Genomic DNA, 115,343 nt, shown 5'->3' with positions numbered 1-115,343 from the left:
ATTTTTTTTCAGATTCAAGTTCTATTTTGTAACTGGCATGACAAGCGACACAATTACGAGTGAGTTCATCCATTTCTTTAAGTAAAGTATGGATATCTTGTTTTTTGCGAATTTTTGCCGCTATTTCATCAAATTTTTCATGAGTTCCAAATCCTAATTTTTTAAATTCAACAGGAAGTTTCAAAAGGATTGTTTTTTCTTGGTTTTCTAAACTGGCAACAAGACCCATACCAACAGCATCGGCAGCTTTTGCAGCTCGTTCATAATCTTTCTCAGCAAGTCCACTTAACATTCCATTGACGGATGTTAATAATGCTCGCATTTCAGTTAAGACAAGTTGTCTTTCAGCTGGTGTTAAGTGAATGGCAGTTCTATCATCGAGAGAACGACTTGTACTTCCAAAATAAAAAAAGTAACCGAGTGTTAATACTGTTACGATCCAAAGCCCGATAGCAAATTTTCCAATCAATTTAGAATTCATACCTTATTACCTATTAAATATTTTGTTCCATTCCCAAATAAATACTAAATACACTCATTTGTTTATTATAAGAAAATTGGAATGGATGAACCTCTGTCCTAGAATAGACAGCATGGGATAACGTCCAGTCTGAAGTTTTCCCTCCGTATGTTTTTTTAGGAAACCCATATTCACAAGCAATATGGAATGTGGAATCGTTCCAAGAAACACTCCCACCAAGTGCGACATGGTGTTCGATACTAGCTCCTAACATGGGACTCACTCCACTCGCAGGGATTACGTTATTTCCATAACTATAACCCATACGTGTCATATAACGATCATTCCATTTGTATTCGGCTCCGATTGCAAATATAGTTTGGTTTTTCCAGTTTAGATTGAATTGAAAAGAGTTGGTTTCTATACCAACAGGTGTTCTTACCCAAACATCTTCTGTTCGAAATTTAGTAGAATTGAAACTTTCTGACCAAGGGATGTATTTGATATCAAAATCGATGATAAATTTGTCAGTTCGGTAAGAAATTCCAACAATATGTTTATCAGGCCAAATCATATACCGTGACACTCTGGTTCCGAATGATCGTTCTGGAGCATAACCATCCACCTTCATGGTTCCATCCATCGGTAATACATTTCTCGTAGTATAAGAATATGCAATTCGGATGTTTTCTGTTAGGTCGTAGGAAGTTCCGATTTTTCCTCCCAAGGTATAAGCAGAATCACTTTGGTATCGAATTCCTCCAGGAATGGTGAGACTCCGAGTTTCATCTTGGTAAGTCCTTTTGAGTTCCATAAATCCATAAACAAGATCAATTCCGGCCCCAATCGCAAAATTTCCTTTTTGGTATCCAGCACCAAATGTTGATTTTACTGTCATAAATCGAAAATTCAAATCTTCTACTGCTTTTGTACTTTCTCCAATGATAGGGATGTTTGTTCCAAATGTTTCATTTAATGTTTTCCCATCGGGAGTATTTCGTTTGATATTTTTAAATTGTCCACCACCACCACCTTGCGCGTACAATGCGAACCCAATACTGATATTATCCGTAACAGGTTGGATGATTCCAATATAAGGCAAAACTGCTTTCGGGTGTTCCACTGTTGCATTGCGGTAGGAACGATTTGGATTGGGATCTATGTATTCATCATTGTATGCGATAGAAGGTAGGTGGATTCCGGAACCTAACTCCCATTTGGTTCTTTTCACTCGGGCCAAATGAGATGGGTTTGATTCTAGATCCATCACTGATCCGCCCACAGCTTGGAAGGCTCCTCCCATCCCGGCTTGTCTGGCCCCGAAGGCGGGTTGAATGATCCCGTGGAAGGCGAAGAGTTTTCTTTCCGAAAACCATGGGGTGAGGGTTAGAATTAGAATGAATAAAACTCTGAAAATGCGACTCGAAATCATTTGTTTCAGGGAAAGAGGCAGATCTAGGGTGTCAAGTGAAATCGACTAGGGAAAAATAGAGAAACCTCTGGAGACGAGGATTCCCAGGATCGCAATCGTAACCGAAATTAGAAGATTGAACCTTCCAAAAAACGAGGAAGTTTTTCTATACCGTTCAAAACGTACGGGATCTGTTTTTAAATAAGAAAAGGTCTTTGGGCCAGTCACAAAATCATGATACAAGGAAGATAAAAATAAAATAGTAAATAATCCTATTTTTGTCATAAACATTAAACTAATGTTAGATGTCCAAAAATCCCAATGGAAACCAAACTGAAAGTATCCTTTTTCGAACAAAAGTCCAAATCCTGAAAGGATAAACACAAAGAATATATAATAAGAAATATTTCTAAACTGAGTTGCAGTGAGTTGTAACAATCTTAATTTTTGATCTTTTAATTCTGGATTTCTAATGACAGGAATGACAACGATCACATAAAAAATCATTCCTCCTACCCAAACCATCGCTGAGAATATATGAAAAATTAAAAGTGTAAGATAAAATGACATGATGAGTTATTTTAAGATACATACACTTGTTTGTCGTTTCCTTTTTTAGTTTTAGAAACAATCTAAAAATTTAGTTTATATATTTTCCTTTTTAGAAAAAAGGAATCTTTTGGGATGGGTAAAGAGTATGTCCCAAATTAGAAAAATTCCAGAATTGTTACTACCTGCGGGTAACTTAGATAAATTAGAAATTGCTTATATGTTTGGTGCGGACGCAGCTTATTGCGGTGTTCCCAGGTTTTCGTTACGTGCTAGGGAAAATGATTTTACGATGGAGGCTTTGGAAAAAGGAGTTACACTTGCAAGAGAGCTCGGTAAAAAAATTTATTTTACTGTAAATAACATTCCAAGGAATTCTAAACTTCCTTCTTACCCTAAATATTTAGACCAAATGGCCGCATTAAAACCAGACGCTTTCATTATGGCAGATCCTGGACTGATTTTAATGACCAAAGAAGCACACCCGGAAATAGACATCCATATCTCTGTCCAAGCGAACACAATGAACTATTCTGCTGTCAGATTTTGGAAACAATTTGGAGCCACTCGTGTTATTTTGTCTCGTGAAGTATCCATCTCTGAAATTGCAGAAATTAAAAATCAAGTTCCCGATATGGAAATTGAAGTTTTTGTTCATGGATCCATTTGTATTGCTCACAGCGGTCGTTGTTTTATGAGTAATTATTTTAAAAAACGAGATGCCAACCAAGGATCTTGTAACAATGCCTGTCGAGATTTGTATAAGATATTTGTCACGAACCCCAAACAAAATGAGGAACCAATGGAACTCATCACAGATGATGAGGGAACGTTTTTAATGAATTCTAAAGACCTTCGTGCCATTGAGTTTTTGCAAGAGTTATGTGATGCAGGAGTTGATTCGGTAAAAGTAGAGGGTCGCACTAAAAATGATTATTATGTAGGAATGGTGGCCCGTAGTTATCGGCATACATTGGATCGTATCTCTCGAGGGGAAAGTTTTGACCGCAAGTGGTTAGAAGAACTAGACAAGGTATCTTCTAGAAAATACTTCTCTGGTTTTTTAACTCGAGGAATGGAAGATCGTGTTCCAGAGGAAGAAAGAGAATTTCAAAACAATGAATTTGGAACTAGTCTTTTTATGAGCCAAAAGTATGCGGGACTTGTAAAAGAATATAAATCTGATACAAAACGGATTGTCATTGAAGTCAAAAACAAAATCCAAAAAGGGGATGTCATGGAAGTCATCACTGCCGCAGATCCCAATCCCTTAACCTTCACAGTGGAACAAATTTTTTACAAACAAAACCTTGTGGAGGTCATTAGTGGGGGGATGGGAACCGTTGAGTTGGAGGTTCCTTTTGCCATTCCTACTCGTTCATTTTTAAGCAAAAAACTTTAAGAGAGAATCTGTCTAAGGAGAACTGTTAATAGAAATGTAAGGTAAGGATGTTGTGAAAAACCATTTAAAAATAATTTTCCTAGTTCTGTTTGTATTTTTCCTAAATTGTGGGAAAGAGTCTAACGAGGAGTCGGTGGCACCTTTAGAATCGGCAAAGATGTCTTCCGACATGGCGATGGAAAAAAAAGTAGCCCCAAGTGCTCCGAGGGCAGAAGGAATTTCTGAGCCAGAACCCACTCCGAACCAATTGGGACAAGTATTTGTTCCGATTCAAAATACCACGGAACGACTTCTCGAATACCAAGTTCAATTAAATTACCAAACTCCTGATTTAATCAAAACACGTAAGGATCTACTTAGTTTTATCACCAAATATGGTTTTATCGAAAGTAGTTCTGCAGTCAATATGGACTCTCCTTATATGAACCTTCGTGTGCATATAAGATCTGAAAAATTATACGACGCTTTGATTGAATTGGATACTTATGGAGTATTACTTAGTGAAGACATATCCACTGTGGATCATACGGAAGGAATGGCTTGGCAAAAGATCAAATCAAATCGTGAAAAACTTCGTTTGGTAAGACGGACAAATGCGAACAACCAAACTTCAGCCAATTCGAAAAACTGGGAAGCAATCGAAGAAGCCATTACCGATAGTGAAAACAATTTAGATAATTCGGAACATGAAATTTGGAAAATCAAAGATAAAGTAAAATGGGCTACTCTTAGTATCAATTTTACAACTCCTATCCCAGCGGATCGCATCCAAGTTCCTGTTTATAAAAATGCTTTCATTGGAATTCTGAATTTATTTTTAGAACTCACATATTATTTTATATGGATTTTACCATTAGTAATCGTTTTGGGGATTCTATACCTACCTCTAAAAAAGATTTACAAACGTTTTAAAAAATAACAGCTCTGGAAATTTAGGTTAGCGTTTAAAACGTTTGGTTCACGTATGATTTTGGTAGTTACTGGTTGCAACTTCCAGAAGAGAGATTAAATTCTTTTTTCTCTTCTGGGTCTGTAATGGTTTTACCATAGTCACTTTGTAATTTGAAACATGCCATACTGTTTTGTTTTTCTGCTTTTTGAAAACATTCGCAGACGGTGGAAGTTTTTTCTTTCGTGGTTAAGTTTGGATTTACTTCCGGTGTACCAGCTAACTTTTGTTCGCATTTTTGAATGGAGAGAAGGTAGGATTCGTAAGATTTAGATCCTTTTTTGAGAGTTTTTACATGTTTTTCTCTTAGAGATAAACATTTCTTTTTGTCGGAAGTTTTTTCACTTTTTTTTCCGTTTTTCAAACATTCACAAAGTTCGTTAGCTTTGGTTTCCGGATTGGCAAAGATAGAAGTTGTAAATATCAATAATATATAAATTAAAATTTGGTTTTTCATTCCGGAGATTGTATTTTTAGAATAGGAATGTCAATTCGGATTCGAAAAAAAAATCAAAGAACAAGATTCATTTCTAAAAACTAGGAAGGCTTACAATACAATCCATTGTAAGCCAAAATCTTAATTTGCAGAAATGGAATAACTTTCAATCCAGGCGGCAGACTTTTCAGGATCGTCCCAAAAATGTTCTGAGTCTTTTCCAAATTTTTTTTCGTATTCATTAATTTTATAACTATCGTGGTGGCAGTGGACGGCGGCCAGACACTCCATTCCATTTTCGGATGTTAGTTTTAAATCTTTTGCTTCGTCGAACAAATCCAAATAACCAATGCGCCAATTGTATTTACTAAGAAGTAAAGGGATGATTTCCCTGTACATTTTGTGCGCTGACATGGAAGCGGGACTAAAACCATGGAGGTTCACAAAGATTTTGAATTTGGTTCCTTGGGGAAGTTCGGTGAAGGTTTTTTCTAATTCCTCTTTCCATTGTTTTACCTCTGTTTCGGTAATGAGTCCAGAAAGGCGGGTCGTAATGAGATTTTTTTTATCATCCCATCGTGTATAAAGTTCTTTATCCATACCCATTTGACTTACGTATAAATCCCAAAGTCTGAAAAAGATTTTTGTAAGAATGATTCTAGGTAGATTGCCAAAAAACTGCGATTCCAAATTCTTACCATTGGATCCAAGTGGTGGGTTTTAAAAATATAAGTAACTCTGAACCACTTTGGTTTTAGCTTGGGGAAAATTTATGCAACGTAATTCCATTAAATTCATATTGTTAGTGAGTGGGGCGTCCATTCTGTTCATCATCAGCTGCCTTGTGGGAGCCGTTGCCTATTATTTCGGACAGAAAAAAATCCAAGAAGCTTATATCGGACAAATGCAAGGAATTGTAGCGGTTGTTGGACAAGAGATCGACGATTTTTTTGTAAACCATGTAAACGTAATCAAAACGGTAGCCAACGATCGCAGAACCATTGATTCCATTAAAACAGGGAAACCAATTGCCCAATCCTATTTTAAGGAAATGAACGATCGTTATGGTGTTTATGAAAATGTCTACACACATACGTATGACAATGATCCGCGAGTTGTAGCTGATGCCACTGGATTGGCTATAGGTTGGAAAATGAAACCGGAAGATATGGACCCGGCAGAACTCAAAGCAGGTAAAGAAAAAAGACATTTTATAGGAAAACCAATCTTAAACCCTCTCACAAACAATCCTGTTGTAACAATCACCTATCCAGTGTATGATGGTGAAAAGTTAATTGGAAACGCAGGCATTGCACTTTCGTTAATGGACTTAACAGATAAGGTCATTAACAAAATTAAAATTGGTCGTGATGGTTATGTAGTCATTTCTACAAAAGCTGGTTTATTAATTGCCTTAAAAGAAAAGAAACAAATTTTAAAATACGATTTGTCCAAAGATGAATCAGGCTCTCGTATGTTGAATTTAAAAACGGGTGAAATTTTAGAATTCGTTTATTTGGATAAAGATCATCTTGCAGTGAGCCACCAGTTAGACAATTGGGGACTTGTGATCCTTGCCATCCAACCAAAAGAAGAAATTAAAGAAGCTCTTTTTGATTTAATGGTCACCATTATCATATCTTCCATTGTCATTGCATTGGGATCCATTTGTTTTTTGTATGTTTTACTTAGCAAACGACTGAACCCATTAGAAGATGTAAGTGGAATTTTTAAATCTATGTCCGAAGGAGATTTAACTTCTACCATCAAAGTTGTTTACGATGATGAGATCGGTCGAATGGGAAAAGGGTTAAATACTTTTATTGCGAGTTTACGAAAGTCCTTCGAGGAAATTCAAAGAATTACCATTGAGCTCGCTGCTGCGTCAGAAGAATTAACATCTTCTTCTAATAACTTTGCAACGGGTGCACAGTCAACTGCCGCATCTTCAGAAGAAATGTCAGCAACCATTGAAGAGATGTCCGCAGGAATGGATTATATTGCTGCGTCGACAGAAAGACAATTTGGAAACTTTGCTAACTTTCATTCTAAAATTCGTGAACTTTCGGAAAGTATCCGTAAAATCGGCTCTGAAATCGAAAGTACCTTGAAGTTAGCAGAGTCCATATCTGACCAAGCCAAAAAGGGTGAAGAGTCCATCCAAGGTATGAGTCAAATGATTGAAAACATCCTTCATTCTTCTGGAGAGATGACTGCGATCATTCAGATCATTAACGAAATTTCAGACCAAACACAATTGTTAGCATTGAATGCAGCCATTGAAGCGGCAAGAGCCGGTGAAGCAGGAAGAGGATTTGCTGTGGTTGCTGATGAGATTTCTAAACTCTCAGAAAAAACTGCTTCATCAATCAAATCCATTGGGAACATGATTACAAAAAACAACCGCGAATTGGATTCAGGTGCAAATGCCATTCGTTCTTCTGCAGAAATGTTACACAATATCATTCAGAATGTGGAAACAGTAAGTATTGCCATGAACAAACTGTATCAAGTGACTTCGGCTCAAGAATCCATCAAACGAGAAGTAGACGAAGGTGCAGAACAAATGGGTCAGGATGCAGAGACAATCAAACTCTCTACAAATGAACAGAAAAAAGCTGTGAGAGAAATTTCGGAAGTCATCATCCAAATCAATGAACATACTCTTGGCACTGCTTCCGGTTCGGAGGAAATGTCTTCTTCGGCACAAAACTTAGCCTCAACTGCGGAGATTTTAAAAGGAATTACAGAACGATTTAAGTTATAAAAATCTTAAAATGGTTCGACATAGAATCAAAATTTGTAATTGTTTTTTACAAATTGATTTATCGAGGATCTATGATTCCATTATTTAAAATTTTCCTCTATCCATTTTGTTTTCTTTTTTTATTTCAATGTTTAGGAAGTCGTAGGCCTATCGTTCCTTCCTATGTTGATCCACAAGGAAGTTTACGGGATCTGAGTCTCGGAAAAAAATATATGGTTTCGACGGGAAATCCCCTCGCCACAAAAGCTGCCATCAAGGTTTTAGAAGACGGGGGAAACGCCATTGATGCTGCCGTGGCAGCATTACTTGTGTTAAATGTGACTAATGGAGAGGCTGCCAGTTTTCCTTCTGTGGCCCCAACCTTAGTTTACGATCAAAAATCAGGACAAGTCAAAAGTTATATCGGAGCGGGAACGGCACCTAAAAAAGCAAACATCGAATGGTTTAAAAAACAAGGTTATGATGTGATGCCGAAAAACTCCATCCTAACACAACTTTTACCTGCCTCACCAGACGTCATCGTACGACTGTTACAAGAACATGGAACAAAATCTTTTTCCGAATTGGTATCACCTGCCATCACTGTAGCAGAAGAAGGATTTCCTGCCAATCGTATCCTTGTTAAAAATTTAGACTTACCATTGTACAAACGATTGGGTTTTACCGTCATCATGCCTTACAATTCTGAAGTGTATCTGGAAAAAAAATGGTGGTATGGGATTCGGGAAGGGGAACTAACAAAACGACAAGACCTCGCAAAAACATGGCGGTCTATGGCCCTCGAGGAATCAGAAAACTTAAAAAAAGGAAAATCAAGAAACCAAGCCTTAGAGTCAGTAAGAGATTATTTTTATAAAGGGCCAATCGCCGATGCCATTGTAAAACTTCATTCTGATAAAGGTGGTCTTTTTACCAAAGAAGATTTGGCAGGTTATGTGGGAGGTTGGGAAAAACCTGTGAGTGGTGAGTTCGGTGAATATAAAATTTTATCCAACCAAACTTGGACACAAGGCCCTGTGGTTCCAATGGTATTACAGCTATTAGATGGAGTGGATTTGAAGTCTATGGGCCATAACTCTCCTGAATACATTCATACTGTATCACAAGCCATAGAACTTGTTGTTGCTGATCGGGAAAGATACTTCGGAGATCCAAAGTTTATCGATGTCCCTGTCGATGGATTGTTATCTAAAAAATATGCAACACTTCGCCGAAAACTTTTACAAAAAGATGCTTTTGGCCAAACTCCACCAGCAGGGAACCCTTGGGTTTTTTCTTCTAAAAAACCTTCTATTTTTCCTTTTCCACCTAACGATCTAAAGGATCAGGAAATTGACGAAATCAAATATGGAAAGGACACAACCTATTTGAGTATTATCGATTCCCAAGGAAATGCTGTTTCTCTCACTCCCAGCGATTTTCCACAATCCCCGATGGTTCCGGGAACGGGACTTACTCTCGGAATTCGAATGACTCAGTTTCGATTGGATCCAAATCATCCTTCCGCACTCGCTCCAGGCAAACGACCACGGATCACTCCCAATCCAGGAATGGTTTTGAAAAATGGAAAGTTATGGATGAGTTTTGGAACTCCTGGTGGTGATGTCCAAAGCCAAGCCATGGTTCAATTTTTTCTAAATGTCATTGTGTTTGGAATGGATCCACAAAAAGCAGTGGAAGCACCTAGATTTCGTTCGGTGAACTGGCCTGATAGTTTTTCTCCACATACCTATCGCCCAGGTGGAATTGAATTAGAAGAATCTTTGTACCAAACAGTATCTGATTCATTAACAAACAAAGGATATAAGGTATATAAAAAAGGTCATTTGGATAATGATCTTGGTTCTGTTTGTGCTGTTTTGAATGATACAAAAAACAAACGTTTGATAGGTGTGGCTGATCCCAGAGAAGAATCTTGGGCCGAAGGAAAATAACCAGCGTTTATGGTAAAAATACTTCTGATAGAAGATGAACCAGGAATTCAGGAAACCATTCAAATTTCATTGGAATCAGAAGGATTTTCAGTTCTGGTCACTTCCACTGGTAAGGAAGGGATTCAAAAAGTATCAAATGATATTTCACTCATTATACTTGATATTGGTTTACCTGACCAAAACGGATTTGAAGTTTTAAAAGAAATTAGAAAAAAATACCAAACACCTGTTATCTTTTTAACCGCAAGAAATACGGAGATAGATAAAATTCTCGGACTTGAAATCGGGGCCGATGATTATATTGTAAAACCATTTAGTCCGAGGGAACTTTTGGCAAGGATCCGTGCGATTCTGCGAAGGACAAATCCATCACAAAATCTAGAAGATCATAAATTAAGAATTTCGTTGGATAAAAAGTTGGTTTATTTGAATGGGCAAACACTGAATTTATCTCCTTACGAATACAAAACGATGGAATTATTTTTTAAATGGCCTGGTCGAATTTTTACTCGTGAAGAAATTATGGACAGTGTTTGGACAGAACCGGAAGATAGTTTCGACCGCGCAGTGGATACTGTGATTAAAAACATCCGTGCCAGGTTCAAAGAAATGGAACCAGACTTTGACCCAATTGAAACAAGAAGGGGACAAGGGTATGGATTAAAGGAAAAAATATGAACCTTTGGATTCGCATCATCATTAGTTTTTTTTTATCTTAAGCATTGGTTTTTATTATTTAATCGATAAAACAGAAGAATCCATTCGGCCACGTTATATGGAAACGGTCGAAGAATCACTGAATGATACTGCTCATATTTTATCTGCCGTTGTAGAAGAAAGATTGGAAAAGTATCCAAATGAATATTTACAACTTAGTTCGTCCCTCCATTCTTTATTTTCTCCTGTTTTCAAAAACATAAACAACCGTTCTTTCGAAGCAAAAATTTATTCACTTCTAAAAACAAATACAGACATCCAAGTCTATATCACCAATACAAAAGGAATTGTAATTTTTGATTCCGAAGGTTACCGAGAAAAACTCGACTATTCAAAGTTTAATGATGTTTATTTAACCCTCCAGGGTAAATACGGAGCAAGATCCAGTAAACTAGTCGATACAGAGGGAGAAGGGGCACTTTTTGTTGCTTCTCCCATACATTATAAAAATCAAATCATTGGTGTTCTCACTGTCATCAAACCCAAAACAGGTGTTCTACCCTTTATTGAAGAAGCAAAACGAAAGTTTTGGCGGATTTCCTTACTCGTTGCCTCTGCCATAGCCATTCTATTTAGTTTGTTAGCCTATTTGATTTTTCGTCCTATTTTAAGGCTTTCAAAGTATGTGAGTGCGTTACGAAAAAAAGTAAAAGTCCCATTTCCAAAAATTGGAATTAGAGAACTCAATGAACTTGGTAAGGAAGTGGATTTACTTGTCGAAGAAATTGAAGGAAAAAAATACATAGAGTCCTATGTACAAACCTTAACCCATGAAATCAAAAGTCCACTTTCTTCCATTTTAGCCTCTGTGGAACTTTTACAATCCCATCCAACCGAGTCGGAACGTCTTACTAAAAATATCCACGAGGAATCCAAACGAATCCAAAAACTCATTGAACAAATGTTAGAACTTACTTCTTTAGAAGGAAAAAAATCCATCTCAATGGAAGACCAAGTTCTGTTGTATGATTTAGTAAATGAAGTCATCACTAGTTTTCAATCAGAACTCCAATGGAAATCTCTTCAAGTAGTTGTGGTTTGCGGAAATAAACTTTGGGAAGTAAAGGGAAATCGAAATTATTTGTTTTTAGCCATTGAAAATCTAGTTAGAAACTCCATCGACTTTGCCAATGAAAAAGATACAATCACGATTGAAGTTAAGGAAAATTCGGATCTTCGTTTAAAACTTTCCGTGTTGGACGAAGGTCATTCGATTCCAGATTATGCACTGAACCGTGTAACAGAAAAGTTCTATTCCTTACCAAGACCAAATAACAACCGTAAGAGTTCTGGTCTCGGACTTAGTATTGTGAGTCAAATTCTAGAACTACACGGAGGAAAATTGGAGATTCAAAATCGAACACCAAAGGGTGTGGAAGTTTCTCTTTTTTTTCAAAAAACATAGATCCTCACAAAACCCTCACAATTCGACCATAAAAGACTCACGGAAATCATCTATCTTAAAGGTAGGAGATTTTTATGAGTAAATTACAAACATCGGTAAATCTTAGGTTGGCCATCCTCGGCGGAATGGTTTTATTATTTATCATCCCTCTTATTATGGTTGGTTCTTTGATTGAGGAAAGAAGTGCCTCGAGAAACCAAGCGGTTTTGGAAGTGGGCGAAAAATGGGGATCCAACCAAACGATTGTCGGTCCAGTTCTAATGATTCCATATAACCTTAGGATTCCAAAATCTGGTTCTTCCAAAGAAAAGGACAAATGGGATTATGTAACGGATTATGCTTATTTTTTACCAGAGGAAATGGACTCCGTTGTGGATATGAAAACAGAACTTCGTAAAAGAAGTATCTATGAAATTCCATTATACACGAGTAAGGTGAAAATTACCGGTAAATTTTCTCCTATTTTTTCATCAGACTTTCCTATTGATACCACCTATATTTATTGGGATGATGTTCGACTCGTTGTTTCAGTTTCTGATCTGAAGGGACTTGGCGGTGAAATGAAATTAACTTTAGCAGGTAAGGATAAAAAGTTTTTACCTGGAACCAGATCCTCATATTTGCATTCAGGACTGAACTCCACTGTTTCGATCGGAGAAGCTGGTAACTCCATTCCGTTCGAAATTCAATTAGAAGTCAAAGGTTCCGAATCATTTTCCGTGATCCCTATCGGTAAAAAATCTAAACTAATGATGAGTTCCGATTGGAAAGATCCTTCTTTTAACGGAAATCTTTTGCCTAAGGATCGTTCCGTCAATGAGGAAGGATTTTCAGCGGTTTGGGAATCTTCTTATTTTGCAAGATCTTATCCACAAATCATCCATTCCATGAATGATTCCATTTTAGAGACAATATTAAATTCCGGATATGGAGTGAGTCTTGTAATCCCGGTGGATCATTATTTAAAAATGGAAAGGTCAGTAAAATATGGACTTCTTTTCATTGTGACTAGTTTCGCTTTGTTCTTTCTTATGGAAGTGTTTGGCGGAGTTTTATTACATCCCATCCAGTACGTCCTCATTGGAAGTGCCATGGTTTTGTTTTATATTCTCAACTTATCGTTTTCAGAACATTTGGGATTTTTACCTGCATACATTCTTTCGAGTTTGGCAGTGACAGGTCTCATTGGTTATTACGCTATCAATGTATTAAAAAATCAAAAGAAGGGACTCATCACCGCATCTTATTATCTTGTTTTGTATTCTTTTTTGTATGTGATTTTGGCTTCAGAAGAACAAGCCTTACTTCTTGGGTCTTTGGCATTGTTTATGGTTCTTGCCGCAGTCATGCACTTCACTCGTAAAGTGGACTGGTATCAGTTTGGAGGAAAAAATGTTGGTTAATGGAAAGTTAAGTCTTCTAAGAAAAGTAAAAAGTCTATGAGATAATATACGAAAGTCCTAACAGGGATCACCCTGTTAGGACTTTTTTTTTACTCACCAAAACTTTTTGAAAATTCTACGGTTATGTTGAGGGAAGAATATTCCATTTTTTGTTTTTGTGAACCCTCTAAAGCTGAATATACAACTGACGAGTCAATATCACCTAAGAAAATAAAATAGTTATTGTATTTGACTCTATATTTTTCAACGGAATAACCCCATCGGGTGGCAAACCATGATGAAAAACGAAAAATAAAGTCTAAGGTAGTTTTTTCTCCAGTGTAATTTACGTTTCCATTCGCAAGTTCATAAAACATCACATTGGTGGTTACGTTCCTAAATGTAAATGGCACTGAATCAACTCTGACTTTAGTATCATCACCAACAATATTGTAAAACTGATTTCCCAAATGAATTTCAAACCAACGCATCGGTTTAATTTCCAAGTGAATGCCTGGAACATAACCTTTTGCCTGCATACCAAAATCTCGCCCCATAATCCCTACACCAGAATTAGTTGGCAAAAAATTAAATGTAACAGTACCTATAGTAGTGGTTTGATCAAGACTGACTCTTCTTAAGCTGACTCCAAGATTAAAGTTAGGAGAAAGTGGATGAAAGTAACCAGCCCCAAATCCTTTATAAGATTCTTTGAATCTAAAACCTTCTGAATCGTTATCTGATGTTGGGACATTTACCAACCTTCTATTTTCATAGATCAGGCGGAATTTATCTAAATATCTATACTCAAGTTCGTATTGTCTCGAACCACCAGTTTGATCTTTTTGTTTAGAAAAAGCGTTAAGAGCAGCGTATTCATCAAACCCATTGACCAACATATAATTAATAGGTTCGTATTTTAGATAATCCATCACAGGGAAACGTAATCCCCCTGACCCATCTACACCACGAATAAAAACTCGATGTTTGTCTGGTGTGATTACCTTGGGTAATTCATGGGTTGAGTCGAACTCTTTCGCAAATAAACTGTTAGTAGATAAAATTGTTATCCATAAAACAGTAATTAGTATTTTATGTGACACTGTTTATTCTCCCCAAACAATCACACATTCGCGATAAAAAATTCCAATAGGCAAAATGGTTAAGGATTCTCTGTCGATGACAGCAATTTTTTTGATATTTGCATGTTGGGTTGCTTCCTCAATTGAGTTTCCCGAACCATAAAAGAAAGGATACGTGATGAACCCAGAGAAACTACAAGACTTTCCAAACTTTTCAACTTTAGCCGATGTGACCATAGTTCCTGTGGCATCACCATTTAAATGTTGGGTGGTATAAGAGTAAAAATAACTTGGAAACGGTGTGGTTACGCAGTTTGAAAAAAGTAATAAACTTAAAAAAGAAAAAATAAGATATTTCATAATTATTCTCCTGATACAATCGTACAGTATGTTCGATAAAAACCTGTTAACAAAGAAGTGGTAGAATGATCGATGGTTGCTATTTTGCTGATTCCATTCTTTTTTGCAATTGATCCAGCACCTGCATCCCCATAACTAAAAAGGTATAAAACAGTAAATTGGCAGTCGGTTGCTTCTTTAGTTGATGTTACGTTATTTTCTGGATTAAACGTACCTGCAAATTTTGTAGAAGTAAATATGTAACCGTGAGTTGGCCCAATCGCACAATTTGTAAGAAGAAGTGCACTTAAGAAAATAAAAAGTATTGTTTTTGTTTTCATGATAATACCTATTTATGATCCTTTTATAATTGTACAAACTCGATGGTAGAGAACACCCATGGCAATACCAAGCTGTTCGTAATCTAAATATGCAATTTTTTTAATGTTCCCGTTTCTTTTTGCAGCTTCGATAGAAGAATCACCAGAGGAAACTAAATATAAAAATGTATGACTACAACTTTTGCCTTCATAATGGGCTTCTGCATTGATTCCAAGTGGCCCAGGAACGTATGTTTTGTGAAAGAAGAAACCACCTTTTGAAAAAACGGAAGGGGTTGAGTATTCCCTTGTTGGGTTTGTATTTGCACTTGGGACTAAACTTGAATGTACCGATCCTCCACTGCAATTTTGAATGAATAGAATAATTGTAAATACGATTACAATAAAAATGTTTTTTTTCACATGTTTCTCCATGAAGATTTTCATACAGTGAAAATATTTTGGTCTTTTGTGTCAATCGAGTCGAAAGTTTTCTATGAAAAACTAACAGAGAATCTGTGGTTACTTATGAAATACCTAAAATATTCAAAAAATTGAAGATTCTAATGGAATTAGAGTTGTAACCTAATGTATGTATTATGAATATAAGATGATTCTTGTTAGGTAGCGCTTTTCTTTTGAGGATTCCCTTCTCCCCCATAGTATCAAATTTCCATCGGTTTGGTTTACTTTTGATAATTCATAAAGATAAATTCTCTTTTTCCGTAGTTTTTTGATAATTCTAGGGCATTCGATTCGTCCCATTTCTATTGGGGTGAACGGAATTCAGTTTTCGCTCTTGGGAGGTTTGGAACGTTTCTTGCCAAGGCTCTCTTTCCCTAAAGTATGGCTTTAAAATCAATCTAGGTTCTAGGACGGTTTCGTTTGTTCTCTAAATTTTTTGCTCCCAAAAACGCGATGACCATTTCGGATGATCTCTTCACGGAAGTGATGTTACGAAACAACAAACGTATGTTTTTGTCGTTTCTTTCCATTTTGGCACTGGCCAACATTGCAACACTTTCCATCAAAATTTCAGGGAAAGGTTCCGATTACTTAACTTACGAAAGTATCCTCATTGAATTTGTCCTAGCCACCTCAATTTTGATTTTTGGATTTTTACTTTCTAGTAAGTTAAAAACACATTGGGCTTCCAGTTACATTTCGATCACAGGTGTTACCTTATGTTTACTTGTATTCCAGTATGTGATTTATGGAGCTACAGAACTTGCGGCAACTTTTTATATTTCCTTTGTTCTCAGTGTATTGTATTTCAATCGAAATGCCTCCATTTATAATTTTATTTTAATTATCTTTTCTGAAATTCTTTTGTTTGTATTACGACCTGAACTCATCCCTGGAGGTCCAAGAAGTAATATCATTGTCAGATTTCTAATTTTTGTATGGGTTGGGATTGGTGCTACTGTGGGGGCAACGGCCACTAGAAATCTACTCAATCTCGCCGTCGAAAAACAAAAGGAAGCAAAAAAGGCTTTAGACAATCTATTGAATATGGCTAAAACCATTCTTAATACGATTGATCTAATGAAACAACAAATCAGAAATCAAGATACAATCTCAGAAGAACTAAAACAAATTTCGGAACACCAAGCAACTTCTCTTTCTGAAATATCAAATTCTTTAAAAGAATTATCATCCAAAGCAGATTCCAATAATAAAATCGCCAAATTGTTGTATAACGAATCGGAAGTATCCATTCAATCTGTTAATGATTTAAAAACCATCAATGAAACTGTACAAGTTGGAACAGGAAGGATTTATCAAAATTTAGATGTAGTTATGGGTTATTCGAATGATACTTCAGAACATATCCATCTTTCAAAAAGTAAGTTCAATATCCTAAAAGAAAAAAGTACAGAGATATTCGACTTTGTTTCAGTGATCAATGACATTGCCGATAAAGTAAACTTGTTATCATTAAATGCATCCATTGAAGCAGCAAGGGCAGGAGAACATGGACGAGGGTTTGCCGTTGTGGCCGAAGAAATATCGAAGTTAGCTGCTGCCACCACTCGGAACTCCAAAGAAATTTCAAAGATCATTCAAGAAAATCTTTCGCTCATTGGTGAAAGTAGTGAACTCATCAATCGGTCTTCTAGTCTGATGGGAAAATTGGATTCAGCCATCGGAACCATCAAAGATGAAATCACAGGTGTTGGTTCCAAAATTGTGGAGATCGACAAAGCCATCGAAACTATCGACAATCTGAACACGAGGATTTACGAAACTAGTAAAACCATAGAAAACTCCACCAACTTCCAAAAGATCGCGACTGAAGAGTCTACGAAAATCACCGCTGATATTTCGGAATACGCGGCGAACATAGTCGAAATTTCCAAACAAATCTCTGAAAGTAGTAAATCTACCGGAGGAATCATCGTTCAGCTGGATTCTATGGCCCAGGAGATGACCAATTAAGAACCAATTTGCCTGTTTTGATTGTTTCTGTCTTTTCGACTTGAGAGGGTTTTTGTTCTATAGAAAAAGTGAGTGAAAACTCACTTTTTAATTGACCGATTCGCTAACGTACGCATTGTCCATGGTTTGTGTAGGCACACACAACTATGAACCGATACTCAGAGATTGTTCTTTTTTCCCTTCTATTTTGTTCTTTTTTGGTTACTCCCGTTTCTCTCTCCGCGCAGGAGTACATGCCCAGTGCCGGTTGTGAAAAGGACCCTCCTCCCAAAAACCTTCCCTTTCCCATGGACCCAACCAAACAACTTTGTAAAAAGGATATAGAAGACAAAAAAGACAGTTGGTACCTAACAGGTTTGCCACTCATCAACTCGGATCCAAACGAAGGGATAGGGTATGGTGCCCGTGCTTATATTTATGATAATGGAAAAAAAACAGATCCATTGTTTCACTATACGCCATACCGAATGCGGGTTTTTGCTCAGTATTTTAATACAAACAAAAATGCCCAATACCACCAAGTCAGTTTGGATATGCCCTTCATTGCTGACACACAATGGAGGTTACGAGCAGATCTATTTTTAACCATCACACCGACGACTTTGTATTTTGGGATTGGTGAAGATAGTATGAAACCTCTCTCTTATTTGGATCGCAACCAACAAGATGGAAGGCATATTGTTAATGCTAGTTATATGGATCAAGAAAACAACTTGGCTTACTACAGACCAGGAACTAGTTCTGATCCCATTAGTTTCGGTGGAAAAACATATTCAGGGTTTCCGCAAGCTCCAGGGTATGTTGTCACTGATAAAATGTACAACCGTTATACAATCGAAACCCCAATGGCAACAGCCAGTACGGAACGTTCGTTTGTTGGTGGAACAGTAAGGCTTGTTGCTGGTTTTAAATTTTCAAACAATATTGTTAGAACTTATGACGGCAGATTGGCACGTGGTGTGGATCCACTTCTCGGTGGTGAACATACAGCAGATGTTCCCAATGGAAAAACTCGACTCACCGAAGATCATGAAGCCAAAAAAATATTAGGATATAATGGAGGTTATGTGAATTCCCTCCGCATTGGTTTAGTATATGATACTAGAGATTTTGAACCAGACCCAAACTCCGGTATTTTTGCAGAGGCCACTTATGAAAAACATACAAAAGCAATTGGATCCGAATACGATTACCAAAAGTATTTTGCCCAAACCAAACTCTTTTGGAGTCCTTTTCCTAAGGTATTTGATAAACTTGTCATCGCCAACCGGTTTGGATTTGGTGTGACGGAAGGGGAATCTCCTTTTTATGAATATAGAAATATGTGGGGAACGGAAGGTCTTGTGGGAGGACTTGGTGGTCTTAGAACATTACGAGGGTTTAAACAAGACCGGTTTGTGGGACGAGCCATGGGTTGGGGGAACACAGAAGTTCGTTGGAAATTTGCGGAAGCTCGTTTCGGTGATGAATTTTTTGCCTTTAACTTAGTTCCCTTTTTTGATTACGGTCGAGTATGGGATGATGAACATAAGTTAGGTTGGAAAGGGTATGCCTATTCTCGAGGGATTGGATTACGAATTGCTTGGAACCAAGCTACCATCATTATGATTGATTATGCAAAGTCTAGAGAAGATGAACAATTGTTTGTAAACTTTAGCCACGTATTCTAAAATTTTAAAAGAAAACAAAACCAATTCAATGAATTAGAGGTATACCAATGTTAGTTTGAAACATTGGTATACCAAATACATTCCATTAACTTGCCGCGACCTCTTGTTTGTTGAATACAGGAACTCCCGAAAGACTATCCTTCACTGGACATACTTTATAAATATGTTCGAGAAGTGCATCGATGTTTGACTTTGGTGAATCACTTTCAATATTCACTCGGTAACGAATTTCCGAAAAACCAGGCCTAACATCCGATAAACCTTGAAATCCATCCAAATCCAAATCACCTTCTGCAAACACTTGGTAATCTTTTAATTCCACTTTATGTGCGGGTGCAAAAACAGAAACCAAAACTCCAACACAGGCCGCGAGACCACCTAATAGATGCTCGACGGGATTGGCCCCTAAATCGGTTCCACCTAAAAATTCAGGTTCATCAATCACCCATTTGTGTTGCCTTGATTCTAAGTTGAGTTTTAGTCCACCGGCCCACGATGCCTTTGCTTCAAATAAAGTATTCGCCATTTGTTTCCTCCAAATTGGTAAGTACCGAACATGCCCGACCAAAATAAATTGACAAACCCTTAATTCGCTATAACAGACAATTTGTTCAATATTGCATAGTATATGCTTCGAACTTCTGGTTCATTGCACATTCCTTGGGAACCTTTGGATGTGGTGGGCGGCTCACGGGCCACCAAGTCCCCAATGGGCTCGTAGGACTTGACCGGGCTACTCCAGGGTGCGCGTTCCGCTCCCGTCACCTGTCATCTAACGATGATAGGTGACCAAGCCTTTCGTATCCCTGCCGCAAGAACTTTTGTATTCTTTTGTATAAAGTTCTTTAAGATACATTCGATAAAGATTATTGTTACGAACCTAGGAAATCATATGAAATTAATTTTTACTCTATTTATAGCGTTGTTTTTTGTAAGTTCCATCTCCGCACAATGGAAAGATCCATCGGAAAGATTGGAATGGAACAAGGAAGTTGAAAAAAAATGGAGTCAAAAAAATACTCCGGATGCAAACGGAAAACTATCTGTTAACCATCTCATCACTCTGGATACATATATTGATCCATATTCTCAAAATATGGCGGAAGGAAGATACGGTACTAAGTTCTATTTTAAATATTATAGTTTTAAACTTCCAACAGAATTCAAAAGAGGGGATACTCTTTTATTGAGAATTACGGAAGTCATCAATCCACTTGATTTTTATTTAAGTCGATTGGATCTTACATATAACGAAAGTTCAATTTTTGAATCTGGTGGAATGTTCCGGATGGACGCATTTTATAAGGGACAACCTGTTCCAATTGATGGTCCTGGTATTGAGGTGCAATTTCCTGTACAGAATCCATCCAATGTTTACAATCTGTATTCTTATCAAAACAACCTGTGGGAAAAAAAACAAGATAGTAAGGATATTCAAACATCAGCTAGTACTACCGAATCAACCTCTGATAATTTTGAATTTAATCTAAGTTCGATTGATAAAATTGTCAGTGGTATAAAAGGTTTTGTTTGGTGGAATTTTGACCTTCCTCGTAAAAACATAACTTGTCTAACTGGGAGGATTAAATCATCTAATACAAACCATTCAGTTACGGTTGTTGGAATTAGTAAACTAGGGGTTACTACAAAACAATTTTACACTGATGAGTTTAAGATCAACTATTTGCAAGATGTTATGGTTAAAGTCATTGTTGATGGTGGTGAAGGTACTTTGGGGGCATCCAATTTTATTCAAACAAACAAAGTTGATAGTTATTTTTATAGTGAAGACTATAAAAAAGGGAAATGCCAGAATATTGGTGAAATCCATACCAAAAAAGTTAGTCCTGAATTGAAAAACAATCGCGGAGAATTATTAAAATACCTAGGCCTAAATGATGTTATATAAATGATCATTATTCAAGATTGGTTTTATACTAACATAACTAACTGAACGATACAATCCCCAGTAAACTTCAATAAGGTTACTCGTTCTTTTCTGCTTTCTCAAATAAAACTTTTAAGTCGCCTTCAATGGGTAACACTTTCATAATTCCAATATTGGAACCACCTGTATTTCCGATCGGAACTCTTCCGATCAGAGATCCAATCCCCGCAACAGCCAACCGAATGACTTGCCCAAAGATTTCTTTTCTGTCTTTTTTACGAATTCCCACTTTCAACATCCACCAATGGTTCACTGTATGGGGAACAACAAACCTTTGCCCTAAGATATGAGCCCGTTCTAAGTGGAAAAAAGATTCTGTATACTTTGAATCTTTATAGAGTTTTTTAGCAATTTCCATTTCCTCTTGGAATTTTTGTTTTAGAATGGGATGCATGGTATTTTCCTTTAGTTAAAGTATATTCCTTATCATCATTAATCTACGATCTCAGATTCATCAAAACGATAATCCTTATTTTGATCCAAATACCTTTTTTGTTTGGATCCTTTTGCATCAAAAATGATGTACTCATCAAATTCACCATCTTGGTCATTGTCTGCAAACTCTACAGTTTTGACGCCGTTTGTATCATACGACCTTTGGATTGTGAAAAAATCAGTAAGATATGGATTAAAAAATTCAGAGGTTAATTTTCCACTGAAATCATAAGTTTTTTGATTTAAAATTTTATCTGTTTCTTTGTCATAACAGGAAAGTTCAATGAGTTTTCTTGTTTTTTTATAATAAGTAGATGTACAATAGTTGTCTTCATCGAAATTATATTCATACAATTCACTTTCCATCGATTTTTTATATTTATTAAACTTATCTTGTTCCAAAACATAAAGTAAAAGAAAATATAAATTCGAAATGAATAAAATTCCAGATATTAAGGTCAGTAAAAACTTTGTATCTTTTTTTCCCTTTAACTTAGTGAGTTCTCTGTATCGATTGTATCTTTGTATGGGAAATACATCTTCCTCAGGAGGTTCTTCCGAATAGGATCCATTTTCTATAATTTCTAAGGCTTTCGAGTAGTCCAAATCAGAAACATAAATTTCCATTAAATTCGAATGTCTAGGAATCATGGCATTTAAAACATCCAGGTCTTCCCCTTTTGTCATAAACTTAACTTGGTTTGCGGCTAAAGCCGATTCAATGACTTTGATTTTGGTATAATCTGTGGATGTATAAATTAGTTTCATTGGTTGTTTAAATTGTTTGTTTTTACGATATTGTTTTCAAGTAATCTTCTGGGCTGAGACCAATTGTTTTTTTAAAATCTTTTATAAAATGAGATTGGTCATAATATCCTAATTCCAGAGCCATTTCTGCATATTGGATTGTTTTTTGGTTTTCGATCCGTTCCGCCACTCCTTGGATCCGAAAACGTTGGATGACCCATTTAGGGCTGACTCCCACATATTCTTGAAATAGTCTTTGGAGACTACGAAGATTGATAGAAAATAGTTTTGTCAATTGTTCTACCGACTTAATGTTTACATCGTCTTTGATTCGGTCGACAATCCTATTAATAAATGATACTTTAAAATCAGGTTTTGGGGCATGTGTTTCCAACCAAAATTCGATGAGTTGGATTTTTTTTTCCGCGTCTTCAATTTGAAAGATTTTATTTTCTAAATCAGAGACATCATCGTTTGTGATCTCCTGAATTGGAATAGTTTTGTTCGTCAGGTTTGCCACTGGTTTTTTTAAAAATGGATAAAATCCTCCAGGTCGAAATTTGATTCCAAAAACAGAACCTTTTCCTTGTAATAGAGTAGAGAACCTTCCTTTTGTGACTCCAAAAATTTTCGAATTTCCTTTTTCAAATACAATGTGAATGCTAGGGTAAGGAAGTGTTTCAGCTAAATATGGTTTTTTATCTGTTAAGTCCCAACTAACAGTCCAGTAATGTTCTATAAAAAAATCTAATTTTTCATTGGCAAAGTATCGATTGTGTTTGGCGAAAAGACTAACGTTGTTTTGTCGTAAAACACCTCTGGTTGGTTTTCCTTTTTCCCTCTCCATACAACTTATTTAGAGTTTTGTCGTGTTTTTACAATCCAAATCTTTTCATTTTTGATAGAGTATTTTAGAGGAAATTTGTGAAAACGTCAAACCAATTGAATCATAGCCTACAACTGAATTTAGAAAAAAAGATTCACTCTTCTTTGGAAATTGTTTGGGAAATTCTAACATCACCAAAATATATCAAAGAATATTTATATGGAACAGAAGTTATATCTGATTGGAAAGAGGGAAGTTCCCTTGTTTTTAAAGGAGTTTGGGAAGGAAATACTTACGAAGAAAACGGTATGATTCTTAGTTTTAAACCTCCCTATACATTCAAATACACTTATTTTACAGCTTTTTTTGGGTTACCAGATATCCCGGAAAACTATTCAATCATCGAAAACCATCTGTTCGAAGAAAATGGAATTGTTACCATACACTTAAAACAAATTGGTTTCACCGCAGAAGATAAATTGAAACATTCTGAGGAAAATTGGAATCAATGTTTAGATATGATAAAACAAATTGCTGAAAAAAAGTGAGAAAATACTTTTCAAAAAAGGTATTGTTTCGATACAATTTCCGTTTATGGACTCGAATCAAATCACCGTACAATCTACAATCAGTGCCGACAGTAAAAAGGTTTGGGACTACTATAACTTACCTGCACACATCATCCATTGGAATTTTGCCTCTGACGATTGGCAGTGTCCCTGGGCCAAAATCGATCTAAAGGTTGGTGGTAAGTATAGCGCGAGAATGGAAGCTAAAGACGGAAGTTTTGGTTTCGAATTTGAAGCAACTTATGACAAAGTCATCGATCAAAAATTAATTAGTTATACTATGGAAGATGGGCGAAAAGCAAGTGTGTCCTTTGAAGTTTTGGGAAACAAAACACAGGTAACCATTACCTTTGATGCGGAAAATGAAAATCCTGTGGAAATGCAACAAGGCGGTTGGCAGGCAATTTTAGATAACTTTAAAAAATACACAGAGTCTCACTAAACAAAGGTTATTTTTTCTTGGGCCCTTGTTTACCTCTTTGTTTATTTTGAACTTGCAGAAATCAACAAAGAGGCATCTTGGTTCATAAAAATATTTTTCCCATGATGAAATGTTTTGATGGTTATAACTTTAAACCCAACTTCTGTCAGTAATGATTTTAAGTGTAATTGATTGAAACCATTATGTAGATTGGGATGACTGATGTTTTCGTTTTTATCAAAATCTACAATGATCAATTTACCATCTGTATTTAAGATGGAGTAAAATTGTTTCAGTAAAGTGAGTGTATCTGGAACATGAAGCAAAACCAAAGAAGCCAAGATGATGTCGGCATTGATCTTGGATTTCATTTTTGTTAAATCAGAATCAATTACTTTTGTTTTGTTTGGGTCTATTTTCCTTTGGATTATTTTTTCTTTTAAGATTTCTAACATTGCTTCTGAAGAATCAATGAATACAATCTGGTCCACTAAATCGAATAATTCTAAACCAATAAGACCTGTCCCACATCCATAATCTAATAATGTTTTGTCCTTTTGGATTTGTATTTCTTCTCTAACTGCGGAGAGAATGATTTTTGCAAGGCCTATTCGTTCTTCGGTATCATATTTGCTGGCAATTTGATTGAATCGATTTGGTTCCATAACGGGGATTTCTTTTGTTTAGACCCGTTCCTCCTCCCACAAACGAAAAATAATCTCTATTCGCCTTTTCGTTCTTATGAATTTCTCTCTTTTTCTTTGGATTTTCATCGTCTTTTATATCAAATGCCCTCCTGGAATCTATTGGTCAAAAAATTCTTTAAAGAATCGATTCTCTTGATTTCAGTATTCATTCTTTACCTAGTTGTCGGAAAACTGAGTCTACATCTATCTTCGATTGATGGTTATAGTACTCCGGTTTGGCCACCAGCTGGTTTGGCACTAGGATTTGTAATCATATTTGGGAAACGTGTTTGGCCTGCTTTGTTTTTGGGAGCTTACTTTACCAACACAACGTACTTCCCCACTTCAGAAACTTGGATTGAGTTTCTGATTTCTAACCCACAGAATATAACCATATCTCTTGGGAATTCCAGTTCTGCTGTTTTAGGGGCTTATTTTTTAAAAAAATATTCGGATCCCAATTTGAATATTTTCCAAGTTAATGAACTTTTGGTATTTTTTATTTTTGCAGGTCCCGTAACTGCATTCATTGCTTCTACCATTGGAAGTTTTTCTTTATATTATTTTAAGATCATTTACTTTGAGTTTCTTTTTCAAACCTGGCTTACTTGGTGGATGGGTGATTCAATCGGGATTATTATTTTTACTCCACTCCTCATTCTCATTTGGAAATGGTATTTGGGTGAAGAAAAATTGATTCGATTGATTATCTTTGCTTCGGCAACGATGGGCACATTCATTTTTACCTTATCAATTTTTTTCATTACAAGAAACTGGGAAAAAGAATTTATCAAATACCGAATCAAATCAGATGGACAAATTATATCTACAGAAATTGAAAAAGGATTATTAGAGAACATTAGAGTGGTGAAAGCACTTGGTTCTTTTATTTCCATTACTGAGAATTTGAATCGGAATTATTTTGATCAATTTGCGGAAGGTATTATGGAAGGTTCTGATGGTGTTGCAGCATTATCCTGGAATCGAATGATCCGTAACTCTGCACGTTCCGTAGTAGAAACCAAACTGAAAAAAGATTATCCCGGCTCTAATGGAATCACAATAAAAAAAGATCAAAAAATGATCAAATCACCACATAGCGAAGAATATGTGCTCATTCAATACATATATCCTTATTCAGAAAATAAATTCGCAGTTGGATACAACTTACTTTCTGATCCTACACGAAAAGAAGCATTAAATAGTTCAATGCAAAGAAAGGATCTCGATATAACGAGTAAAGTAAATCTAATTCAAAATTTAGAAAATAATATAGGTTTTTTGGTTTTTTATCCTGTGACTCGATGGAATGGAGAATTTGGATTTGCAACCGCAGTGATCCGAATTGGATCCATTATTAATAAATCTTCTATTGGAAACGATCCAAATTATTTATGTATCAAAATTGAAGAATTCAAAGATCCTTATCATTCTGATATATTTTCAAAAGATTGTTCAAAAAATGAAGAAAAGATTTTTGCAGATTATTTTTATGAATACCCAATTAAAATTGGCTCGCATACTTTGAATGTAAGAGCCATTGCAACTAAAGATTATTTTCAAAAAAATCTTACCAATGCCTCGCGATTTATCCTCATCATTTCTTCCTTATTAACTGGATTACTTGGAATACTACTACTCATCATTATGGGTAAAGAAAAAAGCATACAGAATATCGTTGAAAAAAGAACTTTCGAATTGGAAAAAGCCAATCGTGTGAAATCAGAGTTTTTGGCAAATATGAGTCATGAGATTCGTACACCTATGAATGGGGTTCTAGGGATGTTAACTCTATTAGAACAAACTAATGTTGATTTAGAACAAAAAGACTATCTGGATAATGCAAAAAGGGCTGTTTTATCGCTTTTGACAATCATCAACGACATCCTAGATGTTTCAAAATTAGAAAACAAAAGATTAGAGATGGATCTAAAACCTACAAATATACATAAACTATGTAAGGATTTGATTCGGCTTTTTTTACCCGATGCGCGTAACAAAAATTTAGAGTTTTATGTCAATGTATCTAGTTTAGATTCCAATCTTTTTGCACTGGTAGACGAAAATCGGCTTCGTCAAATTTTGATTAATTTAATAGGAAACGCATTAAAATTTACTTTTGCTGGATCATTAAGTTTGGATGTAAACTTAAGCGAAGATAGAAAGTTCATAGTGTTCACAGTGAAAGATACGGGAATCGGAATTTCGCCCGAAAACATTTCTAAGTTATTCAATCGGTTTGTCCAATTGGAAGATTCAAGAACCAAAAAATTTGAAGGTTCTGGGCTCGGTCTTTATATTTCAAAACAACTGGTGAATTTGATGGGTGGGGAAATTGAAGTTCAAAGTGTTTTGGATGTAGGTTCAACTTTTCAGTTTACGATTCCATTTGAAGAAACAGATCAAAAAGATATACAGATAGAAAAATTACCTTCGAGGTTAGTCGGAGAAAATGATCATTTCCATGTGTTGATCGCAGAAGATAATTCTTTAAATCAAAAATTTATTGTGAAATTGTTTCAAAAAGAAAATATCAAAACAAGCGTTGCTTCTAATGGGCTTGAAGTGATCCAGTTATTGGATGAATCGCTGACCCATATTGATGATAGATTTGATATGATCCTTATGGACATACAAATGCCGTTAATGGATGGAATGGAAGCTACAAAAATCATTCGAAAACGTGATGATTCTTATCGAGATATACCTATCATCGCCATCACTGCAAATAGTATGGATTCCCAACTAAAAGAATATTTGGAAAACGGAATGAATGGATTTGTAAAAAAACCAATCATCCTCTCCGAACTGATGACAGCCATTTATAAAAATTTGGAAAATTAATCTAAAGATAAACCTTAGTTTTTTTGAAAATTCCCTCGTTTTATTCCATTGACAAAATATGTCTCATTCGGTTTATTTAGATTCTATTCCGGGAGGAATGAGGTGAAACTCCTCAACTGACGGCGCAACCGTAAATCCTTATCCTATACAGATAAGGAAAGTCGGATCTTCCCACATATGAATCGCCCGTAAACGATCATCTGTACCGAAATTTTTTTCAGGGCCCCGGACTATTGCTACCGGGATACCCACACTTTCTTCTAAACAAGTTGTTGTGTTCCGGGTCGACGAGATTTGGCCATGGATAAAACCCATTCCATACCAATTTCAACCAATAAACAAGTGTTTGTTGGCAAGATATGAATTTTCTTTGGCGAAGGAGATTCATAAAATATAGAATTCTTGAACCCGGAGTTGTTGAATGGATTATCAATCAGAAGTTTTATTAAAAGAGAATCAGGATCGATTTGTGATCCTTCCCATCAAGTTTCCTAAAATTTGGGAAATGTATAAAAAACAACAGGCTTCCTTTTGGACGGCAGAAGAAATCGATTTAAGTAGTGATTTGGATGATTGGAATTCTTTATCCAATAACGAAAGATTTTTTCTAAGTAACGTTTTGGCATTTTTTGCTGCAAGTGACGGGATCGTAAATGAAAACTTAGCCGTCAACTTTATGAGAGAAGTTCAATTACCGGAAGTTAGGTGTTTCTATGGATTCCAAATTATGATGGAAAATATCCATTCAGAAACCTATTCTCTGTTAATTGATACCTACATCAAAGATCCAAAAGAAAAACATAAACTCTTTCATTCCATAGAAACCATACCGGCTGTAGAAAAAAAAGCCAAATGGGCTTTACGTTGGATTGGTGAAGGTAATTTTGCTGAACGACTTCTTGCCTTTGCTGCAGTGGAAGGAATTTTTTTTAGCGGAAGTTTTTGCGCTATTTTTTGGATGAAAAAACGAGGTCTCCTTCCTGGCCTTAGTTTTTCCAATGAACTGATCAGTCGTGATGAAGCCTTACATTGTGAGTTTGCATGTATCCTTTTTAAAATGTTAAAAGAAAAACCAAACGCGGAACGTGTTTACGAAATATTTACCGACGCAGTTAATATCGAAAAAGAATTTATCACCGAATCATTGTCAGTGGATCTTATTGGTATGAACGCTAAATTAATGCAACAATACATTGAATTTGTTGCTGACCGTTGGCTCATTGAACTTGGATTTGATAAACTATATTATTCCTCCAATCCATTCGATTTTATGGAGATGATCTCCTTACAAGGAAAAACAAATTTTTTTGAAAAACGAGTGGGAGACTACCAAAAAGCAGGGGTTCTGGGTTCGGAACAGGGTTTTACTTTTTCTCTGAATGAAGACTTTTAAAATTTAAGGAAAGGAAATTATATGTTCGTACTCAAAAGAAATGGAAAACAAGAATCGGTAAAGTTTGATAAAGTTACGGCTCGGATTGAAAAGTTATCCTATGGCCTGAGTCGGTTGGTTAGCCCCATCGATGTTGCTAAAAAAGTCATAGAAGGAATTTATGATGGTGTCAGTACTTCGGAACTCGACAATTTGGCAGCTGAAATTGCTGCTTCTCTTACCACAAAACACCCTGACTACGCTCTTCTTGCGAGCCGTATTGCGGTAAGTAACTTACACAAAAACACAACTAAATCTTTTTCTGAAACAATGGAACGGTTGTATTCTTATATCGATCCAAAAACAAAAAAAGTTATGTCTCTGATTGCAGAAGATGTATGGGAGATTGTAAAACAACATTCTGAACTTTTAGATAGTTCCATTATTTATGACAGAGACTTTGGATTTGATTATTTCGGATTCCGCACTTTAGAAAAATCTTATTTGTTAAAATTAGACGGAAAAATCGTAGAACGCCCCCAACATATGTACATGCGAGTGGCTCTTGGAATCCATAAAGATCGCATTGAGGATGTTATAAAAACTTATAACTTGATGAGTGAACGATGGTTTACGCATGCCACTCCCACTCTTTTTAATGCAGGGACTCCCAAACCACAAATGAGTAGCTGTTTTCTTTTGACCATGAAAGACGATAGTATTGATGGGATTTATGATACCCTCAAACAAACAGCAAAAATTTCACAGAGTGCTGGTGGGATCGGACTTTCCATTCATAACATTCGGGCCACGGGTTCTTATATTGGTGGCACCAATGGAACGAGTAATGGAATCATTCCCATGTTACGTGTGTTTAACGATACAGCGCGGTATGTAGACCAAGGTGGTGGAAAACGAAAAGGTGCCTTTGCCATTTATTTAGAACCATGGCATGCAGATATTTTTCCATTTCTGGAATTAAAGAAAAATCATGGCAAAGAAGAGATGAGGGCTCGTGATTTGTTTTTTGCTCTCTGGATTTCTGATCTTTTTATGAAACGAGTGGAAGAGGGTGGTGATTGGAGTTTGTTTTGTCCGAACGAAGCTCCTGGGCTTTCTGAAGTTTACGGGGAAGAGTTTGTTACTTTATACGAACAGTATGAAAGGGAAGGGAGGGCACGAACCAAAGTCAAAGCCCAAGACCTCTGGTTTGCCATCGTCGAATCCCAAATAGAAACTGGAACTCCTTATCTATTGTATAAAGATGCAGCCAATTCAAAAAGTAATCAGAAAAATTTAGGAACCATCAAAAGTAGTAATCTTTGTACCGAAATTTTAGAATTCACAAGCCCAGACGAAGTTGCCGTTTGTAATTTGGCATCGGTCGCCTTGCCAAAGTTTGTTGCCGACGGTAAGTTTCTATTTGATAAATTATATGAAATTGTTTATCAAATGACTGTAAATCTAAACCGTATCATTGATGGAAATTATTACCCAGTTCCAGAAGCAAAAAATTCAAACTTAAAACACCGTCCGATTGGAATTGGTGTCCAAGGTCTTGCCGATGTTTTTATCCTCCTTCGAATGGCTTATGAAAGTGAGGACGCAAAAAAACTCAATATTGAGATTTTTGAAACGATCTATTTTGCAGCCATGACAGCAAGTAAAGACATAGCCAAAGAAGAAGGAACGTATCCTAGTTTTCCAGGTTCTCCCCTCTCTCAAGGAATTTTCCAATTTGATTTTTGGAATGTCAAACCAACTGGTCGATGGGACTTTGAATCATTAAGAAAAGAAGTGGTTCAATACGGAACACGGAATTCTCTCCTTGTTGCGCCAATGCCAACAGCTTCCACTTCACAAATTTTAGGAAACAATGAATGTTTTGAACCTTATACTTCCAATATTTACACAAGACGGGTTCTTAGTGGTGAATTTATTATTGTCAATAAACACTTGTTACATGATTTGATTGAACTCGGACTTTGGAATTCTGAAATGAAAAACCAAATCATTGCGGCTGGAGGGAGCATCCAATCCATTCCATCCATCCCTGATTCCATCAAAGAGATATACAAAACAGTTTGGGAAATGAAACAAAGATCTCTCATTGATATGGCAAGGGACCGCGGTGCGTTTATCTGCCAGTCACAGTCTTTGAATTTATTTGTAGAAAGTCCTAGCGTTTCCAAACTTACCTCCATGCATTTTTACGCATGGAAACAAGGATTAAAAACGGGGATGTATTATTTGCGAACCAAAGCTGCAACACAAGCCATTCAGTTCACTGTAGAAAAAACAAAGGAAGAAATCCTTCAGGAAAAAGAATCCCAGAATCAATTTACACCAGCTACCAGAAAAGATGTGGATTCTGAGTTCGTTGGAGAATCCTGTTCCATGGAAGAGGGTTGTCTTGTTTGTGGAAGTTAAGGAATTAGATTTAGAAGTATAGATGATTCAATGTTTAGAAGTTAGATTTTAGACCTAACTTCTAAACTTAAATTTCAGATTCTACGGCATCAGTGAAATTGCCAAAAAGGAAGCCATAATCACTAAGTGGATGAGTCCATGAAGGGATGTGGTTCTTCCGGATCCAAAAGTAAAACTTCCGGCAAGAAAGGTTACCATCAAAAACACAATGCCTTTGGTATCCAAACCAAGTGTTAGTGGTTTATCAAACATAAGAGAATACAAACTCACTGCGGGAATGGTTAGCGCAATACTCGCAGCTCCCGATCCTAATGCTAAGTTCAAACTTGTTTGTAGTTCATTGATTTTTGCTGCGTTCATAGCTGCTAATGTTTCTGGGGCCAAAACTAAAATCGCAATGACAATCCCTACAACTGCTTTTGGTGCACCTAATGCTGCGATGGTGCTCTCGATGGTCGGACTCAAGATTTTAGACAAACCAACTACCGCTACGAGAGAAAATAAGAGGGAGATAAAACTAGTAATGGCTCTTTTTTTGCTCGGTCGATTACTTGTGATTTCTTGTTGTGTTCCCTCACTTTCCGAAGCGGCAAAAAAGTTTTTATGAGATTTTGTTTGTGACCAAACAAGAGATCCATACAAAACAAGGGAAGCTAAGGATACAAAGATCAGTTGTCCTGCACTATAAGTTCCTTTGTTTGTGGAAGTCGTGAATAGAGGTAAAACTAAAGTGAGTGTTGAAAGTACGGCCAAAACTCCTAGCAAAGCCGTTGTTCCTACCAATTGAAATCCGAGTTCTTTGTGTTTTAAACCACCTAACAAAATGCAAATGCCAATGATTCCGTTTGTCACAATCATTAAAGCTGCAAATACCGTATCCCTTGCAATTTGTGGTGAGTCGGCGGTGTCATTACTCATAAGACTAACAATGAGTGCTACTTCAATCACAGTCACAGAAATTGCTAAAATCAAAGTTCCGAGTGCGGGTCCCACTCGTTCCGCGATGACTTCTGCGCTATGAACTGCACTTGAGATACCCGCGGCTAAAAATACAACAGCAAATGCGATGAGAAGTCCTTCACCAATGGGTGCGATCATAGCAAATACTAATACCAAAAAGGATGTGAACGACAGCCAGTCATTGGATGAGATTGTTTTTGAATTTGCCATAGTGTTTCTAATTTAATATTGAATTTAAATGTTCTTCAATTTTCAGACTATAAAAAATACAATAAAGTTCAAGTAATTCCATCGATTTGCCCTTTCTATTTGAACTTTGGGCGCCTCGAATGGGAGCTGAAAACCTCATTTGTAATAGGCACGACCGGGCTATTCGCTCCAATCTTCCCTTCAGGAAGGATTTCCGCTTCTATCCCTGGCGCAGAAATTCCGTTTAAAATTGATCCAATTGATTCTAACTTTTTAATTTTCGAATGACTTTTCTTGTATCCGCTTTACTTATGTTTGTTGGCTCCTATGAAGATAATACTGGCAATCCAATCGAAAGAGGCTAAGATCTTAAGATTCCCGAAAATACTATTTTTGTTTGTTTGTCTTTTTTCCTTCCATGCTTGTCTCTACAATCCCATTGTACAAAGTATACTTTGTCCCGATAAAGATCCTTCATCCTCCAAATCTTTATTGGCTCTCTGGGCCTTACTTGCAAGTTCTAACTCCGTTGTGGAGTTAAACCATACCTGGGCCGGGATTTATAAAGGGGACAGTTTACAATTGGAAGCACAGTACTATTTGTACGGTAACAAAACAGACACGACCTTCCAATGGACCAGTAGCAATGAATCCGTTGCCACTGTATCGCCTACAGGCCTTGTACAAAGTGTTGGAAATGGAAAGATACTCATCACTGCCACATCAGGCGATGGAAGAGCCAGGGCTACAAGTGCAATTACAGTTTATTCGGGATACGTTTATGCTAGTCTGGATAAGAGTGATCGAGTCGGTCATTTGACTATGAATAATAACACTGGTTTATTGACATACTCCACATTCTATACGGCTGGGGATGGGCCAACGGGAATCGGATTTGATCCTTCAGGTAAGTTTTTATTTACAGGAGATTTTGATGGTGGAACTATCTCCCAATTTTTAATCAACCAAACGACTGGCGCATTGACATCCAATACCCCTGTTTTTGTGACAGCCGGGACAAACCCAAGAAATTTAGTCATTACACCTGATGGAAAGTATTTGTATTTAATCGCAGAAGGAACACAAAACATAGAAGCCTATTCGATTAACTTGAACGGTAATCTGAGTTTTATAAATTCTTATACTTCGATTATCGGCCAAGCCCAAATCCAAATTTCGCGATCAGGAAAATTTATCTTATTGATGAACGGTAGTTATAATGCCATTGTCGCCTACCAAGTGAATCCGATTGATGGAAGTCTTTCCTTGGTCGCAACAAGCCCAAGTTTTACCAATGGCGGAACCGGTTATATTGCTACTCATCCGAATGGATCTTTTTTATATGTAGGTTCTTTCCCCGCTGTAACAGTTTTAAGTTTCGATGATAATACTGGTAACATGACTATCGTAGACTCTGTTCCACAAACGATGTTGTCCAATGGAGCTGCCATTCATCCTAATGGTCGCTTTTATTATGTAATGAATTTAAATAATGAAACTATTTCTTGTTACGGGATTGATCCTATAACTGGAAAAATTTCCTTTTTAACTAGTATCTCGGGATTCACCGGAAGTAGTTTGCGATATATGATTATTGATCCTACAGGGCGATTTGCCTATGTTGCCGACAATAATACTAATTTTATGCTCCAATTTAGTATCAACCAAACTACCGGTGAGCTCACTTCCATGGGAACAGTGGATGTAGGAGGACACCAGTGGAATCTAACTTTTTTATAATCGCCAAAATCAAGTTTTCACTTGAGATTGGAATTCTCACTTAAGGAAACGATATGATTCTAATACCAGTCCCTAGTTCTGATTTTGATCCGAGTGAAGCCTCTATTCCTTGGAAAATATTATCAGAATCAAATTTCAGATTCCAGTTTGCCACACCCGATGGGAAAAAAGCAAAAGCTGACGAACGGATGTTAAATGGAAAGGGACTGGGAATTTTGAAATCTGGATTTATCGCACGCAAAGATGCCAGAGACGCTTACTTAGAAATGGAAAATTCGAATGAATTTAAAAACCCCATTCCTTACTCTGAAATTAAAGAAAAGGATTTCCAAGCCATTCTTTTGCCAGGCGGACATGCACAAGGTATGAAAGAATACCTAGAATCCGAAGTTTTACAAAATGTTATCGTGGATTTTTTTCATTCAGAAAAACCTGTTGCGGCAATCTGTCACGGAGTTTTACTTGCAGCAAGAAGTATCAATCCAAAAACAAACAAATCTGTGTTATATGAAAAAAACACAACTGCCCTTTTGCAAAAACAGGAACTCCTCGCTTATTATACAACAAGACTTTGGTTAGGAAATTATTACAAAACCTATCCGCTCACAGTCCAGGCAGAAGTCACAAGTTTTTTAAAATCAAAAGAGCAGTTTAAAACGGGAGGGAGTTTATCAGTCAGAGATAGTCTCGAAAATCCAAATGTTGGTTTTACTGTTTTAGACGGGAATTATCTATCTGCTAGATGGCCTGGGGATGTGTATCAATTTGCCAGTAAATTCAAAACCTTACTTGGATCCATTTCGTAAAATTTTTTCCATCGTTTTTCCCTTAGCCAATTCATCCACAAGTTTGTCTAGATATCGCACTTTTCTTGTTAGGGGATTCTCGATATCTTCGATGCGGTAACCACAAATCATTCCTTTGATTTGTTCTGCATTTTTATTTAATTTTGCTTTGGCGAAGAAACTTTCAAAGGTTACATTTTCTTTGATGAGTTCGCCTATCTTTTTTGAATCAAAAGAAGTTAACCATTCAATCACTTGGTCTAATTCCTTTTTGGTTCTGCCTTTTTTTTCAATCTTTGTCACGTAAAGCGGATATACCGAAGCAAAGGTCATTTGGGCCATTCTTTCGTTGTGTTTTGCGCTTGGTTCCATGGTTATAATTAAAATTAAATTAGAGGTGATTTAAAACAATTTTAATTGAGAGTAAATATTAATTAAATATGTTTTTACTATTCTTAGTAGAAACATATTATTTAAACTAGTCGAATCAATAAATAATTTCTGAATTATAAAAAAAAGTAGCGTTTGTTTGATTAATGCTTAAAACTCGCAACAATGAAATTAATATTCGGAATTTTCCTAGTTTTTATTGCATGTAAACCTCCGACAATGGAAAATACATGCGATTCCAGTTCTAATATGTTTCTGGAAACTTTAATAGTGAAACGATTGAGAGGAGATAATTCTCCTCATTGTGGAATTAAGATTTCTCCAAATATTTGTGATCTAGATATAACATCCTTAATTCAATCTGAATATTCGCAAGAGTTTATAAAAGAAATCAACATCCAATCTCAAAAAGGTTCATCAGATAATCCAACTTATGACATTACTTCCATAGCTGTTCCCACTGCTTCCTTTAGATGGTCAGGATCGGTTCTTGCACCAAATGGAAAAATATATTCCATTCCTTACCAAGCCACGACAGTTCTAATCATAGATCCAGTAACTAATACAGCGGACAACAGTTCTATTGTTGGTCTCACTGGATCCAATAAATGGAATGGCGGAGTTCTGGCCCCCAATGGTAAAATCTATGGAATGCCATTTGCAAGTACAAATGTCTTAATTATTGATCCTAAGACAAATACTGCCAACACAACAACGATTACAGGACTTGGCACTGGTAGTAAATGGAATGGTGGAGTCTTAGCCCCCAATGGTAAAATTTATGGAATTCCTTTAGAAAGTAATAGTGTTCTGATCATCGATCCAGAAACAAATACTGCAAACACAACAACGATTACTGGGTTAGGTGTCGGTGGTGCTAAATGGTCATCTGGAGTTTTAGCCCCCAATGGCAAAATCTACGGAATTCCTTATAATGCTATGGATAGTGTTCTCATCATTGACCCAGAGAAAAATACCGCCAATACGACTTCCATCACTGGTCTTACGGGTGCCTATCGATGGTCATCTGGAGTATTAGCTCCTAACGGCAAAATCTATGGAATTCCAAATGATTCGAATACTGTTCTCATTATTGATCCAGAGACAAATACTGCAAATGCAACTTCTATTTCTGTTCCTGCCGGAACTGCAAAATGGATTGGAGGGGTATTGGCTCCGAATGGTAAAATTTATGGGATACCGGCATCCAGTGACGTAGTCTTAATCATCGACCCAGCCACGAATACAGCAGATATCACTTCAATGACAGGGTTAGTCGGGGTAAATAAATGGAACGGAGGAACCGTTGCTCCAAATGGAAAAATTTATGGCATTCCTTTCTCTACCACAACTAACTCAGTATTGGTAATGGATCCGAAATCAATTGGATCCTTTTGCCCATCTCTTTTAGAATCTTCCTATTTGAACAAATTATAATTCAAAAGCTGATTCAAATGGAATTTGGTTCAAACTTTAGTTTACCTTTGTCTTTTATAATGAAGGGCGATAGAACCAGAAGAAAAATTTTTTGAACCTAAAAAGTCTAACCGAAAGGTCTCTTTTAATCTGACTGTATCGAATAATCTAGGCCCATTTCCTGCGATCACTGGATGAACCACAAATCGATACTCATCAATCAAATTGGCTTCAGAAAGTTGGGAAGCTAAACTCAAACTTCCAATACAAATGTCTTTTCCTGGTTTTTGTTTTAATTCGTTCACTTCGTCCGATAAAGTCTTTTTTGCTAACCTAGTGTTGGGATCATCTACTTGTGTGACTGTTCTGGAGAAAAGGATCTTTTCAAGAGAAGTAAATACTTCTGCAAACTCGTTGCTGACCTTTGACATAGACTTATTTTTTGCCACATCCGGCCAAAAAGGAACCATCAGTTGGTAGGTGGTTCGCCCATACAGAATTTGATCTGCATTCTTTAAAATGTCGGTAAAGTATTGGTGTAAGTCTTCATCGGCTACCATACCCTCATGGCCATAAAATCCATCTGTTGATGTATTGATTGCAAAAATAACCTTTCTCATAAGTGTTTTTATACTCAGTAAGCTTAGATAGGAAAGTATATTTTGATCGGATCATTGGTCGCCTTAAGAAATTTTTTGGAGAAATATAGTATAACAGAATGTAGTTCTGATTTGGATAAAATGGTATTTTTCGTTACCTTTTAAAAATGATGAATGTGTTAATCACAAATTTTTTTTCGCTAAAACAAATGTTATATTTTGAGCCGAAAATACATAATTAACAATTAACTTCGATTAAGAGAAGAAAAGGTTAGGGAATTAGATAAGTGAAGTACGGGATCCGTTTGCAGTTTTGTTGCATTAACGAACAATAGTTGGTCATTGTAAATTGTGAGATTTTGAAAAAATGACTGTTATGCGGAAAAAAATTTGACTAAAAGGTATGTTCTTCCCACATTTGGCCACATTATCGGATCTTAGTTCTAAGCTTAAGAATACGATTTTGAATTTGAAAAAATGAAAAGGTGAATACATGCGCAAAGTATTAATTGTAATCTTTGTTATTTGTTGTTGCAGTTTAATCACATGCAGCGGCCAAAACAAGATTTCCAATTTAAATAAAATGTTTATGTTTGGATCTTTTTTTGCGTCTAGTTCAGTTTCAGTGACACCTGAAACAGGCGCAGTGATCCAAGCACCAACAATGAGTTTGACGATACCGTTAGGTGCGTTAAGTGAAGAGACTGTGATTACATATTCGGAAACTGATTTGCCGGCAGCAACAGATTCAATTGTACCACTTCAAGTTGCTTATAAATTTGGCCCGGAGAATTTACAATTCAACAAACCAGTACAAATGAAAATTTGTTATGATGCCAGGCCGGAGTTTTTGCAAGGAAAGAATGAAAAGACGTTACAGATTCAACATTATGATCCTGTAACAAAAAGATACGTAAGTTATGGAGGAGATGTAGATTTAGTCAATCATTGTGTGACTACTTCGATCTACCATTTCTCAAACTATATTTTAACTGCCCAAAATTTGGTTTTAGGAAATAACCCTCCAACGATCGGCGGAGCTACCTTTTTTCCTGGGCGTTTGATAGAAGGACTTCCTGCTACCGTAAGAACAAGTATCATAGATTGGGATGCTTCAGCGATAGTTACGGCAAGGTTTCATTACAGAACTCAAGGTAGTGGATCTTTATTCAAAAGTATCGCAATGTTACCGGATGAAAATGATGGTACTGGTCAATTTTACCAAGCAAAAATTCCTGCTTCCGATATTTTTGCTGCTGGATTAGAGTATTATATAGAAGTATATGATTCACTCAACGCCAGAGTAACAAGACCAGCTTCCGCACCAAGTACAGTCGATATAGTCAATGGTGATATTCGGGATGGTGTTACACCATTACGATTTCAAACTACAATTACCAGAATGAGTGCTGGATTTTCACGCGATTTAACAATCCAAGTGAAAGGAAATTCATCTGCTACATTCTATCCAGTTCCGGCAGAAACACTCACATTTGCTGGTGGGAAAGGTGTTACTTCCAGACCAAATTGGTTAAGCGCACGTTATACGGCTCAAATCATTGGAGGATCGTATTTACAGGCTAGTTATGGAAATCTCAATCTGTCTATGCCTATCAATGTGTATCCAGGTGTTATGGTACGGATGATTGTTTTGTATAATTCAGCTGAATTGCCAAATCCATTTGAGGTAACCGCAGGTTCCACCACTGCGTTAGATGCAGCAGGATATGATTCCTATAATAACTTCATATTTGTTCATCCAACGTTTACTTCGGATGGTGTTATCGGTACATTCGGAGATCCATTTTCTGATTTCGGGAAATTTACTGCATTGTATTATCCGACCGATAGAACTGGGACAATATCTGTGAACATAGGTGGATTTACTTCAACATACAATATCTTAGTAAAAGGATTTGGTGTTCTTTGTCAGTATGATGTTGGGACATTCGATTCCACATGTATTTTTAATTGAAATCAATAATAGTAAAATTAGAGGAAACAACAAATGAAAAGTAATATTAAAGAATATTTAAAAAGTGGTTTTTATAAAGGCGTAGGACTATCGTTAGGTTTTTGTGCAACAAGTTTATTCGCTGCTGCTGCCGCAATGAACCTCTTCGCACCAGGTGAAGTGATCAGCTCTGCTAGAATCAATCAGAATTTTCTAATCGCTGCACCAGAAGGGGCTGTAGTTGCATTTTATTTGAACAATTGCCCTGAAGGTTGGGCTCCAGCAGATGGAACCAATGGAACACCAAATTTACGTGGAGCGTTTGTGAGAGGTAGAGATGATGTTGGAACAGGAGCCGCTGGTAGAGATGAAGCAGGTTCAAGGGCTATTGGTAATTACCAAGAAGATAGTTTCCAAGGACATTACCACCAAGTGACTGGTGTATCTTCCAGTGTTATGCAACAAAACCCGTGGGATGGAGCTGGAACTGCTTTGGTTGGATCAGCTAGTGTAACTGTTGGAAATCCAATACAAGGATTGCATGGGGTTCCTCGATTTGGAAATGAAACCCGTCCGAAAAACATAGCATTAACTTATTGTATGAGAAAAAATTAAGTTAAGTTTTACGTAACTCTTTTTGTTAGAAGTTATCGGTCTATTAGGATGGATAACTTCTAACTCTATATCCATTTGGTTCTTTCAAAATTTATTATTTCAAAACTAACAATTTTGTTAATTTTATAAAAACTTTATCCGGTTTTTACACAATCAGTATCACTAAAAATCCCAAACCAATGAAAAGACAAAGTGGATTGTAGATTCGTTTTGTATAATAAACAAATATCGGCTTCCAGTATTTGGTGACAAACGGAGCATAACCGAAAATCCCTCGTAAGAAAAAAATCAAAGAAACAATTTCTAAAATAAGTTTGAATCCAAAGACCAGATTGCTGTTGAATCCAAGATCAATTCTGAATGTCCATACAATTGGTAAGAAGGAAAACAGAGCCAAAAAAATGGCAACAAACAAACACATAAATGGAGTGGGAAACTGGTTTCCTTTTCCGAAAACTAAATCAATTAATTCTTGTTTGGTTTTCCCTGGCCACAGTCCTCCAAAACCCCAGTAGACATGGATGGCAGCGAGAAATAAGAGGAGGATGTTTAAGGTGATGGCAATTAGGATCATGGATAACAATTAGATAGGAAAACATCAGTTTTTCTAGCGTTTTACAATTTTAATTGTTCCTACAATTTGTTTGATTTCTTTTAGCTTTCGGTTCCGCTAAGTAATCAAATTTTTCCCCGCGCCCCGGATAGAAGCGGAAATCCTTTGCGTAAGCAAAGATTGGAGCGGATAGCCGGAAATGTGCGCCCAAAGAAAATAGAATGATTTTGTTAAAGATTTGATTCTTCCTATGCTGGAATGGGATTTTTCCTGGAATATACAAACTAGTGTCAACGGAAACTAAGATTCAAAATGTCTTTGGGCGCCAAATATGGGACAGTCGAGGCCGTCCTACTGTGGAAGTCGAAGTCCATCTAACAGATGGTAACTTTGGATCAGGGATTGCACCTGCTGGAGCATCAAAAGGAAAATCAGAAGCTCTTGATTTACGGGACAATGGATCCTTGTTTGCAGGTTTTGGTGTCAAACATGCCATTCAAAATATAAACGGTGAAATTGCAGAAAACCTAATTGGGAAATCTGTATTGGATCAGGATACCAATGACAGGATATTAGTTCAACTAGACGGCACCAAACAAAAAACTCGATTGGGAGCCAATGCGCTCATCGCAACATCGATGGCAATGGCACATGCGGCGGCCAATTCCCTTCGTATTCCTTTATGGAAATATTTACAAGGGAATGAAACAAAAGATAAGATCTATTTGCCACTTCCGGAAATACAAATTTTTGGAGGAGGGGCCAATGAACCTTCTGGACTCGACATCCAAGATTTTATGATTTTACCCTTTGGAGCAAAATCATTTTCTGAAGCGATGGAATGGACTGCAGAAATTCATTTGGCTGCTATGAGTGAGGTTAAAGTTTCAAAGGGTATTCAAAATAACGAACAGACCATTGAAATTTTAATTAAGGTGATTGAAAAAGCGGGATTTTCCACAAAACCTTCTTCCAAAAATCGAATCGGAATCAGTTTGGATTTTGCCGCCTCGCATTTGTTTGTTGGAGATAGTTATCATTTAAAATCTTCCCATCAAAAATTCACAAAAGAAAAATGGTTTGAGCACATTCTAAAATGGATCAAACAATTTCCTATAGATGGGATGGAAGACCCTTTTATTGAAGAGGATTTAGAAAGTTATTCTTTGTTAATGAAAGAGATTGGGAAATTGGATCGGAAAATTCAGTTGGTCGGGGATGATTTACTGACGACACAAATTAAAAATATAGAAAAAGCAAACCAACACAATGCATGTAATACTCTGCTTTGTAAACCAAATCAAGTGGGAACATTAACTGAAGCAAAAGATGCATTTCTATTAGCAAATAAAATTGGATGGGATACCATTGTCTCAGCAAGATCAGGAGAATCGGAAGATACAACCATTTGTCATTTAGCTTTGGGTTGGGGGATCAAACAAATTAAAGTGGGTTCGTTTGCACATGCAGAACGAATGGCAAAGTGGAATGAATTGATTCGTCTCGAAGAAAGATTGGGAAAACAAGCTGTGTTTGTTGGTTCCTTATTTCACTCGTAAACATTATTGATGTTTGGATACTTTTTGTAATTTTGACTTACAAAAATGAACCATCACTTGTTTATCTGTATTGAACGAGGACTTGATTGATTCCCGCTGAATAAGCACCTTGGGCACTCACTCGATTTCCGAAAGTAAACACTTCATTTCCGTAGATGGTTCCTCCCGCATACAAGTTGCCAAATCCATCCGTGGAAGCGGCAAAATACCGAGTTAGTTGATTTCCGGAAACAACAGATCTCGCCCATTTTGGAACTCCGTCAGAGTTAAACCTCATAAGAAGATAGTTTGAATCACTTGCATTTCCATTCAAACTAATGCCATTTCCAAATGAATACTTTCCCGTCCCCACAATATTACCTGCTGCATAAACATTGGATCGTAAGTCGGACGTTAATCCCAGAACTATGGAATTTTCTGGTCCTTCTATTGTCGAACGCGCCCACTTTGTTATGCCATAAGAATCATATTTCACTAATAAAAAATTGTTTAGACTGAATGTTCCATTCACCGAAACCCCATCGCCAAGAGACACGAGTCCTGAACCAATAGTCAAACCACCTGAATATGTATTTCCTAGTCTATCCGCTGTTAGTGCAGTGAAAACCGTTCGATTGGTAGCGGATTCCACAGTTTTTGCCCAAACCGTTTGTCCACTGGTTGTGTATTTTGCGATCAATAGATTTTGAAATGTAGATTTTCCTGTAATGGTTATGCCGGATCCAAAATCAAAATTGGAGAGCCCAGTGATACGTCCCGCAACTACTAGATTCCCAGTAGAATCCAAAACGACAGAATTAAATGCGGAGTCTGTACTGGAACCCAACACGGCTTTGACCCAAATGGTATTTCCGGAAGAGTCATATTTGATTAAAAAGCCTGTGTCTCCACTATGAGTTATGGTTTCTGAAACACCATTGCCAAAGGAATAGGTTCCTGCTCCCGTGAGGAACCCTGCAGCATAAACATTCCCTAATGAATCAACCGCAACAGTAGAAAAGTTAGTCGAGTTGGTGGTCGACACAATGGATTTAGCCCAGATAGCATCTCCATTGGCATTGTATTTCACTAATAAAAAATTTTCTGCCCCACCACCATTGGCAGTGATTCCATTTCCAAAATTATAACTCCCCGTTTGCGAAATGGTGCCAGCCGCATAGACATTCCCGCTCGGATCGACAGCAACTGAGTTAAACAGTGAATTGTTTGTCCCACTTGCAACTGTTTTTGACCAAATAGCATTTCCAAAGGAATCGTATTTGATGATATATAAATTTGTGCCTGTGCTGAAGCTACCAGTTGCATTGACTTGGTTGCCAAATGAAAATTCCGAATTCCCTTCTATGATTCCGACCCCATAAATATTTCCCACCATGTCATTGGCTAGAAAGGAAATGCGAGAGGGTTTCTCTGCTCGAGTGACAGTTCTTGCCCAAGAGGCAATTCCCAAATTGTCCGAATCAACACTCAGACCACAAAAATCAAAAACTCCCCCCTGTGATAATTTGAGTAAAAAGGATTCAGAATACGAATTGGAACGAGGGTCACAAGGATTGTTTCCTTTGAAATTTTGACATCCCGCGAGAAAAAGGAAAGATAGAAAACAGAATATGACCTGCGTTTTGCGAGAATATAGTTTCATTGTATGGCGTTTCTAAATGAGTAAAATTTATTTATGATTTTGAATCAAATATTAATTGGGAAAAATATTTTCAATATGTTGATTTTTTATTTCCGTCAGATTATTTCTACTCGTTTACTTTTAGTTTCTGTTTTGCTACAATCAACTGAAAAACATTTTCGGATAGGGACTTACCGTTAATTGTGGCTGTCCAGGCACTATGTGCGGCACCAACAAGTGGGTTAAATTCACCACGCCCGCCAATCGTATGAAAAAAATCGCAATTGGAAATTTATTGCTAGGATTTCACACAAATCTTTGTGGTGTTTTTTTCAGATTAAATTACCTCTTTTCAATCCTTATATAAATTACTAAAGATTATGTTTAGAAATTCTTTTTTATTAAATTCCGTTCATTGAGTTGATCTCAATGAAATCTAATGCGCAATAGGCATTCAGATAAGTCTAAATTCTATGTCGTCTTTTTCCTTTCCGTCCTATCCAACTATAGAATCAACCTATACATCCTTACCAGACTCATTTTTTCAATATACAAAACCCACACCTGTCTCCTCTCCAAAGGTATTATTTTGGAATGATGAGTTAGCGTATGATTTTCATTTTTCGGAATGGGCAAAGGATAAAGATGCCTTAGCTCAATTTTTTTCTGGTTCCACTTTACGAGAGGGCCTTAATCCTTTTGCACAAGCGTATGCTGGGCACCAATTTGGTCACTTCACTATGTTAGGTGATGGAAGAGCCATTCTGATAGGAGAGATTCTAAATCGAAGTGGGGAACGTTTTGATTTCCAATGGAAAGGTTCGGGAAGGACTCGCTATTCTCGAAATGGAGACGGTCGTGCCACAGTGAGTGCCATGGCTCGCGAATACATCATGAGTGAGGCTACGTTTGGATTACAAATTCCAACAACTCGAAGTTTGGCTGTGGTAACTACGGGTGAACCTGTCTTAAGAGAAGAAATTCAAACTGGTGCGGTTCTTACTCGTGTGGCGAAAAGTCATATTCGTGTTGGGACTTTTGAATATGCTTACCAAGCGTTACCTCTCAATGAATTGGAGGTTTTGTTTCGTTACACAGCGGAAAGACATGCTCCCGATGTATTGAAACAAAACAACCCAGCCTTAAACTTTTTAGAATTTGTGATGAAGAGACAAGTGGATCTCGTTACAAACTGGATGCGTGTCGGATTTATCCATGGTGTGATGAATACAGATAATATGAGTATCTCTGGCGAAACGATCGATTACGGCCCCTGTGCCTTTATGAATGGATTTTCCGCAAAACGAGTGTTTAGTTCGATTGATGTGAATGGACGTTATGCATACACCAACCAAGTAGGAATCGCACAGTGGAATCTTGGATGTCTTGCCAATTCACTCCTCCCGCTCATTGACCCAAACAAAGAGAAAGCAATTGAATTGGCAAAAGCAAAAATGTCTGAATTGGAAACTTGGTTTCAAGAAAGTTATATCAGAATGCTTGGAGAAAAAATCGGAATCCCTCACCTAACGGAAAAGGATTTGCCACTACTCCAAAATCTTTACCAGTGGATGCAAGATTCTGAAGCCGATTTCACTAATACATTTCTTGTACTAGAAGGTGTTCATTCGCCTAAGGATTCTATATACAATGACGTTCGCTGGAAAGATTGGATGAAAACATGGCAGGAAGAAAAAACGAAAAAGGGAATCCGAGACGAAGATGCCATTGCCTTAATGCAAAAAACCAATCCCAGTCTAATTCCTAGAAACCACTTAGTCGAAAGCGCATTGACAAACGCGTCTCAAGGGCTAACGAGTATTGCGGAACAACTCATCACTAGAAGTAAGTCTCCCTACCAAAGAGATATCGGTTATGATTATACAACGGAAGTTCCTATGGGAGGGGACCACAACTACCAAACGTTTTGTGGAACTTAAATTTTTTCCTTTTTTTGTATTGGTTTTTTTTGCAAAAAATTGACATGAAATAGATTGCCAACCTTTCTCTTTTTTCCTAAACTTGGGATGCGATTCCGATTCATTTCGTGGAATCACTCTTGGAGATTTTTTATGATTCAAAATCTAACAAAAATTCTAATCATTGCGACGATCACTTTGGTATCGATTCCTGTTTTTGCTGGGGCAGAGGCGAAAATGAGAAGTGAAGTTTACATTCCCATTGACCCAAACAAAAAGAAAGTGGGAGAAGAGTGTAAATCTTCCGACGAGTGCCAAAAGCACCATGAGTGCACAAACAATGGTGAAAAAAATGTCTGCACGGCCCCACCTCCACCAAAGTTACCACCAGGAGCTGTTACTTAACGCTACTAGAAAGTGGGAACCAAAGGATCGATGCATTTAGTTTTGCCTAAAGTTTCCCGCTTCGATTTTGGCTTTATCGTCGGGACCACCCTACTCGCTTGTACGATGGCAGGGGTCACTGTGGTCTGGCCTTTGCTCTTTATACCTATACTAACAGTTCATAGTTGGCTATTTGGATACGAACACCTTTGGGCAACTTATACAAAACTTTTGGTTCACCCAGAGGATCGCAAACGCCATGGGACTTTGATTTTTTTGATTCCGCCTTTTGTTTTATTCGGTCTTTTTTATTTGGGACAAACCTTTGGACTAAGAGGCATCTATATACTTTATTTTTTTGGTCAATTTTTTCATACAGTTCGGCAAAGTTGGGGATTGGCACAAACTTACCGTCGTCAGGTGGGTGGAATCGGTTGGGATTCTCCTCGTCTATCGGAGATTACAATGTGGTCGGTTCCCATCTGGGGATTTCTCCATCGCTGTGCAGAGAAGCCCAATGAATTTCTTTTCCAAGATTTCTGGCTTCCACCCGTACCACAAGTTATGGTCAACCTTGTTGGTTTCGTAAGTTGTTTCCTTTGGGTGTACTGGTTTTATACTCGTTTTGCTGCCTATCGTAGAGGGGAACTGGCAGTAGGCCATAGTCTATATATGATTTCTCATCTATTCATTTTTTTTTCTGGTTATATTTGGATCGAAGAGTTGTGTTCTGGTTGGTTACTGGTTAACATTTGGCATAATGTTCAATACATAGCCTTTGTTTGGATTTACAACCGGACTCGTTTTGCCTCAGGAATTGATTCGAATTCGCGAGTGTTATCCTGGATTTCTCAAAGGGGTACAAAACATACCATCTCGTATTTTTTAGTAACACTAACCTTTGCTTTACCGGTTTATTACCTTCTTCCTGAGTTAGGATTCACACTCGATACTTTTTTAAAAACTTCGGCAGTCCCTACCGCTGTCGTTCTTGCTATGACATTCACATTTCATCATTATATTATCGACGGAATCATTTGGAAACGAAGGAACAATCCAGCCTTAAGAAATGATGTTTTTTTATCTTCTTGATTCCCATCCCCGGACACCTCTCTGCTATTGTGATTTAAACCCTATATGGAAATGGAAGTGCCTTAAGGAATTACCTAGAAAATCGACTTAACCTGACCGAAATCACTTTGACGAGTCTTGGCCAGTTTGATTAATTACAATATAACTCTAGGCGAATTTTCCTAAAAAATTTCGTCAATTGTATTGGAGATTTTACTTATGTCATCTGTTACCGGGAATTACTTAGAAAAAGGAAGTATGATAGCGAACACGATTCGTATTTCTTTTGCGATTGTGATGTTATCCATCAATATTTTCTTTATGGTAGCAATTCCCACAACGGAAAAAACAATGAGCCTCATTCTATCTACTTTAGAGTTCGTTGTTTTATCGTATGGTGTTTATACGTTCTGGCTCTATAAACAGAAAAAATTCTATTTAAAATTTGCCTACATTTCCATTTTACTCGATATCATCATCTATGCGAGTGTGTTTGCCATTGTGGTCATTATGTCCAAAACACCAGTGGAAAAAGTTTCCATTGCAACCCTTCCATTTGTTATGTTGGTTCTCCTCTTTGTTGTGATTTATTCGGGATTCCTTTTGTCTCACCGACTAACAATGACAGTTGGTTATATTGCAATCTTTAGTTTACTTTCCTATGTTTTTTTGGGTGTTATTGGCGGTGCAGAAATCAAATTCATTGCAACGGGAGCAAATCAATTTGGGATTCCTTTTATTGGGATCAATACCATAGCTTTGATTTGTGGTGTTCACATGATGAGTGCCGTCGTAAAATTTATGTCGAATTCTAGTAATGAGGCAACAAAATCTGCTGAAGAAGCAAAACAAAAATCAGAAGCTGCAAATCTCACAAAACAAAACATCCAGTCGGAAGCAGAGACTTTAAATAAAAGTGTCCAAGAAATGTTAACATTTATGGATTCTTTAAATTCTGAAATCCAAACACAAGTTTCGAGTGTAGAAGAAATCAGCGCCTCTATGGAAGAACTTGCCGCTTCCATGGACAGTGCCAGCGATTTTGTAAAATCACAGTTTACCAGAATTGATGACCTAAACCAAGAAAGTTCGGTGATGGATAAAATTTTGTCTGAGGTCTATTCATCAACGATCAATTTGGCGCAAACTACGGATGAATCCAAACAATATAGTTTTCAAGTTACTACTGCTATGGATTCCGTAAGTTCGAACTTCGAAGAAATCAAAGAAAGTTTTCAAAAAGTGGAAGAGGTAAACCAAATTTTAAGAGACATCGCTGATCGAACCAACTTACTCGCGTTAAATGCTTCGATTGAAGCAGCAAGAGCTGGTGAACATGGAAGAGGGTTCGCTGTAGTAGCTCAGGAAGTGGCAAAACTAGCAGATAGTGCGCAGGAAAATGCTTCCTTAATTTCTAAAATCATTACACAAGCAGCCAAACAGATTGTCAGTGGAAACACTGCTGCCTCCGAAACAAAAGAAAAAATGGGAATCCAGGACAAAAGTTTTGGAATTCTTGTTTCTAACCTATCTGATTTAAAAACCAAAGTGGAAAAACAAACTTCCATTCATAAATCGTTTTTGATTTCTTTCCAAGATTTGTTCGCACTTTCTAAACAATTGGAAGTAGTTGCATCAGAACAAAAAATAGGAACACAAGAAATGTCGAGAGCACTTGTGTCGATCGAACAATCGGCCTCTTCACTTGCATCCAATACTTCCCACTTACGCGAAAATGTGGATGAACTTTCAAAACAATCAGAACGATTGGCCAAACACATTTAAAATTGGATTCGTCTTTATTTAATTGAGTCCGTATTTGTTTCTATCTGGAGCTGAGACTAAAATTGGTTTCTCAGCTCCAACAAAATCAATTCAATATGAATTTATTTTTTAAGGTCTTGTGGATTGAATACATCCTTACAATTCGATAAGGCAATTCTTCTAAGAAAATCGAACCTTGGTAGTAATCCTTGAAATACTGTAGTGTCTTCTTCATTGATATGAAGGAATCGAATCCCTGTTCCCTTTTTTTCAAAGTCGTAAGTTCCACAGAAAACACCAACTCCGCCACCTGGCACATCAATGATAACCTGGCCTGGAACTTTTGCTGTATATCTAATTCTAGCTTTCGCAGTGTAAGCATCTCCTTCAAAAGTTCCTTGAATTAAATATCGGCCAGAAGTGATTTCCGCTTCTTGATTGGTTGTTGGTAATCCAGCAAATTTGAATTCTGAACCAGGAATTTCTTTACCCGATTCATCTGCTTTTGTTAATCGAACATTGATTAAATTTCCATAACTGACACTTATATTTTTGTCTTTGTCTTGTGTTACCCTTTGATTGAATTTTTCATGAGAAGCACTTTTGTTTTGAATTTTAAAACTTGGATTTTCTTTTAATTTGTTCAGTACTACGGCACTTGGTCTATAAGTTTTGTGATAACCTAAGAAGTAATCAGTGATAAAACCGATCGGGGCTGCAGGAAGTAAAAGTATGTTTCCCCAAAACCATAAGCTAAATGAAGATTCGATTTCTGCAGATTCTGGACTGAAACCATCTTTTTCCACTCGGATTGTTTTGGTTGGTTTCTTTTCAAGTTCAGGAAATCCAGACCTTGTTAAAATGAGTGATTCACCAACTTTTTCATTCTCGATATAAATAGAACTATTTTCTGGTCCCATGATTTGTATTTCTTGAGAAGAATTTCTCATATACGTTGCACAGTTGAAACTCATAAACAATATGAGAAGAAGTGTAATTTTAATTTTGGAAGATTGAATATTCTGTATCATAAAGAAGAAGATTTAAATATTCGAAAAAACTTGCAAGTGAAATATAACAGAAATTTGCTGGTATATCTCAATTGTAAGCTTTTGGGTTCATAAAAAGATCGGAACGAGTTTTTTTATTTAATACGTTGTTTTTGGAGATTAAGCTGTAACAAAGTTCATGACAATTAAATCTTGATTTTTTTTCGTTCGCTCACCAAAATAAACTTTCAGTTTTCGTTTGGTTGGTACGGTCCACCTGTTTCACCCCAACCCCATTTTGGCATTGGTTCGCTCGTCGCCATTGGATTTTCGGTAAGCTGCGAATTGATCACTGCTAGGCGTGTTCGCCATTCAATGTATCCGACAAAGGCAGAGCGAAATTCCGGGTCGCTTTTTAAACCAACTTCATCAGCAGTTTGTAATAATAAATGAACCCAGCGCTGCCTTTTCTCTTCTGTGAGCATTTTTCCAATGTGGTGCCCAATCATTTCGGAATGGCTACCATTGTCTAGATTGGTATATAGTTTCTCACTACCAAAAACTTCAGCAACAAAATGTGCTACATGTTGTACATGGTCTGGACTCATGTTTTTGAACACATCACCTAACAAATCATCTTTGAGAACCTTTTCATAAAATCTGCCAAATAGTTTCTCAAATGTTGTCATGTCGCCTGCCCATTCGAAAAGGGTAGGGATATTTTTTTTATTAGATTTGTTTTCGCTCAAAGTTGGCTCCGATTAATCATTTGTCTTTATATTCTTCAAATTATTTAATAAAACTTTATGGAAGCTGTCTGGTGATTCCAATTGTGGAATATGTCCTACTCCAGAGATAATATGCAAACGTGAATTTGTGAGAGATGTCTGGATTTTTTTGGCATTCTCAATCGGCGTTACAGTGTCTAAATCTCCCCAAAGTAAATCTATGGGCATCGTTAATTTTTGTCCAAATTGTTTGAAATCTCTTGCTAGGTTATCGTCCGAGTGGAAAATAAATTCCCCCAACCAATTTCCGAAAAAAGAAGTAGTTCCCTTTAGTTGCATCGGCATTTGAATCACCTTTACCTTTTCCTCGGTGATACATTCAGAGGAATGAACAAATTGACTAAACAATATCTTTGTTAAATGAGGATTTGTTGCCGTTACTTCAAGGAGTCTGTTGCGCAAAATTGAAAAGTTCCAAAGTCTTTCAAACAAACTTGGTTTGGAAGAAGTAGATTCATTCTTTTCTTCCAAGCTAACAGCGATATCAACCAATTGTAAAGAAAGGATACGTTCTGGAATCAAAAGTGCTGTATGTAGAGTGGCACCACCACCAAAAGAATGTCCAAGTAAATGAACGTTTTTTAATCCTAATGAATCGATGATTGACACCACCCTTTTGGCCTGGTGAATCGATTTCAATTCTGTAGGTTCAGGTCTTTCCGAAAAACCAAAGGGAGGTACATCGATAGCAATCGCATAATATCCATTTTGTGCCAAAACATTCATTGTATCTTTCCAAAGTTCACTCCATGATCCCATTCCATGAATCATGACCACTGCCGGATTTTTTGGATCCCCCATTTCCTGTATGAAGATTTTTACATCATTGGTTTGTACAAATCTTCCGGATTTTGGAGCGATATCTTCGGGTGAAGATGTTTCTCTAAGACATCGTAAACTTGAATAGAAGGCAAAAACCGAAATAAGCAGCAAAAGTGAGATTTGTGCGAAATATTTAATTAGTTTCATAAAACTCTAATTCTAACCTCAAAGACTTATTAAAAATCATAGATGTGTTCAATTTCTACGTTCTTTTCGCTTAAAATTTCCAACATTTTTTTTAAGTTTTGAACTTTTGAGACGAGAGCATATCGATTTTCACCGGGTCTTGTCAAGATGGCTTGTCGGAATATGGTTTTTGTCTTGGGAATGTTTGGTAAAGTCTCTTCATTCTTTAATAGCACTGTCACCAAAGTCGCTGAAGTATTTCCAGCTATCTCCCGTAATTCGATCGTTTTTCCTAAAAGGATGGATTCTAAAGTCGGATGGAAGTCAGCATACCGAGGAATCAAATATAAGGAATGCATGGGATCAATTGTTTTTAGAAGTTTTACTTTGTCATTGGTTTCAATTGTTTCATCCACAACAATGGCAGTTCCTAAAATTGGATCTTCGTATGTGGCTTTTGTTGCTTTTTTGATCAAAAATCCGTATACCGTTTTTACAAAAATATCTGTTGTAAGGTAATAACGTCTTTCCCATTTACGAAACATATGGTCGCCAAACAAGGGAACTTCAAACCAAAGTGATTTGAGTTCGTTCGAGAAGTTATATTCGTACCAAGGCGTCTGTAGTATAAAATTGACGTAAGATTGGGTGAACTTTGCATTAAATTGATCTTCTTCAGTTAACGCTTGGTCTTCGTTCGAGGATGTGATTCTTCCAATCATTTTCTCATAGATTTGTTTGGCTCCATATTCAACGGTCGTGCTGACTGTTAATACAGCTATCATTAAATGGTATCCATAATTAAAGTTATATGAATCAAAAATTTGGTCTGAAACAATGATATAAGATTTCCAAAGTTGTTGGACATGTTCCCAATACGGAAACGTGCTGGATGTATGTGTTTTGAAATACATCGCTTGTTCATTCGGACTATGAACTAAATACCATTCGGGGAAGGTTAAAAAAGTTTGGTCTCCCGGACGGACATGTTCTTCTGGAGTGAAGGACTTAGTATCATTTAACATCCATTCACTAGGTACTTTGTCTATATACTCAGTTGTGGATTGTTTTGTTGTCCATATGCTGATACTAAGTAGGAAGGAAATTAAAGTTGTGAAGATCAAACGACTCATTTTGATACCTTTGTAAAAATCATTAAAATATTATCAGAAGGATCGTCCTTTTGAAGGAGCCTTTCGGGACCAGCCTGAAAATTAAAATTCTTTAGAATCTCCACCCATTCATCAATCGAACGGAATTTTTTAAATTCAGCAGATTCATAATCCCAGGACTCTTTTAATCCTGCATTGAATACAGTATGTATCAAAGATACAAATCTAAACATTTCAGGATCTTTTACATCATGATCTCTTAAAATAAATTTTCCTCCAGGTCGGAGAACACGGTTGATCGATTGGATGAATGAATCTAATTTATCTAATTTTATATGGTGTAAGCCGATCAAACAAGTAACAAGATCTAAGCTCTCTGAAGGTATTTCATTACTAATTGGATCATAGTCATTGAGCGGGAAAAAAGTACCGATTTTTTTGATCCCACCTCTTTCTAAAATATCAACCGGATTGTATTTTGGTGGAATCGAATTGATTAGATAAATTTTTTGATTCAATTTTAATTGATTCTTTAAACTTGAAATATATCTACCTGTAGTACCAATTTCCAAATAACCGTTAATTGTCCTATTTGTTCCCAAAAGCTCCAGAATTTGTGCGGACAATTCTTTTTTCTGTTTGATCAAAGCCGGCAAAGCGTAAGTCAAATCCGCATGAAAAGGTTTCACCGAATTCAAACTCTGTACAATTTGTAAATAAATTTCCTTATCTGTCTTATGTTGTTTGGTGATATCGTAAATAAGTTGGAAAAATCTTTCTTCTGGATATAGATTGAAGATCACTTGCAAAAAACGATAGAGTGAATCACTCCACTTAACATCGGAGAATATTCTATGGAAATCGGATTCAGGTAAATCCGGGTTTGGATTTTCTTTGTAATATGTGTCCCAGAAAATATTTTTGAATCTAAACTTGGGATCCAGTTTTTCTTTTAGAGAGAAAATTTCTTTGTAATTAGGATAGGCTCTCTGAAACATTTCCCTAGAAGCATGAGTTTGGTAAGGTAAATAATATGTACCTCCAGCTTCAATACTCGCATTCATTAATTCTCTTGTCCAAACGGCAACTTTTAGTTTATCACTTTCATTTACTTTTTGTTTATAATATAATACAAAAGCAAAACATTCATTTGGTGCCCATGACAAATAAGTTTCTTCATCTGCCTTTGCATGACGAACAGAAATATTCACCATGTTTACTTTATGGCGTTGTAAGATATCGCGTAATCGGTCAGAGAATACATTGAATTTTTCAATGGGAACAAAGTATTCTTGTAATACATAAGTTGATTTTTTACGTGCAGAAGGTTCCAGTTCCAAAACATCATAACCTGCTTCATAATTTCGCCAGTGAACTTTTTTGGAGAAAAAAAGAAGTGGATCAACAATAAATTCGCGCCTCCATTTTCCCAAAGGAGATTCTGTAAAATCCCAGAAAAAATAGCGATGGATTGGATAGGACGATTGTAAGGGCATAAATCGAGATTTTACTGTAGGTTTGTCTAAAGTAAATTCCCAACTAACGGCTCTAATGTTTTCATATTTTGGTGGATAAATATCGGCATTATGAAAAATAACTTTTTTATCTTCGCGAATGTTATACTTAAAAAATTGAAAGTATTGATTCTTTTTCATTTTTTTGCTGACTTGTTTGACTTTGACATTGTCATCCAAATCAAACTCTACTGCTGCAATGATACCAACGGAGTTATAACCTCCAATCATACCAGCAAATATATCTGAATTTTCCTTTCTACTTGCCTTGATCAAATTACCGTCTGCAAGGATAACATCAATCGATCGAACTGATAAAACAACTGGTCCTAGTCCCATATAACGGCCATGACAATTGACACTTAGAGCTCCACCAACAGTGAAGTTCGCATAGGTTTGCATGATTTTAACTGATAAATCATCCTTGTCGATAAAGTGCTGAATGTCAGACCAACGAATACCTGCTTGTACTTTAATCCACTTTTCAGACGGATTGTATTCTAACACTTGATTCAATTTGCGCATATCAATATGGGCTGAACCTGGACTTGCCGTTTGTCCACCCATACTAAATCGTCCTCCACCCACGGAGATTGCACCTGTGGAAGTTTTAACAAATTTGATCAGTTCTTCCAGTGACTCTGGTCTAAAAACTGATGATACAATCACGGGATTTAAACGTGTAACATCATTAATGATCACTTCTGTTGATTTTAAGTGAGGGATACTTGTTCCTTCATCGTTTTTATAATAATCAATTTCAGAACCAGGCACTGAGCCGTATTTATTGTCGTTTGATTCTCCTTTCCTAAAAGCCAAAAGGTAGATGACTACCAATGGACCAATAATCGGTATGAATGTTAGTAGGATTGTGTTTCCAGACTTTCCAATATCATGAAATCGTTTTGCTGAAACTGCAAGTATACCCCAGAGCATCAGAGGATAAATAATCCATGTACTTTGCTCTCCCAAAAGATAGTCTAAGGTTTGATAAAAAACATAAAAATTGGACCACATAAACAAAGAGGCAATCCAATAAACTTTTCTATCAATTCGGCCTTTATAATTTAAGAGCAAGTATGTGACTGGCAGAAGCTGTTTGATTTTCAAAAAAACTCTCCTAGAGGGTTAATCTCTTGATTCATAGAACTAAATTGCAATAAAAAACTTCGAAATATTATCAGAAGACGATTTTGCTGAATCATCATTCCTCTCGGCTAACTTTCGTAAAATTAGTTAGGAGAGCTTTATCGTTTTTGTTGTTATGAGTCCTTGGTAGTGGTGATCATCACTACTACATCCTTTCCCCCGCGCCCCGGATAGCAGCGGAAATCCTTTGCGTAAGCAAAGATTGGAGCGGATAGCCGGAAATGTGCGCCCCTCAAGTCCTGTTTGTTTCAAAACAATACGCACCCCAAAAACCTAGATGCGAGTGGAAACCACCGCGCCGGCCTACGCAAAGCAGGCGAAACCTAGAGGCATCACGCCAAACCTTGGCCAAGACGCGATTTCAGAGTGGATTTCATTTTTTCACTGGTTAAAATTAAGTTTAAAATATTAAAAAATGATTTGAAATATTAAATATCTGGTTTATAAGGGTTCTTAGGAGTTTTGAATGCCTTTAGGTGATCTAAAAAAAATCGATTCTAGTTTGAGTTGTCCGTCTTGCCAGGAACCTCTCCGGCCCTTGGTTCTCGGCTGCGATGGATGTGGGATCCGAGTCGAAGGACCATTCCAACTCAATGAGTTTGCGACCCTCTCTGCGGATGATCTTCACTTTCTGCGTATTTTTGTGCTCAGTGAAGGAAGAGTCCGTGATATGCAATCGTCGCTTGGACTCAGTTATCCGACGATTCGAGCTCGGTTGACTTTGTTAAAAAACAAATTGGTTGGGGACGACCTCACACCCAAATCCACGGATCGAGAAATCCAAAAAAGCAAAAAGGCAGGTGGGGCCGATGAGGTTCTCGACCAACTTGCGAAAGGTAAAATTGATTTCGATGAGGCAATGCGGACTATCCGTAAACTCCCAAAAAAATAAACAGGAAGGTGAATCAGATGAAAGAAGAAATTCAAAAAATCCTACAGATGGTAAAAGAAAGTAAAATCTCTGAAGCGCAAGGTGCAGAGTTAATTTCGGAACTTTCGCAAGTCAGTGAAGAGACCGATGAAGATAAAACAAAACCTTGGAGTTTTCGTTCTATCGGTGAACAGTTCATTAAGTTTTCCAATGATGTAGAAGGGCTCTATGCGAGTGACTTAAAAGATAACAATATGTCCATGTCTCGTGTGCAGATTCCCAAAGGAGATCGTTTTCAGTTCAAAAATAATACGATTCGTATGTCGGCTATGGAACAGGTGGTGTTAGACGATTCTGATTTTATGAGAAATACAATCAGCAAAAGTAACCTGCATGCACTCAAAGTCGCACGCGGGTCATTTCAAAATTCTGAACTCTCTGCAAGCAACCTAGAACATTTACAAATTGACGATGGACACTTTGATACTGTGGAAGTTCATAGCTCTCACTTAAAAAAAGTAGAAGTCATATCATCCAATGTTACGAACTCTCATTTTACAGCTGCCTCGGTAAAAGATCTATTGATCCATGACGGGTCAGATCTATCAGCTTGTTCTTTTGAAGGTGCGCAGCTCAGTCACATAGAAGTTTCTACTTCTCAACTGAAAGGGATGGAACTACAAGCATCAAGACTCCAACACATTCGCTTTATGAACACAACAACCGACCAACTGGTCACTCGGTTTATGAAGTTTGATCATACATCCTTTGAAAATTGTACACTGAGTGATGTGCTTTTTACCGCAAGTGAAGGATGGAGAAAAGTTGGATTCGATCAGGTAAACTTTGAAAATGTAAAACTAAACAAAGCCCTTTTTGGAGAATGTGATCTGAAACGAGTGACGATCAAAAATGTGGATCTTTCCGAAATCAGGGTGATGAACCAAAAGTTGACTGATGTTACGATCGATGGCAACGCAGAATTCTGTAAATTATTTGGAATCGTATCAAACCCTATGACTGCAGTGAGTTAGTGGTAGTGGGCACCTTGCATCCGTTAAAAAAACTAAGTCTGACAATTTGTTTTGCCAGACTTAGTCCAAATGTAGCGAAGTTTATCTTGTACCTTCGTTCATGATTTCACTGTGATTTTTGTTGAGACCAGCTGCTGTTAAGGACGGCGCACGAACGTGACCTGAATACTGAGTGTATGTTGTGCTTCCACTAACAACTGAGCTTTGGCATTTGTCTAGACCACCAGAACGGTTGTATCCGCACGAGGAGTGAAATGCCACTGCATAATCATCGGCCCCAGGCAGGATGATATTAGCACCAAATTTGCTTTTATATCCCGGAACATGGTTGATCGTTATAGATGCAGTTAGGTTGTGATTGTAGGCTCCACGTGCAGTAGTCACCTGAAGTGACTGATCCATTGCGTTTCCGCCTCCACCAATTAAGTTTGCGAGTTCGGAACCACCAGAGGCAGCAGCAAGTGCCGTTACTTTAGTGATATTGAATCCTTTTGCAGTGGTTGTATCACCTAAACTTGCCAACCAATATTCAATTGCATAACATCCAGCGGAATGACAAACAATCTTACAAGTGTTAGCTCCCTTACAATAGTTCATTAATCCAGTTGTTATATTTGTTTGAGCCCTAGCTGATCCATACGTTCTCGGATCGGTGCTACCATCGTAACCAATGAATATCTTCGAGCCAGAAACGACATTTGCGTTTGCTCCCCAATAACTGTTTACATCGGTAGTTCCCACCCCGTCGTGATTTTTGCTGGATTTACCGTGAATGAACACGGTGTAAGTTTGGGCGCTGACGCTAGTTGCAAACAGCAATGCCATAATAAGGTTGATTGTAATTTTCATCTTTCTCTCCTTTTTCAAGTAGCCCAGATTTACAAATTTGGAAAAAGTATGTCAAATAATTATTTATATGGCATAAATAATTCGGAAACTTGAGTAAATGACATAAAAAACAAACTGTTTTGGTGGAAATACTCAACTCTTGTCGTGAAATTCTGGTAGTAAAAAGGGAGATGGTTTGTTTTTGGAAAGAGGGTGGGCACCTCGCAGTCAATGGTCATAGTCTGATTTTTTTGTGTTCGCGACCGGGCTTTCCGTTCCAATCTTTTCACTTACGTGAAAAGGATTTCCACTGCAATCCCTGGTGCGGGGGGAAATATTTTTCCGTAGGCAAACATCGGAGCGTTAGGTGATTTTATGCCAATGCGAGTATTTCTTGATTAGGAAATACTCGCAATTGATAACAAGCTAGGAATTCATATCACTCATACTTTACTAAGATCATGTCATAGGTTCCACTCAAAATATGACCATCCATATTTCCGGCCGAACCACCTGCTACGATTACTTTACCATTTAGATCTGATATGACACTATTGGGGTGTGTAGTTTTACCTGGGGCACCCAATAAGGATGTCCATAATTTCATACCATTGGAATCGTATTTTACCAAAAATAAATCGCGAATTCCCGTAATCGTTTTCCCATCTAAGTTGCCTTCTGTGGGACCGGTAATAAAAATATTTCCGTTCAAATCTAATGTAATTCCACTTCCACCTGTTAATTTATTTGCTACACCTAACAATTTGGTCCATTGTTTGGCACCATTGGAATCGTATTTTATTAAAAATAAATCAGATGATCCTGTTTTTGTTTGGCCATCCAGATTTCCGTATGTATTTCCTGTAACATAAAGATTGCCAAAAGAGTCTGTTGTTATGCTAGAAGCTGCGGTATCTTGACTGGCAACACCGAACTGTCTTGTCCATTGCCTGACACCGCTAGAATTATATCTCACTACAAACAAATCGCGAGTTCCCATTTTTGTTTGTCCATCTAGAGCTCCATTAGTGAAACCCGTCGCATAAATATTTCCATTCGAGTCAGATGTTATGCCTCGTGCTTGGCTAAAAGTTCCTGCACCTCCACTTAACAATCTTGTCCATTGTTTCGTTCCATTGGTATCATATTTAACAATAAACATATCTGCTTGGCCTGAAACTGACTGTCCATCCAAATTGCCATAGGTGTGACCGGACACATATATATTGCCTGATCCATCCGAAGTGATTCCGTATGCATTTGTTGCTGTAGTCGTGCCAGGCGCACCTAATAATCGTGTCCACTGTTTGACACCATCTGCATTATATTTTACTACAAATAAATCAGTTGGTCCTAACTTTGTAATTCCATCTAAGTTTCCAGTTGTGACACCGGTTATGTAAATATTTCCGTTTGAATCTAAAGTGATCCCCATGGCATCTGTATTGGCACTTGCCACGCCAAATAACTTAGTCCATTGTTTGATTCCGTTCGAATTGTATTTCATTAAGAATAAATCATTTCCACCTGTCCTGGTTTGCCCATCTAGGTGTCCACTAGTTGAGCCCGTTACATAGAGAAATCCATTCGAATCTGATTTGATACTTTGTGCCATCGTTTGGGAACTAGTAACTCCTAATTGTGTTGACCAGAGTTTAACTCCTGCTAGTAAGGTCATTGAGATGACAGTTGACTTAACATTGACTAAATTTGTCCCACCACAGCTTCCCTTATCGTCCGTAAAGGAAAATTGAACTGTATATTCGCCTGCCACATCTGGCGTGATGGAAGCTAATTTCGTATTCCCATTGGAGATGTTACTAGTTGTAAGAATTGATGTCGGAGGTTTGTTTAAGAGACTCCAGCTGTATACATAATTTGCTGGATTTGCACCACATGCCACAGCATCAGGATCTCCCGAAAGTGACGCATCTAAACTGATCGTATTCGGTAGTATTCCAGAAATTGTATCCACGAGCGTAATGGTAGGGGGTAAATTTTTACGTAAGGTAGTAGCAGTTGTTATCCCATTCCAAGCACTATAATTGTTTGATTCATCAACGGCCACGATACAAAAATAGTAAATTGTATTGTCTGCTAAGTTCGTCGCAGTAAAATTAAGAGTTGTCCCTGCAGGACTTGTTGGTACTGTATTGGGAATCAGAACGGCACTTCTACATTGTGTATCTGTGAGCAGCGGAGTCGTAGAACGGTATATTTCATAATTTTGAGCAGAACCCGAATTTCCATCATCACCAACAGCATTCCAGCTTAGTAAGATTTTATCAGTGTCGAGAGTAATCGCAGTAACACTTGCTATGTCAGAAGGAGGTATGAGGTCTGGATTAGGATATGTAGTCGCAAAAACTGTTCCGTTCCATCGATTGAAATTTCCGTTTTCATCGACAGCTCGAATACAAAAGAAATAAGTTGTGTTTGGATTTAAACCTCCTACGTCCAATTTTTCACTAACTCCTGCATTTTTTGGAATCAAAGAATGACTGACTAAGACTCCATTACAATTTCCATCATTTGTGATAGAACTTGTAGATCGAAAAATTTGATATGTAGTGGCTCGCCCATATTGACTATCATCGCCTGGTGCAAGCCATTGCAGTTGGATTTTATTTGAGGAGATTGGCATTGCAGAAAGAGTAGTAATATCATTTGGCCCAACAGTATCTAGAACATTCACTGTTGCAGTCGAATTCATTGCACCAACTGTGGCCACAACACCCGCGGTTCCAGGAACAGAAGGTAAAAAGGTACTAGAATTCATCGTACCGACAGCGCTACCATTGAGTCCAATACCAGTAGTCATATAACTTGCGTTTACATATCTTGGTGAACCGCCAAACCTTGCCGTTACACCAAAGATTACTTTATCGGTTAAATCGAGACTCACTGTTGCTGGCATGATTTGTAAAAAATCTATAGGAGGATTGGCTTCGCCATTCGGAGTGTGGTCGGCGACATTTGGAATACCATCTCCATCGGAATCTACAACTCCCCCAGCATCACCGGCATTTGTATCACTTTTTCCGTTATCTCTTTCCCAAGCACAAAGAAGTCCATCATTGTCTTGATCCAATTCGAAATTGGAAATGTACAAAGCATTGTTGGAACTATTTGGATAATTAAAAATTCCGCTAGAGGGAACAAAACTAGTTTGGCCATAGGAATCAGAAGCTGAAATCTGGATTTGAATTCCTGATTCACTCATTGCTTCATAGGGAATATTTGCTGTATACCAGTCGGTGACTCCTTCGCGGGCCATTGGAATAGCGACGGCACCTCCATTTCCTGGACCTGTAATCAGATAAACTTGAATAGGATCTCCATCAGGATCGATGACTCTTGTCCGCAGCATATAAGGAAGGTAACTACATCCTGCTTTAAAATAATAAGATGCTCCAAGATTGATAGGTGGCTGATTGCCAGGAGGAGGTGTCCCGATTCCAAAAATTGAAAAGGTCTCCGTATTAAAGACTACTTTGTCACCGACAATTATGGTGTCATGAGCGAGCCAACTTGGAAACCTTCCTGAATTATCTGTCACACTTGTCGTGCTATACGAAAAACCTAAGCTTTTTGTTTTGGAAAGGTTTAAACTTTGTATGGTGGCAGTATTTAGCGACATACTAACAGTCACTGGTTTTTTAAATCGATACGATGGCAAAATTTCATAAGCAGAGCTTGTCGGTAAATAACTACCTGGATACGAGTTTGTTACCAAGGTAAATTTAGAAATCTTAAATTCAACGGTTTCTGCCACAGCACCTTCTGGAATATCGATCGTTATCATGCCATCGTTCGAACGTAAGGTTCCTCCCTTGATTGTCACTTCTCCATCACCGATGGGTACCGAATCATGTGCTTCCGCAGTTCCTGCTGAATTATTTGAGGCACCTAAGACAAGTAAGATATCATTTACAATGCTACCAGGATTGGTATTAAAATTAAATAATGGAGTAAGAATACAGTTTGTAGTAAAAAAAAGCACAAGTGGAAGGTTTAAGAATTTCATATGTTACCGTATAACGTAATTTTTCGATTATAAATCATATATATGATTATTGGTAGCTATGAGTCAGTTATAATTTTTCTTGATCAATAAACTTTTGTTAACTTTTTATTCCTCGAATTCAGTAATCCTCTCACCCCGGATAAATCCGCAGCGATTATAGGAGTGAGGGTCAATCAAACAGAATCTTTGGCTTTTGGTGGATGAGCAAAGCGAAGCCAACATAAGCTGGGCGTGTTATGTTGGAGATTACAATCTCCGAGTTCTACATGATTTAAATATAATCTGCGTGCGGAAATCCTTTGCGTAGGCAAAGATTGGAGCAGATAGCCGGAAATCTGCACCCAAAAACTACACCAAATTCGGTTATCCACGTTATTGTTCGATTTATTTTAATGTGTATATCACATCTACTTGTTCATGATTTCGCTTTGATTTTTGTTTGGTTTTACTGCTATTATTTACGTTCGGACGTGACCAGAATACTGAGTGTAATTTTCTGCCTTAATACTCGTCGCAAATAGCAAGGCCACCATTAGATGGATTCGATCTTGGTAACACAGGTGTGATATAGGCTAAAAGTATACCCACTTATCGTGATTTGATGTTTATGATCGTATAAAAAATTTGATCTCCACCCTGATCAAATTTTAAAATCTCAGCATCAAATTTCGTGTGTTTTTTGTATTTTAAGAGTTCTTTGCCTATTTTATATTTTGTTCTAAAGTTCTTATATTCAGGATCCAATATATATTCCGTTTCTTTGAGATCATTTGGATCAGATTCAGCAACCGTCATAATCGGAATAAGTTCAAATTTTTTATGATTCTTTTTTGATTTGTTTTCATTGCATAGAATATTAAAAAAGAAAGCCACTTCATCTGTTGAGTCAACTAATTCGAGAAGACATATTTCTTTCATATTGATTATTTTTTCTTTAGGAAGACATTTTTCAGAATTAAATTCTTTCCAGAAATCAAAATCACTTAAACTCTCTTTTTTTGATTTATTTATTAAGTTTTGGCAAAATTGAAGATGAACTGAAGTAAAACTAAAGCGAGCTATTTCTTCCACATTGAAAATTTTGGGAATTGGTTGTGAATACAAGTTTACGCTAAAGAAAACAATTAAAAAGCCAAATTTTTTATCCATAATTTATGTGGATTGATTTTTGTGGCATTGTCAATGTCAATTACCAAAGTTAGCATTAAATACAAGTTAAATTTTCTCATTTTTTAATTTCCCGTATGTATCTAGAGAAATGTAAAACTTACACACTTTATTCGTATATCCACAATCTCAGTGCCTCTACACGCATTTCGTTTAGCTCCGTGAATTCATGCGGCTATTTGCGTTGCGTATTGCGCACGCTAATTTGATTACTAATCGTATTGCGTATATTCGCCTTCATCCTCGAGGGCTCCAACTATGCCATCAGTTCTTTAGCAAAAAAAAAGGGAACTTTCGTTCCCCTTTTTCTCACCAAATCATTTAACCGATGTTTATCGGATTCCTGGCTTAATGTATTTCAATTCATCCAAGTAACGACCCGTTCCAAGAACCACACAAGTCAGTGGGTTCTCAGCACGGAATACCGGAACTCCTGTTTCTTTGGTGAGGTAGTGTTCGAGACCACGAAGGAGGCAACCACCACCAGTCAGAACGATTCCTCGTTCTACAATGTCGGCTGCAAGTTCTGGCGGAGTTCTTTCCAATACGGATTTGATTCCGTCTAGGATTTCGTCTGTTGGTTCTTTGAGGGCTTTACGGATTTCGTTGGAATCAAGTTCGAGGGTACGTGGAAGACCAGAAATAGCGTCACGGCCTTTTACTTCCATCGTATCCACACGTTTGTCTGCGAAAGCGTTTCCGATGGTAAGTTTGATGTCCTCGGCAGTTCTTTCTCCAACGACTAGGTTGTATTGGTTACGAAGGTATTTGACAATGGCTTCATCAAATTCGTCTCCCCCAGTTCGGATGGACTCAGCGATCACCATACCACCAAGAGAGATCACAGCGATTTCTGTGGTTCCCCCGCCGATATCAACGATCATGTTTCCTGCTGGTTCATGGATCGGGATGTTGGCACCGATGGCAGCAGCGAGTGCTTCTTCGATGAGGAAGATTTCGCGAGCACCCGCTTGTTCGGCGGACTCACGAACGGCACGTCTTTCTACTTCGGTAATTCCAGAGGGAACTCCGATGACGATGCGTGGTTTTACAAATGTAGTGCGGTTGTGAACTTTAGCGATGAAGTAACGAATCATCTTTTCTACAGTTTCGAAGTCGGCGATAACACCGTCTTTCATTGGGCGAATGGCAACGATATCACCAGGAGTTCTTCCTAGCATTCGTTTTGCTTCTTGTCCTACAGCAAGGACTCGGCCAGTAGAGGCCTGGACTGCCACGACCGACGGTTCTGATAAGACAATTCCTTGCCCTTTCACATGCACGAGGGTGTTCGCGGTTCCCAAATCGATTCCCATATCGTTCGAGAAAAGTCCATAGAGGTTATCAAATATCATATCAGATCCTGGTGAAAGAAGTACGAAAGGGGGAATTTACGGTGGGTTTACACCAAAACAATAGAATTCTACCCGTTCCCCATAATTTTCGGCTGGTTTTTGCTTTCAACCGTAAAAATTTTCGTTAGGCTAGTTAGATACAAAATGCTTCCTTTCTCACAAATTTTAAGAAAACCCAATTCCGCATTTCGCACGGAAAAGATACTCGCTGCCATTGATTTGGGCACAAATTCTTTCCACATCGTTGTCGTAAAACTAAGACCTGACGGAACACTCGAATATCTAACAAAGGAAAAGGAATCTGTGCGACTGGGGAGTGGTAGCAGTGATTATGCGGTCATTCAGGACGATGCGATGGAGAGGGGACTTGCTTGCCTCAAACGATTTCGCACCCTTGCCGATTCCTACAAGGCGGAAATTCGAGCCGTTGCGACAAGTGCATTACGCGAAGCAGAGAACCGCCAAGTATTTCTTGACCGAGCCGAGAAGGAAACGGGAATCCAAATCCAAGTGGTTTCCGGAAATGAAGAAGCAAGGCTGATTTACCTCGGAATTTTGCAAGGTCTACCGGTTTTTGACAAACGAATCCTACTCATTGACATTGGAGGAGGGAGTACGGAGCTCCTTGTGGGAGAAAAGGGGGAGATCCTTTTTTCTACCAGTTTGAAACTCGGTGCCATTCGGTTGACGGAAAAGTATTTAAAGAAAGATCCCATAAGTCCAACCGACATCCAAAAATGTCGGATCCATATTGAGTCGGTTTTATCAGCCTTTTTACCTCAGATTGAAACTTGGAAACCCTTTATGGTGGTAGGAAGTTCGGGAACCATCTCCTCTGTGACATCCATTGTTTTGGAAAAAAAGATGGAAAAAAGGGACAGATTGAACGGAACAGAAATCCCAATTGATCTTTTTAAGGAAGCCCGCAAACAAGTATTAGATGCCGACAGTTTAAAAAAACGGCTCAAAATTCCAGGCCTTGATGCCAAAAGAGGAGACATCATCGTTGGAGGTGTTTTGGTTTTGGATGAAGTTTTACAAAGGATCAAAGCCCCTTCTTTTACCGTGAGTGATTTTGCTCTTAGGGAAGGGATTGTTTATGATACAATTGAATCCTGGTTTCGTCATAAAGATTCCTCCTTACCACCCCTGGACAATATTCGGGAAAAGGCAATCAAAACCGTTGCCAACCTTTACCCTAAAGGAAAACAACATGCAGAAGCAGTGGTAAAAATCACCTTGCAGATGTTTGATGATTTAAAAGAATTACATGGTCTTGGTAATTTAGAACGAGATTATTTGGAAACGGCTTGTTATTTGCACCAAGTCGGTCTTTGTATTTCCCACCATAACTACCACAAACATAGTTATTATATCATCAGAAACTCCGAAGCCATGGTAGGATTTTCCAATGCAGAGATTGAAATCATAGCCCTCCTTGCTCGTTATCATAGAAAGGGTGGTCCCAAAGGGAAACACGAAGAATTCAAAGCCTTACGGGCAGATGACCAACTCCTTGTGAAAAAGTTGTCTTCCTTCCTTCGTATTGGAGATGGGCTAGACCGATCCGAAAAATCCATCATCCAAAGATTGGATGCAGTAGTAGAAAAAGGGAAAGTGGTCTGTCGGTTGTATCATAAAAAAGGAGAGGATCCGAATTTAGAATTATGGTCAGTATCCGAAAAAAAAGATTTATTTGAAGATACTTTTAATACAAAAATTGAGTTCCAAGTGAGTTTGATATGAAGCGAAATTTATTTACTATATTTTTATTTCTTTTGATTACGAACTCGATTTTTTCTTTGCCAATTGATTTAACAAAGAACTGGTTGGTGACAAAAGGATTTGAATTAAAGGAACCAAAAGATTTTTCTAAATGGAAATCCTTAGACACACTCCCGTTATCCACAATTATTTCCAGTTTTGATTGGAAACCAAATCAACTTCGTAAGATCACAATGCTCAAATCCATTTTGTTGTCACCAACGGATTTTAAAAAAGCAGAGGACGACGCGTTTAGTTTGCACATCCCTTATATATCCAATTGTTTTGAAATTTATCTGAATGATACTTTGATTTCCTCTGGTGGTGTCATCAAAAACGATGTTATCGTAATCAGTGGTTATAAAAGACATATCATCATTCGGCTCAATCGAAACTTACTCAAAGTTGGACAAAACCAAATCCGAATTTTGGTAGCAGCCGAAGATGGCGAAGAACTAAACGTATACAAACTATTTAATGATTTTCCTGCAAATATAGATTTAGCATCCGAACATTTGAATATAGTCGATGAATACGAAACTTATATGTTATTGTTTTTGTATTTTTTTGTAGGAATTTATCACGGATTATTCTATTGGAAACGAAGACAAGAATCATATAACCTGTATTATGCTTTGTTTTCTATTTTTTTAGCTGTCTATATGATTTTTCGATCCCAAGGAATCTATCGTTTTGGGTTGGATCCATTCACTCAGTCTAGAATTGAATATTTTGTCGTATTTTTAACTCCTGTATGGCTTTTGATTTTTGCTGATTTGTTTTTTCGTTCACGGATTAGTATAATATCAAAGGTGTATTTTTATTTTAGTTTATTTTTGAGTGTCATTCAGATCTTTGTTTCGCGTTCTGTTTCTGTTACCATTCTTCGGATCTGGCAGTTTTCTGTTCTTCTATTTGCAGTGATGTTGTTATATCTAACTATTTCTGCGGTAAGGAAAAATAATAAAGATGCGAAGCGCCTTTTGCTTGGTTTGATTTTTCTTTTGGGTACAGGGACTTGGGATGTGTTAGGTGCTACCGGGTTATTGCCATTTCAGAATTTGAATTTATTAAGATTCGGTTTTTTGACCTTTGTTTTAGGAATTGCTGTCGTACTTGCAAATCGTTTTTTACGTGTCCATAGACAAGTTGAGGAACTCAATTTAAGTTTAGAGAAAAAAGTAGAAGAAAGGACAAACGAATTACAAAATACATTAACAAAAGTACAAGAACTAAAAGTGCAACAAGATGGGGATTATTTTCTGACTTCTTTGCTTTTGGATCCGCTGAGTAAAGGGAAAGCAGAATCTTCCAACGTATTAATCCATTCCTATGTGAAACAAAAAAAAGAATTCGAATTTAAAGGTAAAAAAAGAGAAATCGGTGGAGATATCATTATCAGTGATTCCATTACTTTGAATGGAAAAACTTATTTAGTTTTTATCAATGGGGATGCAATGGGTAAATCCATTCAAGGTGCCGGAGGAGCACTTGTACTCGGAGTCGTTTTTTTATCATTTATCAAACGTACTCAAATCATTTTAGAGAGCCAAAATAAATCACCGGAACGTTGGATCAAAGAATGTTTTTATGAACTCCAAACTATATTTGAATCCTTTGACGGATCCATGTTGGTCTCGGTTGTGCTTGGTCTTATCGAAGAAGATACTGGCGTTTTGTATTATCTGAATGCAGAACATCCTTGGACTGTATTGTATCGAGACGGTGTGGCTTCGTTCATTGAAGAAGAATTGGAACTTAGAAAAATTGGAACTAAAGGAATGGATGGAGACGTCCGAATAAGAGTTTTCCCACTAGAGAAAAGCGATGTCATTTTTATTGGATCTGATGGGCGAGATGATTTAGTTTTGTTAGATTCCGAAGATGGCATTCGACAAATGAATGAAGATGAAACAAAGTTTCTCCAAGTAGTTGAAAAGTCGAATGGTGATTTGAATTCGATCGTCGAAAACTTACTCGAGATAGGGTCATTGTCTGATGACCTCACCTTACTTCGATTAGAATGGTTAAGTTCTTCTAAACGAGTTTCGCGAGACTCACTTTTTGATCAATCCTCAGATAGTTATGTATATGGTAAAGTTAAGGATTTACTCGAAAAAGGCAATGCTGAAGAAGCATTTCAAATGATTGAATCTTTACTTTCCAATGGAACCTTGAATGATGATGTCCGCATTAATTTAATTAGAGAAAAATCTAGAATTTCTTTGTTGCTGAAAAGGTATGATGTTGCTGTAGAAACTTTGGAATCTGTTTTTCCGTATTTTGTCACTGACAATGAAATCTTGCTTCAATTAAGTTTTGCTTATCGTAAATCTAAAAACATAAAAAAGGCAATTGATCTTGCGGAGAGTTTTCGAGCCCGGGATCCAAAACATATTAGAAACCTGATCAATTTGGTAGAATGTTATCGGCTTTCTAAAAAGTCAGATAGGGCTAAAAAGATTTTTGACAGGTTGATCGCCCTGGCACCAGAACATCCGCAAGTCCTCAAACTAAAGGAAATGATAGACCAAGAAGTTCATATTTAAATGACCTAACTGATATTTTTAGAATTGTTAAAAAACTAAGAAAACCTATTTATTTACATACCATGGATTTTAAGTTTTCTAGATATCATGTTTTCGTAGTTGGCATCCTTGCCTTTTTGCAATTCACAGTAGTCCTTGATTTTATGATCCTTTCTCCTCTGGGAGTTTTGGTGATGCAAGAACTACAAATTTCAACGCAACAATTTGGATTTGTGGTTTCTGCTTATGCATTTAGTGCAGGTATCTCTGGAATCTTAGCTGCAGGTTTTGCCGATCGTTTTGATCGTAAAAACATGTTATTATTTTTTTACATTGGATTTGTGGTCGCAACTTTTCTATGCGGAATCGCAACGAGTTATATCTTTTTACTCGGAGCTAGAATTTTGACTGGATTATTTGCTGGTGTTCTTTCTTCCATATCCTTTGCCATCGTTGCCGATTTGTTTCCATTGCAAGTGAGAGGAAGGGTGATGGGATTTATTATGACAGCCTTTGCCGCAAGCCAAGTGTTTGGTCTTCCCATCGGAATTTATATATCAAATTTATGGGGATGGCAATCTCCCTTCCTTATGATTGCTGGTATCAGTGGACTTGTTGGGTTTATCATTTTTTTCTACTTAAAACCAGTCACTACCCACCTTGACCACAAAACGGATACACATGCCTTCCACCACTTAGTAAAAACACTGACTCAACCTAAATATTTACCAGCCTTTGTTGCGACAACTTTGCTCGCTACAGGTGGATTTATGTTAATGCCTTTTGGTTCTGCATTTTCTGTCCACAATCTTGGGGTAAAATTAGAAGATCTTCCTTTGGTATATATGGTCACGGGGGTGGTTTCCATGTTAGGTGGACCAATTATGGGAAGGCTCAGTGATGCCATTGGAAAGTACAGAATGTTCGTGATTGCATCGGCCATCGCTGCTTGTATCATTATTTATTATACAAAAATGGAAATCACTCCTTTGCCAATTGTGGTTTTGGTGAATTCCCTTCTTTTTGTATTTGTTGCCGCACGAATGATTTCTGCCAATGCCATGACTTCTGCCGTTCCTGATTTACATGATCGAGGTGCCTTTATGTCGATCAGTTCTTCCATCCAACAAATTTCCGGTGGAATTGCAGCCTCCGTTGCTGGACTCATTGTGATTCAGACTTCCAGTGGTTATATGGAACGGTATGATATTTTAGGGTATGTGGTAGCAACGGCCATCGTACTCACTGTTATCCTTATGTACAGTGTTCATAAAATCGTTTTAAGTAAACATTCGAAATAACGAATATTATCTCATTTGAATCCTTCGCGGGAAAAAAACACTCCCGCGTACATAAAATTTTTTAAAAAATAATTTTTTTTTTCCAGGAAAACGTAATTTACGTTCTAAAAACCCTTCTAAACCGTTTTTAACGTTCTAGAACTTTTCCAACCTATTGATAAACTATTGCATTTTCTAGTCATTTCTGTGCACCTAACCGTATGCTGAATGTACAGGAAAAAGCGAATGGAAAACATAAGAAAAATATTCAAAAATTCACTCAAACTTGCAATAATTTTACTTTGGGGATTTCTCTCATTTACCCAATGTAATCAAGTCAATGGCCTTTTAGGGAATGATGGCCTCGAAAAAGAATTACAAACCACACAATTGTTAGCACTAATTGGGGTTGCGAAACCACCGGAAATTCGTTATGAAAATGGAACGGGAAATCCCGACACACCACCACCGAATAACACCGGATCTAATAACAGTTCCACTGCGCCGTTGACTCCAGCCCCTGAGCCATTAAAAAATATTTGGGCTACGCTTAGTAATTTACCAAGAAGTTTTAGATATCCAACAACACAAACTATAGGGGATAAGATTTATCTATTTGGAAATGATGTTTATGGTAACTTAACAGATGGAAATGCATACTCTTATAATACAGTAACTGCACAGTGGACAAAACTTAAAAATATGCCCGGACCACGATACGGATCCAGTTCCGCAGTGGTTGGAAACAAAATTTACGTCTTAGGTGGATATGAGTACGTATACCAGTTACAATATGATCAAGCCCCTTACTGTGTGAATCAATTGTTATGGCATTGTTTCCAATGGTATGACCCACCACCTGTCTATGGATATACAGCTCATGCAAGAAATTCGTTATACATTTATGACACTTTGACTGATACTTGGACAACAGGAGCTCCTATGCTCGATGTGACTAATTTTAATTCAAGTATTGCTTATGATGGGAAGGTATATTCTTTCTATAGAGGTAAAGTCGATGTATATGATCCATCTTCTAACCAATGGAATCAATTACTTTCAAATTCTCCAATTTACAACTACTACACAGTCCAAGAGTATAATCAGAAATTCTACTTTTTTGCTGGTACAACTTCAACATGGAGTTTCAGTTCTGTCTATGAATTTGACCCTACAAATCTAACGTTCACTCAAAAAACAAACATACCAACTCCTCGAATATTCGCTACCTCGATGGTTCTAAATGGAAAAATCTATGTTATGGGGGGTCACGAGGGCCAAAATGCAAGAGTCATCGAAGAGTATACTCCAGATACAAACTCTTGGGCAGTAAAAGCTTCTTTACCTATTTACGGAGATCTAAACCGGGGGGTAGGTGGCTATGCAAACGGACGTTTTTATGGGTTAGGTGGATACAATAATGTGGTTGTATATTATGATCCTGCCAATGACACAACGACTCATCTAAAGGTATTGATGAACCAAGCAAGATATTATTTTGCATCTGCAATTTATGAAAATAAATTTTATGTATTTGGCGGTCATAATGGTAGTTCTTCCCTTACTTGGATTGAGGCTTTAGATTTAACCACCAATTCATGGTCAAAAGTAGGCGAGTTGCCAAATGGTAAACATGGATTCAAAGCTGCAGTTCTTGGTAATAAGATTTACTTGGTTGGTGGAAATCGAGGTTCATCTACTTTATCGGAAGTGGAAATCTTTGATCCAGCAACTGGTAATATTTCAACCGGCACACCAATAGACACTCCAAGACAACACCATTCTCTTTGTGTTAATAATGGAAAGATGTATGCTGTTGGTGGCAATAACGGAAATACGATTCTAAATACTGTAGAAGAGTTTGACCCAGTTACTAATAAATGGGTATACAAACGTGCAATGACAACGGCTAGAGCTGATTCAGCTTGTATTTTCCATGATGAAAAACTCTATGTAATTGGAGGGAGAATGCCTTCAACAGGTTATACTGCTCAAGTTGAGTCTTATAACCCAGTTTCTGATAGTTGGGCCATGCACCAACGTATGAATTATGCTCGTGGATTGTTTGATGTAGTCAAACTGAGAGGTAGAATTTATGCTATTGGAGGTTATAATAATGGAGTTACGAACCAAGTAGAAAAATACGACCCAAGTTTGGAACAGTGGATCCCGGAATATTCAATGAATTTGTCCCGTTATGGTCATTCTGCGATAGCTCCCGATACAAATCGTATCATTGTTGTTGGAGGAAGTGATGGACCTAATTATTTCAACAATGCAGAAGAGTTTTATTAAAAGTTAAAATCGAATTAAGTATCAAACTTTTTTCAATTGATCGGCGGGATAAAATGCCCGCCGTTTTTATTTGTTATTTCACTCCGCTTATTTCTTGTTTGCTGAAAATGGATTTCGCATCTAGGATTAAACTTACATTTCCATTTCCTAAAATTGTAAATCCATTGACACCTTGTGCTTGTTCCATGATGCCTATCAAAGGTTTGATCACAACATTTTGACTTCCAATGATTTCATCAACACGAATGCCTAATAGTTTCTTTTCATACTCTAGAACAATGATTAATGGATCTTTGTTATCATATTCGATAGATTCTTTGTGATTTAATATTTGATTGATATTAAAAATTGGAACAAAAGTTCCTCGGATATCAAGAACATTCTGATCTTTGTCTAATTCGATTTCTTTTTTGTCGCGAAGACTTACAAATTCTCTTAATTCAACCGTTTGTATTGTGAAATATTTAATACCAATGCGAACTACAGTGCCTTCCATTGTTCCAAGAGATATCGGTATTCTTAAAACAAAGGTTGTCCCTTGGTTTGTTAATCGAATAGAATCATCTATTATGATTCCATTTTGTTTTGCTTTTTCCAAAATCTTTCTTCGATCTAGTCCATGTCCATCATCACGAACCGTGACTAAAACTTCATTTATCGATTGGCGCGCGCTTAAGTAAATGTTCTTAATTTCGGATTTTCCATTAGATAATCTTTTGTCAGAGGACTCTAATCCATATTCAATAGAGTTTTTTAGAATATACACAATTGGTTCGAAGATTAAATCAACTCTGGATTTATCAATTTCCGTATCTTCACCGCTGGTATGTAGTAATACTTTTATATCGGATTGGTTTTGTAATTCATGAACAATGCCTGAGATTTTTTTAAATACCCCTGATATAGGAATCATTCGAGTGGAAAATGCAACGTCTTGTAAATCTATTAATATCTTGTGAAACCGTGACAAAGTAGAATTTAAGCTTTCGTTTTTTATCGATTTAATTGTTGGATGTTGTGTAATATTTGATTCGGCGATGACTAACTCTCCAACTAGTTCTAATAAGGTACTTAGTTTTTCGCTAACAACTTTCTTTTCTTCAAGTAACTGGGCTACGGTTAAATCTGGATCTTTAATATCTTCTACAGAAAGGATTGTATTTTTACAATCCTCATGATTTTGTAGACCTTCTTGGATAGATCCAGTTGATAATTCTTTTCTATCCATGTTAAAATTAGAATTTTTCAGAATGGTTGTGGTCTTGTTTGAAAGAAGTAATTGGATTTATTTTTCCTGAATTGGGTAACGAAAAATCTGTATTAGCTTTTTTCCCAAATTCAGAACCTATGTTCTTTATATCACTGATATTGTCCTTTTTTGTTTTCTGATTTAAATTGATTTTTAGTTTCACTAAAGATTCCATAATCTCCATTAGATGTTTGGCTTGTTCTTTTAATTCATCGGAAGTGGCTGCAAGTTCTTCTGAGGCGGATGCAGAAACTTGTGTAGTTTGATCCATTTGTGTCATTGCCGTAGAGATTTGGGTGATTCCTGCGGATTGTTCTCTTGAAGAAACTGCAATTCCTGAAACGAGTTCTGCAGTTCGATTGATACTTGGTACAATTGCTTCAATGACTTTCCCTGCTTCTTCTGCAAGGGAAACACTATTCTTTGAAAGTTGATTAATTTCCTGTGCCGCCACTTGGCTTCTTTCTGCAAGTTTTCTCACTTCATCAGCAACCACTGCAAAACCTTTTCCATGTTTTCCTGCTCTAGCTGCTTCGATTGCGGCATTTAACGCAAGTAAGTTTGTTTGATAAGCTATTTCTTCGATAATTTTGATCCTGGATGAAATATTTTTCATTGCCTCTAAAGTTTTTAAAACAGACTCTCGTCCGACTGTAGCTTCGCTCGCAGACTTATCGGCAATATTATTAGTTTCAATTGCTGAATCAGCATTTTGACTTACAGAGGCTGACATTTCTTCAATGGAAGCTGTAGTTTCTTCCACTGAAGCGGCTTGTTCACTCGCACCTTGACTTAATGAAAATGCCGTTGAGGATACTTGTTCGGAAGCCAATGTGACCATTCCAACAATTTCCATTGCTGCATTTAGCGATTTTGTGATGCTGGAAATGATCCAAAATGAAAGAATACTTGCGAGGACAAAAGAAACTAAAAGTAATGTTCCCAGTAAAACAAACATAGACGAATAAGTTTTGTTTGCGATGAGTTTTGAATCATTCATTTTAGACACTGCAATATCGGTAAATTCTTTTGTTACTAGATCCATAGCGGTGATGGCTGCCCTACCTTTCGTGCTAGAATGCAACTGGGCTTCTCTAGTTTTAAATTTTAGGGCGAATGATTTAGTCACTTCGAATTCTTTTGAATATGTATTGAAGGTTTCGTCTAGAGATTTAGCTTTTTCTCTTTCTTCATTATCCAATAGATCAAAAAAGGATGCTTTTAATTTTATAAATTCATCATATGCTTTTGCCCGTAGATCCAACCTTTTGTTTTGTTCTTCGATCGTTACGGAAAGAATTAAGTTTTTTTCTTCACGTACTAATTGTAAAAAGTACATTCTTAATCTTTCTGAAAATTGAACTTTCTGTGAGTGCAGACTTACGATCTCGTTTAATCTATCGTTTAAATTATTTAATGAGCCGATTCCAACGATAGTATTGATTAAAATAATCAGAACTAGCCCACTAAAACCTAAGATTAGTTTCGATTTTACTTTCATGTTATTGAGGTATTTCATAATGTTTCCTTTGTTAATTTTTAATAGCTAAAGCTTGTTCTAAGGTATGTTTATCTTCGTCTTTAAGAAGATTTTCTATGTTAAGTAAGACTTTTACATCTTCATTGATTTTTGCGATGGATTGAACGAATCTGTTATTTTCAGACTCTCCAAATTTTGGAGCTTCTTCAATATTCTGAGTATTGATCCGGATTACTTCTTTGACGGTATCTACAATCAAGCCAATTAGTTGATTTTGAATGTTAAGGATGATGATACAGGTTTTTTCATCATAACTTATGTTTGCCATTCGAAACCGATCTCGGACATCAATGAGAGCAATGACTTTACCACGTAAGTTGATCACACCTTTGATAAAAGATGGCATATCCGGAATTTCGGTAATGGTTTGCATACCAACAATTTCCGTGATGTTTTTAATTTCGATTCCATAACTTCTGTCTGCTAAAGAGAAAATTAAAAATCTATTTTCGATTGTGTCTTCTTCATAGTCAAAGTCGTCGTTATCATCAGTCAGTGAATCCAATTCACTACTATTCATTAGCATTCCTCATAAGTAAATTTTTGATTTATTAAATTATTGTGATGTGAAATTTGCACATAGTGGAAATTTAAGGGATATATATGGATAGTTTCGTATCAAAATTGGAATACAAATTCAACTTTAGTAAATTAAAATATACTTTTGTTATCATAAATTTAACTTTTTTATAACTTTAGACCTGGGACTAGTCCGAATACCTCTTTCGTATATCTTTTATCTACATATTTATTTTGCCGGTAAAATAGTTGAAAAAATTATCTGTTCTTTGTTTCCAAAAATTTTTAAATATTTAGTCTTTGTCGAATATATAGAAAGAAATGATTACGTTTGATTTTTTGGTTTTAGCTAGGTTGTTCGTTATTCTAGTTAGTGGTTCCTTAGACGTTTCATTTATATATAACTGAAAATGACATATTTTTTAATTCAGAAAAAGTAGCAATCATTTTGATGAATTGATAAGGAAAAGAAAACTATAAGTTAAAAGCCTAATATAAGAAGAAAATAATTAAATGTTTTGTAGAGCGCTAATATTTAGAATCAATGTAATTCTTTCGAAAATAATGAAGATAAATTTTATATTTAATTCTGTTTGTCTTTCTTAGCATTAGATAATTAAAATAATCTAATTTTTTAGGGTAAACTATAGATAAATGAATCTGAATGAGTGCTTGCGATGTCTGATGATTGAGAAGGATAAATAGAAAACCAAGCCGGAACAAGGTTCTCTATTTATTTGATTTTTTATTTCTTTGATAGTTCGTTCGCAAGGTCCACTAACAAACGTACTCCGTAGCCGGTCGGTCCACTGAATTGGGTTCCCGATTTTTTCTTTCTCCAAGCTGCACCAGCAATATCAATATGCGCCCAGTTTATGGATTCATCCACAAACTTAGAAAGAAAAATTCCAGCAGAAATGGTTCCTGCCCCTTTCCCTCCACCAGTGATGTTCTTCAGATCCGCAATGTCTGATTTTAAATCTTCACCATATTCTTCCCAAAGAGGAAGTTCCCATACGCGGTCATCGGAAGCATCCGAAGCAGTGAAGAGAGCTTCTCGGAGTGGATCTGAATTAGTTAGGATAGCAGCAGCTTCATGACCAAGAGCAATGATCACAGCTCCCGTGAGTGTTGCTAAATCCACCATATAATCTGGTTTATAGTTTTTGGAAACATAGGACAATACATCGCCAAGTACAAGTCTTCCTTCTGCATCCGTGTTTTGTACTTCCACAGTGGTTCCATTGTATGCGGTATAGACATCACCTGGTTTGATTGCCTTACCATCTGGCATATTTTCAGCCACACCAATGGCCGCGACAATATGGATCGGAAGTTCGAGAGCGGCAATGGCACCAATCGCGTGTATGGTGGCTGCGGCCCCACACATATCGTATTTCATTTCATGCATCTCACCAGGAGGTTTGAGTGAAATTCCGCCGGTATCGAAGGTTAATCCCTTTCCAACAATCGCAAATTTCTTTTTGGCTTTGGCCGGTTTGTATTCCAAAATCACCATCTTGCCATTGAGTTCTGACCCGCGAGCCACAGCTAAGATCCCACCGAGACCTTCTTTTTTTAACTGAGGTTCGTCCCACACTTTGACGGAGAGTTTGTATTCCTTTGCTATTTCTTTGGAACGAGAAACAAAATCATCAGGAGTGAAATAGTTTGCAGGAAGGTGCGCAATGTGACGAGCACCATTCACGTGTTTTGCGACAATTTTACTTTTGGAAAGTCCGGATTCTGCGAGAGTAGTTACTGATTTATCTTCGAATTTTAAATAAACCGCTCCCACTTTCTTTTTGTCTTTTTTCTTGGTTTGTAGAACAGAAACAGGATAACTTCCTATAAAAAGAGTATTTGCAATTTGGTAAGCGAGACGATCAGCAGAAAACTTTTTGGAAAGGGATTTGGAGATGATGATCTCAAGACCCATTCCGTCATAACTTAGAATTTTTTCTCCATACTTAAAAAAATGAGTAATGAACTTTCTAAAGTTGAGTTTTTCTTTCTCACCTAATCCAAGATAGATGGTTTGTTCTACCTCATCTCGAAATTCTTTTCCGAGTTCACCAGAAAAAACTTTGGTTTCGATTTGGACTGGGAATTTTTTCCCAAGTTCTTCTTTGACATCCTCTTGGAAGATGGGGATGAGTTTATAATAAGTGCCGGATTTAGGCGAACCGATTTGGATTTGGAGCGGAGAAGTTTCTATTTTCATTTCCCTTGGATTTCCTGAATGTCTTTGATGATTTCTTCAACGTGTCCTTTTACCTTCACGCTGTCATAGATTTTTTTGATTTTGAGAGAACTGTCGAGAAGGAAGCTGGATCTTACGATTCCCATTCCTCTTCTTCCCATAAAAACCTTTTCTCTCCAAACACCGTAGGCCTCACAAATTTCTCCCGATTCGTCAGAGATCAGATCAAAATTGAGTTCTTGTTTTTCGATGAATTTGGTATGGGATTTGGGATTGTCTTTGGAGATTCCCACTACATTGTATCCGAATTTTTTCAGTCGTGCGAAATTGTCTCGGAAGTCACAAGCTTCTGTTGTACATCCCGGTGTCATATCTCTAGGATAAAAATAGACAACGATTCCATTTTTTCCTGTTAGGTCTGCGAGTTTTACTTTTTCGCCATTTTGGTTGACACTTGTAAAATTGGGGGCTTTTTTCCCTACTTCCAACATAAATTTCTCTCCTGGTTATTGCATTCTTTTAGACAATTTTCAGTTGTCAATTTCGGAATTTGGTTCGATACTTTTGGTATGGACTCCAAGGAAAGAGCAGCACTGATTCGTGAAGCAAATACTGCCTTCAACGCCGGCGATATTCGTAAGGCACGTGAACTCTTTCTCAAAACTGACTACAAAGATGGTCTCATCCGTTTGGGTGATCATTTTATGTACGATCGGAAACTTCCTATGTTGGCCTTTGGATACTACAAAAAAGCAGGAAGACAGGACAAAGTGGACGAAATTTTCCAACGTATGGTCTATGCCCTTTCTGTTTGGCTCGGTCGCGACAAGTGGAAACTTCCCACTGCAGCAAACCAAGCGAACACCTCGGGAGCTACCGACTCTCGTCCATTAAATCCAGATGATTTTGTCGTTCATCCCATTCTCAAAGCTAAGGCTTTAGAGATACTTTCTTCTAGACGATAGTCCATTCTATTCGTCTAAGGAATAAACATGATCGACAGTTTTACCTTACAAGCCCTTGTTATTTCTACTCTCATTTTATTTTCTATTCTTTCGAGTAAACTTTTCTTCCGTTTTGGATTCCCTATCTTACTTATTTTTTTAACCTTTGGTATGTTAGCTGGAGCGGATGGTCCAGGACAAATTGATTTTAGCGATTATGGTTTGGCCCAGTCGATAGGGATTTTTGCTTTAATCTATATTTTATTTTTAGGTGGTCTAGAAAGCGAGTGGGATAGTCTTAAAAACTTTTTGGCTGTTGGCATTCGTTTGTCTATCATCGGAACCATTCTTACCGCTCTAATTTTAGGAGTTTTGATTCATTTACTTTTCCCTGTTCTAGGTTTTATGGAATCTTTTTTGCTCGGATCCATTGTGAGTGCGACGGATGCGGCTTCTGTTTTTAATATTTTCAAAACAGATTCTTCTGACCTTCCTGTTCACCTTAGAAAAATCATTGAGTTTGAATCTGGTTCGAACGATGCCGTGGGGGTTCTCCTCACTACCATTTTTATGAACCTAATCTCTGCGGATGCCAGTTTTAGTGGGTTCCAATTTTTTCGGTTTTTTGTCATGCAGGTTCTTGTTGGTGCGATGATGGGGTATAGTTTGGGGATTCTCATTCTTTATTTAATGAACTCCGTCAAACTAGGGTATGATGGTCTTTATTTAGTTTTTATTACGGCCTCCGTTCCTTTTATTTATGCAGTGACTACCGTGTTCCAAGGGAATGGATTTTTAGCAGTTTATATTGCAGGGATCATTGTTGGTCGGAACAAATTCATTCATAAAAAATCTATCTTTCGTTTTTTGAATGGCTATGTTTGGATCTTACAAATTGGAATGTTTCTCTGTTTTGGACTTCTTGTTTATCCTTCTCGGATGGCCAATATTTGGGTGCCAGGACTACTGATTGGGGTATTACTCATTCTTTTTGCAAGACCGGTAGCAGTTTTTCTTTCTCTACTCCGAGTGAAGTTACCCATAAAGGAAAAACTATTTATTTCTTGGGTGGGATTACGTGGAGCTTCACCGATCATCCTTGCCACTTTTCCAATTGCCCAAGGTTTGGTTTGGGGTGATTTGCTTTTCCATATTGTATTTTTTGTGGTTCTTGTTTCTCTTCTCATCCAAGGATCCCTCATTCCCAAAGTGGCTCAGTGGTTAGGAATTTTAAAGAAAGATCCAGATCGTAAAATTTACCATCCTACAGATTTTGATAACATCGAATTTCCTGGAATGACCTTACAAGAGTTAATTGTTCCTTATAATTCTAGTATCGTGGACAAAGCTTTGTTTGAAATCAAACTACCAGAACAATCTCATATTTTGCTCATTGCTCGGGGGGAACAATTTTTAATTCCTTCTGGTAACACACAAGTGAAAGGTGGGGATGTGGTTTGGGTACTTGCAAAAGATGATGTAATGCCCACCATCGGCAAAACCTTTATGGCTGTTGCTTAACGAACATTAATTGAAACATTGAATTGAGTTGCGTTTGCAAAAAAACTTTGAAATACTTTTTTAATATAGGTTCTTTGTAGCAGTGGGCAAAAAGAAAAAAACAACTCTTCCTAAAAATTTTGAAGAACTTCTTGAAAATGGCAACATAGATGATATTAAAGCTGTTTTTGATCATTGTGAGTTGGATGCGCGTGGTGGAAATCGAAAACATACAACGATTGGATTTATCAAATGCCCTGATTCGGTGATCCAATGGTTGGTTGAGCAAGGTGCTGATTTAAATGCTACCGATATTTGGGGGGATACAGCGCTCCACCAAAGATCGAGAAGTCGAATCAGTGATATCAAAATATTATTAGAATTAGGTGCAGATCTCCACTTTAAGAATCAATCTGGTGAAACGCCTTTACACACCGCTGCACTTGCACAAAATCCGAAGGCTTACGAAATGTTACTGCAAAAAGGTGCCAATCTTCATGAACGTAACAATCGTGGATTAACAGCTCTTGAATTAGCTCTTAGTACATGCAGCAACAGCGAAATAGAGAACACTCTTACAATCACTCAATTAAGTTTGAGAGCAGGTGCAAAAATGACTCCGATGATGAATGTTTGTGTTGAAGAAATTGGAAAACAATTTGAATTTCATCGTAAAAATTTTGATCCAGATTCAGTTCATAAAGTGAGCCAAGCATTACTAAATTTATATGAGATATTCAATATAAAACCAATAGAGACGCGTATTGAATTTGATGGAAAATCGCCCATAATTTTGAAAAGTCAGTCATGGCAAAATCAATTCGAAGAATTATGGAATTTGTTAGTTCCATCTACTGGCCAAGCAAGTACAACTCAAGGAGAGGTAATCCGAATATCTGGTCGAATTTCAAATGAAATTGAAGGAAATGGTGGAATCAATTGGGACAAAGATTTTTCTTTGATGGCAGAATCCTTCTATTTGTTGATTAATAGCGGAAATACACTTTCTTCTGATGAAATGAAAAACTTGAAATCTGTAATTTCCAATATAAAAGCAAGGAACGGGGAGACAGATTTATTAAAACAGTCTGCAGTGAAATGGGTAATCCAAAATTCCTTACCTACAAAGTTATCTCCCCAACCTTATAAAAGATAAGGTTACCTAATAAATCCTTTGTCGGTAACAATTCAGTTTGAGCTTATTTTAGTTGAATGATGTTTCGATTGTACCATCTTCTTATCCAATCGAAAAACATAATAAACAGGAAGGGCTATCAAGGTGATCATTAGCCCCCATCCTGCCGTCACCGGTTTTTCAATAAAGAGAATCATCATCACGGCTATATTAGCCAAAATATATAGGAAAATGGGCAGAGGATACAAAGGAATTTTATAATCCGATTTCATTCCCATCCTTTCAAACCGAAAGGGAGTTGCCGCTGTGAGACAAGACAAAATCAGAATCGAACAGGTGATCATATAAAGCAAAGCTTCGATTTCTTTAACAAACAAAAAGAGAATCGCTACAAAGGCCTGAAAAAATATCGAAACATAGGGACTATGCCACTTAGGATGGACTTTGGAAAAAGAGGGAAGAAAAACTCCATCTCTTGCCATCGCAAAGTAGACTCGACTCCCTCCGATGAGAATGGCCGACATAGATCCTAAAATCACCCAAGCAATAAAACTAGTGGTGAGGACAGAGTAATTAATTCCAAATAACTTCTGAAAGGCGATGGCTCCAATTCCATCTTGTCCGCTTAATTCTTCAATCGGAGCAGAAATAACAAAAAGTAAATTGATCGCAAAATACAAACCCGCGACGAGAAAACAAGCAGTGATGGCAGAACGGACAATGGTTTTTTCCGGGTCTTTCACTTCTTCTGCGATATAAGTAATCATATTCCATCCCAAGTAAGAGAAGGAAACAGGAACGATCCCAATCAAAACTTTGGAGTAAAAAGAAAGTTCCATTAGGTTGGGAAAGGGAGAGTTGAATAAATAAGACCAATTGGTATTTCCAATGGAAAATCCCAATGCCAAAAATAGAAGGAGTCCTGTAATTTTTAAGACGGCAAAAACATTTTGCACTCGAACTGCTGATTTGATTCCAAAGTAGTTGAGGCCACTAAAAAACAGGATAGGCAAAACACCGATAAATGTGACAGAACTGATTTGTAAATCTAACCCAAGTAAGGTGTAAGTGGGTGATTCCCAAACAGGAAGTCCGGGAAATAAAATTTGTACGTACTTTCCGAAGGCGAGGGCAAGTACCGATACACAAGCAGAGAAATTAGTGAGTAGGGAAGACCAACCACTCATAAAGGCGATGGCGGGGGAGTAAGCCACTTTTAGATAAACATAATCTCCTCCAGCAAAAGGAAGGAGGCGGGCTGCATAGGCATAAGTGATGGAACCGGAGAGAGCCAAAATTCCTCCGACAATCCAACAGAACAAAACAATCCAAAGGTTTCCGGTTTCTTTGATTAAGTACCCAGAGGTGAAAAATATTCCCGACCCCACCATGGAGGAGAAAAGGACGGAGATGGAATCAAAAGTATTGAGGCTACGTTTTAATTCCAATTAATTGCCGAGAAGTCGTTTTACCATTGTTTCAGAAATTGGTTTCATGGATGAAGCAGACAAAGTTCCGATTTTTCCTTTAAATTCTTCTGGGTTTAACATCATCCCAAGAGAAAAGATATTTTCGCTCTCTACTTCTTTTTTCTTTAGTTCCGCAAGGAGACTGGAAATGTTACCCTTGCTATTTTCCAAAATTTCTGGTTTGGTAACTTTACCTTCACCTAACTCTGGGAATAGCGGTTCGCCTTCAAAAAGAAGTTCTTTGAGTTTGTCTTCTTCTTGTGAGTTATCTTCCAAAAGACCAATCCGAGATTGTTCCTTAGAAAGTTGTTTTTGCAATTCCGTGAGTCGTGATTGGATATTGTGGTACTGAACAGGAAGGCTGACAACGAAGTCGGATTTTTCTTCTGACTTTTGTACAGGAACTCCTGATTTTCCAGAGACATCTTTAGAATCCTTTTTGTCCTGGATTAGTTTTTCGGCTGAGTTGAGGAGACGATTGAGACGAACATCCATGTCCTACCTTCCTTGGTAAAGGCCTTATGTCTCGGCGGTGCCTGGACATAAATCCTATGACTACCTGTCTAATTTTCGGTTAGCCCGTACAAGGAAAATAAACTTTTTCTAAAAAAAAGTAAAGAATTATTAAAGTTGACTCGGGTTTTTGCAAGGTTTTGCTTGTGGGAGTTTATGGAAAGAAACCAATTTCTTCTCTTTCTCTCCTTTTTGTTCTCCACCATTGCCACAATTCTCGGAATTGCCATCTTGGTATCTGGATCAAGCCTTGCCCGTTTCTCTAGTGGAACCGGCGGTGGTCTTTTCCAGGCCAGTGAAATTGGTGCTGTCGTCATACCGATTGTAGGTGAGATCCATTCAGGGGAATCCACTTTTGATTCTACGGGTGCTGATACCGTTTTACGCCAATTACGCGAATTGGAGGAAGACGGAAATGTCAAAGGAATCCTTCTCGAAATCAATTCCCCTGGTGGAACCGTTGCTGCTTCCCAAGAAATTTTTAACGAACTCCTTCATTTGCGTAAAACCAAAAAGATAGTAGTGAGTATGAAAGATGTGGCCGCATCCGGTGGGTATTACATTGCCGCAGCTTCCGACTATATCTTTGCACAAAACGGAACCATTACCGGTTCCATTGGAGTTATCTCCTTTGCACCTAACGTCAAAGGACTTTTGGATCGTTACGGGGTGGGTGTCCGCACCTACAAGGCGGGGAAATACAAAGATATGTATTCTCCTTTCCGTGATTCCACAAACGAAGAAGATGATATGATTGGAAAACAGTTACAAGACACCTATCGTAAGTTTGTGGAAGATGTTGCCAAAGGAAGAAATAAAACGGTTAAGTCCATTGAAGAGTTAGCAGAAGGAAAAATCTATTCTGGCGAAGATGCATTCCGTAACAAACTTGTGGATGATATTGGTGGCCGAAGAGAAGCACATAAAAAACTTTCTGAACTTTGCCAATACGATGGTCTCATTCCACTGTTTGAACAAGAGATTTCTCCTTTCGATCGTTTTTTGCAATCAATAGGTGTTAGCTTTTTGGGAGACAAATCCCATGTTTCCAAAATCAAATCTCTCATCCAATCACAAGTTTTGGTGATTTTACCAACAGCACTTGGAAAATTAATGTTATGAGAGATTTTTTCTTCGATTTAGTGGATGTTTTGGAATTGGTATTTTTGGATCCGCTTCGGTATTCGGAGGAGATCCAGGAAATTCCTTTTGCCAGAAGTCCGGTGTCCAATTGGTTGTTTTCTATTTTGGCCGCCTTGTCTTTGTCAGTGGGTATGAGTATCCTCTCTGCACCTTATACGATTTCTACATTGTCTTTTTTGTTTTTTGGTTTTATAGCCAATCTGTTTTTGTTTCGATTTTTCCCTTTTTTTTATAGTTTAGTCGCTGACTATTATGTGCAAAAAAAGGGAAGGAGTCCGAAACTTCTATTTCTCATTCTATTTGCAAGACATTCGGTCGTATTGTTTTTGTTATTTGCTCCTGTTTGTATAGTTTTTCACGCAGTGGGACTTTCTGGATTAGGCTCGGGATTTTTTTTACTCCTAAGTTTTATTTTATTTTATAGTTTTGTTGTTTCCCGTGGTTTAAAATCTATTTATGAACTAAGGAATCGCGATTCACTCCGATTTGCGTTTTATGCGCTTGGACTCACCATCATCTTTCCTTTTCTTATGAATTTATATACAGCAACCAGTATCCTCCAATCGATTTCGGGTGGTTTTTAGTTTGAATTTACTCATTACCAATGACGACGGAATTTCTTCCGCCGGAATCAAAGCATTAGAACGTGTTCTTGGGAAATCTTATCAAACCTATCTGATTGCACCTTTGAAAGAACGTTCAGTGACATCAATGGCGCTCACAGTCTTTCAAGGAATGCGAGTGGAACGAATCAATGACAATCACTATATTGCAGACGGATTTCCTGCTGATTGTGTAAACATTGGTTTGTATGCAGAGATTTTTCCGAAAATTGACTTTGTCATCTCTGGGATCAATCGCGGTGTGAATATGGGATATGATGTCCATTATTCGGGAACTGTTGGTGCAGCCAAACATGGTGCTCTTCATGGGATTCCTTCTCTTGCCGTGAGTTCGGGTCGGATTGATCCAGAGGATGGTTATGAGAAAGAAGCAGAACTTGTTTTGTTATTTTTGGAAAAATACAAATCGCAAATCCAGTCCGGCGAAGTATGGAACTTAAATTTTCCTCCTGAAATTTCTGGTTCAGGCACATTAAACGAAATCGTGTTTACTCGTCTTGGTCGTCGTCGTTACTCCGAAAAATACGAAAAAAAACAAATCATAGAAGGTGTCAGCGAATTTCAGTTAAACGGAAGTTTGCTTGGCCATGATGAAGAAACAGGAACTGATTTTGAAGCCTATTATCAAGGAAAACTTCCCGTCACACCGATTCAATTGGATCTAACGGAAAAGAGTCGATTAAAGGAACTACAATCTAAGTAGAATCTATGGCAGAAGAAACAGACTACCTCGGTTATATGAACAAAGGCAATTATGCCATGGCGCTGAACCTTTTGGATCAGGCCTTACTCCAAAATCCAGAAGACCCCATCCTTTTGTATAATTTTGCCTTATGTTGTTTTCAGACTAAAAACTTTAAAAAATCGATTCAGGTTTTGGATCGGATCCTCAGCGAATATCCTGGGTTCATTGAACTGGATAATGTGTATCGCTTAAAAGTATTTGCGCTTGTGGAATTAAAGGATTGGGAGACCGCCGAATCCATTATCAAAGAAAGATTACAAGTTGCCGTTGATGATGCCAAACTCCTTTCTTTTTTGGCCCATGTTTATGAGTACACCCACAGATTGGAAGAGGCGATAGAAATCCACAGAAGGATTTTAAGGCATACTCCTGATTATAAAAACAGTTTGAACTCCCTTGGTTACCTTTTGGCTTTAAAGAAAAAAACAAGTGCGGAAGAACGTTCGGAAGCCATTCGTTCTTTAAAAAAAGCATTGGAACTCGATCCCAACAATCCAGCCTATTTGGATTCCTTTGGTTATTTCCTGCAAACCATAGGCAAACCAGAAGAGGCTTGGAAGGCCTATCGCAAAGCTCTACAAAAGAACCCAAACCATCCCATCCTCTTAGAAAGATTGAAGAACCTAAAGAAATAAATCTCCGTTTTGTTGACACAGTCCCTCAGCCAAAAACACTGGTGATTCAAGGACTTTCTCGGGATGTAGCGCAGTGGTAGCGCATCTGTTTTGGGTACAGAGGGTCGCAGGTTCAAATCCTGTCATCCCGAATCAGTTGGTTCTATCTGACCCGGTAGCTCAGCTGGATAGAGCAACTGCCTTCTAAGCAGTTGGTCGGGGGTTCGAATCCCTCTCGGGTCGATGATTGTTCTAGAAACGGTGGATGTAGTTCAGCGGTAGAGCCCCGGTTTGTGGTACCGGTCGTCGCGGGTTCGAATCCCGTCATCCACCCATTAAAATTTCCCCTTCAACGATATATATTTTCTCCAAGGCATTGGGTGACTCGCGTTCGCCTGGCCCTCCATGGCCAGAGCTCCCGCCCACACCCATCCGTGGGTGCTGTTCGTCGCCCAATGCCTTGGAGAAAAAGCTTCGAATTCATTGGGAAATTGCGTACAAGTAAAAAGTTTTTTAAGAAACTGAGGATTGGGACTCGATTGGTTTTGGGATAGAGTTCGAGTAGTTGATTTGGAAAGATACGTTACCTAATCTTTGTTTCGTCATCTTGTTGAATTAACACATTGGCTTTTTCTTTTAATGTATCTCAACTAGGGCTCCAATCGTATTCCATACGTTTTGCGGTTCGGGTGGCTACTTCCGATCCAAATAGTTTTTGGAGGAGATAAAAACTCAAATGGATGCCGGAGGAAATTCCTCCTGAAGTTAGAATTTTTTCATTGTCTGTGTATCTAACGTTTTCTTTTACATTTAACATTGGATAGTTGCTTTTAAGAGTTTCAATGTCCATCCAGTGAGTGGTGGCTTCTAATCCATCTAAAAGCCCTATTTCTGCTAATAGAAAAGCACCTGTACAGATAGAAGCTAAATGCTTAACTATTAAGTAATTAGCTTTGATCCAACTAAGGGTTGTTTGATTTTTGATCTCAATTTTTTCGGCTCCGTAACCGCCTGGGACAATTAAAATGTCCATAGTAGGGCAATTTGCGTAATTAAAGTTAGGCAAAACCATCAATCCATTTCTTGCTTTAACGGGAGAAAGGTTTTCGGCCACTAGAAATACATTACATAATTTCTTTTGTTCCTTCGTTTCTGCGATTGAAAAAACTTCAAAGGGGCCAGCAAAGTCCATTACTTCTACTTCAGGGAATACAAGAATTCCTATTTGTAACATGGATACGGTCTCCTTTTTTTCCTTTACATGTTTAATAATTAATTTCTAATATGCCTCGTTTGTGACGAAACAAATTTACTAGTTCATTAGAAGGTAAAAACTATATGTCATTCCAAGATTCGATCAAAGTATGTTTACAAAAGTATGCTGATTTTAGCGGCAAAGCAAAACGGCCAGAGTTCTGGTGGTGGGTTGTTGCCTGTATCATTATCAGCGCTGCCTTTAGTATGTTTCTTCCAGTAATTGGAGGAATATTTTCCCTAGCGATCTTACTTCCAAGTCTCAGTGTGGGTTCTAGAAGATTGCATGATATAGGAATGAGCGGCTGGTGGCAATTGATTGGCCTTACTGGAATTGGAATTCTTGTGCTTATATTCTTTTGGGCTCAGAAAGGTAAATAAACAATTTTTAGATTCCCTGTCTCTATCCTTTAGGCGTTAGGGAGACGAAGGGCTTGGTCACCTGCCATCGTTAGATGGTGGGTGACGGGAGCGAACAGCGAACCCCGGAGTGGCCCGACCCTTTTTTGATTTGATTTTTGTAAACGATGGATTGGGGGAACGCTAAAAAACTTATTTTTCTTTTTCTAAAATAGTAAGATAAATTTCGCGTAGTAGTTTGGAAATTTTTCCATTTTTGTTTGCAAAGGTAAACATAGTAGAGTTAGACGGGCCAGAAATCATTCTTGTGATTTCTGTGGAAGCCGGCCAACCGTTACATCCATCATGTGACCATTCGTAAATAATTTCATTTGGTGATTCCGTGATGGTGTTAAAAATAAGACTCGGACAATTTTCACTAAGGCCGTTTTTTACGGCATTCATAAAGGCAGGTCGATTGGATGTGCCAATGGATTTCAAAAGATTTAATCTATAGATTTCAGTCCATGTTTCAATTTTAGTCCCTTCAGGAATCATTTCGATTAATACTTGTTCGTTGTCTTCTCCTGAGTTGCCCACATACCAACGTCTACCATCTAAATTCCGAAGGAAAGGGACTTTGACAGTTTCTTTTTTGATGTTTAGATTTTTTTCCATAAACAATCGAAGTGTTTCTTTACTTTTTTCTGAAAAATTAATGGGGACATTTAAAACCTTTTTTTCGCCTTTAGAATTTGTGATTTCGAAAGTAAAAAATAGACTTGTAGTTCCCAATTCGTAAATCCAAAGATATTCTTTTTCTAAAAGTGGTTCGCTGGATAAAATAAGATCTCCCTGTTTGATTTGGTTTGTTTCAGAGATATGTTTTGTTTTTTCCGGCCATTTGACTTCGTAACCATGAATGCTTTCTAGGTTATCGACTTTAATTTCGGCGATAAAGTTCCATCGGACAGCCGATTTGTCGATTACTGGCCCGAGACTTTTGGATCGAATCCATTCGTTTTCTATTTCGGGTTTGAGTTGGGCTAAAACTTGTGAGGAAAGTAAAATTAAAAATAAACTTAGGAATTGGAATCGTTGTTTCATTGTTATGTTCTATTTTTATTGGCAGAGTTCAGAATGGAATGTAAATTAATGGCGGTTTGGATTTCGTCAAGTAATTGTTAGAAATCAATATTTTGATTTTGGTTGGTGTGGAAAATAATAACTGAGTATGATTTGTATTTCTTTTAGTTTTTACTGGGATTGGTTTTTTCTGTGGTGGGGGGAATTCGATCCAGGGGACTCGCGATATTTTCCAACCGGCTTCTGGCAACTTTTGTATAAATTTGAGTGGTTCGGACACTTGCGTGTCCGAGTAAGGTTTGAATCATTCTTAAATCCGTTCCCAACTCCAAAAGATGGGTGGCGAAAGCATGACGTAAACTATGAAAAGTCACCTTCTTTTTGATTTTTGCCTTTTGTGCCGCATTCGTGAATATGGTTTCCGCCGTACGAATGTTAAGAGGTCTATTCTTCATACCTGGAAATAACCAAGGATTTGTTCTCACCTCGTTATAACTTTGTCTAAGAAGTAAATTGTATTCTCTTACTTTTAAGTATTCTTTTAGTTCCTCGATTAGGGAAGTGGCAAGAACGGTATATCGATCCTTTTTTCCTTTTCCTTGGTTCACCCGAACCATATTTCGTTTAAAATCAATATCAGTAATTTTTAAGTGAATGACTTCGCTGACTCTTAAACCAGAGGAATAACTGATCAGAAGTAACATTTTATGTTTTCGGTTGGGAAGAGCATCAAAGATGGCCCTTGTTTCTTCTGCAGATAAAACTTCGGGAAGTTTGTTTTCAACCTTCATTCGTGGAAATTTTAGATGAGTGAACTGTTTTCTTACCTCGCGGAAATAGAAGATAAAGGCTTGTCTGGATGCTCGAACACTGGCAACTTTTGGTTTTTCATATGTTAACAAATGATCGAGATAATTTTCTAAATCTATCATTTTGATATTCGATGGAAGTTTTTCTGTAAACACCAACAACCGGAATAAATGAGAGTAATAGGATTTGGTTGTGCAAAAGGTAAAATTTCTTTCTCTTGTTGCCTTAAAATAATCTTCTAAAATTCCACATTGTTTAGGAATTTCTCTTGGTGAGATTCTGATATCATGTGGTTCAAATGCAATTAACAATTGTTTAATGATTTTTGGGTCGTTGGGATAAGACCAAGACTTTTCCCTTGGATGGTAACATCCATTCGGAATGGATTTTGCGATTGGAAAATAAATTTTCGAATATCCAAATTGTAAATGGAATCGATTGTCATTGAGAGAGTAACGAAGTTTGATCATACGGCACCTAACCTTATATTGGTATGATGATTAGGTGGATTCTTTTGGGTTTGGTTCTTTAATTCTTTGGATTTTGGTGTTTTTAATGGAATTTCGTGTATTTGGTGGGGGAGGGGGTGAATATAATCTCCCCGCCCTGATTTGAGGGAGGGGTTCTAGACCCGCCACCCAATGTGCTCCCTTTACCACGATTTTTTGCTGCAGAAAAGCCAAATCTTTAACTCATCTTTTTTTTTCTTGGAAAGTTCGCATTCACACATAACATAAGACAATACGGAGAATTATGAACCTAATCACAGTCGGGCTCGGAGTATTATTTATCCTCTATGGAACTACTACCTATATCTTACGCATATACAAACCTGGATTTTTTTGGAAGTTGGAACCTATGAAACAAAAATGGGGAGAAAAACGCGGATATTTCATCCACGTGTTTAGTTATTCGATCCTTCCCATTATTTTTGGAATTGTTTATACCATTTTGGGGATCATGGGATAAATACTGTTATGTGAAATTATTAAAATAATGTTTTTAAATAAAATCATTCTTTTATCGATTCTTTCTTTTTTTGGATGTGTATATGATGGTAATAAGTCAGAATTTCGCACCGTAAGTGAACAAGATTATATTCCAACCTCATATACAAGAGTTCGAATAAAAGATTCGATTTATCAAGATAGTGTTTTCTCAAATATCTCAGCTATAAAATTCTTTTTTCTAAATCACATTCCATACCCGGTCGAAGAACCGACGGAAAAATGGAAAAATCAAACACTTCGCTTTTTAATTTCATCAGATGAAAATTTAATGAATACCTACCAAAACTCGTTTAAGTTTGAAAAAATTCAGGACGTATATTCTGAATTAAAACTCATTCCGAGTGAAACACATTTAACAAATTCATTTGAAGATAATACAATTTTCATTTTCCTAATGATGGATCATCAATCTAGATACCATTTTTTCAAAAGATCTATGATTGGTTTTCCTTTAATTGTCGCACTAAGGGTTTCAATTTTCAAAAATAATCAACAAATTGCATTCTGCCAGCAAATCGTTAAAAAAAATACATTCACAAATGAATTTTTGGAAACTGAATTAGGCGATAAAAATTCAATATTCTATCAACTTCAAAAAGACAATCGAATTGGTCTAAAAACTGGAAATTTATTAACGGATCAAATATCCGTATGTTTGGAAAAACTAAAAATTAAGAATCAGCCGTAAATGATAGGTGACTTCGCATAACAGCACCTTCCCACCTCACTGAAATCCTACTCTTGCGAGAAAGGATTTCTGCTAGGGTTCCTGGCGCTTAATCTTTGTTTGTCGTTTAAAGTTTGTGAGAAAGGATGGTATCTTGTCTCGAAGGAGTTCTATCTTCTGGATAGTCTGTACTATAGTGAAGTCCACGACTTTCCTTTCGTAAGAGTGCCGAACGAACAATCAGTTCTGCCACTTTCACTAAGTTTCGAAGTTCCAATAATTCAATAGAGACAGTGGTTCTGTTGTAGTAGTCTTTTACTTCTTCGGAGATTAGTTTCAGTCGACGGAGTGCTCTTTCAAGTCGCATATCGGAGCGAACAATCCCCACATAATTACTCATAATGGTTTTGATTTCGATGAGATCATGTGAGATCAGAACCCATTCTTCTGTATTGGTGGTTCCTTCTTTGTTCCAATCAGGGATAAGGTCTGTTTCAGCAGAATAACTTAGTTTTCCTTGGGACTTAATATCTCCTGCAATTCTATGTGAGAATACAAGGCACTCTAGTAGACTATTGGATGCTAGTCGGTTACCGCCATGAACGCCTGTGCATGTGGTTTCGCCGCATGCATACAAATCAGCAATATTGGTTCGTCCGAGTAAATCAGTCGCCACACCGCCACACATATAATGAGCGGCAGGCACCACTGGGATGGGATCCGTTGTGATATCGATTCCTAGTTTTTTGCAACGTTCGTAAATTGATGGGAAATGGTTGATGATGTCGTTTGCGGGTCTATGAGTGATGTCGAGAAGGACATGGGGTTCTCCTCGTTTTTTCATAGTATCATCGATGGCGCGAGCTACGATATCTCGTGGTGCAAGTTCCCCCATATCGTGGTAGTCCTTCATAAAAGGTCTACCACCTATCTCGCGTAAGATGCCACCATGGCCACGAACGGCTTCTGAAATTAAAAAACTATTTCCTTGTTCATGAAAAAGGGAAGTGGGATGGAATTGATAAAATTCCATATTTTTTACAATGGCACCAGCCCGGTAAGCACTCGCCACTCCATCACCAGTAGCAATGTTTGGATTGGTTGTATGTAAATACACCTGACCCGCACCACCAGTTGCTAAAATCGTTTTTTTAGCAAGGACAGGAAACACTTCTCCTGTTTCTGTATCTACGATATAGGCACCATAACATCTTAAGGGAAGGTTGTCTTTGTCCTTTAAATGGTGTTTGGTGATCAAATCCACGCAGGCATGATTTTCTAGAATTTGGATGTTTTTGTTGGCATGAACATGATCAAGTAGCGACTGTTCTACGGCACTACCCGTTCTGTCCAAAGAGTGGATGATCCGATTTTTGCTATGACCACCTTCACGAGCAAGATCGAGTTCCCCTGTTTGGTTTCTGGTAAAAGGAACTCCTAGATCCAGAAGTTCCCGAACTCTGGTTGGCCCTTCTTCGACAAGGACTCGCACCGCCTCCAAATCACAGAGTCCTGCTCCCGATTCTAAAGTATCTTGGATATGTTCTTCGAACTTATCCTTGTCATCAAAAACGGAAGCGATTCCACCTTGTGCATAATTGGTATTGGATTCGTAGTCTGCTTTTTTGGTAACAACCACTACGGATCCAAGCGGAGCCAGTTTTAGCGCAGTGAATAAACCACTCACTCCGCTTCCAATGATCAAAAAATCCGATTTAATTCGAGTCACATGATTTCCAATTGTATCTTCAAGTCATATCCTTGCCTTTTGGGATTCGGATTACTTAGTGTTTAACATCCCTTCAATATAATCCAAACTTCTGATTAACATATAGTCTGGTTTGATGGCATCATTTGCATGTGATTTTAGGAAAATATCAGCTTTCCCGTTTTTCTTCGCATACTCTTTGATGGCATTGACATTGAATTTGGATTTAACAACCCCTTCGTGTGGAATGAGGGGAAGATGGTTCCACATATCTTCTTCACGGTAACGGAAAGGAAATCCTCCGTCTGGTTCTTCCGACACTTCAATGTCGGGAGACACTCCCACAACTTGGATCGTTTTTCCAGATGGGGAATAGTATCTTGCATTTGTGATTTTTAATAAGTAATCGGGGTTGTTTTCAAGGTTATTTAAACTTTGAACCGTTGCTTTTCCGAAAGTTCTTTCCCCAAGTAAAATTCCACGGCCATGGTGTTGGATGGCACTGGCTACAATTTCAGAAGCAGAAGCCGATTTGGAATTGATCATCACTACCATAGGAAGTTTGGTGATGTCTTTGTTTTTTGCATATTTTTCTTCATCGCTGCGGAATGGAGTTCTTGTGAATACAATCATTCCTTTTTCGATAAACATATCAGCAATATCGATTGCAAGATCCAAATACCCACCAGAGTTTCCACGTAAATCTAGAATGAGAGCTTTGAGTGGTTTACCACTTTCTTTAGCTTCTTGTTCCATCTCCGCAACAGCATTTGTGATTTGTGTTTCGATCGGTGCTTCGCCGGGACCTGGTTTTACAAATCCAGTGAGTTTGATATATCCAACTTGTGGATTTTCTTTTACGATATGATGAGTTACGTTTTTAATCGTAATTTTATCACGGATGACTTCGATGTCTGTTTTTCCTGTATTTCCTTTTCTTGTGATGGTAAGAACAACTTTAGTAGCCTTTGGCCCTTTGATTTTTTTTACCACTTTATCGAGAGAAAGGTTTTTGATGACCTTTCCATCCACAGCAACAATCGTGTCTCCACTACGAATTCCGGCACGGACTGCTGGACTTCCTTCTAATGGGTTTTCCACCACCACTTCTCGGCTACCACCACCAGACAAAATGGCTCCAATTCCTTCAAAGGATCCATCGCTGATTTTTGCCATGGATTCTTCCCACATTTCTTTTAAGAATACATTGGAATGTGGGTCGAGAGAGTTCAGATAACCATTGGCAGCAGCAAGAAACACTTGTTCCATGCTGAATTCTTTTTTATCTTCCTCTTCTTCCGGAAGTTCTCCGTCAAGTTCCACAAGTCCTTTGAGGACAGGTGTTTTGTAAGTTTCCAAATTGTCTTGGATGTAAGAGATGACTCGGTCAAATTCTTTACGCGAAAAATTAATTTCTTCCCATCTGGATGCGATGACTGATTTTTTCAGTTTTTCTTTTTCGATCAGTTTTTTAAGTTCTGCATCGGATAGTTTTCTGTTTTCGTTTTTCTTTAGTTTCTCTTTTTGGATTTTTTCTACAAGAGTGTAATCAGGATCAAATAACACGAATTTGTCGGAAGGAGAAATTTTGAAAGTTTTTCCTGGCCAAAGGTCTTCTTTCTCATCATATTTTTCCCTTTCGTTGAAATAACTTTCTGGGTAAATATAAAGTGGGTGAGGCATACTGAGAACGGCAAAGGATGCTGCATCAGTGAAAGCTCGGTTTTTATTGATATTTTTATCAATATAATACTTATCCACTGATTTGACCACGGTTTCAAAGTCTTGGTAAGTAAAATTGGTTACGCGATTAGGGGCTTTTTTGGCTTCCGGTTCGCAGGAAATGAATCCTACCGGGAGGGCAAAACTGAGTAGGGTGAAAAAAGAAAGTAGGTAAACAATTCGTTTCAAGGGATCTCTCGTAAAGTGGATAGATTATCCTAAGAATTTCCGATTTTCCAGTCCATGCAACTCAAAAAAAATCGGGACAAATCTAGGACACACGTATATCATAGACGGTGCAATGCGTCCTTTCGTTGTCCTGATTTTTGCTCTTTCCCTTGGGTTTTGTACTTCCGAACCACAAAAGAACCCAACCCGGGATCCATACAGTTTGGAAACTCTTATCTTTCTGGAAGAGGTGCTTTTGGATGTATGGGAATCCTCCGAATCGAGAGAAGGGGCTATGTCTCGACTAAGATACGTTTGCCGGACACGTGATACAGATGATGGATATTTATGTTATACTTGGGGATTACTCGAATACCACCGGGGTAATTTCGCTGAGAGTTATACTGCCTTTAGAAAGGCTCTAGAAAAAAATCCAAATGATAGTCTTTATAAAAATATGTTACGAATTTCCGCCGAAAAATCAGGAAATTTAACAGATTTGAAGGCACATTCCAGAGACGGTGAGGTACTCGCTATATTTACAGAAACTCAAAAACTCTGTAAGGAAAACAAAATTCCCAATGCAGAATCCTTTCTCTTCCTTGCCGAACGAGGTGTTCTCACCAAGGAAAGTCTGCGAAGGGGTGTCCTTGCGGATTGTTTCCAAAACTTGAGCGAAGCTGACCGGTCACAAATCCAAAAAGACATTCGCCTATCTTCTCTTTCTTATAAGGAACGTTTGTATGCCGACCAAATGAAATCGGATCCATTTTCTAGGATTTGGGACACGGCAAGTTATCACAGGGGGGAAACTGGAAAAGAAGCTGTGGGTGCCAGTGCAGGTGTGGTGTCTGTCAGTTCATCTCTTGGAACGGAAGCAGGAGTTCCTATGCAAGGGACAACCTTCCGACCCGGTGCACCCATCACAGAAGCTTGGAAAAAAGTAAAACTTGCCGCCTCATCTGGAAACGAATCCCAAGGACGTGAAGGCCTTCGTAGTTTTTTATTTGAGATCCAGTCGGCAAAACGAAAAGGAAAACTAGAAGGACAGTTGGCTCTTGCCTTAGAAAGAGCTGCCAAATTGCTTCTCGAACAAGACCCTCAGTATTCTAAACTTCGTTTCCTATCGAAAGAACTTTAAGATAGTCTCCAATGGTTTTTTCCATTCCATCCACAAGGCTTTGGCTTACCAGCCTGTGACCAATGGATACTTCTGCTAAGTGCGGGAGTTGGGCAAAAAGTTTTAAATTGTTTGTATCTAAGTCGTGACCCGCATTCACACCTAACCCTAGTTTGTGGGCTTCTTTGGCGGCCAATTCATAACTTTGAAAACTTTTGGCACCATCTTCTGGAGATTTGTCATAAGCATGGGCAAAAGGGCCAGTATACAATTCAATCCGGTCTGCTCCAAGTTCCTTTACGAGGGGGTATTGTTCAAAATCCGTTTCCATAAACAAAGAAACTCGGATTCCTTCTTTGTTTAATCTTTCCACCATTGGTTTTAGGGTTTGGAACACGGTTTTGTTTTTTAGATCAAATCCATGATCAGAAGTAATTTCCCCAGGTTTGACAGGCACGAGGGTGGCTTGGTCTGGTTTTGCAGCAAGAACCAGGTTCAAAAACCTATCACTTGGTTCGCCTTCAATATTGAATTCCTTTTTAGGAGATCCATTTTTTATCTTTTTTTCGTTGTAAGATTTTAGAAAATTCTGAATTTCGAATACATCTTGTTTGGTGATATGCCTTTCGTCTTCTCTGGGGTGGATGGTGATGCCGTAAGCGCCCGCATCCAAGATAATCCCTGAAATTAGAATGACACTAGGAATGGATCCACCACGAGAATTGCGGAGAGTGGCGATCTTGTTGACATTGACACTTAATTGGGTCATAGGAAAAAAAAAACTTTCCATTAATTTTCATCCAGGAGAAAACCGTCCAATTTCAAAAAGGTTGTCCCCGAGAGGGGATTTCCAAAACTGTCAAAAGTACGTTTATGGTCGCAAAAAAAGCAGTCAAGAAGCAGGCACCGCCCAAGAAAAAAGCGGTAGCCAAAGAAAAACCCAAGGACGCTAAGTCCGCTTCCCCGAAGGAAGACAAAAAAAAGGCAGTCGCTGGTGCAAAAGCCCCCGCAACTAAGGCGAAAGCCGTTCCTGCCCCTAAAACAGCCCCTGCCGCTGTGAAGGACAAACCGGCTCCCGTGGCCAAGGCTCCCGCCGTCAAAATTGATCCGAACAACCCTCTCGGCAAAAAGTTCAGTTGTTATTCTTGTGGAACCAAGTTCTACGATTTATACAAACCAGAAAAAAAATGCCCGAAATGTGGTGCTGACCAATTGGCAAAACCCGCGATCAAATCGCGAATGGCAGCCATCCGCAGTTCTGAATACGAAGTGGAAGAAGAGGAAGAGCCAGTTTTAGAAGATGATGAACTCATGGAAGAAACAGAAGAATTAGAAGAGGCCGAAGAAGAGGAGGCACCTGCTGAGGAAGAGGAGTGATCCTCCCCGTACTCGGTGGTCCCACCGGTTCTGGAAAAACTGCCCTCACTCAAACTCTCGACCCCAAACGTTTTGAAATTGTTTCTTTTGACTCACGCCAAGTCTACCGGGATCTTCCGGTAGGCACAACGGCACCCACTCTCCCAGAGTCTTCTTACATCCGTCACTGGTTAATTGGTTTTTTAAACGCAAACGAATCTGCCAACGCGAGCCAATTTTCTCTTTGGGCCCGCGAGGCCATAAACGACATTCGAGCCCGAGGTAAAATTCCTTTCCTCATTGGTGGCACAGGTTTTTATCTCCGTGCCTTTCTTTTGGGAATGTATCCCGTACCAAATGTACCCAAAGAAACAAAAGATTATGTTTTGGAACTACCTTTAGAAGAAGCGAGGACACAACTTTTTGCCAAAGATCCCGAAGCACTCGCCTCCTTATCGCCACAAGATGGATATAGAATCAAAAGGGCATTGGAAGTCGTACTCACGGGAGTTTTGTGGTCTGAAGTTTCCAAAGAAACGGTCGGAGGGTATTTAAGCGATTATCCCAATCTCCAAGTTGTTGGACATTGGTTGGATTGGCCTCGTGAAATCCTCTACCAAAGGATTAATGAACGAGTGAAAGAGATCGCCACGGGTATGTTAGCGGAGACAAAAGAAGTGGTTTCCCTATACGGATCAGACTGTCCGGGCCTACGAACCTTAGGTTACAATTTTGCGCTTGCTTTCTTAAATGGAACCATAGACAGTAATACATTCATTGAGCAGCTGGCCCAAAGCCATCGGAATTATGCGAAACGACAGATCACTTGGTTCAAAAAAGATCCGTTACTTTCGCCCATTTCCTTCGAAGCCGCTGTCCAATTGTATACAAATATAGATAAAATATAGAGAAAACACTCGGGATTTCCAATGTCGGCAAAAAATAATATCCAAGACCAACTTCTAAATACAGCAAGAAAGGAGAAAATCGATCTCACCATCTACTTGTTAAACGGAGTACCGCTGAAAGGAAAGGTTGTTAGTTTTGACAACTTCACCATCATCTTAGAAAACGATAACAAACAGAATTTGGTGTACAAACACGCGATTTCCACCATCATCCCAGCAAAACCCATCAAACTCCATAGCGAAGAAACACCGAAAGAAGCGGGAGGGGCCTAACTCTTTTCTGGTTTTCCTCTGTTTGCTTTGTTAGATTCTGGTTCCAAACCCTATGGCAAAATTACCAAAAGAATCCCCGGTTGTCCTCATTATGGCTGGTGGAAAGGGGGAGAGGTTTTGGCCTCGCTCCCGTACCAATTCTCCCAAACAGCTCCAGAAAGTTTATTCTAATAAAACCCTTCTTCGTGAGACCATCGACCGTGCGCTCACCATTACCACACTCGACAGAATTTATATTGGAACGAATGCCAACCTAAAAGCGGAGATCCTCAAAAAAGATCCAAAGTTTCCTTCCACAAATTTCATTTTAGAGCCGGAAGGAAAAAACACAGCTCCTATCATTGCTCTTTCTGCACTTTACTTTCAGAAAAAATTTGGGAATCCAAACTTAATCGTTTTATCCGCAGATGCATTCATTGATCCCATCAAAGAATTTACAAAAACCATTGAACAGGCCTTATACGAAACAGAAAATGGAATGGTTCTACTAGGTGTGAAACCAAACCGCCCAGAAGTGGGATATGGTTATATCAGCACGGGGAAACCAACTGATGTGGGTTATACGGTTAAAGCATTTTTTGAAAAACCAGATTTCAAAACGGCTCTAAAATACATTAAGAAGAAGAATTTTTATTGGAATCCAGGGATTTTTCTTTTCCGCACAGAAACCATTCTTTCGGAATTAGAACGCCATGCCCCTCATATTTTAGGACCTTTAAAAAATGGATTTCCTTTTAAGAGTTTTGGGGATTTAAAAACTGCCTTCCAAATGCTTCCGTCGGAAGCGATTGATACTGCCATTATGGAAAAATCCAATCGGATTCGTATGGTAGAAGCAACTTTCAATTGGGATGATGTAGGATCCTGGATGTCTCTGGAACGAATCCTTCCTGGTGACAAAGAAAAGAACCACCACCAAGGAAAAGAAGTGCTCTACCATAAAGCTTCGGGAAATATTTCTTCCGTCCAGAAGGAACTAATCGCCTTTCTCGGTGTGAAGGATCTCATTGTCGTAGAAGAACCAGATGTTTTACTCGTGACTTCTCGCGAGGGAGTGGGTGATATCAAAGCGATGTTATCCACAATGAGGAAAAATAAAGTTTTACAAAAGTACCTCGACTAGAAATTTGACAGAACAGGCTTGATATAAGGAGGAAGGAATGCCTTCCGGAAAAAAGAGAAAGCGTAGAAAAATCGCAACCCACAAACGTAAGAAAAAACGCAGAGCCAACAGACACAAAAAGAAGAAATAATCTTTCTTCAGTGACTTAATGTTTCCTCCGATAGATTTGTTATGAAACAAGTCTGGAGGAAACAGAAACCCCGCACACCCGGTTTCATCCGAGCATTTACCATGGAAACACCTCTCGGGGATGTCCTGGAGGCTGAGTTCAACTTTCACGAACGTCTCGTTCGTTTAGCTGTCGAAATCAAAGAAGAGAAAGGCCGTATGTATGGTGCCACTGTCAAAAACGGTACCGTACAAGCTGAGAAGGATATTACTTCTGGTCGTGCCTACCCTGTCTTTAGAAAGATATGGCCCTTTCGCGAATACTTTAGTACCCTCCCCGATAAAGACATGCTTGCATGTATTGGTGGGGCGTACGAAATTTATCCCCCCTTTGTACCAGATGCCCAAGAGAAAGGTCGTTCTTCCAGACTTCCTTTGGAATCGGCACTTTTTCCTTCCACCCGTTATGATTCTATTTTTGGGATTGTTCGTGAAACTCGTTTCCAACGTTGGAGACGGGAAAGACGAGAGGCAAGAGAAGCTCGAGGATCGCTCTGGTTGCGTTTTAAGAGACGGGTCTGGGGTGATTTGCAAGATATCTGTATGGGCGTCGGATTTGGATGTTTGGTCTATTATCTCTACTATGATTATGTCGTATTAGGATTGACTCTAGGAATTTTGGGGATGGCCGCAGGGCTTCTCGATTTTCTTGTGAGAAAACGTTCTGTCTTAATGACAAAAGTGTTGTCATTTCTCAGTTTCGGTTCATATTTTTTCTACAATGGCTACGTCTACTTTTAGTGCGTAGGCTGAAAAATTGTAGAAAGTTATATGGCAAAAGAAACATCATCCGCAAACCAATTCATTCATGAGCAGTACATTATATTCAATTTGGGCGATGAAGAATATGCCATTCCCATCACCATCGTCGAAGAGATAGTCAAAATCACTAACCTAATCCGTGTTCCACAATCCAAAAGTTTTTTTGCCGGGATTATGGACATTCGTGGGAAAGTGGTTCGGATGATTGACCTCGCCAAACGTCTCAATATCAAAAATATTACTGAGACGGCTGATCGGGCGATTGTCATCAATGTCTCTGGTAAATCCATCGGTGTGATTGTGGACAAGGTTTCTCACGTGGTTCATTTTCCCGCAAACCAAGTGGATCCACCTCCGCCATCAGTGAAAGGTATTTCTTCGAGATACATCACTGGGGTTGGGAAAAAGGACAACAGGTTCATCATCCTCATCGATATCGAAAAAATCTTAACTGTGGAAGAAGTTACCGAGCTCGCTACCGCCTAACTTGGGATCATTGGTCGAGTTCAAGTAATTATCCAATGAAGAAATAAACTAATTATGATCATCTCTAAGTTTTATTATTTAAGAAAGAATTTATACTCCATGGCAGAACTTGTTTTGGAGCAGGTAATTCTATTAAGTGAAGCTTTGGAAGATGATGATTATGCCCAAGCAGAACGGATAGTAGAAAGGGATGACCTCATCGATGATTTAGAAAAGGAAAATGATAACCTTTCCCAAAATGCAATTTTAGAAGCAGTGAATAACCGCAACATCCTCGGAATGGGTGATGTAGACAATGATATTGTTTTAAAAAAAGACCCACTTCGTTTTGCCCTCTCCGCCATTCGAATCACAAGGAACATGGAACGGATGGGAGACCAAGTGGTCAACTGTGCTGATGTGTTTCGGCATAAAACCATTCGCAAAGGTCTTTTTAAAAACGAAGAACCTATGACTCTCATCCTTTCTCGTGTGACTACACTTGCAGGGATGGCCATTGAATCTCTTGTGGAAGAAAAAGAAAGATTTATGGGTAGTGTCAATACCTTAGAAGATGAGTTAAATGCTCTTTGTGACCAAGCCTTCCAAAAATATAGATCTGTCCCTGATATGGAAAAACAGGAATTTGCGGATGTATATCGTATCATTCTTGCATTAGAAAGGTTAGGTGATTACGCGGTAAACGTAGCGGAAGAACTTGTTCGTCTCAATACCGGTAAAGACATCCGCCATTTAGAAAATATAAATACAAAAGCATCCAATTACCAATAAACTTTCGTTCGGAAGTTATCGTTATTTAAGTTATAAAATGATCAGTGCTACTTTTATCTTTAAACAAAAAAAATCAGATTCCGAATTTGAAACTTTGGACAAGTCTATTGAATCCCATGTAGAAAACCATCCAGAGTATCTCGGAAAAGATAGTTGGGTGAATTTAGAACAAGGAACTATGGCGGTTGTTTATTATTTTAAAACCTATCTTGGTTTGGAATCTTTAAAGACTTATACCGATCATAAGTCGGCAAAATCTCAATATTCCAAATGGTACGCAGGTTACCAAGTCATCATCGCAGAAGTCACAAAAACTTATGGTGATGGTGGAATTTTACATGTAACCAATTCCTAAAATCTAGCTTTGGATGTTAAATCCTGTGATGGGAGGAAGGTGTTTCGTTCAGTGGCGCTGGATCTTTGGTGACACTAATTTTCTGGAAGGTTTGGAATAAACTTTCGATATAAAATGGTTTTCCTATAAAACCATCCATTCCCACTGCAAAACATTTTTCCTTATGTTCCGTAAGAACATGGGCAGTGACTGCAATGATGATTGTTTTTTCGGATTTGTTTTTTTCTAGTTCACGAATTTTTTCTGTGGCTTCAAACCCATCCATAACAGGCATTTCACAATCCATAAGAATCAAATCGTATTTATTTTGTTGGAAAAGTTTTACCGCTTCCAGTCCGTTTTCAGCCACATCAAATTTGATGTTAAATTTTCTTAAGAGACCACCCATTACTTTTTGATTGAGAATATTGTCTTCCACGATCAGGAAATTTTGGTTGGTAAATGTGGATTCGAATAAACTGGGTTTGGTGGTATTATCGTTAGATATTTTTTCTATATTTGTTGAATCTTCGTTTTCGATGGGTAACAAACACCAAAACAAACTGCCTTTATTGAGTTCACTACTAACACCAATGGTTCCTCCAAGTAAGGAGACTAGGCGTTCGGAAATGGAAAGCCCTAGTCCCGTTCCGCCGTACTTTCGTGAGGTGGAGGCATCCGCTTGTGAAAATTTATGGAAAATGGATTCAATTTTATCCTTTGCGATTCCTATTCCCGTATCTTCAACTTCGATGCGAATTTTATCGGTTTCTCTTTTGACACGAAGAGTTACGGATCCTTTTTCAGTGAATTTTATAGCGTTTCCAAGTAAATTGAATATGATCTGACGAATTCTGCCGGGATCAGAATAAATAAATTTAGGAACATTGGGATCGATATCTAGTTTTAAATCGATAGGTTTCCATTTGGATTCAATCGATAATAGATCGTAAACTTCTGAAACTAAATGATGGATATCAAAATTTAGTTTTTCGATTTTCATTTTTCCCACTTCAATTTTTGAAAAATCCAGTATGTCATTGAGAATGATGAGGAGAGATTTTCCTGCAGAAGCAATCGAAGTTACTAGTGATTTTTGTTCTTCATCCAAATTGGTTTTAAAAAGAATTTGAGTGAGACCAATCACTCCATTGAGTGGAGTTCTAATTTCATGACTCATGGAAGCTAAAAATTCTGACTTGGCTTTGTTGGCAATTTCTGCCGAATCTTTGGCCCTTTCTAATTCTTTTTGAATTTCTTTTGTGATACTAATGTCCGTTGAAATACCACAGAGTGCGTAGATTTCTCCGTTCTGATTTCGCAAAGGAATTTTTACTGTAAGATAGGAAGTGACCTTCCCATCTAATAGATTTTCTATTGTTTCCTCTTTTTGAATTGTGATTCCATCGATTAAAACAGATTTATCGTTTGCGATTAAAACTTTTGCAGTTTCTTTATCTAGAAATTTTTCATCTGTTTGGTTTAAGATTTCTTCTAGAGGTTTCCCAAATAAATTACAAACTTCTCTATTTGCAAATATATATCTTCCATCTTTATCTTTTAAATAGATACAAGCGGAAACATTGTCTAATATTTCGCGAAGCCTGGATTCACTATTGGTTAATCTTTGTTTTGCGGATTCTCCTTCTTCGTATAATTCCTGTAATCGTTTTTGCGTAATGTTCAATCTTCCTAAAATCGAGTTTCTATGATCGAATGGATGGAGGTCTTCGTAAAAATTCCCATCACCGAGTAAGGATATTTTTCGAAATGCCTCATCTACACTTCCACCTATGATGGACGTTAGAGATCTATGTGTTAAAAACAAACTGATTGCAAAGAAAATTCCAGTGATTATAAGTACAGTTCTTAAGAGAAATACCGTGGCTTTTGCATCTTCTATGGCTTTTGTAGTTCGATCATTCAATTGATTGTATAAATCATTGATTGGTTTCATGATTTCCGCTTTGGCACGAAGGTAGTTATCGTCGTATAACAGGGTAATGGCTTTAGGATTTGCTATGGATCCTTTTTTCATGTCCCTTTCTGCAATGGACATTGCTGCAAATTCAATTTTTGTTAGTTCGTCTGATTTAAGTTTTGATTCTGAAAGTAAAATAAAATCTGATTCATGAAAGTTTGCTTTTCTCATGGAATCATAGATACTGACAGTTTCACCTTCTTCGGAAGGAGGTGGAAGTTTGTTTGCAATGACAAGATCCCAATAAGCATAACTATAATCTTTGGGTCTTGGACGTTTCCCATTTCGAATGTCCAAAATCATCTGGAAGTATGTTTTATACTTCGCTTCTCTCTGGATGACATAAAGTCGTACTAAGTTTGTGAGTTGGTCTGAGGATTGACGGAGTTCATTTGCAATTTGTAAAGAATGGTATCTGTTTTCTTCTGCTTCATCAATATTCCTTTCGCTGGCCGTATAAAACAGAAAGGCGACTGCGACAAAAATAAAGAGGATTATGTTCAACAAAAGGTAAGGAAATAATTTACCTCTTTTTGACCAAATTCGTTCCGGCATGGCAGAAATTTAATGATTCGATTTTAAAGGTAAACAAAAATATTCTGATTGGATGTAAATACAGAAACAGGGAGACGTCCTAGTCGAAAACCGGTCTGAAATGGGACGGGTTGTTCGTAGCTTAAAAAAATTACGAATCAAAAACTCGTACACCTACTAGAGAAATTAGGAAGGTTTTCCTTTTCCTTCCATATAAGCCTGTAATTCTTGTTGTAAACCTTCGGGAAGACTGAGACCCCTTGCTCGAATTCTTTCATTGTATTTATTGAAAGACATTCTGTGTTGGTTGGTGTTGAGATAACCTTCCAAAGCTTCGGCTGCCCAAGACATAATTTCTTTTACAAAATCGTGGTTTTCTTCCAATTGATCACAAAAAGGAATGAACAAAGGGCGATTGACTGGCCTACCAATATTTCTGTAGAATAAAAGACAATACAATGTTTCATCACCGAGAACTGATTCGGTTCTAATTTTTTCTTCCACGTATTTTAGGTTGATTGTGTCCAGATAATCGATGTTAACCGTTTCGGGTGCCAATCTTTTGGAAACGAATTTAGAAATTTCTGTTTTTACAAAACTTAAATTGGTGCAATGTGCGGGACAACAACTTTGATCTTTGTGAAGATCACATTCCAAAAGTAAAATACAATCAACATCCGAGGTTGGATCTACAATACCAAAATTGATGGAGCCCAGTAGTTCCAAGGCAACTTCATAACCCTTACGTGATAATTCTTGCGTCGCAAGTCGGAAGGCCTGCATTCGTTTGAGGGCGTATTTGGTATCATAATTTCGGTATTTGTTTTTAAGGACAAGATACCTTTCCACGATGTTTTTTGACATATGAGATCCAGTTCTGCTGGTGAATTGCCTTACAGTGAACGCCAGTCATTCCAATTATACAACACCTTTTGGTTGTCGAAATTTGATTTTTCGCCGATAGTTAAGACCAGGGAATCCAAACGAATTGAAACTGAAGGATCGGGCCCATGACAAATGGGGAAAAGGTAATGGAGTGAAAATGGAAAGTCACTTTCTTTGGAAACTGGGGCACTTTTGTGAGTCGGTGGAAAAGGTAAGTCAGTTACTTTTTCGTGCGGGTTACTTTCGAATCTGCCTAACCTTTTCCCTCGGATTCATTTTTCTGATCTTAGTGGGAAATGCGGGGATTTGGGCCGGGGAAGAAGACCGTCGGAACCCCTTATCTGGACTTTATTTATCACCCTTACAAGTGATCTCCACCGAAGAAATCCAAACCCTGGATTCTGAGAAACGGATTCCCATAGATGAAGATTCTGGAATTGCACTTCGGGAAGAACCGAAGGCGGTAGATCCCAATGCGGCAGATGTTCCTGTGATTCCTGGGGGTGACACTCCTGTGGATGCTGCAGTGGAATCCGGGCCCAAGAATTTAGAAACTAAGATTCGTGAGGCGGAAGGCCTTCTCAAACGTTATTATAGCCAGTTCATTGAAGAAAAACGAATTTGGGAAGATCGAGAAAAAGGAAACGTTTATAATTCAAGAACGGAGATGAATGATATCCGTCTTTTGTTATGGCAAAGCACTCATAAAAATTCTGAAACTTATATTGTTCGTGATTCTCCGTTATTATACAGTTTGCATATAAGGCTTGCTAGGTTGTATGTTGAGTCGGAAAAATATGCACCTGCTCTGCGTCACTACCTAGCAGCATTTAGATACCATCCTTTAGAAATGACCGAAGAAGAATTTCGAAAAGGAGAATGGCAAAAGGAAGACGTTTTGGGTTATGACGCGTCCTCTGCCAAAGAACATGATCGTTTGTTTAACGAATGGAAACAATCAGAAGACAAGTTGAAAAAAACAAAAGATGAAATCCATATAAAAGAAAGTAATTGGATTCGCGAAGGTAAAAGTTTATCAAACTTGGCTCCGCAGTCAAAAGTTTGGAAAGAAGATGTTCGTATTGCTGAAGAAAATAAAAAACGAACCAAACAAAAATATGATGAATCGATTAACTTACGATATTTAATTTATCTCGATAAACGAAAACAAATTGAATCAAAAGATCTTTATGCGTTTGCGAATGTTGTTAGAAAATTAGAAGATGATAACAAAGAACGTCTTAAAATTGTTAATAAACTGGGAACGGCCGGTAAAGGGATTTATGTTTTATTCGATTATAAACGAAACACGGATTTTTTTGCTTACGAATTGATTTTAGAAAGAGCTTACCGGGTTTGGAATGAAAATCCATCAGTACTCAATGATATTGCAGAGCAGTATAGACAAGATGGTAAAAAAGAAAGAGCAGCAGATTTTTATGAAAAGGGTTTGAATGAACTTTTGAAATTGAAAAACCCATCAGAAGAAGAAAAAGAAAAAATTATAAAAGCAAATCTTCGTTTGGCTACCATCAATGCAGACTTAAAACGTAATATCATCGCCGGCCAATATTACGAAAAGTATTTCAATTTATCACCTGATTCTGCTGATAAAACGAGAGTAGCTTACGAAATTGGAGTTTTTTTTAATTCACAAATTGGTGATCCCGATAGAGGCGTTCCTTTTTTAGAGTATTGGTTGGAAAGAAATAGTAAGGACTGGAATCCTGGTTTGGATGTAGACACTGGACTTACTGAACTTGAATCTATCGCTTACTATTATCTCAGTAAAAAAGATAAGAAACACAAACGAAATGAATTAGAGAGAAACAAACTTAATATTTCTTTTGCACAGTGGAAGAAGTTAGATGAAAAGTTAATCCTCGCTGAAAATGATCTCAAAGAATTGATTGAGAAAAAACAAACTCTTAAAAAAGATCTAATGGTCACAACACTTGATGATATTCTTTCCCAATATCGATTGATGGATTTAAAAATCGAAGACCAAGAAGCTGTCATTCGTGTGTTGGAAACAAAAAGAAGTAAAATCCCTCTGATCAAAATTTTATTTAGATTGGGAGTTCTTGCCGAGGAATCCAGAGATTTTGTCAAAGCAAAAGAATTTTACGAACGTATCATCAGTGAAGGTGGTGAAACAGACATACGAGTAGCTCTGAAAGAGTTAGAGAGAGTTAGGAAAATTTTAGAAACTGGAAATATACAACCGCCGATCAGCGAGAGTATTTGATGATTTCGTCTGTTTGGTCACCAGCTAATTCTTGTTCTAAATTCTCTTGTGTATAACCTTCATCTGGTAAAACACGGAATTTTACTTCATCAACTGTATCACCTTCATGAACGATTTTAATTAAATATTCACCAGTTCTTAAAAGAGAAAATTCATCTCGGATTGCATGGGAATCTGGTTCCGCTCTTTTCTTTTTGATATCAATTTCAACGAAGTCTAATTCATATCGATTGAGTGAAATATAAAAGTCAGTTTCTGAACCAGGATTTCTAGAGAACTGGTATACATAGTGGATGGTATCGGTCGGAGAAAAGATAAGATCATCTCGCATCATCTTATAATCAGTGATGGTTTGGATGTGTTTTTCCAAAATATCCATTTCTTCCATTTGGGTGGTAGTCCAACCAAATTCACCTTTGGGAACTCCACATTGGATGAGAGTGATTGTGAATAGAAGGGGAAGGAGGGAAAATATTCTTTTGGAAAAAATCTGAATGAGGGGACTAGGCACCGAATTCTGTCTCATCTTAGTTTCATTTTCGACAGAATTTCGAATTCGCCTGCTCGTAAATCGATACTTTATTCTATAATTTTTCCGCGTTCGGAAATATCTTTTTCCTTAGGTGGGAATCCATTTCTCTCTCGGGGTTGGGATTCCCTTTGGTTTTTTCCAAAATCTTCTGCAATTTTTGCGGGTAAAATGAGGATGCGGCTCACCCAACGCAAAATCAAAAAAAGGAGAATGGAAAGGACTAGAATTTTTGCCATAACACCTCAACGTGCCCGAAGGGATTTGGGAAGGTGTCGGTCTTCCTCATTTTCTCCCCAACCGAGCTTGGTAACACCATACAATCCCACTAGGAGAAAAAAGAAAACGGAAAGATAAAGTAAGGGACTATATTCTTCTGAATAAAATACCTTTCCTTCGCCAGGTTTGGGAACTTTTTTTGGCGTTTGGGGTAAGCCGAACTTTCTTGCTAGTGATTCTATTTGTATAAAATTGATGACGGGAATTTCTTTTTCTAAAAAGGATTTGATGACTGAATTGGGGATATGGACTTCTTCAGGTAAACCAGTGATGAGTCCATTTTTGAAGACTTGTTTCCCTAGATTGGTTCCAAGGATCGTGGTGCCACCACCAACATTCACAAAAAGTTTGATGGGTTTTCCCACTGCTAACTCTTCGTATAGTTTCATACGTTTTTCAATGGAGTCATCAAAATGAATGGGATCAAGGAGTTTGACTTGGTTTCTTTGTAACGCACGGCCAAGTAGTTCTTTTCCTTCTTTTGAAATTCCCATCGCTTTGTCTTGGATTCCTCCAAGCGACGCATAACTTGACTTAAATGAAAAAATTCCCGATTCAACAAGTTCTTTTTCCATATCCAACCAAAGCATTTGTGGGTGGTTTGCTCCAAATTGTGATGCCGAAACACTAGAGATAATGATTGGTTTTAGTTTCATTGTATCTAGGGCAGCAAATAAACAAATATTGACAGCAGGAAAAGAACCAGATACAGCCACAGCCACAGTGTCACCTTCTTCTAACTTTGCTTTTTTTAAAAGTTGGATCATAATCGCTGCAAAGTTTGGATTGATCGATGTTTGTTTTGCGGAAAGAGATCCCGTATTACTTGTAACGGGTGTTAAAAATTCACCGATGAGACCTGAATTTGTTGGATCTAATTCTTTATAATCTGGTTTTTTGTGTTTTAATAGTTCTGGTTTGAGAATTTGAAACCCACGTTCTGCCAGTTTCGCGGCATGAAGTTTCTTTTTGAAATAGGATTGTTCTTTTTTAACCTTACAAGTTTCAATCAATAACAAACCTAATATTCCTAATACCGCTAAGAGAAATAAAGCAATCCTCGAATGTTTCCACGGAGACCAATAAATTTTAGTCATCATAAAGTTTCTAACTCTGTTCCTAAAAGAAAAATAAGGAGAATTTTTACAAAAATAGAAGCAAGGATGAGTACAGAAGTTGTTTCTAATACACCTTGTCTTTCATACCAAATAGCAATGAGTCCAGGAATGATAAACCCAATCCCTCTCACTTCGGAAAGGTATGCGATATCTAAATCCGGAAGAACTTGGTAATTTAACAAATAACCGAAAAAATAACCAAATAACAGAATAAAGACGATTTTTCTTTTTCCAAAGATGAGTAAAAAATTTGATAAAATTTCTACACAAAGATAGGAAAGGAAGGCGATGAGAAAAGTAAGTGCGATGTCTTTAGGATGTTGGAATGATAAAGCTAAATAACCTGGTACAACGAGTCCCGTTCCCAGAATTCCAAATAGTTCTGAAAAAACCAAACTGACAACGAGGCTTAGCCCTATAGACAAAGGGAGAATTTCATTCATTGGTTTGTTCCGACCTGTTTTTTAAGTATAAAGATAGATCCATTCCCAGACCAACTATATTTCCAATTCCAAAAACCAAAGATTGTTTGGGCAGAATGGATAATAAGGATTCAAAAATTCCATCTAAAGTTAAATGTTCCCAAACAAATATAGGAATGTCCTTTTTGGAATAGGTTTTTAGATATTTAAAAGCAAGTGAAGTGGATGATCCAATTAAAATGACTGCATCGTATCCATCCCAGTTGGCAAATTCTTTTGTTAATTGGTGGCTCCGTTCGGGTCTGTCTTCCCTTGTATGAAACAAAATATATCTTTTGTTATACTGAGGATATCTTTGGATCACAGAAGACCAAATGAACTGTGTGCTATTTGGATCGTTGGCAGCCATCGCATTTACATATAAAAATTCTTTTCCAAAAAAATGAATGGGAGACACAGAAAGTGCCCCTGGATCTGGATTCACTTTCCACATAGCCTCAAGAGCTTTTTTACGATCCACTCCAAGTAGTTCACAAACGGTTAGCGCTAAATTTACATTTTCTTTATGTTCCCAATAAGAAAACTGACTCATCTCTTCGTCTGTAATTTTTTGCAGTGATTCTTCTTTTGTGATGATGGCGTTTGAATTTCTATCCTTACAAACTTCTTGGACTAAACTTTCAAATTCCGTGACTCCGGTAACTAGGGTTCCGTTTATTGGACAACCAGATAATAACGATTTGGCGACATCGATTAAGTTTGGTCCCATCACTTCCAGATGGTCTTCCCGGATATTAGTGATCACTCCAATGTCTGACTTTAGAATTTGTCCTTCGCTTGCCCATTGGTAACGCGGCTCCAATGCCATACATTCTAATACAACGATTTCGGCTCCAACTTGGTTCGCCTTTTTTAGAATTTTAATTTGTTCTAAAATGGATGGTTTTCCAAATCGGGTAATTGATTCTTCCGATCCGTCGGGAAAAATCATTCGAGCCATTGTCCCCGTCGTTTTTGCAAAAACGGACATCCCGGTAGCGGATAATCCTTCTCGTATGAGTCTTGTTACACTTGATTTACCCCTCGTCCCATTGACATGGATTCGGTGTTTAAACTTTTTTATCGTCCGATTGTGTAAAAAGTATTCAAATGTATAATAAAACAAAAGTATAAGGATAATTAGGAAAAAAAGGAAAGCATTTGGTTTCATCTGAAATTTTCTTGATGATACATTTCCTTCAAGGGAATGTCATTTGATTGTAACTCAAAACTGAGAAGATGCACGTAGTTTTCTATGAGCATACGTTACAAATTCTTATTAATACTGAGTGTGAGTCAAATTCTTCTTGTAATTGCTCTCACGACTAGTTTCGCCTATCTTTTACAATCGGTTAAAAATATCCCTCAGACACAACGGGCCGAGGATCTTTCGCGAAATTTCCAAAGGGAATTGGAATTTAAAGAAGAAAAACTACGTTTGTTATTAGAAGAAATTACTTTTAATTCCCAAACTCGAGGGATTTTAGAGAGGGGACTTAGCGATCGTTCTGTTTTATCAAAGGAACTACCTTATTTACAACAAATCTTAAAAAGATATGGTTTATCTATTTTTGAAATTGGAGACAACCAGGGAAAAGTTTTGTTTCGTGTGCATCGTCCCAAAGATTTTGGAGATGATAAAAAAAACCAACCGATCATTCGAAATGCTTTGAACGGGCAATCAACTGCGGCTTTAGAAGACGGACATAGTGGGCTTGGATTTCGGTTGGCAGCTCCACTTTTTGGCCGGGGGACAGTTCTCATTGGCCAAGTAGTAGATGATAATTTTACAAAAACAATTTCAAAAGACAATCGAATTCACTTAGCAATTTTTCAAGAAGGAAAAGTAAAAACAATCGGATCAGATATGATTCGTTTGGTGATGAATGAAAAACCAAATTTGTTAATGGAGGAACAAAGATTTCACTTTCAAAACAAACCATATTATATGGTGAAAATTCCGTATGTTGGAAGTTCTCAATCTGTAAAACATTTAGTATTTCATGTGATGATTGATGAAAACGAAGTAGAATCTAAAACCTGGAAAATTTGGTCTTTTTTTGTTATCGCATCATTGGTGTTGTGCGGCGTCATTTTCCTCATTTCCTTTTTGTTTTCTAGAGATATGGTCGAGGCAATCAAACTTCTCACTACTGCTATGGTAGATTTAGACCAATGGAAACCAGAAACTTTGCCAACTCATAGAAGTGATGAAATCGGACAAATGGGAAGGGTTTTTGTAGAAATGAAAGAGGAATTGGCCGAACACCAAAATCATTTAGAAGAAATGGTGGACCAACGAACAAGGGAATTAAATGAAACTTTATCGGAAATGCAAAAACTTCAAGATAAACAAGATGGAGATTATTTTTTAACGTCACTTCTGATCAAACCTTTACGAGGTTCGTTTGCTAAATCAGAAACGGTTTCGATCAAAATTTTTGAACGTCAAATGAAACAATTTAAGTTTAGAAACAAACAATCAGAGATTGGTGGAGACCTTTCTGTTTCTGACTCTATCTTTTTAATGGGTAAAAAATATACAGTATTTTTGAACGCAGATGCTATGGGTAAATCTATCCAAGGTGCAGGCGGAGCTCTTGTAATGGGAACGGTTTTTAAATCCATTATCACTCGAACACAAAAGTTACGTTATATGCAAGATAGACATCCCGAACGTTGGTTAAAGGAATGTTTTCAAGAAGTTCATAATGTTTTTATTAGTTTTGATGGTCATATGTTAATATCCGCTATATTAGGGTTAGTTGACGAGGAAACCGGAACTTTATATTATATCAATGCGGAACATCCTTGGATTGTATTATACCGAGATGGAAATTCGAGTTTTCTAGAAAATGAACACTCACTTCGAAAGATTGGTTTTACTGAGATGAGTGGTGATGAGGTGGTCATTCAAATTTATCCTCTAAGACCCGGTGATGTTCTGATTTTAGGATCGGATGGACGTGATGATTTGTTTGTCGGACAATCTGGTGGAAACAGAGTCATCAACGATGACGAAACAGTTTTTTTAAGGCATGTAACGGAAGGTGGTGGTGATCTAAATCAAATTTGTAAGGCGATGTATTTATTTGGGGATCTCACAGATGACCTAAGTTTGATGAGAATTGCTTTTTTAGAGGAAGTTGCTTACGCCGCGAAAGAATCAACGAAAACAAATGTTTATTATCAAATGTTGGGAGAAGGGATTCAATCCTATCGTGATGGTGAATGGAACAACGCTATTTTTGCTTTGGAACTTGCATTAGATTCGGAACCAGATGATCTCTATTGTTTAAGAGAGTTGTCCAAGTTGTATATGAAATCTAAGGATTATGAAAAAGCGATTGAACTTGCAAATCGTTATCTACAGTTAAATCCAGGAGACACTGACTTTTTGTTTTATATCGCTTATGCCCACAAACAAAGAAGAGACTTTGTGTTAGCCACAGATTTTGCAGAAAGACTTCGTTTTAGAGATCCGAAAAATTTTAATAACCTTTTGTTACTTGCAGAAATTTTGATGCATAGAAGGGATATTGAACGTTCTAAAGAAGTCCTTCTTTCTTTGCAAGAAATGGCACCAGAAAATCCAAAACTCCTTAAACTAAAAAACTTTTGGAAAAAAATGGTAGCAACTTCTGTAAGTTGATTTATTTGAATGAATTGATTGCTTCTTCTGTGCTTTCAAAAATTTGAATGACTGAAGAGATTTTAGAAATTCGAAAAATCTGGCGAATTGTTTTTGAAACATTAACAATTCGCAAACCACCACCTAACTCTGTCAATTTGTCGTTAAGTGACATGATGAGTCCAAATCCGGAAGAGTCAATAAAGCTGACTCCCTCTAAATCAAAGATAAACCGGTGTTCTTCTTGGGATGAAGATTCTTTAATTCGTTCTTTGAGTATACCGGCATTTAACATATCTAAGTTGCCGAATAATTTCAGAACAACAATGCCGTCGAATTTAGATTCTGTATATTCCATTGAACCGCTTTGAGAATAGCCAATTTTCGGATTTGGTCAATAGATTAATTGACGAACTTATCCCATTTTTCTTCCACTGAGATGGATCTGAGGATTCGCCAAATTAATTTAGAACCATTTTCCGAATTAGTCATAATGACCACTCCATATCCTTTTTCTGTGTTGAAAAGGGCAAGCGACTTATGTCCCTTTGTATGCCCTCCATGAAAGAAATATTCAGTTTTGCCAGTGCGGTTTAAGAAAAATCCATGGGCGACAAGGGCATGAACGGTGAGGTTTGCGGCACTCATTTTAGGAGAGAGCAGATACTCGGCAGAGTCTTTGGATAAAAAGTTTGATTTTCCTTGTT

102 protein-coding genes and 3 tRNA genes (2 of these 105 cut by a window edge) are annotated in these 115,343 nt (G+C 37.6%); 55 read left to right on the top strand and 50 right to left on the bottom strand.

Annotated elements, in window-relative coordinates; translation table 11 throughout:
* The 3 genes in view from EHQ16_RS04390 to EHQ16_RS04380 are tightly spaced (at most 45 nt apart) and all read right to left on the bottom strand, a layout consistent with a single transcriptional unit that may run on beyond the window.
* Positions 1 to 481: the 5' portion of a hypothetical protein gene (locus tag EHQ16_RS04390; RefSeq protein WP_135635298.1), read on the bottom strand. It extends 2 nt beyond the left edge of the window; 481 of the gene's 483 nt are visible here — the first part of the coding sequence; the start codon lies at positions 479 to 481; the stop codon is cut by the window's left edge — 1 of its three bases falls inside, at position 1.
* Between the two features lie 13 nt (positions 482 to 494).
* The gene (locus tag EHQ16_RS04385; RefSeq protein WP_135635300.1) at positions 495 to 1,892 is read right to left on the bottom strand and encodes an OmpP1/FadL family transporter; all 1,398 of its coding nucleotides are present in this window, start codon (positions 1,890 to 1,892) and stop codon (positions 495 to 497) included.
* A gap of 45 nt (positions 1,893 to 1,937) precedes the next feature.
* Positions 1,938 to 2,441 carry a hypothetical protein gene (locus tag EHQ16_RS04380; RefSeq protein WP_135635302.1) on the bottom strand — a complete coding sequence of 168 codons (504 nt, stop codon included), beginning with the start codon at positions 2,439 to 2,441 and terminating at the stop codon, positions 1,938 to 1,940.
* A gap of 127 nt (positions 2,442 to 2,568) precedes the next feature.
* On the opposite strand from EHQ16_RS04380, the gene EHQ16_RS04375 reads away from it, so the two are divergent.
* Entirely contained in the window at positions 2,569 to 3,822 is a 1,254-nt protein-coding gene (locus EHQ16_RS04375; protein WP_135635303.1) for a U32 family peptidase C-terminal domain-containing protein, read from the top strand.
* Positions 3,823 to 3,874: 52 nt separating this feature from the next.
* A complete protein-coding gene (locus tag EHQ16_RS04370; RefSeq protein ID WP_135635305.1) occupies positions 3,875 to 4,741 on the top strand; it encodes a DUF4349 domain-containing protein in 867 nt (288 codons plus the stop codon).
* A gap of 58 nt (positions 4,742 to 4,799) precedes the next feature.
* Here the strand turns inward: EHQ16_RS04370 and EHQ16_RS04365 are convergent, their stop codons facing one another.
* Both EHQ16_RS04365 and EHQ16_RS04360 read right to left on the bottom strand, forming a co-directional pair.
* The gene (locus tag EHQ16_RS04365) at positions 4,800 to 5,228 is read right to left on the bottom strand and encodes a hypothetical protein (RefSeq protein ID WP_135635307.1); all 429 of its coding nucleotides are present in this window, start codon (positions 5,226 to 5,228) and stop codon (positions 4,800 to 4,802) included.
* Between the two features lie 120 nt (positions 5,229 to 5,348).
* Positions 5,349 to 5,807, bottom strand: coding sequence for a hypothetical protein (locus tag EHQ16_RS04360; protein ID WP_135635309.1), 459 nt, complete (start codon positions 5,805 to 5,807; stop codon positions 5,349 to 5,351).
* 172 nt (positions 5,808 to 5,979) lie between these two features.
* On the opposite strand from EHQ16_RS04360, the gene EHQ16_RS04355 reads away from it, so the two are divergent.
* From EHQ16_RS04355 to creD, 5 genes are all read left to right on the top strand, one after another.
* Entirely contained in the window at positions 5,980 to 7,974 is a 1,995-nt protein-coding gene (locus tag EHQ16_RS04355; protein ID WP_135635311.1) for a methyl-accepting chemotaxis protein, read from the top strand.
* A 71-nt stretch (positions 7,975 to 8,045) separates the two neighbouring features.
* Entirely contained in the window at positions 8,046 to 9,908 is a 1,863-nt protein-coding gene (locus EHQ16_RS04350; RefSeq protein WP_135635313.1) for a gamma-glutamyltransferase family protein, read from the top strand.
* A gap of 9 nt (positions 9,909 to 9,917) precedes the next feature.
* A complete protein-coding gene (locus EHQ16_RS04345) occupies positions 9,918 to 10,586 on the top strand; it encodes a response regulator (RefSeq protein ID WP_135635315.1) in 669 nt (222 codons plus the stop codon).
* Between the two features lie 34 nt (positions 10,587 to 10,620).
* On the top strand, positions 10,621 to 12,030 hold the full coding sequence (gene creC / locus EHQ16_RS04340; RefSeq protein WP_279632384.1) for a two-component system sensor histidine kinase CreC: 1,410 nt from the start codon (positions 10,621 to 10,623) through the stop codon (positions 12,028 to 12,030).
* Positions 12,031 to 12,104: 74 nt separating this feature from the next.
* Positions 12,105 to 13,433 (top strand): cell envelope integrity protein CreD, encoded by a 1,329-nt coding sequence (gene creD / locus EHQ16_RS04335; RefSeq protein WP_135635319.1) that lies wholly within the window; start codon positions 12,105 to 12,107, stop codon positions 13,431 to 13,433.
* 89 nt (positions 13,434 to 13,522) lie between these two features.
* Here creD and EHQ16_RS04330 read toward each other — a convergent pair whose 3' ends face one another.
* From EHQ16_RS04330 to lsa14, 4 genes are read right to left on the bottom strand one after another with little or no spacing between them, the layout of a single operon-like run.
* Positions 13,523 to 14,515: a hypothetical protein gene (locus tag EHQ16_RS04330; RefSeq protein ID WP_135635321.1), complete on the bottom strand. Its 993-nt coding sequence runs from the start codon at positions 14,513 to 14,515 to the stop codon at positions 13,523 to 13,525.
* A gap of 3 nt (positions 14,516 to 14,518) precedes the next feature.
* A complete protein-coding gene (locus EHQ16_RS04325; RefSeq protein WP_135635323.1) occupies positions 14,519 to 14,854 on the bottom strand; it encodes a TRL domain-containing protein in 336 nt (111 codons plus the stop codon).
* A 2-nt stretch (positions 14,855 to 14,856) separates the two neighbouring features.
* Positions 14,857 to 15,174 carry a TRL-like family protein gene (locus EHQ16_RS04320; protein ID WP_135635324.1) on the bottom strand — a complete coding sequence of 106 codons (318 nt, stop codon included), beginning with the start codon at positions 15,172 to 15,174 and terminating at the stop codon, positions 14,857 to 14,859.
* Positions 15,175 to 15,186: 12 nt separating this feature from the next.
* Complete coding sequence (gene lsa14, locus EHQ16_RS04315) at positions 15,187 to 15,576, bottom strand: adhesin Lsa14 (RefSeq protein ID WP_135635326.1); 390 nt, start codon at positions 15,574 to 15,576, stop codon at positions 15,187 to 15,189.
* A 462-nt stretch (positions 15,577 to 16,038) separates the two neighbouring features.
* On the opposite strand from lsa14, the gene EHQ16_RS04310 reads away from it, so the two are divergent.
* Both EHQ16_RS04310 and omp85 read left to right on the top strand, forming a co-directional pair.
* A complete protein-coding gene (locus EHQ16_RS04310) occupies positions 16,039 to 17,592 on the top strand; it encodes a methyl-accepting chemotaxis protein (RefSeq protein WP_135635328.1) in 1,554 nt (517 codons plus the stop codon).
* A 146-nt stretch (positions 17,593 to 17,738) separates the two neighbouring features.
* The gene (gene omp85 / locus EHQ16_RS04305) at positions 17,739 to 19,262 is read left to right on the top strand and encodes an Omp85 family outer membrane protein (RefSeq protein ID WP_135635330.1); all 1,524 of its coding nucleotides are present in this window, start codon (positions 17,739 to 17,741) and stop codon (positions 19,260 to 19,262) included.
* 85 nt (positions 19,263 to 19,347) lie between these two features.
* Here the strand turns inward: omp85 and EHQ16_RS04300 are convergent, their stop codons facing one another.
* Positions 19,348 to 19,788 carry an OsmC family protein gene (locus EHQ16_RS04300; RefSeq protein ID WP_135635332.1) on the bottom strand — a complete coding sequence of 147 codons (441 nt, stop codon included), beginning with the start codon at positions 19,786 to 19,788 and terminating at the stop codon, positions 19,348 to 19,350.
* A 447-nt stretch (positions 19,789 to 20,235) separates the two neighbouring features.
* Between EHQ16_RS04300 and EHQ16_RS04295 the strand changes: the two genes are divergently transcribed.
* Complete coding sequence (locus EHQ16_RS04295; RefSeq protein ID WP_135635334.1) at positions 20,236 to 21,171, top strand: hypothetical protein; 936 nt, start codon at positions 20,236 to 20,238, stop codon at positions 21,169 to 21,171.
* Positions 21,172 to 21,247: 76 nt separating this feature from the next.
* Here the strand turns inward: EHQ16_RS04295 and EHQ16_RS04290 are convergent, their stop codons facing one another.
* Genes EHQ16_RS04290 through EHQ16_RS04280 form a run of 3 tightly spaced genes read right to left on the bottom strand, consistent with a single transcriptional unit; the run spans position 21,248 to position 23,239 of the window.
* Entirely contained in the window at positions 21,248 to 21,604 is a 357-nt protein-coding gene (locus EHQ16_RS04290; RefSeq protein WP_135635336.1) for a DUF3703 domain-containing protein, read from the bottom strand.
* Between the two features lie 38 nt (positions 21,605 to 21,642).
* On the bottom strand, positions 21,643 to 22,413 hold the full coding sequence (locus EHQ16_RS04285; RefSeq protein ID WP_135635338.1) for a putative signal transducing protein: 771 nt from the start codon (positions 22,411 to 22,413) through the stop codon (positions 21,643 to 21,645).
* 22 nt (positions 22,414 to 22,435) lie between these two features.
* Complete coding sequence (locus EHQ16_RS04280; RefSeq protein WP_135635340.1) at positions 22,436 to 23,239, bottom strand: helix-turn-helix domain-containing protein; 804 nt, start codon at positions 23,237 to 23,239, stop codon at positions 22,436 to 22,438.
* Positions 23,240 to 23,316: 77 nt separating this feature from the next.
* On the opposite strand from EHQ16_RS04280, the gene EHQ16_RS04275 reads away from it, so the two are divergent.
* A complete protein-coding gene (locus EHQ16_RS04275) occupies positions 23,317 to 23,766 on the top strand; it encodes an SRPBCC family protein (RefSeq protein WP_135635342.1) in 450 nt (149 codons plus the stop codon).
* A 46-nt stretch (positions 23,767 to 23,812) separates the two neighbouring features.
* Positions 23,813 to 24,229: an SRPBCC family protein gene (locus EHQ16_RS04270; protein WP_135635344.1), complete on the top strand. Its 417-nt coding sequence runs from the start codon at positions 23,813 to 23,815 to the stop codon at positions 24,227 to 24,229.
* Between the two features lie 41 nt (positions 24,230 to 24,270).
* On the opposite strand, the gene EHQ16_RS04265 is transcribed toward EHQ16_RS04270, so the two are convergent.
* Positions 24,271 to 24,873: a class I SAM-dependent DNA methyltransferase gene (locus EHQ16_RS04265; protein WP_135635346.1), complete on the bottom strand. Its 603-nt coding sequence runs from the start codon at positions 24,871 to 24,873 to the stop codon at positions 24,271 to 24,273.
* A gap of 123 nt (positions 24,874 to 24,996) precedes the next feature.
* Here EHQ16_RS04265 and EHQ16_RS04260 point away from each other — a divergent pair, with 123 nt between their 5' ends.
* The 3 genes from EHQ16_RS04260 to EHQ16_RS04250 all read left to right on the top strand — a co-directional run bounded on the left by EHQ16_RS04260 (position 24,997) and on the right by EHQ16_RS04250 (position 31,540).
* Complete coding sequence (locus EHQ16_RS04260; RefSeq protein ID WP_135635583.1) at positions 24,997 to 27,738, top strand: ATP-binding protein; 2,742 nt, start codon at positions 24,997 to 24,999, stop codon at positions 27,736 to 27,738.
* Positions 27,739 to 28,159: 421 nt separating this feature from the next.
* The gene (locus EHQ16_RS04255; RefSeq protein ID WP_135635348.1) at positions 28,160 to 29,131 is read left to right on the top strand and encodes a ribonucleotide-diphosphate reductase subunit beta; all 972 of its coding nucleotides are present in this window, start codon (positions 28,160 to 28,162) and stop codon (positions 29,129 to 29,131) included.
* Between the two features lie 21 nt (positions 29,132 to 29,152).
* On the top strand, positions 29,153 to 31,540 hold the full coding sequence (locus tag EHQ16_RS04250; RefSeq protein ID WP_135635350.1) for a ribonucleoside-diphosphate reductase subunit alpha: 2,388 nt from the start codon (positions 29,153 to 29,155) through the stop codon (positions 31,538 to 31,540).
* Between the two features lie 81 nt (positions 31,541 to 31,621).
* On the opposite strand, the gene EHQ16_RS04245 is transcribed toward EHQ16_RS04250, so the two are convergent.
* Entirely contained in the window at positions 31,622 to 32,710 is a 1,089-nt protein-coding gene (locus tag EHQ16_RS04245) for a calcium:cation antiporter (RefSeq protein WP_135635352.1), read from the bottom strand.
* A gap of 306 nt (positions 32,711 to 33,016) precedes the next feature.
* Here EHQ16_RS04245 and EHQ16_RS04240 point away from each other — a divergent pair, with 306 nt between their 5' ends.
* Positions 33,017 to 34,429: a beta-propeller fold lactonase family protein gene (locus EHQ16_RS04240; protein ID WP_135635354.1), complete on the top strand. Its 1,413-nt coding sequence runs from the start codon at positions 33,017 to 33,019 to the stop codon at positions 34,427 to 34,429.
* Positions 34,430 to 34,482: 53 nt separating this feature from the next.
* Positions 34,483 to 35,235, top strand: a complete 753-nt coding sequence (locus EHQ16_RS04235; protein ID WP_135635356.1) for a type 1 glutamine amidotransferase domain-containing protein — start codon at positions 34,483 to 34,485, stop codon at positions 35,233 to 35,235.
* Here EHQ16_RS04235 and EHQ16_RS04230 read toward each other — a convergent pair.
* Positions 35,215 to 35,586, bottom strand: a complete 372-nt coding sequence (locus EHQ16_RS04230; protein ID WP_135635358.1) for a DUF2200 domain-containing protein — start codon at positions 35,584 to 35,586, stop codon at positions 35,215 to 35,217. The genes EHQ16_RS04235 and EHQ16_RS04230 overlap by 21 nt on opposite strands.
* Positions 35,587 to 35,874: 288 nt before the next feature.
* Here EHQ16_RS04230 and EHQ16_RS04225 point away from each other — a divergent pair, with 288 nt between their 5' ends.
* Positions 35,875 to 37,041 carry a Kelch repeat-containing protein gene (locus EHQ16_RS04225; RefSeq protein WP_244241924.1) on the top strand — a complete coding sequence of 389 codons (1,167 nt, stop codon included), beginning with the start codon at positions 35,875 to 35,877 and terminating at the stop codon, positions 37,039 to 37,041.
* Positions 37,042 to 37,082: 41 nt separating this feature from the next.
* Here the strand turns inward: EHQ16_RS04225 and EHQ16_RS04220 are convergent, their stop codons facing one another.
* Positions 37,083 to 37,640 carry a dihydrofolate reductase family protein gene (locus EHQ16_RS04220; RefSeq protein WP_135635360.1) on the bottom strand — a complete coding sequence of 186 codons (558 nt, stop codon included), beginning with the start codon at positions 37,638 to 37,640 and terminating at the stop codon, positions 37,083 to 37,085.
* Between the two features lie 568 nt (positions 37,641 to 38,208).
* On the opposite strand from EHQ16_RS04220, the gene EHQ16_RS04215 reads away from it, so the two are divergent.
* Together EHQ16_RS04215 and EHQ16_RS04210 are read left to right on the top strand one after the other, a co-directional pair.
* On the top strand, positions 38,209 to 39,594 hold the full coding sequence (locus tag EHQ16_RS04215) for a hypothetical protein (RefSeq protein WP_135635362.1): 1,386 nt from the start codon (positions 38,209 to 38,211) through the stop codon (positions 39,592 to 39,594).
* 33 nt (positions 39,595 to 39,627) lie between these two features.
* Positions 39,628 to 40,188 (top strand): phage tail protein, encoded by a 561-nt coding sequence (locus EHQ16_RS04210; protein WP_135635364.1) that lies wholly within the window; start codon positions 39,628 to 39,630, stop codon positions 40,186 to 40,188.
* Positions 40,189 to 40,333: 145 nt separating this feature from the next.
* Here EHQ16_RS04210 and EHQ16_RS04205 read toward each other — a convergent pair whose 3' ends face one another.
* Positions 40,334 to 40,762: a DUF3995 domain-containing protein gene (locus tag EHQ16_RS04205; RefSeq protein WP_135635587.1), complete on the bottom strand. Its 429-nt coding sequence runs from the start codon at positions 40,760 to 40,762 to the stop codon at positions 40,334 to 40,336.
* A gap of 266 nt (positions 40,763 to 41,028) precedes the next feature.
* Between EHQ16_RS04205 and eno the strand changes: the two genes are divergently transcribed.
* The gene (eno, locus tag EHQ16_RS04200) at positions 41,029 to 42,300 is read left to right on the top strand and encodes a phosphopyruvate hydratase (RefSeq protein ID WP_135635366.1); all 1,272 of its coding nucleotides are present in this window, start codon (positions 41,029 to 41,031) and stop codon (positions 42,298 to 42,300) included.
* Between the two features lie 61 nt (positions 42,301 to 42,361).
* Here eno and EHQ16_RS04195 read toward each other — a convergent pair whose 3' ends face one another.
* Complete coding sequence (locus tag EHQ16_RS04195; RefSeq protein ID WP_135635368.1) at positions 42,362 to 43,942, bottom strand: autotransporter outer membrane beta-barrel domain-containing protein; 1,581 nt, start codon at positions 43,940 to 43,942, stop codon at positions 42,362 to 42,364.
* Between the two features lie 452 nt (positions 43,943 to 44,394).
* On the opposite strand from EHQ16_RS04195, the gene EHQ16_RS04185 reads away from it, so the two are divergent.
* The 4 genes from EHQ16_RS04185 to EHQ16_RS04170 all read left to right on the top strand — a co-directional run bounded on the left by EHQ16_RS04185 (position 44,395) and on the right by EHQ16_RS04170 (position 49,080).
* Positions 44,395 to 45,861 (top strand): protein adenylyltransferase SelO, encoded by a 1,467-nt coding sequence (locus EHQ16_RS04185; protein WP_135635370.1) that lies wholly within the window; start codon positions 44,395 to 44,397, stop codon positions 45,859 to 45,861.
* Positions 45,862 to 45,993: 132 nt separating this feature from the next.
* The gene (locus tag EHQ16_RS04180) at positions 45,994 to 46,245 is read left to right on the top strand and encodes a hypothetical protein (protein ID WP_135635372.1); all 252 of its coding nucleotides are present in this window, start codon (positions 45,994 to 45,996) and stop codon (positions 46,243 to 46,245) included.
* A gap of 30 nt (positions 46,246 to 46,275) precedes the next feature.
* Positions 46,276 to 47,316: a hypothetical protein gene (locus EHQ16_RS04175; RefSeq protein ID WP_135635374.1), complete on the top strand. Its 1,041-nt coding sequence runs from the start codon at positions 46,276 to 46,278 to the stop codon at positions 47,314 to 47,316.
* 198 nt (positions 47,317 to 47,514) lie between these two features.
* Positions 47,515 to 49,080 (top strand): methyl-accepting chemotaxis protein, encoded by a 1,566-nt coding sequence (locus EHQ16_RS04170; RefSeq protein WP_135635376.1) that lies wholly within the window; start codon positions 47,515 to 47,517, stop codon positions 49,078 to 49,080.
* Positions 49,081 to 49,181: 101 nt separating this feature from the next.
* Here EHQ16_RS04170 and EHQ16_RS04165 read toward each other — a convergent pair whose 3' ends face one another.
* From EHQ16_RS04165 to EHQ16_RS04145, 5 genes are all read right to left on the bottom strand, one after another.
* Positions 49,182 to 50,009: an LEPBI_I2678 family protein gene (locus EHQ16_RS04165; RefSeq protein WP_425269936.1), complete on the bottom strand. Its 828-nt coding sequence runs from the start codon at positions 50,007 to 50,009 to the stop codon at positions 49,182 to 49,184.
* 287 nt (positions 50,010 to 50,296) lie between these two features.
* Positions 50,297 to 50,797: a group II truncated hemoglobin gene (locus EHQ16_RS04160; RefSeq protein ID WP_244241923.1), complete on the bottom strand. Its 501-nt coding sequence runs from the start codon at positions 50,795 to 50,797 to the stop codon at positions 50,297 to 50,299.
* 12 nt (positions 50,798 to 50,809) lie between these two features.
* Entirely contained in the window at positions 50,810 to 51,805 is a 996-nt protein-coding gene (locus tag EHQ16_RS04155; RefSeq protein WP_208742227.1) for an alpha/beta fold hydrolase, read from the bottom strand.
* 29 nt (positions 51,806 to 51,834) lie between these two features.
* Complete coding sequence (locus EHQ16_RS04150) at positions 51,835 to 52,917, bottom strand: hypothetical protein (protein ID WP_135635380.1); 1,083 nt, start codon at positions 52,915 to 52,917, stop codon at positions 51,835 to 51,837.
* Entirely contained in the window at positions 52,914 to 55,520 is a 2,607-nt protein-coding gene (locus EHQ16_RS04145) for an FAD-binding protein (RefSeq protein WP_135635382.1), read from the bottom strand. Before EHQ16_RS04145 ends, EHQ16_RS04150 begins: the two co-directional genes overlap by 4 nt.
* 505 nt (positions 55,521 to 56,025) lie before the next feature.
* On the opposite strand from EHQ16_RS04145, the gene EHQ16_RS04140 reads away from it, so the two are divergent.
* Entirely contained in the window at positions 56,026 to 56,451 is a 426-nt protein-coding gene (locus EHQ16_RS04140) for a DUF2089 family protein (protein ID WP_135635384.1), read from the top strand.
* A gap of 17 nt (positions 56,452 to 56,468) precedes the next feature.
* Positions 56,469 to 57,464, top strand: a complete 996-nt coding sequence (locus tag EHQ16_RS04135) for a pentapeptide repeat-containing protein (protein ID WP_135635385.1) — start codon at positions 56,469 to 56,471, stop codon at positions 57,462 to 57,464.
* An 81-nt stretch (positions 57,465 to 57,545) separates the two neighbouring features.
* Here EHQ16_RS04135 and EHQ16_RS04130 read toward each other — a convergent pair whose 3' ends face one another.
* From EHQ16_RS04130 to EHQ16_RS04115, 4 genes are all read right to left on the bottom strand, one after another.
* Entirely contained in the window at positions 57,546 to 58,313 is a 768-nt protein-coding gene (locus EHQ16_RS04130; protein ID WP_135635387.1) for a hypothetical protein, read from the bottom strand.
* Between the two features lie 418 nt (positions 58,314 to 58,731).
* Positions 58,732 to 62,319, bottom strand: coding sequence for an SBBP repeat-containing protein (locus EHQ16_RS04125; RefSeq protein ID WP_135635389.1), 3,588 nt, complete (start codon positions 62,317 to 62,319; stop codon positions 58,732 to 58,734).
* 588 nt (positions 62,320 to 62,907) lie between these two features.
* A complete protein-coding gene (locus EHQ16_RS04120; protein ID WP_135635391.1) occupies positions 62,908 to 63,468 on the bottom strand; it encodes a hypothetical protein in 561 nt (186 codons plus the stop codon).
* 350 nt (positions 63,469 to 63,818) lie between these two features.
* A complete protein-coding gene (locus EHQ16_RS04115) occupies positions 63,819 to 64,841 on the bottom strand; it encodes a rod shape-determining protein (protein ID WP_002972591.1) in 1,023 nt (340 codons plus the stop codon).
* 144 nt (positions 64,842 to 64,985) lie between these two features.
* On the opposite strand from EHQ16_RS04115, the gene EHQ16_RS04110 reads away from it, so the two are divergent.
* The 4 genes from EHQ16_RS04110 (at position 64,986) to EHQ16_RS04095 (ending at position 72,708) form a co-directional block, all read left to right on the top strand.
* On the top strand, positions 64,986 to 66,587 hold the full coding sequence (locus tag EHQ16_RS04110) for a Ppx/GppA phosphatase family protein (protein WP_135635393.1): 1,602 nt from the start codon (positions 64,986 to 64,988) through the stop codon (positions 66,585 to 66,587).
* Complete coding sequence (locus tag EHQ16_RS04105; RefSeq protein ID WP_135635396.1) at positions 66,584 to 69,154, top strand: SpoIIE family protein phosphatase; 2,571 nt, start codon at positions 66,584 to 66,586, stop codon at positions 69,152 to 69,154. The genes EHQ16_RS04110 and EHQ16_RS04105 overlap by 4 nt, the downstream gene beginning before the upstream one ends.
* Before the next feature lie 62 nt (positions 69,155 to 69,216).
* Positions 69,217 to 70,434 carry an MFS transporter gene (locus tag EHQ16_RS04100; protein ID WP_135635398.1) on the top strand — a complete coding sequence of 406 codons (1,218 nt, stop codon included), beginning with the start codon at positions 69,217 to 69,219 and terminating at the stop codon, positions 70,432 to 70,434.
* A 225-nt stretch (positions 70,435 to 70,659) separates the two neighbouring features.
* A complete protein-coding gene (locus EHQ16_RS04095) occupies positions 70,660 to 72,708 on the top strand; it encodes a Kelch repeat-containing protein (protein ID WP_167482630.1) in 2,049 nt (682 codons plus the stop codon).
* Between the two features lie 73 nt (positions 72,709 to 72,781).
* On the opposite strand, the gene EHQ16_RS04090 is transcribed toward EHQ16_RS04095, so the two are convergent.
* From EHQ16_RS04090 to bcp, 5 genes are all read right to left on the bottom strand, one after another.
* Entirely contained in the window at positions 72,782 to 73,936 is a 1,155-nt protein-coding gene (locus EHQ16_RS04090) for a chemotaxis protein CheW (RefSeq protein ID WP_135635402.1), read from the bottom strand.
* Between the two features lie 7 nt (positions 73,937 to 73,943).
* The gene (locus EHQ16_RS19660; protein WP_135635403.1) at positions 73,944 to 75,476 is read right to left on the bottom strand and encodes a methyl-accepting chemotaxis protein; all 1,533 of its coding nucleotides are present in this window, start codon (positions 75,474 to 75,476) and stop codon (positions 73,944 to 73,946) included.
* Positions 75,477 to 75,489: 13 nt separating this feature from the next.
* Positions 75,490 to 76,017 carry a chemotaxis protein CheW gene (locus EHQ16_RS04080; protein WP_135635405.1) on the bottom strand — a complete coding sequence of 176 codons (528 nt, stop codon included), beginning with the start codon at positions 76,015 to 76,017 and terminating at the stop codon, positions 75,490 to 75,492.
* A 744-nt stretch (positions 76,018 to 76,761) separates the two neighbouring features.
* Entirely contained in the window at positions 76,762 to 78,240 is a 1,479-nt protein-coding gene (locus tag EHQ16_RS04075) for a leucyl aminopeptidase (RefSeq protein ID WP_135635407.1), read from the bottom strand.
* Positions 78,237 to 78,710 carry a thioredoxin-dependent thiol peroxidase gene (gene bcp / locus EHQ16_RS04070; protein ID WP_135635409.1) on the bottom strand — a complete coding sequence of 158 codons (474 nt, stop codon included), beginning with the start codon at positions 78,708 to 78,710 and terminating at the stop codon, positions 78,237 to 78,239. Before bcp ends, EHQ16_RS04075 begins: the two co-directional genes overlap by 4 nt.
* A gap of 78 nt (positions 78,711 to 78,788) precedes the next feature.
* Between bcp and EHQ16_RS04065 the strand changes: the two genes are divergently transcribed.
* The 3 genes from EHQ16_RS04065 (at position 78,789) to EHQ16_RS04055 (ending at position 81,819) form a co-directional block, all read left to right on the top strand.
* Positions 78,789 to 79,184, top strand: a complete 396-nt coding sequence (locus tag EHQ16_RS04065; protein WP_135635411.1) for a hypothetical protein — start codon at positions 78,789 to 78,791, stop codon at positions 79,182 to 79,184.
* A gap of 27 nt (positions 79,185 to 79,211) precedes the next feature.
* Positions 79,212 to 80,684 (top strand): potassium/proton antiporter, encoded by a 1,473-nt coding sequence (locus EHQ16_RS04060; RefSeq protein WP_135635413.1) that lies wholly within the window; start codon positions 79,212 to 79,214, stop codon positions 80,682 to 80,684.
* Positions 80,685 to 80,766: 82 nt separating this feature from the next.
* Positions 80,767 to 81,819 (top strand): ankyrin repeat domain-containing protein, encoded by a 1,053-nt coding sequence (locus EHQ16_RS04055; RefSeq protein ID WP_135635415.1) that lies wholly within the window; start codon positions 80,767 to 80,769, stop codon positions 81,817 to 81,819.
* Positions 81,820 to 81,851: 32 nt separating this feature from the next.
* On the opposite strand, the gene EHQ16_RS04050 is transcribed toward EHQ16_RS04055, so the two are convergent.
* Positions 81,852 to 83,246, bottom strand: coding sequence for an APC family permease (locus tag EHQ16_RS04050; protein ID WP_135635417.1), 1,395 nt, complete (start codon positions 83,244 to 83,246; stop codon positions 81,852 to 81,854).
* A complete protein-coding gene (locus tag EHQ16_RS04045; protein WP_135635419.1) occupies positions 83,247 to 83,762 on the bottom strand; it encodes an LIC10415 family protein in 516 nt (171 codons plus the stop codon).
* 174 nt (positions 83,763 to 83,936) lie between these two features.
* On the opposite strand from EHQ16_RS04045, the gene sppA reads away from it, so the two are divergent.
* The 7 genes from sppA to EHQ16_RS04010 all read left to right on the top strand — a co-directional run bounded on the left by sppA (position 83,937) and on the right by EHQ16_RS04010 (position 87,238).
* Positions 83,937 to 84,902: a signal peptide peptidase SppA gene (gene sppA, locus EHQ16_RS04040; protein WP_135602117.1), complete on the top strand. Its 966-nt coding sequence runs from the start codon at positions 83,937 to 83,939 to the stop codon at positions 84,900 to 84,902.
* A complete protein-coding gene (locus EHQ16_RS04035; protein WP_135635421.1) occupies positions 84,899 to 85,507 on the top strand; it encodes a hypothetical protein in 609 nt (202 codons plus the stop codon). Before sppA ends, EHQ16_RS04035 begins: the two co-directional genes overlap by 4 nt.
* A 1-nt stretch (position 85,508) precedes the next feature.
* Complete coding sequence (surE, locus tag EHQ16_RS04030; RefSeq protein WP_135635423.1) at positions 85,509 to 86,249, top strand: 5'/3'-nucleotidase SurE; 741 nt, start codon at positions 85,509 to 85,511, stop codon at positions 86,247 to 86,249.
* 5 nt (positions 86,250 to 86,254) lie between these two features.
* Positions 86,255 to 86,926 carry a tetratricopeptide repeat protein gene (locus tag EHQ16_RS04025; protein WP_135635425.1) on the top strand — a complete coding sequence of 224 codons (672 nt, stop codon included), beginning with the start codon at positions 86,255 to 86,257 and terminating at the stop codon, positions 86,924 to 86,926.
* A 59-nt stretch (positions 86,927 to 86,985) separates the two neighbouring features.
* Positions 86,986 to 87,057 (top strand) — tRNA-Pro (locus tag EHQ16_RS04020).
* 17 nt (positions 87,058 to 87,074) lie between these two features.
* Positions 87,075 to 87,148 (top strand) — tRNA-Arg (locus tag EHQ16_RS04015).
* A gap of 18 nt (positions 87,149 to 87,166) precedes the next feature.
* A tRNA-His gene (locus EHQ16_RS04010) sits at positions 87,167 to 87,238 on the top strand.
* Between the two features lie 313 nt (positions 87,239 to 87,551).
* Here EHQ16_RS04010 and EHQ16_RS04005 read toward each other — a convergent pair.
* Positions 87,552 to 88,139, bottom strand: coding sequence for a DJ-1/PfpI family protein (locus EHQ16_RS04005; protein WP_135635427.1), 588 nt, complete (start codon positions 88,137 to 88,139; stop codon positions 87,552 to 87,554).
* Between the two features lie 104 nt (positions 88,140 to 88,243).
* On the opposite strand from EHQ16_RS04005, the gene EHQ16_RS04000 reads away from it, so the two are divergent.
* Positions 88,244 to 88,540: a DUF805 domain-containing protein gene (locus EHQ16_RS04000; RefSeq protein WP_135635429.1), complete on the top strand. Its 297-nt coding sequence runs from the start codon at positions 88,244 to 88,246 to the stop codon at positions 88,538 to 88,540.
* A gap of 171 nt (positions 88,541 to 88,711) precedes the next feature.
* Here the strand turns inward: EHQ16_RS04000 and EHQ16_RS03995 are convergent, their stop codons facing one another.
* Positions 88,712 to 89,605: a hypothetical protein gene (locus EHQ16_RS03995; RefSeq protein WP_135635431.1), complete on the bottom strand. Its 894-nt coding sequence runs from the start codon at positions 89,603 to 89,605 to the stop codon at positions 88,712 to 88,714.
* Positions 89,606 to 89,748: 143 nt separating this feature from the next.
* On the bottom strand, positions 89,749 to 90,864 hold the full coding sequence (locus tag EHQ16_RS03990; RefSeq protein WP_135635433.1) for a tyrosine-type recombinase/integrase: 1,116 nt from the start codon (positions 90,862 to 90,864) through the stop codon (positions 89,749 to 89,751).
* 283 nt (positions 90,865 to 91,147) lie between these two features.
* On the opposite strand from EHQ16_RS03990, the gene EHQ16_RS03985 reads away from it, so the two are divergent.
* A complete protein-coding gene (locus tag EHQ16_RS03985) occupies positions 91,148 to 91,363 on the top strand; it encodes a hypothetical protein (protein WP_135635435.1) in 216 nt (71 codons plus the stop codon).
* A gap of 27 nt (positions 91,364 to 91,390) precedes the next feature.
* The gene (locus tag EHQ16_RS03980; RefSeq protein WP_135635437.1) at positions 91,391 to 92,092 is read left to right on the top strand and encodes a hypothetical protein; all 702 of its coding nucleotides are present in this window, start codon (positions 91,391 to 91,393) and stop codon (positions 92,090 to 92,092) included.
* Positions 92,093 to 92,198: 106 nt separating this feature from the next.
* Here the strand turns inward: EHQ16_RS03980 and nadB are convergent, their stop codons facing one another.
* A complete protein-coding gene (gene nadB / locus EHQ16_RS03975) occupies positions 92,199 to 93,800 on the bottom strand; it encodes an L-aspartate oxidase (RefSeq protein ID WP_135635439.1) in 1,602 nt (533 codons plus the stop codon).
* A gap of 51 nt (positions 93,801 to 93,851) precedes the next feature.
* Entirely contained in the window at positions 93,852 to 95,690 is a 1,839-nt protein-coding gene (locus EHQ16_RS03970) for a S41 family peptidase (RefSeq protein ID WP_135635441.1), read from the bottom strand.
* Positions 95,691 to 95,802: 112 nt separating this feature from the next.
* Here EHQ16_RS03970 and EHQ16_RS03965 point away from each other — a divergent pair, with 112 nt between their 5' ends.
* Complete coding sequence (locus EHQ16_RS03965) at positions 95,803 to 96,810, top strand: tetratricopeptide repeat protein (RefSeq protein ID WP_135635443.1); 1,008 nt, start codon at positions 95,803 to 95,805, stop codon at positions 96,808 to 96,810.
* Here the strand turns inward: EHQ16_RS03965 and EHQ16_RS03960 are convergent.
* Positions 96,779 to 97,558, bottom strand: a complete 780-nt coding sequence (locus EHQ16_RS03960) for a pyridoxine 5'-phosphate synthase (RefSeq protein WP_208742226.1) — start codon at positions 97,556 to 97,558, stop codon at positions 96,779 to 96,781. The two genes, EHQ16_RS03965 and EHQ16_RS03960, sit on opposite strands and share 32 nt — an antisense overlap.
* Before the next feature lie 104 nt (positions 97,559 to 97,662).
* Here EHQ16_RS03960 and EHQ16_RS03955 point away from each other — a divergent pair, with 104 nt between their 5' ends.
* The 8 genes from EHQ16_RS03955 to EHQ16_RS03920 all read left to right on the top strand — a co-directional run bounded on the left by EHQ16_RS03955 (position 97,663) and on the right by EHQ16_RS03920 (position 102,991).
* On the top strand, positions 97,663 to 98,166 hold the full coding sequence (locus EHQ16_RS03955; protein ID WP_135635447.1) for an FYDLN acid domain-containing protein: 504 nt from the start codon (positions 97,663 to 97,665) through the stop codon (positions 98,164 to 98,166).
* Complete coding sequence (miaA, locus tag EHQ16_RS03950; protein ID WP_135635449.1) at positions 98,163 to 99,053, top strand: tRNA (adenosine(37)-N6)-dimethylallyltransferase MiaA; 891 nt, start codon at positions 98,163 to 98,165, stop codon at positions 99,051 to 99,053. Before EHQ16_RS03955 ends, miaA begins: the two co-directional genes overlap by 4 nt.
* A gap of 21 nt (positions 99,054 to 99,074) precedes the next feature.
* Positions 99,075 to 99,326, top strand: coding sequence for an RNA chaperone Hfq (hfq, locus tag EHQ16_RS03945; protein WP_135571899.1), 252 nt, complete (start codon positions 99,075 to 99,077; stop codon positions 99,324 to 99,326).
* A 52-nt stretch (positions 99,327 to 99,378) separates the two neighbouring features.
* Positions 99,379 to 100,449 (top strand): mannose-1-phosphate guanylyltransferase, encoded by a 1,071-nt coding sequence (locus EHQ16_RS03940; protein ID WP_135635452.1) that lies wholly within the window; start codon positions 99,379 to 99,381, stop codon positions 100,447 to 100,449.
* Positions 100,450 to 100,620: 171 nt separating this feature from the next.
* The gene (locus EHQ16_RS03935; protein WP_135635454.1) at positions 100,621 to 101,358 is read left to right on the top strand and encodes a hypothetical protein; all 738 of its coding nucleotides are present in this window, start codon (positions 100,621 to 100,623) and stop codon (positions 101,356 to 101,358) included.
* A 30-nt stretch (positions 101,359 to 101,388) separates the two neighbouring features.
* Positions 101,389 to 101,865, top strand: coding sequence for a chemotaxis protein CheW (locus EHQ16_RS03930; RefSeq protein ID WP_100789727.1), 477 nt, complete (start codon positions 101,389 to 101,391; stop codon positions 101,863 to 101,865).
* Positions 101,866 to 101,919: 54 nt separating this feature from the next.
* Positions 101,920 to 102,636 (top strand): phosphate signaling complex PhoU family protein, encoded by a 717-nt coding sequence (locus EHQ16_RS03925; protein WP_208742225.1) that lies wholly within the window; start codon positions 101,920 to 101,922, stop codon positions 102,634 to 102,636.
* 37 nt (positions 102,637 to 102,673) lie between these two features.
* A complete protein-coding gene (locus EHQ16_RS03920) occupies positions 102,674 to 102,991 on the top strand; it encodes a hypothetical protein (RefSeq protein WP_135635456.1) in 318 nt (105 codons plus the stop codon).
* A 16-nt stretch (positions 102,992 to 103,007) separates the two neighbouring features.
* On the opposite strand, the gene EHQ16_RS03915 is transcribed toward EHQ16_RS03920, so the two are convergent.
* Positions 103,008 to 105,506 carry an ATP-binding protein gene (locus tag EHQ16_RS03915; protein WP_135635458.1) on the bottom strand — a complete coding sequence of 833 codons (2,499 nt, stop codon included), beginning with the start codon at positions 105,504 to 105,506 and terminating at the stop codon, positions 103,008 to 103,010.
* Positions 105,507 to 105,671: 165 nt separating this feature from the next.
* The gene (locus tag EHQ16_RS03910) at positions 105,672 to 106,349 is read right to left on the bottom strand and encodes a hypothetical protein (protein ID WP_135635460.1); all 678 of its coding nucleotides are present in this window, start codon (positions 106,347 to 106,349) and stop codon (positions 105,672 to 105,674) included.
* A gap of 178 nt (positions 106,350 to 106,527) precedes the next feature.
* Here EHQ16_RS03910 and EHQ16_RS03905 point away from each other — a divergent pair, with 178 nt between their 5' ends.
* Positions 106,528 to 108,618 carry a tetratricopeptide repeat protein gene (locus tag EHQ16_RS03905; protein WP_135635591.1) on the top strand — a complete coding sequence of 697 codons (2,091 nt, stop codon included), beginning with the start codon at positions 106,528 to 106,530 and terminating at the stop codon, positions 108,616 to 108,618.
* Here the strand turns inward: EHQ16_RS03905 and EHQ16_RS03900 are convergent.
* From EHQ16_RS03900 to pgsB, 5 genes are read right to left on the bottom strand one after another with little or no spacing between them, the layout of a single operon-like run.
* A complete protein-coding gene (locus EHQ16_RS03900) occupies positions 108,602 to 109,144 on the bottom strand; it encodes an LIC_12238 family plasminogen-binding lipoprotein (protein WP_135635462.1) in 543 nt (180 codons plus the stop codon). The two genes, EHQ16_RS03905 and EHQ16_RS03900, sit on opposite strands and share 17 nt — an antisense overlap.
* Positions 109,145 to 109,197: 53 nt before the next feature.
* Positions 109,198 to 109,386 (bottom strand): hypothetical protein, encoded by a 189-nt coding sequence (locus EHQ16_RS03895; RefSeq protein ID WP_135638828.1) that lies wholly within the window; start codon positions 109,384 to 109,386, stop codon positions 109,198 to 109,200.
* 6 nt (positions 109,387 to 109,392) lie between these two features.
* Positions 109,393 to 110,523, bottom strand: a complete 1,131-nt coding sequence (pgsW, locus tag EHQ16_RS03890; RefSeq protein ID WP_135638825.1) for a poly-gamma-glutamate system protein — start codon at positions 110,521 to 110,523, stop codon at positions 109,393 to 109,395.
* Positions 110,523 to 110,987 (bottom strand): poly-gamma-glutamate biosynthesis protein PgsC, encoded by a 465-nt coding sequence (pgsC, locus tag EHQ16_RS03885; RefSeq protein WP_135636181.1) that lies wholly within the window; start codon positions 110,985 to 110,987, stop codon positions 110,523 to 110,525. Before pgsC ends, pgsW begins: the two co-directional genes overlap by 1 nt.
* Positions 110,980 to 112,176, bottom strand: coding sequence for a poly-gamma-glutamate synthase PgsB (gene pgsB / locus EHQ16_RS03880; protein ID WP_135636183.1), 1,197 nt, complete (start codon positions 112,174 to 112,176; stop codon positions 110,980 to 110,982). Before pgsB ends, pgsC begins: the two co-directional genes overlap by 8 nt.
* Positions 112,177 to 112,260: 84 nt before the next feature.
* Between pgsB and EHQ16_RS03875 the strand changes: the two genes are divergently transcribed.
* Positions 112,261 to 114,657, top strand: a complete 2,397-nt coding sequence (locus EHQ16_RS03875) for a SpoIIE family protein phosphatase (RefSeq protein ID WP_135636185.1) — start codon at positions 112,261 to 112,263, stop codon at positions 114,655 to 114,657.
* A 1-nt stretch (position 114,658) separates the two neighbouring features.
* Here the strand turns inward: EHQ16_RS03875 and EHQ16_RS03870 are convergent, their stop codons facing one another.
* Positions 114,659 to 114,994, bottom strand: coding sequence for an STAS domain-containing protein (locus tag EHQ16_RS03870; RefSeq protein ID WP_135636187.1), 336 nt, complete (start codon positions 114,992 to 114,994; stop codon positions 114,659 to 114,661).
* Between the two features lie 44 nt (positions 114,995 to 115,038).
* A protein-coding gene (locus EHQ16_RS03865) for a serine hydrolase domain-containing protein (protein ID WP_135636189.1) crosses the window boundary here: on the bottom strand, positions 115,039 to 115,343 show its end. It continues 1,744 nt past the right edge of the window; the window shows 305 of its 2,049 coding nt (coding positions 1,745-2,049); its start codon lies off the right edge, out of view — the gene reads right to left on this strand; its stop codon occupies positions 115,039 to 115,041.

The sequence above is a fragment of the Leptospira kanakyensis genome, from assembly GCF_004769235.1.
GTDB classification, from domain to species: domain Bacteria; phylum Spirochaetota; class Leptospiria; order Leptospirales; family Leptospiraceae; genus Leptospira_A; species Leptospira_A kanakyensis.
Note: the sequence above shows the minus strand (reverse complement) of the source record. Positions and strands in the feature narration are given on the sequence as shown.

Excerpts from the sequence above, each read along its gene's own strand:
- EHQ16_RS04385 (WP_135635300.1), bottom strand. The coding sequence starts at position 1,892 with ATGATTTCGAGTCGCATTTTCAGAGTTTTATTCATTCTAATTCTAACC.
- EHQ16_RS04380 (WP_135635302.1), bottom strand. The coding sequence starts at position 2,441 with ATGTCATTTTATCTTACACTTTTAATTTTTCATATATTCTCAGCGATG.
- EHQ16_RS04375 (WP_135635303.1), top strand. The coding sequence starts at position 2,569 with ATGTCCCAAATTAGAAAAATTCCAGAATTGTTACTACCTGCGGGTAAC.
- EHQ16_RS04365 (WP_135635307.1), bottom strand. The coding sequence starts at position 5,228 with ATGAAAAACCAAATTTTAATTTATATATTATTGATATTTACAACTTCT.
- EHQ16_RS04360 (WP_135635309.1), bottom strand. The coding sequence starts at position 5,807 with ATGGATAAAGAACTTTATACACGATGGGATGATAAAAAAAATCTCATT.
- EHQ16_RS04355 (WP_135635311.1), top strand. The coding sequence starts at position 5,980 with ATGCAACGTAATTCCATTAAATTCATATTGTTAGTGAGTGGGGCGTCC.
- EHQ16_RS04350 (WP_135635313.1), top strand. The coding sequence starts at position 8,046 with ATGATTCCATTATTTAAAATTTTCCTCTATCCATTTTGTTTTCTTTTT.
- EHQ16_RS04345 (WP_135635315.1), top strand. The coding sequence starts at position 9,918 with ATGGTAAAAATACTTCTGATAGAAGATGAACCAGGAATTCAGGAAACC.
- creD (WP_135635319.1), top strand. The coding sequence starts at position 12,105 with ATGAGTAAATTACAAACATCGGTAAATCTTAGGTTGGCCATCCTCGGC.
- EHQ16_RS04325 (WP_135635323.1), bottom strand. The coding sequence starts at position 14,854 with ATGAAATATCTTATTTTTTCTTTTTTAAGTTTATTACTTTTTTCAAAC.
- EHQ16_RS04320 (WP_135635324.1), bottom strand. The coding sequence starts at position 15,174 with ATGAAAACAAAAACAATACTTTTTATTTTCTTAAGTGCACTTCTTCTT.
- omp85 (WP_135635330.1), top strand. The coding sequence starts at position 17,739 with ATGAACCGATACTCAGAGATTGTTCTTTTTTCCCTTCTATTTTGTTCT.
- EHQ16_RS04300 (WP_135635332.1), bottom strand. The coding sequence starts at position 19,788 with ATGGCGAATACTTTATTTGAAGCAAAGGCATCGTGGGCCGGTGGACTA.
- EHQ16_RS04290 (WP_135635336.1), bottom strand. The coding sequence starts at position 21,604 with ATGCATCCCATTCTAAAACAAAAATTCCAAGAGGAAATGGAAATTGCT.
- EHQ16_RS04285 (WP_135635338.1), bottom strand. The coding sequence starts at position 22,413 with ATGAAACTAATTTATACATCCACAGATTATACCAAAATCAAAGTCATT.
- EHQ16_RS04280 (WP_135635340.1), bottom strand. The coding sequence starts at position 23,239 with ATGGAGAGGGAAAAAGGAAAACCAACCAGAGGTGTTTTACGACAAAAC.
- EHQ16_RS04270 (WP_135635344.1), top strand. The coding sequence starts at position 23,813 with ATGGACTCGAATCAAATCACCGTACAATCTACAATCAGTGCCGACAGT.
- EHQ16_RS04265 (WP_135635346.1), bottom strand. The coding sequence starts at position 24,873 with ATGGAACCAAATCGATTCAATCAAATTGCCAGCAAATATGATACCGAA.
- EHQ16_RS04260 (WP_135635583.1), top strand. The coding sequence starts at position 24,997 with ATGCCCTCCTGGAATCTATTGGTCAAAAAATTCTTTAAAGAATCGATT.
- EHQ16_RS04255 (WP_135635348.1), top strand. The coding sequence starts at position 28,160 with ATGGATTATCAATCAGAAGTTTTATTAAAAGAGAATCAGGATCGATTT.
- EHQ16_RS04250 (WP_135635350.1), top strand. The coding sequence starts at position 29,153 with ATGTTCGTACTCAAAAGAAATGGAAAACAAGAATCGGTAAAGTTTGAT.
- EHQ16_RS04245 (WP_135635352.1), bottom strand. The coding sequence starts at position 32,710 with ATGGCAAATTCAAAAACAATCTCATCCAATGACTGGCTGTCGTTCACA.
- EHQ16_RS04240 (WP_135635354.1), top strand. The coding sequence starts at position 33,017 with ATGAAGATAATACTGGCAATCCAATCGAAAGAGGCTAAGATCTTAAGA.
- EHQ16_RS04235 (WP_135635356.1), top strand. The coding sequence starts at position 34,483 with ATGATTCTAATACCAGTCCCTAGTTCTGATTTTGATCCGAGTGAAGCC.
- EHQ16_RS04230 (WP_135635358.1), bottom strand. The coding sequence starts at position 35,586 with ATGGAACCAAGCGCAAAACACAACGAAAGAATGGCCCAAATGACCTTT.
- EHQ16_RS04220 (WP_135635360.1), bottom strand. The coding sequence starts at position 37,640 with ATGAGAAAGGTTATTTTTGCAATCAATACATCAACAGATGGATTTTAT.
- EHQ16_RS04215 (WP_135635362.1), top strand. The coding sequence starts at position 38,209 with ATGTTTGGATCTTTTTTTGCGTCTAGTTCAGTTTCAGTGACACCTGAA.
- EHQ16_RS04210 (WP_135635364.1), top strand. The coding sequence starts at position 39,628 with ATGAAAAGTAATATTAAAGAATATTTAAAAAGTGGTTTTTATAAAGGC.
- EHQ16_RS04205 (WP_135635587.1), bottom strand. The coding sequence starts at position 40,762 with ATGATCCTAATTGCCATCACCTTAAACATCCTCCTCTTATTTCTCGCT.
- EHQ16_RS04195 (WP_135635368.1), bottom strand. The coding sequence starts at position 43,942 with ATGAAACTATATTCTCGCAAAACGCAGGTCATATTCTGTTTTCTATCT.
- EHQ16_RS04185 (WP_135635370.1), top strand. The coding sequence starts at position 44,395 with ATGTCGTCTTTTTCCTTTCCGTCCTATCCAACTATAGAATCAACCTAT.
- EHQ16_RS04180 (WP_135635372.1), top strand. The coding sequence starts at position 45,994 with ATGATTCAAAATCTAACAAAAATTCTAATCATTGCGACGATCACTTTG.
- EHQ16_RS04175 (WP_135635374.1), top strand. The coding sequence starts at position 46,276 with ATGCATTTAGTTTTGCCTAAAGTTTCCCGCTTCGATTTTGGCTTTATC.
- EHQ16_RS04170 (WP_135635376.1), top strand. The coding sequence starts at position 47,515 with ATGTCATCTGTTACCGGGAATTACTTAGAAAAAGGAAGTATGATAGCG.
- EHQ16_RS04165 (WP_425269936.1), bottom strand. The coding sequence starts at position 50,009 with ATGAGAAATTCTTCTCAAGAAATACAAATCATGGGACCAGAAAATAGT.
- EHQ16_RS04155 (WP_208742227.1), bottom strand. The coding sequence starts at position 51,805 with ATGAAACTAATTAAATATTTCGCACAAATCTCACTTTTGCTGCTTATT.
- EHQ16_RS04150 (WP_135635380.1), bottom strand. The coding sequence starts at position 52,917 with ATGAGTCGTTTGATCTTCACAACTTTAATTTCCTTCCTACTTAGTATC.
- EHQ16_RS04140 (WP_135635384.1), top strand. The coding sequence starts at position 56,026 with ATGCCTTTAGGTGATCTAAAAAAAATCGATTCTAGTTTGAGTTGTCCG.
- EHQ16_RS04135 (WP_135635385.1), top strand. The coding sequence starts at position 56,469 with ATGAAAGAAGAAATTCAAAAAATCCTACAGATGGTAAAAGAAAGTAAA.
- EHQ16_RS04130 (WP_135635387.1), bottom strand. The coding sequence starts at position 58,313 with ATGAAAATTACAATCAACCTTATTATGGCATTGCTGTTTGCAACTAGC.
- EHQ16_RS04125 (WP_135635389.1), bottom strand. The coding sequence starts at position 62,319 with ATGAAATTCTTAAACCTTCCACTTGTGCTTTTTTTTACTACAAACTGT.
- EHQ16_RS04120 (WP_135635391.1), bottom strand. The coding sequence starts at position 63,468 with ATGGATAAAAAATTTGGCTTTTTAATTGTTTTCTTTAGCGTAAACTTG.
- EHQ16_RS04115 (WP_002972591.1), bottom strand. The coding sequence starts at position 64,841 with ATGATATTTGATAACCTCTATGGACTTTTCTCGAACGATATGGGAATC.
- EHQ16_RS04110 (WP_135635393.1), top strand. The coding sequence starts at position 64,986 with ATGCTTCCTTTCTCACAAATTTTAAGAAAACCCAATTCCGCATTTCGC.
- EHQ16_RS04105 (WP_135635396.1), top strand. The coding sequence starts at position 66,584 with ATGAAGCGAAATTTATTTACTATATTTTTATTTCTTTTGATTACGAAC.
- EHQ16_RS04100 (WP_135635398.1), top strand. The coding sequence starts at position 69,217 with ATGGATTTTAAGTTTTCTAGATATCATGTTTTCGTAGTTGGCATCCTT.
- EHQ16_RS04095 (WP_167482630.1), top strand. The coding sequence starts at position 70,660 with ATGGAAAACATAAGAAAAATATTCAAAAATTCACTCAAACTTGCAATA.
- EHQ16_RS04090 (WP_135635402.1), bottom strand. The coding sequence starts at position 73,936 with ATGGATAGAAAAGAATTATCAACTGGATCTATCCAAGAAGGTCTACAA.
- EHQ16_RS19660 (WP_135635403.1), bottom strand. The coding sequence starts at position 75,476 with ATGAAATACCTCAATAACATGAAAGTAAAATCGAAACTAATCTTAGGT.
- EHQ16_RS04080 (WP_135635405.1), bottom strand. The coding sequence starts at position 76,017 with ATGAATAGTAGTGAATTGGATTCACTGACTGATGATAACGACGACTTT.
- EHQ16_RS04075 (WP_135635407.1), bottom strand. The coding sequence starts at position 78,240 with ATGAAAATAGAAACTTCTCCGCTCCAAATCCAAATCGGTTCGCCTAAA.
- bcp (WP_135635409.1), bottom strand. The coding sequence starts at position 78,710 with ATGTTGGAAGTAGGGAAAAAAGCCCCCAATTTTACAAGTGTCAACCAA.
- EHQ16_RS04065 (WP_135635411.1), top strand. The coding sequence starts at position 78,789 with ATGGACTCCAAGGAAAGAGCAGCACTGATTCGTGAAGCAAATACTGCC.
- EHQ16_RS04060 (WP_135635413.1), top strand. The coding sequence starts at position 79,212 with ATGATCGACAGTTTTACCTTACAAGCCCTTGTTATTTCTACTCTCATT.
- EHQ16_RS04045 (WP_135635419.1), bottom strand. The coding sequence starts at position 83,762 with ATGGATGTTCGTCTCAATCGTCTCCTCAACTCAGCCGAAAAACTAATC.
- sppA (WP_135602117.1), top strand. The coding sequence starts at position 83,937 with ATGGAAAGAAACCAATTTCTTCTCTTTCTCTCCTTTTTGTTCTCCACC.
- EHQ16_RS04035 (WP_135635421.1), top strand. The coding sequence starts at position 84,899 with ATGAGAGATTTTTTCTTCGATTTAGTGGATGTTTTGGAATTGGTATTT.
- EHQ16_RS04025 (WP_135635425.1), top strand. The coding sequence starts at position 86,255 with ATGGCAGAAGAAACAGACTACCTCGGTTATATGAACAAAGGCAATTAT.
- EHQ16_RS04005 (WP_135635427.1), bottom strand. The coding sequence starts at position 88,139 with ATGTTACAAATAGGAATTCTTGTATTCCCTGAAGTAGAAGTAATGGAC.
- EHQ16_RS04000 (WP_135635429.1), top strand. The coding sequence starts at position 88,244 with ATGTCATTCCAAGATTCGATCAAAGTATGTTTACAAAAGTATGCTGAT.
- EHQ16_RS03995 (WP_135635431.1), bottom strand. The coding sequence starts at position 89,605 with ATGAAACAACGATTCCAATTCCTAAGTTTATTTTTAATTTTACTTTCC.
- EHQ16_RS03990 (WP_135635433.1), bottom strand. The coding sequence starts at position 90,864 with ATGATCAAACTTCGTTACTCTCTCAATGACAATCGATTCCATTTACAA.
- EHQ16_RS03985 (WP_135635435.1), top strand. The coding sequence starts at position 91,148 with ATGAACCTAATCACAGTCGGGCTCGGAGTATTATTTATCCTCTATGGA.
- EHQ16_RS03980 (WP_135635437.1), top strand. The coding sequence starts at position 91,391 with ATGTTTTTAAATAAAATCATTCTTTTATCGATTCTTTCTTTTTTTGGA.
- EHQ16_RS03965 (WP_135635443.1), top strand. The coding sequence starts at position 95,803 with ATGCGTCCTTTCGTTGTCCTGATTTTTGCTCTTTCCCTTGGGTTTTGT.
- EHQ16_RS03960 (WP_208742226.1), bottom strand. The coding sequence starts at position 97,558 with ATGACCCAATTAAGTGTCAATGTCAACAAGATCGCCACTCTCCGCAAT.
- EHQ16_RS03955 (WP_135635447.1), top strand. The coding sequence starts at position 97,663 with ATGGTCGCAAAAAAAGCAGTCAAGAAGCAGGCACCGCCCAAGAAAAAA.
- hfq (WP_135571899.1), top strand. The coding sequence starts at position 99,075 with ATGTCGGCAAAAAATAATATCCAAGACCAACTTCTAAATACAGCAAGA.
- EHQ16_RS03940 (WP_135635452.1), top strand. The coding sequence starts at position 99,379 with ATGGCAAAATTACCAAAAGAATCCCCGGTTGTCCTCATTATGGCTGGT.
- EHQ16_RS03935 (WP_135635454.1), top strand. The coding sequence starts at position 100,621 with ATGAAACAAGTCTGGAGGAAACAGAAACCCCGCACACCCGGTTTCATC.
- EHQ16_RS03930 (WP_100789727.1), top strand. The coding sequence starts at position 101,389 with ATGGCAAAAGAAACATCATCCGCAAACCAATTCATTCATGAGCAGTAC.
- EHQ16_RS03925 (WP_208742225.1), top strand. The coding sequence starts at position 101,920 with ATGATCATCTCTAAGTTTTATTATTTAAGAAAGAATTTATACTCCATG.
- EHQ16_RS03920 (WP_135635456.1), top strand. The coding sequence starts at position 102,674 with ATGATCAGTGCTACTTTTATCTTTAAACAAAAAAAATCAGATTCCGAA.
- EHQ16_RS03915 (WP_135635458.1), bottom strand. The coding sequence starts at position 105,506 with ATGCCGGAACGAATTTGGTCAAAAAGAGGTAAATTATTTCCTTACCTT.
- EHQ16_RS03910 (WP_135635460.1), bottom strand. The coding sequence starts at position 106,349 with ATGTCAAAAAACATCGTGGAAAGGTATCTTGTCCTTAAAAACAAATAC.
- EHQ16_RS03905 (WP_135635591.1), top strand. The coding sequence starts at position 106,528 with ATGGAAAGTCACTTTCTTTGGAAACTGGGGCACTTTTGTGAGTCGGTG.
- EHQ16_RS03900 (WP_135635462.1), bottom strand. The coding sequence starts at position 109,144 with ATGAGACAGAATTCGGTGCCTAGTCCCCTCATTCAGATTTTTTCCAAA.
- EHQ16_RS03895 (WP_135638828.1), bottom strand. The coding sequence starts at position 109,386 with ATGGCAAAAATTCTAGTCCTTTCCATTCTCCTTTTTTTGATTTTGCGT.
- pgsW (WP_135638825.1), bottom strand. The coding sequence starts at position 110,523 with ATGACTAAAATTTATTGGTCTCCGTGGAAACATTCGAGGATTGCTTTA.
- pgsC (WP_135636181.1), bottom strand. The coding sequence starts at position 110,987 with ATGAATGAAATTCTCCCTTTGTCTATAGGGCTAAGCCTCGTTGTCAGT.
- pgsB (WP_135636183.1), bottom strand. The coding sequence starts at position 112,176 with ATGAAACCAAATGCTTTCCTTTTTTTCCTAATTATCCTTATACTTTTG.
- EHQ16_RS03875 (WP_135636185.1), top strand. The coding sequence starts at position 112,261 with ATGAGCATACGTTACAAATTCTTATTAATACTGAGTGTGAGTCAAATT.
- EHQ16_RS03870 (WP_135636187.1), bottom strand. The coding sequence starts at position 114,994 with ATGGAATATACAGAATCTAAATTCGACGGCATTGTTGTTCTGAAATTA.